Annotated in this window: 95 protein-coding genes, 1 tRNA gene and 3 pseudogenes (2 of these 99 only partly in view); 70 read left to right on the top strand and 29 right to left on the bottom strand. The window is 73.1% G+C overall.

Annotated elements, in window-relative coordinates:
* A protein-coding gene (locus tag ACIBIW_RS27845) for a gluconate:H+ symporter (protein WP_399339810.1) crosses the window boundary here: on the bottom strand, positions 1 to 1,168 show its 5' portion. It extends 230 nt beyond the left edge of the window; the window shows 1,168 of its 1,398 coding nt (coding positions 1-1,168); it begins with the start codon at positions 1,166 to 1,168; its stop codon lies off the left edge, out of view.
* Positions 1,169 to 1,429: 261 nt separating this feature from the next.
* Positions 1,430 to 1,966, bottom strand: a pseudogene (locus ACIBIW_RS27850) (gluconokinase); the annotation flags it as partial.
* Between the two features lie 130 nt (positions 1,967 to 2,096).
* On the opposite strand from ACIBIW_RS27850, the gene ACIBIW_RS27855 reads away from it, so the two are divergent.
* Positions 2,097 to 2,798, top strand: coding sequence for a FadR/GntR family transcriptional regulator (locus tag ACIBIW_RS27855; protein ID WP_399339811.1), 702 nt, complete (start codon positions 2,097 to 2,099; stop codon positions 2,796 to 2,798).
* A gap of 39 nt (positions 2,799 to 2,837) precedes the next feature.
* On the opposite strand, the gene ACIBIW_RS27860 is transcribed toward ACIBIW_RS27855, so the two are convergent.
* On the bottom strand, positions 2,838 to 3,263 hold the full coding sequence (locus ACIBIW_RS27860) for a YchJ family protein (RefSeq protein ID WP_399339812.1): 426 nt from the start codon (positions 3,261 to 3,263) through the stop codon (positions 2,838 to 2,840).
* 144 nt (positions 3,264 to 3,407) lie between these two features.
* On the opposite strand from ACIBIW_RS27860, the gene ACIBIW_RS27865 reads away from it, so the two are divergent.
* The 3 genes from ACIBIW_RS27865 (at position 3,408) to ACIBIW_RS27875 (ending at position 6,733) form a co-directional block, all read left to right on the top strand.
* On the top strand, positions 3,408 to 4,577 hold the full coding sequence (locus ACIBIW_RS27865; protein WP_399339813.1) for a hydrolase: 1,170 nt from the start codon (positions 3,408 to 3,410) through the stop codon (positions 4,575 to 4,577).
* A 76-nt stretch (positions 4,578 to 4,653) separates the two neighbouring features.
* A complete protein-coding gene (locus ACIBIW_RS27870; RefSeq protein WP_399339814.1) occupies positions 4,654 to 5,253 on the top strand; it encodes a GNAT family N-acetyltransferase in 600 nt (199 codons plus the stop codon).
* A 190-nt stretch (positions 5,254 to 5,443) separates the two neighbouring features.
* Entirely contained in the window at positions 5,444 to 6,733 is a 1,290-nt protein-coding gene (locus ACIBIW_RS27875) for an MFS transporter (protein ID WP_399339815.1), read from the top strand.
* Positions 6,734 to 6,862: 129 nt separating this feature from the next.
* Here ACIBIW_RS27875 and ACIBIW_RS27880 read toward each other — a convergent pair whose 3' ends face one another.
* Positions 6,863 to 8,257 carry a sporulation protein gene (locus ACIBIW_RS27880; RefSeq protein ID WP_399339816.1) on the bottom strand — a complete coding sequence of 465 codons (1,395 nt, stop codon included), beginning with the start codon at positions 8,255 to 8,257 and terminating at the stop codon, positions 6,863 to 6,865.
* A 173-nt stretch (positions 8,258 to 8,430) separates the two neighbouring features.
* Between ACIBIW_RS27880 and ACIBIW_RS27885 the strand changes: the two genes are divergently transcribed.
* Positions 8,431 to 8,685: a hypothetical protein gene (locus ACIBIW_RS27885; protein ID WP_399339817.1), complete on the top strand. Its 255-nt coding sequence runs from the start codon at positions 8,431 to 8,433 to the stop codon at positions 8,683 to 8,685.
* 72 nt (positions 8,686 to 8,757) lie between these two features.
* Here the strand turns inward: ACIBIW_RS27885 and ACIBIW_RS27890 are convergent, their stop codons facing one another.
* Positions 8,758 to 9,798: a LacI family DNA-binding transcriptional regulator gene (locus ACIBIW_RS27890; RefSeq protein WP_399339818.1), complete on the bottom strand. Its 1,041-nt coding sequence runs from the start codon at positions 9,796 to 9,798 to the stop codon at positions 8,758 to 8,760.
* Positions 9,799 to 9,973: 175 nt separating this feature from the next.
* Here ACIBIW_RS27890 and ACIBIW_RS27895 point away from each other — a divergent pair, with 175 nt between their 5' ends.
* Both ACIBIW_RS27895 and ACIBIW_RS27900 read left to right on the top strand, forming a co-directional pair.
* A complete protein-coding gene (locus ACIBIW_RS27895; protein WP_399339819.1) occupies positions 9,974 to 11,359 on the top strand; it encodes an MFS transporter in 1,386 nt (461 codons plus the stop codon).
* A 54-nt stretch (positions 11,360 to 11,413) separates the two neighbouring features.
* On the top strand, positions 11,414 to 15,397 hold the full coding sequence (locus ACIBIW_RS27900; protein ID WP_399339820.1) for a hypothetical protein: 3,984 nt from the start codon (positions 11,414 to 11,416) through the stop codon (positions 15,395 to 15,397).
* A 67-nt stretch (positions 15,398 to 15,464) separates the two neighbouring features.
* Here the strand turns inward: ACIBIW_RS27900 and ACIBIW_RS27905 are convergent, their stop codons facing one another.
* The 4 genes from ACIBIW_RS27905 to ACIBIW_RS27920 form a co-directional block, all read right to left on the bottom strand.
* On the bottom strand, positions 15,465 to 16,937 hold the full coding sequence (locus ACIBIW_RS27905) for a class I adenylate-forming enzyme family protein (RefSeq protein ID WP_399339821.1): 1,473 nt from the start codon (positions 16,935 to 16,937) through the stop codon (positions 15,465 to 15,467).
* Positions 16,938 to 17,259: 322 nt separating this feature from the next.
* Complete coding sequence (locus ACIBIW_RS27910; RefSeq protein ID WP_399339822.1) at positions 17,260 to 18,039, bottom strand: DUF4232 domain-containing protein; 780 nt, start codon at positions 18,037 to 18,039, stop codon at positions 17,260 to 17,262.
* 73 nt (positions 18,040 to 18,112) lie between these two features.
* Positions 18,113 to 18,700: a DUF4232 domain-containing protein gene (locus tag ACIBIW_RS27915; protein ID WP_399339823.1), complete on the bottom strand. Its 588-nt coding sequence runs from the start codon at positions 18,698 to 18,700 to the stop codon at positions 18,113 to 18,115.
* 170 nt (positions 18,701 to 18,870) lie between these two features.
* A complete protein-coding gene (locus ACIBIW_RS27920; RefSeq protein WP_399339824.1) occupies positions 18,871 to 20,925 on the bottom strand; it encodes a serine/threonine-protein kinase in 2,055 nt (684 codons plus the stop codon).
* 55 nt (positions 20,926 to 20,980) lie between these two features.
* Here ACIBIW_RS27920 and ACIBIW_RS27925 point away from each other — a divergent pair, with 55 nt between their 5' ends.
* Positions 20,981 to 21,538 carry an RNA polymerase sigma factor gene (locus ACIBIW_RS27925; protein ID WP_399339825.1) on the top strand — a complete coding sequence of 186 codons (558 nt, stop codon included), beginning with the start codon at positions 20,981 to 20,983 and terminating at the stop codon, positions 21,536 to 21,538.
* A 342-nt stretch (positions 21,539 to 21,880) separates the two neighbouring features.
* Positions 21,881 to 22,258: a hypothetical protein gene (locus ACIBIW_RS27930; RefSeq protein ID WP_399339826.1), complete on the top strand. Its 378-nt coding sequence runs from the start codon at positions 21,881 to 21,883 to the stop codon at positions 22,256 to 22,258.
* Between the two features lie 29 nt (positions 22,259 to 22,287).
* Here ACIBIW_RS27930 and ACIBIW_RS27935 read toward each other — a convergent pair.
* A tRNA-Leu gene (locus ACIBIW_RS27935) sits at positions 22,288 to 22,375 on the bottom strand.
* Between the two features lie 181 nt (positions 22,376 to 22,556).
* Between ACIBIW_RS27935 and ACIBIW_RS27940 the strand changes: the two genes are divergently transcribed.
* The 3 genes from ACIBIW_RS27940 to ACIBIW_RS27950 all read left to right on the top strand — a co-directional run bounded on the left by ACIBIW_RS27940 (position 22,557) and on the right by ACIBIW_RS27950 (position 25,419).
* Positions 22,557 to 23,891, top strand: coding sequence for a M20/M25/M40 family metallo-hydrolase (locus ACIBIW_RS27940; protein ID WP_399339827.1), 1,335 nt, complete (start codon positions 22,557 to 22,559; stop codon positions 23,889 to 23,891).
* Between the two features lie 294 nt (positions 23,892 to 24,185).
* The gene (locus ACIBIW_RS27945) at positions 24,186 to 24,419 is read left to right on the top strand and encodes a chaplin (RefSeq protein ID WP_399339828.1); all 234 of its coding nucleotides are present in this window, start codon (positions 24,186 to 24,188) and stop codon (positions 24,417 to 24,419) included.
* Positions 24,420 to 24,549: 130 nt separating this feature from the next.
* Positions 24,550 to 25,419: a chaplin family protein gene (locus ACIBIW_RS27950; RefSeq protein WP_399339829.1), complete on the top strand. Its 870-nt coding sequence runs from the start codon at positions 24,550 to 24,552 to the stop codon at positions 25,417 to 25,419.
* An 80-nt stretch (positions 25,420 to 25,499) separates the two neighbouring features.
* Here ACIBIW_RS27950 and ACIBIW_RS27955 read toward each other — a convergent pair whose 3' ends face one another.
* Positions 25,500 to 25,688, bottom strand: coding sequence for a DUF5703 family protein (locus tag ACIBIW_RS27955; protein WP_399339830.1), 189 nt, complete (start codon positions 25,686 to 25,688; stop codon positions 25,500 to 25,502).
* Positions 25,689 to 25,735: 47 nt separating this feature from the next.
* Here ACIBIW_RS27955 and ACIBIW_RS27960 point away from each other — a divergent pair, with 47 nt between their 5' ends.
* Complete coding sequence (locus ACIBIW_RS27960) at positions 25,736 to 26,461, top strand: hypothetical protein (RefSeq protein WP_399339831.1); 726 nt, start codon at positions 25,736 to 25,738, stop codon at positions 26,459 to 26,461.
* A gap of 95 nt (positions 26,462 to 26,556) precedes the next feature.
* Here the strand turns inward: ACIBIW_RS27960 and ACIBIW_RS27965 are convergent, their stop codons facing one another.
* Both ACIBIW_RS27965 and ACIBIW_RS27970 read right to left on the bottom strand, forming a co-directional pair.
* A complete protein-coding gene (locus tag ACIBIW_RS27965) occupies positions 26,557 to 28,710 on the bottom strand; it encodes a helix-hairpin-helix domain-containing protein (protein WP_399339832.1) in 2,154 nt (717 codons plus the stop codon).
* Positions 28,707 to 29,690, bottom strand: coding sequence for an aldo/keto reductase (locus ACIBIW_RS27970; protein ID WP_399339833.1), 984 nt, complete (start codon positions 29,688 to 29,690; stop codon positions 28,707 to 28,709). The genes ACIBIW_RS27965 and ACIBIW_RS27970 overlap by 4 nt, the downstream gene beginning before the upstream one ends.
* Positions 29,691 to 29,912: 222 nt before the next feature.
* Here ACIBIW_RS27970 and ACIBIW_RS27975 point away from each other — a divergent pair, with 222 nt between their 5' ends.
* From ACIBIW_RS27975 to ACIBIW_RS27985, 3 genes are all read left to right on the top strand, one after another.
* Positions 29,913 to 30,977 (top strand): LLM class F420-dependent oxidoreductase, encoded by a 1,065-nt coding sequence (locus ACIBIW_RS27975; RefSeq protein ID WP_399339834.1) that lies wholly within the window; start codon positions 29,913 to 29,915, stop codon positions 30,975 to 30,977.
* 98 nt (positions 30,978 to 31,075) lie between these two features.
* Complete coding sequence (locus ACIBIW_RS27980) at positions 31,076 to 31,816, top strand: class I SAM-dependent DNA methyltransferase (RefSeq protein ID WP_399339835.1); 741 nt, start codon at positions 31,076 to 31,078, stop codon at positions 31,814 to 31,816.
* 271 nt (positions 31,817 to 32,087) lie between these two features.
* Positions 32,088 to 32,876, top strand: a complete 789-nt coding sequence (locus tag ACIBIW_RS27985) for a ferritin-like domain-containing protein (RefSeq protein WP_399339836.1) — start codon at positions 32,088 to 32,090, stop codon at positions 32,874 to 32,876.
* A gap of 46 nt (positions 32,877 to 32,922) precedes the next feature.
* On the opposite strand, the gene corA is transcribed toward ACIBIW_RS27985, so the two are convergent.
* Together corA and ACIBIW_RS27995 are read right to left on the bottom strand one after the other, a co-directional pair.
* On the bottom strand, positions 32,923 to 33,921 hold the full coding sequence (corA, locus tag ACIBIW_RS27990) for a magnesium/cobalt transporter CorA (RefSeq protein ID WP_399339837.1): 999 nt from the start codon (positions 33,919 to 33,921) through the stop codon (positions 32,923 to 32,925).
* Positions 33,922 to 34,081: 160 nt separating this feature from the next.
* Positions 34,082 to 35,107 (bottom strand): LacI family DNA-binding transcriptional regulator, encoded by a 1,026-nt coding sequence (locus ACIBIW_RS27995; RefSeq protein ID WP_399339838.1) that lies wholly within the window; start codon positions 35,105 to 35,107, stop codon positions 34,082 to 34,084.
* Positions 35,108 to 35,258: 151 nt separating this feature from the next.
* Between ACIBIW_RS27995 and ACIBIW_RS28000 the strand changes: the two genes are divergently transcribed.
* The 8 genes from ACIBIW_RS28000 (at position 35,259) to mshC (ending at position 44,468) form a co-directional block, all read left to right on the top strand.
* Positions 35,259 to 36,563: an ABC transporter substrate-binding protein gene (locus ACIBIW_RS28000; RefSeq protein WP_399339839.1), complete on the top strand. Its 1,305-nt coding sequence runs from the start codon at positions 35,259 to 35,261 to the stop codon at positions 36,561 to 36,563.
* 26 nt (positions 36,564 to 36,589) lie between these two features.
* A complete protein-coding gene (locus ACIBIW_RS28005; RefSeq protein WP_399339840.1) occupies positions 36,590 to 37,525 on the top strand; it encodes a carbohydrate ABC transporter permease in 936 nt (311 codons plus the stop codon).
* The gene (locus tag ACIBIW_RS28010) at positions 37,522 to 38,343 is read left to right on the top strand and encodes a carbohydrate ABC transporter permease (RefSeq protein ID WP_399339841.1); all 822 of its coding nucleotides are present in this window, start codon (positions 37,522 to 37,524) and stop codon (positions 38,341 to 38,343) included. The genes ACIBIW_RS28005 and ACIBIW_RS28010 overlap by 4 nt, the downstream gene beginning before the upstream one ends.
* A complete protein-coding gene (locus ACIBIW_RS28015; RefSeq protein WP_399339842.1) occupies positions 38,340 to 40,784 on the top strand; it encodes a glycoside hydrolase family 3 N-terminal domain-containing protein in 2,445 nt (814 codons plus the stop codon). Before ACIBIW_RS28010 ends, ACIBIW_RS28015 begins: the two co-directional genes overlap by 4 nt.
* A 105-nt stretch (positions 40,785 to 40,889) precedes the next feature.
* The gene (locus ACIBIW_RS28020; RefSeq protein WP_399339843.1) at positions 40,890 to 41,603 is read left to right on the top strand and encodes a histidine phosphatase family protein; all 714 of its coding nucleotides are present in this window, start codon (positions 40,890 to 40,892) and stop codon (positions 41,601 to 41,603) included.
* Positions 41,604 to 41,730: 127 nt separating this feature from the next.
* Positions 41,731 to 42,321, top strand: a complete 591-nt coding sequence (locus ACIBIW_RS28025; RefSeq protein WP_399339844.1) for a DUF3090 domain-containing protein — start codon at positions 41,731 to 41,733, stop codon at positions 42,319 to 42,321.
* On the top strand, positions 42,285 to 43,115 hold the full coding sequence (locus ACIBIW_RS28030; RefSeq protein ID WP_399339845.1) for an SCO1664 family protein: 831 nt from the start codon (positions 42,285 to 42,287) through the stop codon (positions 43,113 to 43,115). Before ACIBIW_RS28025 ends, ACIBIW_RS28030 begins: the two co-directional genes overlap by 37 nt.
* A 123-nt stretch (positions 43,116 to 43,238) precedes the next feature.
* Positions 43,239 to 44,468, top strand: coding sequence for a cysteine--1-D-myo-inosityl 2-amino-2-deoxy-alpha-D-glucopyranoside ligase (gene mshC, locus ACIBIW_RS28035; protein ID WP_399339846.1), 1,230 nt, complete (start codon positions 43,239 to 43,241; stop codon positions 44,466 to 44,468).
* Positions 44,469 to 44,580: 112 nt separating this feature from the next.
* On the opposite strand, the gene ACIBIW_RS28040 is transcribed toward mshC, so the two are convergent.
* From ACIBIW_RS28040 to ACIBIW_RS28065, 6 genes are all read right to left on the bottom strand, one after another.
* Positions 44,581 to 45,585, bottom strand: a complete 1,005-nt coding sequence (locus ACIBIW_RS28040) for a PAC2 family protein (RefSeq protein WP_399339847.1) — start codon at positions 45,583 to 45,585, stop codon at positions 44,581 to 44,583.
* 161 nt (positions 45,586 to 45,746) lie between these two features.
* A complete protein-coding gene (locus ACIBIW_RS28045) occupies positions 45,747 to 46,418 on the bottom strand; it encodes a FadR/GntR family transcriptional regulator (protein ID WP_399339848.1) in 672 nt (223 codons plus the stop codon).
* 260 nt (positions 46,419 to 46,678) lie between these two features.
* Complete coding sequence (locus ACIBIW_RS28050; protein WP_399339849.1) at positions 46,679 to 48,289, bottom strand: FAD-dependent oxidoreductase; 1,611 nt, start codon at positions 48,287 to 48,289, stop codon at positions 46,679 to 46,681.
* A 122-nt stretch (positions 48,290 to 48,411) separates the two neighbouring features.
* Positions 48,412 to 49,983: a glycerol kinase GlpK gene (glpK, locus tag ACIBIW_RS28055; protein ID WP_399339850.1), complete on the bottom strand. Its 1,572-nt coding sequence runs from the start codon at positions 49,981 to 49,983 to the stop codon at positions 48,412 to 48,414.
* 78 nt (positions 49,984 to 50,061) lie between these two features.
* Positions 50,062 to 50,853, bottom strand: a complete 792-nt coding sequence (locus tag ACIBIW_RS28060; RefSeq protein ID WP_399339851.1) for an MIP/aquaporin family protein — start codon at positions 50,851 to 50,853, stop codon at positions 50,062 to 50,064.
* Between the two features lie 223 nt (positions 50,854 to 51,076).
* Positions 51,077 to 51,841, bottom strand: a complete 765-nt coding sequence (locus tag ACIBIW_RS28065) for an IclR family transcriptional regulator (protein ID WP_399339852.1) — start codon at positions 51,839 to 51,841, stop codon at positions 51,077 to 51,079.
* A 333-nt stretch (positions 51,842 to 52,174) separates the two neighbouring features.
* On the opposite strand from ACIBIW_RS28065, the gene metH reads away from it, so the two are divergent.
* From metH to ACIBIW_RS28085, 4 genes are all read left to right on the top strand, one after another.
* Positions 52,175 to 55,693, top strand: coding sequence for a methionine synthase (metH, locus tag ACIBIW_RS28070; RefSeq protein WP_399339853.1), 3,519 nt, complete (start codon positions 52,175 to 52,177; stop codon positions 55,691 to 55,693).
* 431 nt (positions 55,694 to 56,124) lie between these two features.
* A complete protein-coding gene (locus ACIBIW_RS28075) occupies positions 56,125 to 56,886 on the top strand; it encodes an HAD family hydrolase (RefSeq protein WP_399339854.1) in 762 nt (253 codons plus the stop codon).
* Between the two features lie 314 nt (positions 56,887 to 57,200).
* A complete protein-coding gene (locus tag ACIBIW_RS28080; protein WP_399339855.1) occupies positions 57,201 to 58,808 on the top strand; it encodes an ABC transporter substrate-binding protein in 1,608 nt (535 codons plus the stop codon).
* Positions 58,809 to 58,841: 33 nt separating this feature from the next.
* Positions 58,842 to 60,431 carry an ABC transporter substrate-binding protein gene (locus ACIBIW_RS28085; protein WP_399339856.1) on the top strand — a complete coding sequence of 530 codons (1,590 nt, stop codon included), beginning with the start codon at positions 58,842 to 58,844 and terminating at the stop codon, positions 60,429 to 60,431.
* A 35-nt stretch (positions 60,432 to 60,466) separates the two neighbouring features.
* Here the strand turns inward: ACIBIW_RS28085 and ACIBIW_RS28090 are convergent, their stop codons facing one another.
* Together ACIBIW_RS28090 and ACIBIW_RS28095 are read right to left on the bottom strand one after the other, a co-directional pair.
* Positions 60,467 to 61,138, bottom strand: coding sequence for a response regulator (locus ACIBIW_RS28090; protein WP_399339857.1), 672 nt, complete (start codon positions 61,136 to 61,138; stop codon positions 60,467 to 60,469).
* Between the two features lie 11 nt (positions 61,139 to 61,149).
* Positions 61,150 to 61,971, bottom strand: a complete 822-nt coding sequence (locus tag ACIBIW_RS28095; RefSeq protein WP_399339858.1) for a RecB family exonuclease — start codon at positions 61,969 to 61,971, stop codon at positions 61,150 to 61,152.
* 494 nt (positions 61,972 to 62,465) lie between these two features.
* Between ACIBIW_RS28095 and ACIBIW_RS28100 the strand changes: the two genes are divergently transcribed.
* The 25 genes and pseudogenes from ACIBIW_RS28100 to ACIBIW_RS28220 all read left to right on the top strand — a co-directional run bounded on the left by ACIBIW_RS28100 (position 62,466) and on the right by ACIBIW_RS28220 (position 88,681).
* The gene (locus tag ACIBIW_RS28100) at positions 62,466 to 63,722 is read left to right on the top strand and encodes a site-2 protease family protein (protein WP_399339859.1); all 1,257 of its coding nucleotides are present in this window, start codon (positions 62,466 to 62,468) and stop codon (positions 63,720 to 63,722) included.
* A gap of 44 nt (positions 63,723 to 63,766) precedes the next feature.
* Complete coding sequence (locus ACIBIW_RS28105; protein ID WP_399339860.1) at positions 63,767 to 64,669, top strand: tRNA (adenine-N1)-methyltransferase; 903 nt, start codon at positions 63,767 to 63,769, stop codon at positions 64,667 to 64,669.
* A 158-nt stretch (positions 64,670 to 64,827) separates the two neighbouring features.
* Positions 64,828 to 65,460 carry a hypothetical protein gene (locus ACIBIW_RS28110; RefSeq protein WP_399339861.1) on the top strand — a complete coding sequence of 211 codons (633 nt, stop codon included), beginning with the start codon at positions 64,828 to 64,830 and terminating at the stop codon, positions 65,458 to 65,460.
* Between the two features lie 318 nt (positions 65,461 to 65,778).
* Entirely contained in the window at positions 65,779 to 67,545 is a 1,767-nt protein-coding gene (gene arc / locus ACIBIW_RS28115; RefSeq protein WP_399339862.1) for a proteasome ATPase, read from the top strand.
* 231 nt (positions 67,546 to 67,776) lie between these two features.
* Positions 67,777 to 69,288 carry a depupylase/deamidase Dop gene (gene dop / locus ACIBIW_RS28120; RefSeq protein WP_399339863.1) on the top strand — a complete coding sequence of 504 codons (1,512 nt, stop codon included), beginning with the start codon at positions 67,777 to 67,779 and terminating at the stop codon, positions 69,286 to 69,288.
* Positions 69,289 to 69,485: 197 nt separating this feature from the next.
* Positions 69,486 to 69,701: a ubiquitin-like protein Pup gene (locus ACIBIW_RS28125; protein WP_399339864.1), complete on the top strand. Its 216-nt coding sequence runs from the start codon at positions 69,486 to 69,488 to the stop codon at positions 69,699 to 69,701.
* Positions 69,702 to 69,796: 95 nt separating this feature from the next.
* Positions 69,797 to 69,970 (top strand): annotated as a pseudogene (locus tag ACIBIW_RS28130) (endonuclease domain-containing protein); the annotation flags it as partial.
* A 59-nt stretch (positions 69,971 to 70,029) separates the two neighbouring features.
* Positions 70,030 to 70,875: a proteasome subunit beta gene (gene prcB / locus ACIBIW_RS28135; RefSeq protein ID WP_399339952.1), complete on the top strand. Its 846-nt coding sequence runs from the start codon at positions 70,030 to 70,032 to the stop codon at positions 70,873 to 70,875.
* Positions 70,876 to 70,982: 107 nt separating this feature from the next.
* Complete coding sequence (gene prcA, locus ACIBIW_RS28140) at positions 70,983 to 71,777, top strand: proteasome subunit alpha (RefSeq protein ID WP_399339865.1); 795 nt, start codon at positions 70,983 to 70,985, stop codon at positions 71,775 to 71,777.
* A 243-nt stretch (positions 71,778 to 72,020) separates the two neighbouring features.
* Positions 72,021 to 73,382 (top strand): Pup--protein ligase, encoded by a 1,362-nt coding sequence (gene pafA, locus ACIBIW_RS28145; RefSeq protein WP_399339866.1) that lies wholly within the window; start codon positions 72,021 to 72,023, stop codon positions 73,380 to 73,382.
* Positions 73,383 to 73,534: 152 nt separating this feature from the next.
* The gene (locus ACIBIW_RS28150) at positions 73,535 to 74,545 is read left to right on the top strand and encodes an FKBP-type peptidyl-prolyl cis-trans isomerase (protein WP_399339867.1); all 1,011 of its coding nucleotides are present in this window, start codon (positions 73,535 to 73,537) and stop codon (positions 74,543 to 74,545) included.
* Between the two features lie 56 nt (positions 74,546 to 74,601).
* Positions 74,602 to 74,994 carry an FKBP-type peptidyl-prolyl cis-trans isomerase gene (locus ACIBIW_RS28155; protein WP_399339868.1) on the top strand — a complete coding sequence of 131 codons (393 nt, stop codon included), beginning with the start codon at positions 74,602 to 74,604 and terminating at the stop codon, positions 74,992 to 74,994.
* Positions 74,995 to 75,217: 223 nt separating this feature from the next.
* Positions 75,218 to 76,204, top strand: coding sequence for a helix-turn-helix transcriptional regulator (locus tag ACIBIW_RS28160; protein ID WP_399339869.1), 987 nt, complete (start codon positions 75,218 to 75,220; stop codon positions 76,202 to 76,204).
* A gap of 15 nt (positions 76,205 to 76,219) precedes the next feature.
* Positions 76,220 to 77,236: a helix-turn-helix transcriptional regulator gene (locus tag ACIBIW_RS28165; RefSeq protein ID WP_399339870.1), complete on the top strand. Its 1,017-nt coding sequence runs from the start codon at positions 76,220 to 76,222 to the stop codon at positions 77,234 to 77,236.
* On the top strand, positions 77,233 to 77,589 hold the full coding sequence (locus ACIBIW_RS28170) for a hypothetical protein (RefSeq protein WP_399339871.1): 357 nt from the start codon (positions 77,233 to 77,235) through the stop codon (positions 77,587 to 77,589). The genes ACIBIW_RS28165 and ACIBIW_RS28170 overlap by 4 nt, the downstream gene beginning before the upstream one ends.
* Before the next feature lie 137 nt (positions 77,590 to 77,726).
* Positions 77,727 to 77,942 carry a hypothetical protein gene (locus tag ACIBIW_RS28175; protein WP_399339872.1) on the top strand — a complete coding sequence of 72 codons (216 nt, stop codon included), beginning with the start codon at positions 77,727 to 77,729 and terminating at the stop codon, positions 77,940 to 77,942.
* 386 nt (positions 77,943 to 78,328) lie between these two features.
* Complete coding sequence (gene tatA, locus ACIBIW_RS28180) at positions 78,329 to 78,607, top strand: Sec-independent protein translocase subunit TatA (RefSeq protein WP_399339873.1); 279 nt, start codon at positions 78,329 to 78,331, stop codon at positions 78,605 to 78,607.
* A 50-nt stretch (positions 78,608 to 78,657) separates the two neighbouring features.
* Positions 78,658 to 79,611 carry a twin-arginine translocase subunit TatC gene (gene tatC, locus ACIBIW_RS28185; RefSeq protein WP_399339875.1) on the top strand — a complete coding sequence of 318 codons (954 nt, stop codon included), beginning with the start codon at positions 78,658 to 78,660 and terminating at the stop codon, positions 79,609 to 79,611.
* Between the two features lie 59 nt (positions 79,612 to 79,670).
* Positions 79,671 to 80,561 carry a diacylglycerol kinase gene (locus ACIBIW_RS28190; protein WP_399339876.1) on the top strand — a complete coding sequence of 297 codons (891 nt, stop codon included), beginning with the start codon at positions 79,671 to 79,673 and terminating at the stop codon, positions 80,559 to 80,561.
* Positions 80,562 to 80,651: 90 nt separating this feature from the next.
* The gene (locus ACIBIW_RS28195; protein ID WP_399339878.1) at positions 80,652 to 83,465 is read left to right on the top strand and encodes a DEAD/DEAH box helicase; all 2,814 of its coding nucleotides are present in this window, start codon (positions 80,652 to 80,654) and stop codon (positions 83,463 to 83,465) included.
* Between the two features lie 504 nt (positions 83,466 to 83,969).
* Positions 83,970 to 85,649, top strand: a complete 1,680-nt coding sequence (locus ACIBIW_RS28200; protein ID WP_399339879.1) for a sensor histidine kinase — start codon at positions 83,970 to 83,972, stop codon at positions 85,647 to 85,649.
* The gene (locus ACIBIW_RS28205; protein ID WP_399339881.1) at positions 85,646 to 86,053 is read left to right on the top strand and encodes a roadblock/LC7 domain-containing protein; all 408 of its coding nucleotides are present in this window, start codon (positions 85,646 to 85,648) and stop codon (positions 86,051 to 86,053) included. The genes ACIBIW_RS28200 and ACIBIW_RS28205 overlap by 4 nt, the downstream gene beginning before the upstream one ends.
* The gene (locus ACIBIW_RS28210; RefSeq protein ID WP_399339883.1) at positions 86,050 to 86,421 is read left to right on the top strand and encodes a DUF742 domain-containing protein; all 372 of its coding nucleotides are present in this window, start codon (positions 86,050 to 86,052) and stop codon (positions 86,419 to 86,421) included. Before ACIBIW_RS28205 ends, ACIBIW_RS28210 begins: the two co-directional genes overlap by 4 nt.
* Complete coding sequence (locus ACIBIW_RS28215; RefSeq protein WP_399339885.1) at positions 86,402 to 87,028, top strand: GTP-binding protein; 627 nt, start codon at positions 86,402 to 86,404, stop codon at positions 87,026 to 87,028. The genes ACIBIW_RS28210 and ACIBIW_RS28215 overlap by 20 nt, the downstream gene beginning before the upstream one ends.
* Positions 87,029 to 87,130: 102 nt before the next feature.
* Positions 87,131 to 88,681, top strand: a complete 1,551-nt coding sequence (locus ACIBIW_RS28220) for a cytochrome P450 (protein WP_399339886.1) — start codon at positions 87,131 to 87,133, stop codon at positions 88,679 to 88,681.
* Between the two features lie 7 nt (positions 88,682 to 88,688).
* On the opposite strand, the gene ACIBIW_RS28225 is transcribed toward ACIBIW_RS28220, so the two are convergent.
* From ACIBIW_RS28225 to ACIBIW_RS28235, 3 genes are all read right to left on the bottom strand, one after another.
* The gene (locus tag ACIBIW_RS28225; protein ID WP_399339888.1) at positions 88,689 to 89,642 is read right to left on the bottom strand and encodes a pseudouridine synthase; all 954 of its coding nucleotides are present in this window, start codon (positions 89,640 to 89,642) and stop codon (positions 88,689 to 88,691) included.
* A 340-nt stretch (positions 89,643 to 89,982) separates the two neighbouring features.
* Entirely contained in the window at positions 89,983 to 90,819 is an 837-nt protein-coding gene (locus tag ACIBIW_RS28230; RefSeq protein WP_399339890.1) for a siderophore-interacting protein, read from the bottom strand.
* Between the two features lie 88 nt (positions 90,820 to 90,907).
* Complete coding sequence (locus tag ACIBIW_RS28235) at positions 90,908 to 91,852, bottom strand: 5'-3' exonuclease H3TH domain-containing protein (protein ID WP_399339892.1); 945 nt, start codon at positions 91,850 to 91,852, stop codon at positions 90,908 to 90,910.
* A 409-nt stretch (positions 91,853 to 92,261) separates the two neighbouring features.
* Here ACIBIW_RS28235 and ACIBIW_RS28240 point away from each other — a divergent pair, with 409 nt between their 5' ends.
* The 6 genes from ACIBIW_RS28240 (at position 92,262) to ACIBIW_RS28265 (ending at position 99,924) form a co-directional block, all read left to right on the top strand.
* Entirely contained in the window at positions 92,262 to 93,434 is a 1,173-nt protein-coding gene (locus tag ACIBIW_RS28240; protein ID WP_399339893.1) for a glycine betaine/L-proline ABC transporter ATP-binding protein, read from the top strand.
* Positions 93,427 to 96,060: an ABC transporter permease/substrate binding protein gene (locus ACIBIW_RS28245; RefSeq protein WP_399339895.1), complete on the top strand. Its 2,634-nt coding sequence runs from the start codon at positions 93,427 to 93,429 to the stop codon at positions 96,058 to 96,060. Before ACIBIW_RS28240 ends, ACIBIW_RS28245 begins: the two co-directional genes overlap by 8 nt.
* Positions 96,061 to 96,442: 382 nt before the next feature.
* Positions 96,443 to 97,003 carry a cupin domain-containing protein gene (locus ACIBIW_RS28250; RefSeq protein WP_399339897.1) on the top strand — a complete coding sequence of 187 codons (561 nt, stop codon included), beginning with the start codon at positions 96,443 to 96,445 and terminating at the stop codon, positions 97,001 to 97,003.
* Positions 97,004 to 97,019: 16 nt separating this feature from the next.
* Positions 97,020 to 97,751, top strand: a complete 732-nt coding sequence (locus ACIBIW_RS28255) for a helical backbone metal receptor (protein ID WP_399339898.1) — start codon at positions 97,020 to 97,022, stop codon at positions 97,749 to 97,751.
* Between the two features lie 150 nt (positions 97,752 to 97,901).
* Positions 97,902 to 98,909, top strand: a complete 1,008-nt coding sequence (locus ACIBIW_RS28260; RefSeq protein WP_399339900.1) for a phosphotransferase family protein — start codon at positions 97,902 to 97,904, stop codon at positions 98,907 to 98,909.
* A 43-nt stretch (positions 98,910 to 98,952) separates the two neighbouring features.
* A complete protein-coding gene (locus ACIBIW_RS28265) occupies positions 98,953 to 99,924 on the top strand; it encodes a DUF2510 domain-containing protein (RefSeq protein WP_399339901.1) in 972 nt (323 codons plus the stop codon).
* A gap of 38 nt (positions 99,925 to 99,962) precedes the next feature.
* Here the strand turns inward: ACIBIW_RS28265 and ACIBIW_RS28270 are convergent, their stop codons facing one another.
* Complete coding sequence (locus tag ACIBIW_RS28270) at positions 99,963 to 101,165, bottom strand: amino acid deaminase/aldolase (protein ID WP_399339902.1); 1,203 nt, start codon at positions 101,163 to 101,165, stop codon at positions 99,963 to 99,965.
* Positions 101,166 to 101,557: 392 nt separating this feature from the next.
* On the opposite strand from ACIBIW_RS28270, the gene ACIBIW_RS28275 reads away from it, so the two are divergent.
* The 3 genes from ACIBIW_RS28275 (at position 101,558) to ACIBIW_RS28285 (ending at position 104,891) form a co-directional block, all read left to right on the top strand.
* Positions 101,558 to 102,847, top strand: a complete 1,290-nt coding sequence (locus ACIBIW_RS28275) for a hypothetical protein (RefSeq protein ID WP_399339904.1) — start codon at positions 101,558 to 101,560, stop codon at positions 102,845 to 102,847.
* Positions 102,844 to 104,013: a type VII secretion-associated serine protease mycosin gene (mycP, locus tag ACIBIW_RS28280; RefSeq protein ID WP_399339906.1), complete on the top strand. Its 1,170-nt coding sequence runs from the start codon at positions 102,844 to 102,846 to the stop codon at positions 104,011 to 104,013. Before ACIBIW_RS28275 ends, mycP begins: the two co-directional genes overlap by 4 nt.
* Before the next feature lie 104 nt (positions 104,014 to 104,117).
* Entirely contained in the window at positions 104,118 to 104,891 is a 774-nt protein-coding gene (locus ACIBIW_RS28285) for an SseB family protein (RefSeq protein ID WP_399339953.1), read from the top strand.
* A 25-nt stretch (positions 104,892 to 104,916) separates the two neighbouring features.
* Here the strand turns inward: ACIBIW_RS28285 and ACIBIW_RS28290 are convergent, their stop codons facing one another.
* Together ACIBIW_RS28290 and ACIBIW_RS28295 are read right to left on the bottom strand one after the other, a co-directional pair.
* Positions 104,917 to 105,315 carry a DUF1844 domain-containing protein gene (locus tag ACIBIW_RS28290; RefSeq protein WP_399339908.1) on the bottom strand — a complete coding sequence of 133 codons (399 nt, stop codon included), beginning with the start codon at positions 105,313 to 105,315 and terminating at the stop codon, positions 104,917 to 104,919.
* Positions 105,316 to 105,358: 43 nt separating this feature from the next.
* Positions 105,359 to 105,823: a hypothetical protein gene (locus ACIBIW_RS28295; RefSeq protein ID WP_399339910.1), complete on the bottom strand. Its 465-nt coding sequence runs from the start codon at positions 105,821 to 105,823 to the stop codon at positions 105,359 to 105,361.
* A gap of 401 nt (positions 105,824 to 106,224) precedes the next feature.
* Here ACIBIW_RS28295 and infC point away from each other — a divergent pair.
* The 8 genes and pseudogenes from infC to ACIBIW_RS28335 all read left to right on the top strand — a co-directional run.
* Positions 106,225 to 106,874: pseudogene (gene infC / locus ACIBIW_RS28300) on the top strand (translation initiation factor IF-3).
* 116 nt (positions 106,875 to 106,990) lie between these two features.
* Positions 106,991 to 107,185, top strand: a complete 195-nt coding sequence (gene rpmI, locus ACIBIW_RS28305; RefSeq protein ID WP_125499424.1) for a 50S ribosomal protein L35 — start codon at positions 106,991 to 106,993, stop codon at positions 107,183 to 107,185.
* A gap of 111 nt (positions 107,186 to 107,296) precedes the next feature.
* On the top strand, positions 107,297 to 107,680 hold the full coding sequence (rplT, locus tag ACIBIW_RS28310; protein WP_399339912.1) for a 50S ribosomal protein L20: 384 nt from the start codon (positions 107,297 to 107,299) through the stop codon (positions 107,678 to 107,680).
* A 143-nt stretch (positions 107,681 to 107,823) separates the two neighbouring features.
* Positions 107,824 to 108,684: a TrmH family RNA methyltransferase gene (locus ACIBIW_RS28315; protein WP_399339914.1), complete on the top strand. Its 861-nt coding sequence runs from the start codon at positions 107,824 to 107,826 to the stop codon at positions 108,682 to 108,684.
* A gap of 39 nt (positions 108,685 to 108,723) precedes the next feature.
* Complete coding sequence (locus tag ACIBIW_RS28320; RefSeq protein ID WP_399339917.1) at positions 108,724 to 109,863, top strand: ATP-binding protein; 1,140 nt, start codon at positions 108,724 to 108,726, stop codon at positions 109,861 to 109,863.
* Positions 109,864 to 110,081: 218 nt separating this feature from the next.
* Positions 110,082 to 111,215, top strand: coding sequence for a phenylalanine--tRNA ligase subunit alpha (pheS, locus tag ACIBIW_RS28325; protein ID WP_399339918.1), 1,134 nt, complete (start codon positions 110,082 to 110,084; stop codon positions 111,213 to 111,215).
* Positions 111,215 to 113,743, top strand: a complete 2,529-nt coding sequence (pheT, locus tag ACIBIW_RS28330) for a phenylalanine--tRNA ligase subunit beta (RefSeq protein WP_399339920.1) — start codon at positions 111,215 to 111,217, stop codon at positions 113,741 to 113,743. Before pheS ends, pheT begins: the two co-directional genes overlap by 1 nt.
* Positions 113,744 to 113,982: 239 nt before the next feature.
* Positions 113,983 to 115,343 carry the 5' portion of a PP2C family protein-serine/threonine phosphatase gene (locus ACIBIW_RS28335; RefSeq protein WP_399339922.1) on the top strand. It continues 37 nt past the right edge of the window, so only the first 1,361 of its 1,398 coding nucleotides appear in the window; its start codon is at positions 113,983 to 113,985; its stop codon lies beyond the right edge, outside the window.

A 115,343-nucleotide genomic window follows, 5' to 3' on the forward strand; every position in this document is an offset into this window, starting at 1 on the left:
GCCCGGCGGCCGAGACCGTCGCCACCGTCGCGGAGCCGGTGGCCAGCCGGATGACGACCGCGATCAGCCAGGCGAGCAGCAGCGCGGAGATGGACCAGTCCTTGGAGATGTCGAGGATCATCTCCCCGACCCCGGAGTCCACCAGCACCTGCTTGAAGCCGCCGCCCGCGGCCACGATCAGCATCACCCCCGCGATCGGCGCGAGCGAGGTCTCCACCGTGGTCCCCAGCCGCTCCCGGGTGAACCCGGCGGCCCTGCCCAGCGTGAACATGCCCACGAGCACCGCGATCAGCAGCGCGATCAGCGGGGAGCCCAGCACGTCGAAGATCCGCTGGAGGGTGTCGCCCGTGTCGTCGACGACGATGTCCACCAGCGCCTTCGCCAGCATCAGCACCACGGGCAGCAACACCGTCGCGATGGTGGCGCCGAAGCCGGGCCGCCTGTCCAGGTCCTCTGAGGGGCGGGTGGGGACCATGCGGTCGGGCGGCGGCACGTCCACCCAGCGGGAGGCGTAGCGGCCGAACAGCGGGCCCGCGATGATCACCGTGGGGATGGCGACCAGGATGCCGAGTCCGAGCGTCAGGCCCAGGTTGGCCTTGACCGCGTCCACGGCGACCAGCGGCCCCGGGTGCGGCGGCACAAGACCGTGCATCACGGAGAGGCCCGCGAGTGCGGGGATGCCGATCCGCATCAGCGAGAAGTTGCCGCGCTTGGCGACGAGCAGCACGACCGGGATCAGCAGCACGATGCCGATCTCGAAGAACAGCGGCAGGCCCACCACGGAGGCGATCAGCACCATCGCCCACGGCATGGTGCGTTTGGTGGCCTTGGCCAGGATGGTGTCCACGATCTGGTCGGCGCCGCCGGAGTCGGCGAGCAGCTTCCCGAGGATCGAACCGAGCGCGATGAGTACGCCGACGCTGGCGACGGTCGCGCCAAGACCGTTGCTGAAGCTGGTGATGGCCTTGTCGAGCGGCGCGCCCGCGACCGCGGCGAGCGCGAGCGACCCGATGGTGAGCGAGAGGAACGCGTGCAGTTTGAACTGCGTGATGAGCACGACGATGACGGCGATGCCCACGAGCACGGCTATGCCCAGTTGGGCATGCCCGGCCGAGGTGATCGGCTCGGGGGCGTCCGCTGCCAGCATCTCGACGCTGAGTCTGGTCACGGTGGGTTTCCTTGGGGTGGTGGGGAGGTGGGGGTGTCGGGGACAGTGCGGTGGGGCGGGGGCCGTGGGGCTCGGGGCGCCTGCCCCGGAACGGGGAGGAGTACACGGCGCCCGGACCCCGGGGGAGGGGCGCGGCGCCGCGGTGGGCCGCTACCCGGGCGGGCCGGGAGCGTCGGGGGGACCCTGCGGTTCCTCGGGGCCCGGTGGGGCCGCGTCGGCGGGCGCCGGGGGCGGTGCGGGCGGTGCGGGCGGTGCTGAGCCTGGCAGTGCCGCGAGCGCGGCCAGCGCGCGGTCCGCGATCCGTTCGGGATCGCCCGCGACGTCGACCGCGACCCCCGGCTCGTCCGCGCCCAGCGGCTGGAGCGTGGCGAACTGCGAGTCGAGCAGCCCGGGAGGCATGAAGTGCCCCTTGCGGTGCCGCATCCGGTCCTCGACCAGGGCGCGGTCCCCGGTGAGGTGGACGAATACGACGCCGGGCGCGGCGGCCCGCAGCCGGTCCCGGTAGCGCCGTTTCAACGCCGAACTGCTGACCACGCCGCCGAGACCGGCGCGCCCGTGCGCCCAGGCGCCGATCGCGTCGAGCCAGGGCCACCGGTCGTCGTCCGTCAGCGGCGTCCCCGCGGACATCTTGGCGATGTTCGCCGCCGGGTGGAAGCCGTCGCCCTCCGCGTAGGGCACGCCGAGCCGGTCCGCGAGCAGCGGGCCGACCGTCGACTTCCCGGTCCCGGACACGCCCATGACCACGACGACCCGCGGGCGGGGGCTGTTCGGTCCGTTCCGGCTGTCCGGGCTGCTCATCGGGGGGTCTCACTTCTCGCGAACCACAGGTGTCCAGCACACTGAAACGCATGTGATCCGACTAATTCAAGACCCGGCCCCGCAAAAGTCAGATCTTTTGGCGGGGTGGGCTGTTCCGTACGCTTGCCCCATGAGCGTCACGGCCCGAGGGCTGCACACCCGTGTCCTGGACACCCTCGGGTCCGCGATCACCGCCGGGGAGTACCCGCCGGGCAGCGTGCTGCGCATCGAGGAGCTGACCCGCAGCTTCGCGGTGTCCCGCTCCGTGACCCGGGAGGCGGTGCGGGTGCTGGAGGCGATGCGGCTCGTCGAGTCCCGCCGCCGGGTCGGGGTGACGGTGCGCCCGCCCGCCGAGTGGAACGTGTACGACCCCCAGGTGATCCGCTGGCGGCTCGCGGGCCCCGACCGGCCGCGCCAACTGCGCTCGCTCACGGTGCTGCGCTCCGCCGTGGAGCCGGCCGCCGCCGGGCTCGCCGCCCGGCACGCGGGCGCCGCCGACTGCGCCGAACTCACCGAGTGCGCCCTCGGGATGGTCGCCACCTCGCGCGGCAGCCGCCTTGAGGAGTACCTGGTGCACGACATCGCGTTCCACCGCACGGTGCTGAACGCCTCGGGCAACGAGATGTTCGCGCGGCTCGGCGACGTCGTCGCCGAGGTGCTGGCGGGCCGCACCCACCACCAGGTCATGTTCGAGAACCCGGACCCGGCCGCCGTCACCCTCCATGTGCGGCTCGCCGAGGCGGTACGGGAGGGCGACCCGGTCCGCGCCGAGGAGCTGACCCGTGAGATCACCGTCGGCGCCCTCCACGAACTGGACGTCCTGGCCCCCTGAGACACCCGCGCACCCCGCCCCGGGCCCACCGCCCCGCTCTCATGACGCGGGCGCGTCCCCGTCCACGTACACCCACGCCCCGTCGACCCGCTCGAAGCGGCTGCGCTCCCGCAGCACCCCACGGCCGCCGCCGTCCTCGTAGGCGGCGGCGAAGGTGACGGTCCCCGTGGTGTGGAACGCCGAACCGCCCTCCGTGGCCAGGATGTCGAGCCCCAGCCAGCGCGTCCCTGGGGAGAGCGCGCGCGGCGGTCTGCCCGCCGGGTGCCAGGTGCGCAGCAGATACCCCTCGTCGCCGACCGCGAAGGCGCTGTAGCGCGAGCGCATCAGGTCCTCCGCGGTCGCCGCCGCCCCGCCCGCGTGCAGCCTCCCGCAGCAGTCGGCGTACGCCGCCGGCCGGCCGCAGGGGCAGGCGGCGGGCGCGGCGGGGGACGGACGGCGGGCGGTGCGCCGGGATCTCTTGGCCATGAGGGCATTGTGCGGGGTGCCGCACCGCCCGGCCGACTCGGCTCTACGGGTTACCCCCCAGGCCGGGTTACGGGCCCGCCGGATAGTGCCGGGGGCCGCGGAGCGCGAGTCTTGACGGGCCACGCCACCACACCGAGGAGTGCCATGCCGACCCGTCGCAGCGTCCTGAAGACCACCGCCGCGCTCACCCTCGCCGGGGCCGGAGCCCTGGCGGGCGCGGGGCCCGTCCTCGCCGGCGGCGGGAAGCCGCGCTCGCGCGCGCTCGTCCTGCCCGAGCCCACCGGGCCCCACCCCGTCGGCACCACCGTGCTGCGCCTCGTCGACCGGGGCCGCCCCGACCCCTGGAAGCCGGGGCAGCCCTACCGCGAACTCATGGTCACCGTCCGCTACCCCGCCGCGCCCACCACGGGCGGCGCGGTGGCGCCGCAGCTCGCGCCCGGCGAGGCCGCCGGGTTCGCCCGCTTCAACAACATGTCGGGGGTGCCGGGCGACGCGGCCGACTGGGCCGCCACCCGCAGCCACGCCCACCCGGGCGCCCCCGCCGCCCCCCTCGGACCGCGCCCGGTGATCTTCTACTCGCCCGGCCTCGGCGACCCGCGCGGCCTCGGCACCACCCTCTACGACGACCTCGCCTCCCGCGGCTTCGTCACCGTCGCCGTCGACCACACCTACGACGCCACCGCCGTGGAGTTCCCCGGCGGCCGGGTCGAGAGCACCGTGCTGCCCGACCTGGTGGGCCAGGCCGGCGACGACCCCGAGGCGATGCGGGAGCTGCTGCGGACCATCGCCGCGGTCCGGGTGGCCGACCTGCGCTTCGTGCTCGACGCCCTGCCGGGGGCGCTGCCCCGCGCGCCGCGCGCCCTGGCCGACTTTGGGCGCCTCGGCGCCTACGGGCAGTCGGCCGGGGGCTTCATCGCGCTCCAGGCCATGCATGACGACCCGCGCCTCGCCGCGGGCGCCGACCTCGACGGCGTGCTCGCCTTCGTCCAGGACGACAGCGATCCCGGACACCTGTCGTCGGTGGCCGCCGACGGCCTCGACCGCCCCTTCCTGATCCTCGGCAAGGACGGCAACGACGCGTCCACCGTGCCGTCCTGGCAGGCGCTGCGCGCACACAGCCCGGGCGTCAGGAACCGGATCACCTCCCTGCCGGGCGCGGCCCACGCGACGTACACCGACCTGGTCGCGATGCTGCCCCAGCTCGGCCTCGCGGCGGACGTGCTCAAGGAGAACACCGGCACGATCGACCCCCACGACGCCGTCCACCGCCAGCGGTCCCTGCTCGCCGGCTTCTTCACCGAAGCCCTGGGGTGAGCGCGCCCGGGCCGCTGTCAGTGCCGTCCTGCACAATGCCTGACGGCGGGCGGGGCGCCCGGGGGACGGAGGCGACATGCGGCTGCGGGACGTGGCACCCGGCGATGTGGAGGCGTACGCGCGCATGCGCTGCGACCCCGTGATGATGGCCGAGTTGGGCGGGCCGCTGCCGCGCTCGGGCATCGAGGAGAAGGTGGCCCGCGACCTGCGCTCGGTCGCCGACGGCAGCGCCTGGATCAAGATGATCATCCCCGAGGACGGCCCGGAACCCGGGGGCGTCGCGGGCTCGGTCGTGCTGTGGCGTCACACTGACGATGCCGACGACGCCGATGCCCACGACGCCGGTGACACGGAGCCCGCCGGGCGCGGGGCGGCCGCGGGGCCGGGCGGCGCCCTGCCCGCCGCGTATTCCGAGATCGGCTGGATGGTGCTGCCCGGGTACCAGGGCCGCGGCCTCGCCAAGCGCGCGGTGCGCGCGCTGCTCGCGCCCGCCGCGGGCACCGGCAGATGGGGCGTGGTGCACGCGCTCCCCGGCGTCGGCAACGCCGCGTCCAACGCCGTCTGCCGCTCCCTCGGCTTCACCCGCCACGGCACCCTGGACGTGGACTTCGCCGGCCGGACGCTGCGCTCCCGCCACTGGAGCGTCGACTCCCGCGCGGGACTTCCGCCGGAATGAGGGCAGCGGCGGCGCCTGCCCCCGCCGTCGATGTCCACCAAGTGAACGTTCGCCCGGTCATCGCACATCCGGGCGTTATCATCGGCCGACGGTCCGCGCGCGGGGACGGGGCGTCGTGCCCGTTCATGGACCACATCCGCGGCCCACGGCCAGTGCCGCCCCGCACCGCGGCGAGGGAGGCATCCGACGCGTGAGCGCAGAACCCGTGTCCCTGGCCCGTATCGCTCCCGCCGTGTTCCTCCCGGCGCTCATCTTCGAGACGGGCTTCGGCGCTCTCGCCCCGATCATCGCCCTCAGCGGCAGCGCCCTCGGCGCCTCGCCCGCCACCGCGGGCCTCATCCTCGCGCTCCAGGGCATCGGCCAGATCCTCGGCGACGTCCCCGCGGGCGCGCTCGCCGCCCGGTTCGGCGACCGCAAGGCCATGCTGGTGGCGGCGGTGGTCGCCGCGGTCACCCTCACCGGCTGCGCGCTCGCCAGCGAGCTGTGGCAACTGGCGCTCGCGGTCACCGCGACCGGCGCCACCAACGCCGTGTTCGTCCTGGCCAGGCAGTCCTATCTGACCGAGGTCGTACCGACGGAGCTACGGGCGCGGGCGCTGTCCACCCTCGGGGGGATGTCCCGGGTGGGCGCCTTCATCGGCCCCTTCATCGGAGCCGTCGTCGTGCACGGCAGGCCGGTGCGCGACGTGTACTGGCTGGCCCTCGCCACCACCGTCGCCGCCGGCCTCGTGGTGCTGTTCGTCCCCGACGTGGGCGGGCCCGCCGCGGGGCACAAGCACGCGCCGGTGTCCGTGCGGTCCGTGGTCAGCGGGCACAAGCGGCTCTTCCTCACGCTGGGCGTCGCGGTGTTCCTGGTCGGCGCCGTGCGCGCCACCCGGCAGACGGTGCTGCCGCTGTGGGCCCAGCACCTCGGCGAGAACCCCTCGACCACCAGCGTGGTGTTCGGCATCGCGGGCCTCGTCGACATGATGGTGTTCTATCCCTCGGGCAAGGTGATGGACCGCGCCGGGCGGCTGTGGATCGCGGTGCCCTCGATGCTGGTGCTCGGCCTCACCCAGGCCGCGCTGCCGCTCACCGGCGGCCTGGTGTCGCTGACCGTGGTGGCGATGCTGATGGGCCTCGGCAACGGCATCGGCAGCGGCATCCTGATGACCCTCGGCGCCGACGTCGCGCCGCCCGCGAGCAGACAGCAGTTCCTCGGCGTCTGGCGGCTGTGCGCCGACTCCGGCAGCGCGGGCGGCCCCCTGGTTGTCTCCGCCGCCGCCCTGCTCGGCAGCCTCGCCGCGGGCATCGCCACCATGGGCGCGGTCGGCCTCGTCGCCGCGGGCGCCCTGCTGCGCTGGGTTCCGCGCTACTCGGCCTTCGCCACCACGGGCACCCGCTCCCGCAAGGTCGCCGGCTCCCCGGCCCCGCCACCCCGCCACCCCACCCACGACACCGCCCCTGAACCGGCCACCGGGGGCGAGGGGGAAGCGACTTAGAGGCGACCTGGGTGTGCGGTCCGGCGAAGGCGTGTGGCCTGGCGAAGGTGTGGTCCTCGCGAGGCCGCGCGGTCCGGCGGGGCGACCGGCCTGCGGCCCCTCCCCCACGCCTCTCGTAGGGAGCGCCGGTCAGGAAGCCGGGCGGAGTTCGGCCAGCAGGCTCCGCGCCTGCGGTACGTTCCGCCACTGGCCCAGGTGGCTTCCGAGGGTCCTCAGGTGCTCCGCCGCACGCGCCGACCGCACCGTGCGCAGCACGGCCACGCTCTGCCGCCCCGCCGCCAACGCCTCGTCCAGGGCGCCGCGTTGCAGGTGAGCGCTGCTGACGACGGCCAGCCGCATGCCGTGGCACCGGGTGTAGCGGTTGGCCGGCAGCGCAGCGAGCCGGTCCCAGCCCAGGGCCGCGCGCGGTCTCCCGAGGTCGCGGAAGACCTCCACGGCGTCCGTGACGATCCGCGCCCGGTTGAAGAAGTCGATCCACTCCGGGGCGTCCTGCCCCTGCCGGTCGTGGGCGCAGAGTTCCTCCGCACGCGCGAGGCTGCGGCAGGCGGCACGCTCGTCGCCGAGACGGGCGTGGGCGCGGGCCTCGATCAGCTTGGCGAAGCCCCGCACCGCGGCCGCCTCCCGCCCGCCGGCCTGTTCATGGGCGCCCTGCGCCATGTCGACGGCCTCGTCGGGGTGGCCCCGCAGCAGGCTCTGCATCGCCATCGTCGTCAGGACGTACGCGCCCAGGGGGCGGTCCCCGGCAGCGCGGGCCAGCCGCAGCGCCCGCACGAAATGGCGCTGCGCCGCCCGGTCGTCGCCCGCGTCGAAGGCGATCCACCCGGCGAGCCTCGCCAACTGCGAGACCGCGGCGAAGAGTTGCCTGCCGACGTCCTCGCCGTAGGTGCCGCGCAGCAGCGGAGCCGCCCGCTCGTAGAGGAGGGCGGGCATCGGGGTGCTGCGCCAACTGCCGCCGCCGTAGCGGGAGTCCCAGTGCCGCACATCCTCGGCGGCCTGCCGCAGCTCGCGCACGTCACCTTCGCCCACCCGGGGCCCGCCGCCGCTGCGCGCCCCGCCCGCGGGGTCCGCGGGCTCGATGAGCCAGCGCAGGAACGGGGTGGAGAACGCCCCGGCCGAGAAGGGTGCGGCGGAGAGGACATCGCGTCGCTTCACGGGACTCCAGAATTCGGCCGCCTCGGTCAGGGCGACGCTCGTCGTACGGGGGAAGGACGGCCCGTCGCCTGCGGGACCCGGCAGGTCGCCGGGGCCTGCGAGCCCGGTCTCGCCGACGGTGACACGCCGTGCGAGCCGCTCAGAGAGCGCGTCCGCGATCAGGGCGGGAGCGGGAGCCCGTGGCGCCATCCCCCGGCGGCACCAGTTGGCGACGGACGTGTGGGTGTACCGGCGGGACACCCCACGCAGCTCGGCCAGTTCGTTGATGCGTTTCGCGAGCGCTTTGTGGCTCATCCCCGCCAGGGCCAGCAGCGTGGTCAGTTCGTGGTCGGGTGCCGTGTCCCCGTGCCGATGCCGTGCCGCCGCGTCCATAGGCCACTCCGTCGTCCCTGGGAGGCCAGCATGCCGGAGACCGGGCGGAAATGGGCCCGCCGATACGGGTTTGAGCCCCCCTGTGCGCCCTGACGCGGTGTCGGAGCCCGGTGTTTGAGTGAACTCCCTCCCACCGCCCGTGCCCACGGGCCCGGCTCGGAACAGGAGTCTCCATGTCGCACATCCGACGCCCCGGCCTCCGCCCGCCCCCGTGGGCGGGCCATCGGGCGCGCCACCGTGTCCTCGCCGCCGCGAGAGTGCTGACACCGGTCTGCCTGTGGTGGATCGAGGCCGCCTGGGGTGCCCTCGCCGCGGCCCTGGTCATCACCGCCACCGCCTCGCTGGCCGCCCTGGTGCCGCGCCGCTCCGGCACCGACCCCGACCGGGACCACGACCGCGACGGTGAGCCGGGGGAGCGGCGCCCCTGAGACACCGCCCGCACGTGGGCCGACGCGTGGCCCGGCCCCACGTCTTCCCAGGCCGACGCGCGCCCCCGCGCCTCACGCGACCCCCGGCGCCGCCCCCGTGGTCCCCCGTACCACCAGGGTCGGGGACACCGACATCAGTACCGAGCGGGTGCGGCCCGCGAGGCGTTCCAGGAGGAGTCTTGCCGCCGTCGCGCCCATCAGCTCGCCCGCCTGGTCCACGCTGGTGAGGCGGACCGGCGCCAGCGCCGCCACCGCGGTGTTGTTGTACCCGGCGAGCGACACGTCCTCGGGGATGCGCAGGCCGAGTTCGCGCGCCGCGCGGAACACCCCCATCGCCGCCACGTCCGCGCCCGCGAACACCGCCGTCGGCAGCGGCGCCGTCGACAGCAGCTCACGCCCCGCCCGGTAGCCGCCCTCCTCCGAGTACGCGGTCGTCGCCACCCGGGCGTACTCGGTCAGGCCGTGCCGCTCCATCGCCTCCTCGTAGCCGCGCCGCTGCACCCGCTCGGGGGTGCCGGGCCAGCCGGCGCCCTCGTTGCCGCGCGCCGAGGTCAGCGCGATCCTGCGGTGTCCGAGATCCACCAGGTGGTCCACCACCAGGCCCGCGCCCACCGCGTCCGCGTCCACCACCGAGTCGTGGACGTCCGCCGTGTCGTGGTGGCCGATCACCACCGTCGGCACCGAGGCCGCCGTGCGCAGCACCTCCGAGCGCGGGAAACCGGGGCCGATCAGGATGAGCCCGTCCATCTGACGGTCGACGAGCGCCCGCGCGAGACGGGTCTGGTCGTCGCTGTCGAAGCCCGCGGCGCCGATCAGCATCTGGTAGTCGGAGCCGCGCAGTTCGCCGCCCACACCGTCCAGGATGTCCGCGAAGAACGCGTTGCGGATGTTGTCGAGCAGCACCCCGATCGTGTACGTGCGCCCCCGCATGCCGCGGGCCGCCGCGTGCGGCCGGTAGTCCAGGTCCGCCATGGCCGCCCGCACCCGCTCCCGCATCCCGTCGCTGACCCCGTAGGCGTTGCGGAGCACCTTGGAGACCGCGGAGGTGGAGACCCCCGCGTGGCGGGCGACGTCGGTGATGGTCACGCGGCGCCCCCTGTCGGCGGTGGACATACGGGCCTCCGGTCGGTCCTGGTGTGCCGGGAAAGCCTATCCGTCCCGGTCTGCCACCTCGTAGGCAAAGAACGTTCTACGACCTTCTGCACGACCGTTGACGCCGATCGGCAGGAGACGCCTACCCTGTGAGCCGCTTTCTTGGAGAACGTTCTACGAATCGAGGAGCCCCAGGATGGCAGAGACGGCACCCGGCGGGCACCCGGCCGACGACCCGCGCGGCCTTGGCCGCGGCCCCGTACGGGCGCCCGGCGCACCGCGGCCGGACGACGACGGGGGCGGCCGGGTCAGCCGCACCCAGTGGAAGTGGTCGGCGCTCGCCGGCATGGCGTCCTACCTCGACGCGGGCTCCATCGTGGCGATCGGCACGGGACTCGCCCTGTTCCAGGACGAGATGCACCTCTCGGACTCCGGACCGACCGGCGTCGGTGCGCTCGCCGCGATCGGCCCCAACGCCATCGGCGCCGCCGTCGGCGCCCTCGTCGGCGGCAGGCTCGGCGACCGGCTCGGACGCAAGCGCATCTACCAGTGGGACCTGCTGGTCTACGCGCTCGCCGTGCTCTGCATCGCGCTCGCCGTCAACCCGGCGATGCTGTTCGCCGGCACCTTCGCCGTCGGTGTCGCGGTCGGCGCCGACGTCCCCACCTCGCTCGCGCTGGTCGGCGAGTTCTCCCCGACGCGGGCCCGCGGCAAGCTCCTCGGGTTCACCCAGGTCGCCTGGAACATCGGCCCCATGATCGTGCTGCTGCTCGCGCTCGCGCTCTCCCACCTCGACCTGCTCGGCATCCGCATCGTCTTCCTGCACCTCGTCCTCGTCGCCGTCGTCACCTGGGCGCTGCGCCAGGGCATGACCGAGTCCGCGCGCTGGAAGGCCGCCGCGGCGGGCGCGGCCGCGACCCGGGTCCGGGTGCGTGAGCTGTTCCACGGCGCGCATCTGCGGGCCATGCTGTGGACGGGCGGCTTCTACGTCTTCTGGGGCCTCGCCGCAGGCACCGCGGGGCTCTTCACCCCGTACATGGTGCGCAACCTCGGCGCGGGCGACCAGACCACAAGCGTCGCGCTGTCCTGCGCGGGCTTCGTCATCGGCATCGCCGCCACCGTCCTCGTCTACATGCCGTTCAGCGACCGCGACCACCTCACGCGCCGCCGCCTGTGGGCGGTCGGCTCCGTGACCCAGGTGATCTCGTACGCGATCTTCCTCTGGTTCCCCTTCACCGTCCCGACGATCCTGCTGAACACCTTCCTCTTCGGCGTCGGCGCCGCCCTCGCGGGCGAGGCGTTCTACAAGACGTTCACCCAGGAGCTTTTCCCCACCCTGCTGCGCGGCACCGCGCAGGGCCTCACCTTCGGTGTGGCCCGCGCCTGCCTCGGCGTGTGGAGCTACTTCGTGCCGCGCCTCGCCGACGCCGGTATCACCGCCATCGCCGCCCTGCTCACCGCCTTCCTCGTCATCAGCGGCTGCGTCGGGTTCTTCTTCATGCCCGACACCGCGGGCAAGACCTTCGACCGCATCCAGACCGAGCGGCGCGGCCCCGGACTGCCCGGCGCCGAGCACGCCTGAACCACCCCGCGGCCCCGCCCGCGCCCCGCGCCCCCGGCACAGAGAGGCCCCCGAGTGCCCGAGACCCCCGCCGACCTGCTGACCCGCTTCACCGCCCCCGCCCCCGAGTACGGGCCGCTGCCGCTGTGGTGGTGGAGCGGCGCCCGCGTCACCCGCGAGCGGCTGCGCGCGCAGATGCGCACCATGCTCGCCCAGGGCGTCCACCAGGCCGTCGTCATCTGCCTCGCCCCCACGGGACCCATGTTCGGCGCCCTCGCCGACGACCCGCCCTACCTCGGCCCCGCATGGCTCGACCTGCTCGCCGGGGCCTGCGCCGACGCCGACGAACTCGGCTTCACCCTCTGGATGTACGACCAGATCGGCTTCTCCGGCGCCAACCTCCAGGGCCGCCTGATCGCCGACCACCCCGAGTACGGCGGCCTCGCCCTGCACCGCACCCGCAGGCCCCCCGACGCCGCCCGCACCGACCTGCGCGCCCCCGCAGGACACACCGCACTCGCCGCCTACGCCCGCCTCGCCGACGGCTCCGTACACCCCGCGGACCTCGACGCGGGCACCGTCCGCTGGCACGGCCCGCCCGCGACCCTCACCCTCGTGCACAGCGGCCCCAGCGGCTTCGACCTCTTCGGCGCCGACGCCTGCGCCGCCCTCCTCGACCAGGTGCACGGCACCCTGGAGCGCGCGGTCGGCCAGTGGTTCGGGCGCTCCATCGGCGGCTTCTTCCAGGACGAACTGCCCGCCCTGCCCACCTGGGGCCGCGACTTCGCCGCCACCTTCGCCCAGCGCTACGGCTACGAACTGCCGCCCAGGCTCGCCGCCCTCTGGGAGCCCGACACCGGCGACGAGGCCGCCCGGGTCCGCCGCGACTACCACGAGCACCGCGCCCGCCTCGGCCGCCGCGCCTTCTTCGACCCCCAGCGCGCCTACTTCGAACGCCACGGCCTCGTCTGCGGCTTCGACCAGCCCTCACCGGCCCGCGAGGGCGACCCCGCGGGCGGCGTCCGGCTCTACGGCGACTACCTCGCCACCCACGCCGGTTACGGCGCACCCGGCAGCGACCACTGGGGCGACGCCAAGGTCCACAGCTCCCTCGCACACGCCCACGGCCACCCCCGCACCTGGATCGAGGCGTTCCACTCCTCCGGCTGGGGCGGCACCCTGGAGGAGACCTACGACTGGCTCGCCCCCTTTCTGCGCCGCGGCGCCACCCTCTACAACCCGCACGCCGTCTACTACGCCACCCCCGGCGGCTGGTGGGAGTGGGCGCCCCCGTCCACCTGCTGGCGCCAGCCCTACTGGCCCTCGTACCACCTGCTGGCCACGGCCGTCGCCCGGCTCTGCTCGGTCCTCACCGCGGGCCGCCACGACTGCGACACCGTCCTGCTCACCCCGACCACCGCCGCACAGGCCCACCTCACCCTCGACGGCGCCCTCCCGCCCGCCGCCGAGGCGTCCGGGCGCTACCACGAACTCAACGGCGTGGGCTGCTGGTTCGCCGAGGAGCGCGGGGTGCTGGAGCGCGCGGGACTCGACCACGACACCCTCGACGAGGCCACCGTCGCCGCCGCCGAGACCACCCCAGAGGCCACCCTGCGCATCGGCGCGGAGACCTACCGCACCGTGGTCCTGCCGGGCCCCGAGGCGCTGTCGGCGGACGCCGCACGCACCCTGGCCGGTTTCGCCGCCGCGGGCGGGCGCGTGGTGTGCGCGGGCGCGGCGCCCCGGCTCTTCCTCGGCCCCCACGGCCCCGACAGCGCCGCCGCCGCCCTCTTCCACGCCGCCGTGGAACGCGGCGACATCACCGTCACCGCCACCGCGGACGTGCCCGCCGCCGTCGCCACCGCGCCCGGCCGTATCACCGCCGACGTCCCGTTCCTGCTGCGCCGCCACGGCGCCCTCGGCGTCGTCGCGCTCACCGCCCACGACGAGCGCACCGGCACCCGCGCCCCCGTCGTGAAGCTGCCCGCACGCGGCTGGTACACCCCCGACGCCGCCTTCACCTGGGCCGAGTACTGGCGCCAACTCCGCGACCACGGGCCCGAGTTGATCCCCGCCGCCGGGCGCACCGCCACCCTGCGCGTCCACACCGCGCGGCGCCCGCGCGCCCAGCGCTGGGACCCCGGCACCAGTGACCGCACCGCGCTCACCGCCACCCCGCACCCGGAGGGCGGCTGGCGGCTCGACGTGCCCTTCGAGGACGGGCCCGTGGCCCTCGTCGTCCTCGGCGACGGCCTGCCCGCCCCCACCCGCACCGCGCCGGGCCCGGTCACCGCCACCGTGCCCCTCGACGGGCCCTGGCGGCTGCGCGCCCGCTCCACCCTCGACAACACCCATGGCGACCTCGCCGCCCCCGACCGCACCGGCGTCCTGCCCGTCGAGGTCTGGCGCATGGCCCACCGCGCCGCACCCGAGGGGCCCTGGCGGCCCGTCACCGCCGGATTCGGCCCGTTCGCGCTGGCCCGCGAGGGCGACGGGGACTTCGCCCCCGTCGAGTGGTCCCTCTCCCGCGGCATCCACGACGACCCGGTCCACGAGGACCGGCTCGGCCCCAAGGGCTACGTCCCCGAGGAGTTCCTGGACTGGCGGCACCTCACCGCGGGCAGCACCGTCACCGTACGCACCCACCTCACCCTGCCGCCCGGCACCCGCTGGCTCGCGGTCGGCGCCTGCGCCGCGCGCGCCGTACGGCTCGACGGCGCCGAACTCCCCGTCGAGGGCGACGGCTACCAGACCTTCAGCCCCCTGCCGGCCGCCACCGCCCCCCGCACCGCCCGCCTCGACCTCGACCTCACCGCCCTCGAAGACGGCCCCGTACGCGCCTCGTTCGCCGTCGTACGCGACCGCGACGCCTACCGCCGCCCCGAATGGCTCACCGCGGGCACGCACGGCTCTCCCGGCAGGGTGAGCGACCTCACCCTCACCGCCGACCTCGCACGGCCGCCCGCCGACACCGTCGTCCACATCGGCAGCGACGGCGCCTGCACGGTCCTCGTCAACGGCACGGAGGCGGGCCGCCAGGGCGACTTCCACCCCTACCCCGACCACCGCGAGGTCCGCGTCCACCCCTACGACATCGGCCCCCTGCTCCACCCGGGACGCAACACCCTCACCCTCCGCCTCACCGACACCGCCGCCACGCCCACCGCCGCCACCCTGGACACCGCGCCGCGCGCCGCGGGCGGCCTCGGCTGGATCAGCGGCCCGCACTGGAGCGCCACCGCCGACGGCCTGCCGCAGCCCGTGCGCACCCGCCCCTCGCACCTCGGCCGCGACCCCCGCGCCGTGTGCGCCACCGCCCGCCCCCACCCGCTGCCAGGCGCCGCCTGGCTCGACCCCGCCGCCGCGCCCGGTGACGTGGTGGAACCCCTGGTGCCCGACCTCGCCCCCGGCGGCCCCCGCACCGAATGGCTCCGCTTCACCGCCCCCCTCGGCACCACCGCGCTACGGGTGCCCACCGCGCTGCCCTGCGCCGTCCACACCGGAGGGCACACCCTCACCCCCGACGCCGGGGGCCGCGTCGCGCTGCCCGGGCCGCTGCCCGCGGGCGCGACCGTCACCCTGTGCCTCACCGCGGACGGGGGGCGGCGCGGCGGAGCGCTGCTCGAAGGCCCCGTCGAGGCGGAGACGGCGGAGACGACCGCGCCGCTGACCGACTGGGAGAGCCTGGGCCTGCGCGCCCTCGGCGGCGAGGTGCGGCACCGCACCACGCTCGCCCTGCCCGCCGTCCCCACCGGGCGCACCCTGCTCGACCTGGGCGAGGTCCGCGGCGCCGTGGCGGTCACGGTGGGCGGCGCCCCCGCGGGGGAGCGGGCCTGGGGCCCGTGGGCCTTCGACGTCACCGGGCTGCTGCGGCCCGGCGAGAACGAGGTCGAGGTCGTCGTGCGCGGCACCCTCGCGGGCTATCTCGACGACGCCTCCCCGACCAGGGCCATCGCCGGGGGCCAGATCCGCACGGGCCTCTTCGGTCCTGTACGGCTGGTCGTACGGGAGGAGTCGGCGGGGGAGTGGGCCACCGGGGAAGGGGGCGCGGGGGAGTGACACGGCGCCGGGGCCCGCGAGCGCGGGGGACCGGCGGGACCCGGCGCCGTGACACGGCCGGCGGCGGTCAGGCGAACTGGCCGCCTTCGGCCCGCAGCAGCCTGCGCAGCACCTTGCCGTTGCCGTTGCGGGGCAGCGCGTCAAGCCAGACGACGTCGTACGGGACCTTGTACCAGGACAGCCGGGAGCGGGCGAGGCCGACCAACTCCTCGCCGAGCGCGTCACCGGCGGGCCCGGAGCCGGGGACGGCGACGACGTAGGCCCGCAGACTGGTGTCGCCCGCAGGCCGCCGCACGGCGCTGACCGCCGCTTCGAGCACCCGCGGATGGCTCTCGATGAGCCGCTCGACCTCGCCGGGCACGACGTTCTGCCCGCCGATCACCTCGACGTCGTCGAGCCGCCCGTGCGCGTGGATGACACCGTCCTCGTCGATGGTGGCGAGGTCCCCGGTCGGCCACCAGACGTCGGTGAGCCGGTCGGGGCCGAGGCTGCCGCGGCGCACGCCGCGGGTGGCGAACGGCACCCGGATGTGCAGCTCGCCCCGCTCCCCGGTGGGCAGCGGCGTCCCCTCGGGGTCCACGACCCGTACCGGCCTGCCGTCGAAGGCGGGCCCGACAGCGGAAGGCTGCCCGTACGCGGCCGGGCGGCCGATGGCGATGCCGCCGATCTCCGTCGCCCCGTAGGCGTTGACGAGGCGGTCGCCGAGGACCGGCAGCAGGCGCTCGCGCATCCGCGCGGACAGCACCTCCCCGGCGGCGGTCACCTGCCGCAGCCGCCCCAGCACCTCGGCGTGGTCCGGTTCGAGCAGCAGCCGCGCCAGGAAACTCGGCTGTGCGAACAGGCTCGTGACACCGTGCCTGCGCATGAGCGCGAGGGCCGCGGCCGGGGTGGCGCGCGGCCGGGAGAGCACCGCGGTCTGCCCGGTGCCGAGTGCGGTGAACAGGGTGACGCTCAGCCCGCCGAGGAAGTACATGCGCGACACCGAGAGGCCCACGGCGTCCGGCTCCGCGACCGTGCCGCGGTCCCCCGCCGGGAGGTCGTCGTGGCGGAAGAAGCACAGCTTCGGGGCCCCCGTGGTGCCGGACGTGAACAGCGCGAGCGCGGGCGCCCGGCCGCCGTCCGCGAAGCGGGTGTCGGGCTCGGGCTCGACCAGCGGCTTGACCTCGGTGGTCGGGCCGAGCCCCGCGGTGTCGAGCCAGCCCGCGGTGTCGGGGTCGACCACGATCAGCGCGGGCTCCGCCGTCGCCACGTCCCTGGCCAGGTCGTCCCTGCCCATCTGGACGTTGACGGGTACGGCGACGAGCCCGGCCTGCCAGGCGCCGAGCAGACACCAGATCAGCTCCAGGCTGTCCGGCAGCGCGAGCAGCACCCGGTCGCCGGGCCCGAGTCCCGCGGACCGATAGCCACCGGCGACCCTCGCCGCCTCCGCGAACACCTCGCGGAAGGTGGCGGATTCATCGTCGATCAGAAAGGCGACCCGCTCGCCCCATCCCTGGTCCGAGACATGCTCGGCCAGACGTTGCGCCACATTGTCGGACATGCTTACGACGGCTCCTTCGTGCGCCTCGCTCCCCGGCGCCGCCACCGGTACGAACGCGGCGGCCACCGGCATGCGCTCGCCAGTATCGGCAGCGGAGGCGGGCCCGGCGGAGTTCATATCGAGCCGAAGTCGGACGGCCGCAACGTACGTCAAGAGACCCGCCGTCGACGCCGCGTGGAGTACGGCCCTGGCGCCCCGGGCGATCACCGGAAACGGCACAATGGGTCAAGCGCGGGCGACGCCGCCCCCTTCACCGCGGAATGTCCCGGCGGAATCCGGCCGCAGGCCCGGCCGCAGGCCCGGCCGCGCCACCCCGTACCGCTCAGTAGGCCACCATGGACGACACCTTCGGCACCGAGCCCGACGACGAGTCCGCGGCCACCGGGGCGTCCCCCGGCCAGGCCGTGATCAGCGTGGTCTCCTCGTCGGGCGGTGTGATCGCCACCGAGGCGGGGGTGACGGTCTTCGCCCCCGTCATGTCCGGGTTGGCGTAGGAGAGTCCCGACCTGGCCCGCCCGCCGGGCGCGAGCCGCACCGCCGAGCCCGAGGGCCCCTGCCGCCGCGGCTCCACCGACGACACCTGGTGGCCCGCGCCGTCCAGGAAGGCCAGGCCCGGAAAGCCGTACACCGTGCAGGTGCTTCCCGAGGTGTTGGTCAGCACCAGCAGGAACTGCACCTGGCCCGCGCCCGCGCCGTCGTCGGCGACCGACGCCTTCAGATCCCCCGTGTGGCACCGCGGGGCGGAGTCGTCCCCCGAGCCCCCGTCGCCGCCCCCGCCCGAACCGTCGGAGCCCTTGGTGTCTCCCGAGCCGCCGTCGGAGCCGCCCCCGCTCGTCGGGGAGCCCGTCGAGTCCCCCGAGGCCCCCGACGTCCCCTGGCCCTGGCCGTCGCCCCCGCCGTTGTCGCCGCCGCCGTCACCACCGGAGCCGGGGTCGGCCGAGCTTCCCGAACCCGCCGGGCCCGCGGGCCCCGTGACGACGGTGGGCCCGTCGCCGCCTTCGTCACCGCACCCGGCGATCAGCACCGCGGAGGCGAGCAGCGCGGCAGTGCCCACGGCGAGACGGGCGGGCCTGCGGATGGCGCGGCGGGGGCGCACGGACATGTGGGGAACTCTCCTTGGTGCCGTTAACGGGTCGGGTGCGGACACGGGCGGACGCGGCCGCTCACCGGCACGGTCAGCCCCTGAGGTCGACCGTACGGGCCAGTGACGTGACGGTGAGCTGGCCGTTGTCGACCCAGTTGTCGAACTTCACCGTCTTGTGACCCGTCGACGCGGGCGGCGTCACCTCAAGATAGGCGGCGTGGGTGCCGTCGGACGTGTCGACATTGGCGTGCGTCCACGCGATGACGGCCTCGGCGGACTGGCCGGGGGCGAGCTTCAGGACCGCCTTGCCCGGGTCGTCGGCGTACCACGTGGTGCCCCACGTGGTGTCCGAGGTGAGCGGGGTGTGGTCGGAGTCCTCAAGGCCGAGCCCCGGGTAGCCGAGCAGGTCGCAGGTCTTGCCGCTGGTGTTCTCCAGGTGCAGCACCACGCCCTGGTGGTTCATGCCGCCCGCCAGGTCCTTGCCGAGCGAGGCGTCCAGGTCCGATACCCCACAGGTCGGCGCGGACGCCGCCGAGGGGGATGCGGCCTGTGCCACGCCGGTGAGGGCGAGGCCGGTCACCGCCGCCACCGCGACCGCCGTGGCGGCCGCCCTGCCCGGGTGCTTCAGCCAGGTGCCGGTCGTCCTGCCGTCCCGCTCCGCGCCGTTCGTCATGTCCATCGCCTCTCCTGGTCGGGGAACGCGGCGGCGCCGCCGTTCACCTGGATGTTCTTCCACCGTCTTCCGTGGAAGCCGTACAGGAGATGTGATGGCGCGGGTGTCGGGGAAGTTCACGGGAATGCCCCGCGAATCCACCGCGATTTTGCGGGCCCCTCCGGCGCGGCCCGCGCTCACGCGGTGACGCGCAGGCTCCTGAGGATGGTGTCGGCCTGGTCGGAGCCCTCGTACCTGATCTGCACGTAGACCCTCGGCAGGCCCTTCTTCTTCGGGGTGAGCCCGATCTCCTCAAGGGACTGCCCCTTGTCCCCGCACGAGGACCAGGTCCGTACGGAGCCTTTCCACGTCGCGTCGGAGAACGTGCGGCTGCCCTTGTACGCGCACGAGCCGCCGTGCTGGATCGCGTTGACCTTCGACACCAGGTCGTCGCTGTCGGTGGTGCCCACGAACACGCCCTGCACGGACGCCGAGAGATCGGGCCAGTGCTCCGCGTCCTGGGACACCGTGAGCCCCGGCTCGTGCCCCTTCGGCAGCCCGAGCGCGGCGGGTGACCAGCCGCTGTCGTTGAGTTGCCGCGCCCACTTCGACGGTGCCGCCACGCTCACCCGGCCCGTGCTGTCCGAGACCCGCCGGGGCCCGTCGTCTCCGTGCAGCGGCACGGCGTACACCACCGCCCCCGCGACCCCGAGCGCCACCACCACGGCGGCCCCGATCCACGTCTGCTTCCGCCGCCGCGAGCGCCCACCGCCCGCCTTGCGCGGCTCCTGGGGCTCGGGCCCGAACAGGTCCTCGGTCGGCAGCGGCCGGGTGGTGGCCTCCTCCCACGGGGCCTCGTCCCCGGACGCCGGGTCCGGCCGCGGGGGAGCGGGCTGGGCCGCCGATGCGGGGACCGCGGCGGACTGCGACGTCGACGGCGGCTGGACGACCTGTGGGAACGGCTGCCGCGGCTCCTCGGGGGCGGTGGGCGAGGGGGCGGGCGCCGGGGCGCCGCCGTGCGCCGTGGGCGGCTGCGGGGGAGCGCCGGAGTCCGGCGGGGCGGCGGAGGAGCCGCCCTGGGCGTACGGAGCCGCCTGGGAGGCCGCCGACGCGCCGGAGGGCGGCGGGGCCGACCGCGACGTCCCCGACGCCGGTGACGCGAGCTGAGAGGCCCCCGAGACCCCGGAGGCGGCGGAAGGGGGCGTCGCGAGCGACGAGGCGGCGGGACCCGCGTCGTCCGTGCCGGAGGCTCCCGACGAGGCGGACGGCGGGGGAGTGGCAGGAGAGGCCGCCGAGGAAGAGGGCGAGGCGGCCGAGGAGGGTGAGGCGGCGGGGGCGGCGGAGGTGGGCAGCGTCGGCGGCGCCGAGCCCGCCGAACCCGAGGAGGACGAGGACGCCGCGGTGTCCGCGGCTGCGTCCGGGCCGCCGCCCTCCGGCTCCCCCGCCCCGCCTTCCTCCTGCGGCAGCGCCGCGAGAGCGCCCACCGCCTCCGCGAACACCTTCGCCGTGGGCCAGCGGTCCTCGCGGTCCTCCGCCATCGCCCGCTTCACCGCGTCCCGCACCTGCCGCGGCACCCCGGGGCGTACCTCCTCGGGCGGCAGCACCCGCCCGGGGCGGCCCGGCACGATCCCGGTGACCAGGTGGTACAGCAGCGCCCCGAGCGCGTACACGTCGGCGCGCCCGTCGATCCCACTGAACGGCTCCTCCTGCTCGGGCGACATATAACCGGCCGAACCCGCGACCACCGTGAGACCCGACGCCTGGGCGAGGTTCTTGGCCAGCCCGAGATCCGCGAGCAGCACCCGCTCCCGGCCGCCAGGACCCTCCGCGAGCAGCACGTTCGACGGCTTGATGTCCCGGTGCACGATCCCCGCCTCGTGCAGTTCCGCGGCGGCGCCCGACGCCTGCGCGACGATCTCCAGGGCCTCGTTCAGCGGCGGCACCCCCATCGCGAGACGGTCCTCCACCGTGCCCAGATCCGCGTACTCCATCACGAAATAGGGGCGTTCGTCCGGTAGCTCCCCGACGTCGAAGACCTGCACCACACCGCTCGATCTCGCCCTGCGCAGCATCCGGGCCTCGGTCATGAACCGCTCCCTGACGTCCAACTGGGCAGCCCAGTTCTCGGCCATCACCTTGATGGCGACAGGGGTGTCGAGCTGGTCGTCGTGGGCGAGCCAGACGATGCCGAAAGCCCCGGCGCCCAGGCGTCCGACGATCCGGTAACGGCCGATCTTCTCGGGGTGCTGCATGCGATTATCATGCACGAGTGATCTCACCGTTCCGAACCGAACCGGGCGGAGGCCGATGAGCCGGGCGCAGGAAATCGAGGACCTCGCGACACGTGCCTCCCAGGGGGACAGCGCCGCACTCGACGAGTTGCTGAGAAGTATCAGTCCCGACGTGGTACGCCGCTGTGGACGCTTCCTGCTGTACAAGGAGGACGCGGAGGAGGCGGCGCAGGACGTCCTGTTGCAGGTCTCCCGCAATATCCGCCGCTTCGAGGGCCGCAGCAGGTTCAGCACCTGGCTGTACACGGTGGTCGCCAACTGCTCGCGGCAGAAGTACCGGGAGCTGAAGCGCAGGGCCGGTGAACAGCCGCTCGCCGACCCCGACGCCGGGCCGCTCGACCCGCGTACCACCAGCGTGATCGCCGGCTCCCGCGTCGACCTGCTTGAGGCCCTCGACCGCCTGGAGAACGACAGTCCCCACCTGGTGGCGCCGCTGGTGTACCGGGACATCTGCCAGATGGACTACGCGGAGATAGAGGAGCGCCTGGGCATCCCGCTGGGCACGGTCAAGTCCCGGCTGCACCACGCCCGCCGCCAGGTCAGGCCGTGGCTCGCGGACCAGTCGCAGCCCTGACACCAGAATTCACCCGCCCCTTCCGAAATCCACACACCGCACACACCCCGGCGCCGCGTAAGCCCCCCGCACGGCGGGCGCACCGGCCGCCGCGGACCCGCGTCGGCTCCCGACGGCCGCCCGCAACGGACGGGCGGCCGGTCCTGCGCGGGACCGTCCTGCCCTCCGCCGCCGGTCTTCCGGCCCGGGCCTCCGCCGCGTCGGCGCGTCCCGCCGGGCGCAGGCCCTTGACCCGGGCGGCGGCCCGGTGGCGCACCACCCGGGCCCGTTCGAGCGGCAGCGACCGCACCCACAGCGTCAGCGCCCCGATGCCGGCGCGCGCGGTGTCGTTACCGCTATGACGTGGTCCTCCGCAAACAGCCCATCGCCACACCGCCCGTACCCGAAGCGCTGGTGCTGGACTGGCAGTCGGAGTTCGGCCAAATCGACACGCTCACGCACTATTTGACGAGAGATCAGCCCGCTCGACTTCGCGTCACGGGCATTCCCAACAGGCGTCTCACCGACGATCTGGCCCCGGCCTCCGCCGTTCAGTCCGCCGACGCGGGCGACACCCTCGACCTCTCTGTGACCGGCACGATCGAGGCCCACAACATCACCGGCGGCCATAACCAACTACTCCAGCCGGACGCCCTCTCCCAACTGGGACTCATCCTGTCCACCAGACTCCACACCCGCGAGGCGCATGCCACGGAATGCGGAGGGCGTCAGCAAACATGAGTAAGGCCCCAGATCGACTGGGGCCCTGCTGGTGTCCGAGGGGGGACTTGAACCCCCACGCCCGATAAAGGGCACTAGCACCTCAAGCTAGCGCGTCTGCCATTCCGCCACCCGGACCGGTGGTCCCGCGGTCCGTGCCGCGGTGACGTGGAAAACCATAGCAAACATTCGGGGGCTCCCGATCACGCCCGGCGGCCGCCGCCAAACCCCCCGGAGGGCCCGCTCCCGCCTTGGGCCAAGGGGGGTGTCCGGGGGAGGATGGAAGGACCCACCAGCGGCGACAGAGAGAGGAACCAGCGTGAGCGAGTCCAGTGCGGCACGCACCGATGCCACGGTGAGCGGCGAGGACGAAGTCGTCGACCTCTGTCGCGACCTGATCAGGATCGACACCAGCAACTACGGGGACCACTCGGGCCCCGGCGAGCGCGCCGCGGCCGAGTACGTGGCCGAGAAGCTCGCCGAGGTCGGCGTCGAACCGCACATCTATGAGTCGCACCCCGGCAGGGCCTCCACGGTCGCCAGGATCGAGGGCGCCGACCCGTCGCGGCCCCCGCTGCTGATCCACGGCCACCTCGACGTCGTACCGGCCAACGCCCAGGACTGGACGCTGCCGCCGTTCTCCGGGGAGATCTCCGAGGGCTGCGTCTGGGGCCGCGGCGCCGTCGACATGAAGGACATGGACGCCATGACCCTCGCGGTCGTACGGGACCGGCTGCGCAGCGGCCGCAAGCCCCCGCGCGACATCGTGCTCGCGTTCCTCGCCGACGAGGAGGCGGGCGGCATCTTCGGCGCCCGGCACCTCGTGGACAACCACCCCGACCTCTTCGAGGGCGTCACCGAGGCCATCGGCGAGGTCGGCGGATTCTCCTTCCAGGTCAGGGAGGACCTGCGGCTCTACCTCATCGAGACCGCGGAGAAGGGCATGCACTGGATGCGCCTCACCGTCGAGGGCACCGCGGGGCACGGCTCGATGACCAACACCGACAACGCGATCACCGAACTGACCGAGGCGGTGGCACGCCTCGGCCGCCACGAGTGGCCGGTGCGGATCACCAAGACCGTGCGGTCCTTCCTCGACGAGCTGTCCGACGCGCTCGGCACCACGCTCGACCCGGAGGACATGGACGCCACCCTCGCCAAGCTCGGCGGCATCGCCCGCATGATCGGCACCACCCTGCGCAACTCGGCGGCCCCGACCATGCTCTCCGCCGGCTACAAGGTCAACGTGATCCCCGGAGAGGCCACCGCCCACGTCGACGGGCGCTTCCTGCCCGGCTTCGAGGAGGAGTTCCTCGCCGACGTCGACCGGATCATCGGCCCCCGGGTCAGGCGCGAGGACGCGCACGGCGACAAGGCGCTCGAAACCACCTTCGACGGCGCACTCGTCGACGCCATGCAGTCCGCGCTGGTCGCCGAGGACCCCATCGCCCGCGCCGTCCCGTACATGCTCTCCGGCGGCACGGACGCCAAGTCCTTCTCCGACCTCGGCATCCGCTGCTTCGGGTTCGCGCCGCTGAAGCTCCCGGCGGACCTCGACTTCGCCGGCATGTTCCACGGCATCGACGAACGGGTCCCGGTGGACGGCCTCCAGTTCGGCACCCGAGTCCTCGACCGCTTCCTCGACGCCTGCTGAGCGACCGCGCCCGACACCGCCGCTGCCCCGGGGCCACGCGCCCCGGGGCAGCGGCGCGTCAGGACACGGAGGCCGCGGTACGGCGAAGACCGCGGCCACGCGGCCGACGGCCATGCAGTCGAGGGCCACAGACCTGAGGGCCACGGGGGCGTGGCCACCGGGCCGTAATCGACCGGGCGTTCGGAACTCCCCGGGAAGAGTGAATCTGACGATCAGGTCGTAGCTTGATTCACCCCTCCTCGTTACACGTGATGCGACCCGAGGCTGGAGTCGCACCATTCATCAGGAGGAATCATGATCAAGAAGATCGTCGCCGCCACCGCTCTGACCGGCGGTCTGGTGCTCGCGGGCGCCGGCCTGGCCGCCGCCGACGCGGGCGCTGAGGGCGCCGCCGTGCACTCCCCGGGCGTGGCCTCCGGGAACGTCGTGCAGGTGCCGGTCAACATCCCGGTAAACATCTGCGGCAACTCGGTCTCCGTGATCGGGCTGCTCAACCCCGTCTTCGGGAACACCTGCGTCAACCACTGACGCCCATCGCCCCGTAAGGGACCCAGCTTCGGCCCCCGAGCGCACGCCATGCGCTCCGGGGCCGCCGGTTCTCCCGGCGCGCCCGCACGGCGCGCCGTCTCCGTCACACACAAGGCAGGGACACACCACTATGCGACAGGTCACCCGCAAGGGCCTGCTCACCGTGGCCGCGGCGACCGGCGTGCTCGCCGCCGTCGGGGGCCAGGCCCAAGCGGACTCGGGCGCCGCCGGATCGGCCGCCGGATCGCCCGGAGCGCTGTCCGGCAACACCGTCCAGGTACCGGTGGACGTACCGGTCAACGTCTGCGGCAACACCGTGAGCGTCGTCGGCGTCCTCAACCCGGCGACGGGCAACGCCTGCGCCACCGGCGGAACCGGCGGACACCGCGGCTCCGGGCACGGCGGCTCGGGCGCGCACTCCGGCACCGCGCACTCGCCCGGCGTCGGCTCCGGAAACGACGTCGAGGTCCCCGTGGAGGTGCCGGTCGACGTCTGCGGCAACAGCGTCGGCGTCGTCGGCATCGGCAACCCGGCCCACGGCAACGACTGCACCCACCCCGGCGGCTCCCACCACCCGGGCCACCCCACACCGCCCGGCGGCTGCCACGACACCCCAGGACACCCGGGCACCCCACACGACCCCCCGCCAGGACACGACCACCCCGGCAACCCGCACCACCCCGGCGGCCACGACAACCCCGGACATCCGCACCACCCCGGCAACCCGCACAACCCGGGCGACCCGCACCAGCCCGGCGGGCCTGACAACCCCGGCGGTCACGACAACCCCGGGCGCCCGGACACCCCGGGCGACCAGGCGGGCGCCGTCGGCGACACGGGAGCAGGCACCGTACGCCCGGCCGGAATCACCCCCGCCACCGGTGGCGACCAGCTCGCGGAGACCGGCGGCACGCTCCCGCCCTACGGCACCCTCGCCCTCGGCGCCGGCGCCGTGCTCGGCGGCGCCGTCCTCTACCGCAGGTCACGCGCCGGCGCCTGACCGCGGCCGCGCCCGGCGGGGCCCCGGGCAACCGGCGGCCCCCTCGGCGCGCTGAGCGCCGGAAACGGGCCCCAGGGGGCTCACCAGGTGGCGCGTACCTGGCGGATGATCCGGCGGCGCAGCCGCACCCTGCGGCTGCCGTCCGGATGCAGCCTCAGACGGTGCAGCTCCCAGTGCCCGTACTCGGCATGGTCGGTGAGCAGGCGCGTGGTCTCCTTCCGCGAGACCCCGCGCGGAACGTACACATCCACAAATTCGTATTCCGGCATCGCATCTATTGTGCGGCCACCGGCTCCTTACGGATAGCGTCTGCACTATGTCTGATGCTGCGCAGCCGACCGCTGCCGAGGTACGCGCCGCCGCCGAGGCGGTCAAGACCGCGCTCGACCGCCACCTGGCCGCGGTCGAGCGGCGGTCCGGAGAGAACGACCCGGCCGTCTACGAGGCGTTCAACGAGCTGGCCGCCGCTGCGGAGGAGTACGACGAACTCCTCTACGACCGCTACGACGAGGTCACCCCCTTCGAGATCCCCGGCACGGAGGACACCCTCCCGCCGTACGGGGGCCCCGAGGAACCGAACGCGATCAGCGTGCTGATCCGCCGGGACTACGCCGTCGTCGAACCCCAGCGGCTGATCGCCCAGGCCGAGCGCATCGAGGCCGCCGACGCCCAGGCCGCCGCGGCCGCCTCGGCTGCGGCCGGCACCGTCCACGGCGCCCTCGGCCTGCTCTTCGGGGAGTTCGAACCGGACGAGATCGCCTCCCGCCACAAGGAGTTCGGACTCGACGAGGGCGACTCCACCCTCTGGGTGACGGCCTCCGACGAGGCCCCGGAACCGGGGGAGTGGCTGGAGGCCCCCTTCGAGGGCGCCGACCCCGGTGGCATCGTCTGCCGCTTCGACGTCTCCGCCGTCTTCGACGACGAGCAGGACGACGACGTCGACGACCGGGACGTCCTTGAGGACCCCGACGAGCCCGACGACCTCGAAGAGGACGAGGACGTCGACGAGGACGACCTGGAACCCCTCGACGCGGAGCGCTGACCTGGCGAAGGCCCGCGCCCGCCTGACCTGGGCGCGGGCGCCCCGGCGGCGGGCCGTACCCGGGCGCGGGCCCGCGAGGACCCGCGCCCGCGCGCTCACTGCGCCCTGGCGCCCGCCCGCAGCAGCGCTTCGAGCCGGGTCGTACGCGGCTTCGCCGGAACCTCGGCGACCGCGCGCGGCAGCGCCTGCTCCACACCGTGCACCACCGAGAGATGCCGCTCGGCACTGCCGAACGCCGAGTACACCCACGCCCTGGTCAGCGCCCCCGCCGCATCACCTGGCAGCACCACCACGGCGGCCTGCCGCCGCAGCCCCACCGCCTGGTGCGCGGTGAGCGCCCAGCCGTGCCGCACCGCACGCTCCACCCGCTCCCTGGACACCACCACCGCGTCCCCCTCGCAGTCCAGCCGCAGCCCCTCCGCGTCCGCGCCGACGACCCGCCCAGGCGCCGTACGCCCGGGAGCCGGGCTGTAGACGACGACATCGCCGGGGTCGAAGCCGCCGAACCTGCCGGGGCCCGGATTGAGCCGCTCCTTCAGCGCCGCGTTCAGCGCCCGGGTGCCCGCGCCGCCGCCGTGCCCCGGCGTGACCACGACGGTCTGCTCCGGCGGCACCCCGAAGGCGCGCGGCACCGAGTCGGCGACGATCTGGACCGTGCGGTGCACCGCCTCCGCCGCGTCCCGCACCGCGACGATCACCACCTCCCTGCCGGGCGCGGCCACCTGGGTCAGCTCGCCCACGCCCACCCCGGACACCAGCTCGCCGATGGGCCCGGGATCGGGGGTGCGCGAGGCCACCGCGGGGCAGACGCGCGCCGCCAGCAGATCCGCGAAGACCCTCCCGGGACCCGCGGACCACAGCGTCGCGGGATCGCCGCTGAGGACCAGCCGGGTGCCGTCCGCCAGGGCCTCCACCAGCGCGGCACCCGCCTCCACGTCGAGCTGCGGCGCGTCGAGCACGACCACCACGTCCGCCGCGAGCGAGCCGTCGGCCGCCCGCCCAGGACCCTCGGCGCCGCTCAGCAGCCCCGCCACCGTCGTCACCACGGGCGCCGTGCCGCCGTCCGCCGGGCCCTCCAGCACGCCCAAGAACCTGCGCCTGCTGTCGGCGGTGTGGGCCGCGGCGACACCGCGCAGCCCCAGCCGCGCGGCGGCGGCCAGCAGCGCCGCGGGCTCCGCGCGCGCCGCCTCGCCGCCCGTGTGCAGCACCAGACCATGGCCCGCGGCGGCCCGCAGCAGCTCGGCCGCCGAGCCCGCCGCGCCCCGCGCCGCCGCCTCCCAGTCGGCCGCGGCGGGCTCCTCGCCGCCCGGGGCCTCCGCGGGCGCGTTGACCAGCCTGGCCAGGCCGTCCGCCAGGCTCTCCTCGGCGAGCGCGAACCGCTCAAGGCCGACCAGCACCCGCACCGGCTCCGCGCCGTCCTCGGTCTCCCCCTCGCCCCCGGCGTCCGCACCGCCCGGCGCCGCCCCTGACGCCTCGCCTTCGGCGCCCTGGGCGTCCTGGAAGACCAGGACGTCGCCCTCCGCGATGGCCCCCTGGACCGCCGCCTCGGGGTCGGGCACCGCGTAGCGCCCGAGTGCGGTGGCGAGCGCCGGGGCGTCCAGCGCCGTATGCCCCGCGACCGCGGCCTGTCCGAGGAGCCAGAGCGCGACGGCGCGCCCCCGCCGCTCGTCGTCGGGGCCGCAGTCGGGGCCGAGCAGCGCCCTGGCGAAACCGTCCGCCTGCTCCGGGCGGACCGAGTCCACCGCGAGCAGCCGCCAGGGATCGTCCCGCAGCAGCGCCGCCGCGTCCTCGCCGAGCGCCGCGGCCGCCCCAGGCCCCAGCGCCGCGGGCGCGCCGCCCTCGGCAAGCACCTCGGCCACGGCACGCACCGCGTCCCCCGAAGGCTCGGCCGGGGCCCTGGGCGCCACCGGCTCCTGCCGCGGCGCCGGGGCGGCCCTGCGCGGCGGCGGTGGCTCCTCGAAGACGGTGTCCGAGTGCTGCTCCCCGCTCTCCACGGCGCGCACCGCCGCCAGCAGCTCGGCGGCCCTCCCGCTGAGCTTCCCGCCGCTCTCGACCGGCTCCGCCCGCTCGGCCCTGCGGCGCGCGATGCGCTCCCGCAGCTCCCGCTGCGCGGCCAGCTCGGCCGCCGCCTCGGACAGCTCACCGTCCCCGCCCTCCGCGGCCCCTTCCGCAGGGGTTTCTCCCGCCGGGGCGGCGGTCTCCTCGGCCTCGGAGGTCTCCTCGGCGCCTTCGGCGGCTCCCGTGCTCACAACGTGCTCCAGTGGTAATCGGGATAGCGGTGCAGCGGCGCGGAGACGTCGTCGAGCGCGTCGCAGATCTCGTCCGGCAGACTAAGCGCTTCCACCGACAGAGCGGCCGAGAGCTGCTGCGCGTTGCGCGCCCCGACGATCGGGGCCGCCACCCCCGGCCGGTCCCGCACCCAGGCCAGGGCCACCTGGAGCGGGGTGGCGGCGAGCCCGTCGGCGGCGGTCACGACCGCGTCGACGATATGGCTCGCCGTGTCGTCGAGATACGGCTCCACGAACGGTGCCAGGTGCTCAGAGGCCCCGCGCGAGTCCTGCGGCAGCCCGCGCCGGTACTTGCCGGTGAGCACGCCGCGGCCGAGCGGCGACGACGGCAGCAGCCCGACCCCGAGGTCCCTGGCCGCGGGCAGCACCTCGCGCTCCACGCCCCGCTGGAGCAGCGAGTACTCCATCTGTGTGCTGGCGAGCGGGGTGCGCGTGCCCGACGAGGCCACCTGCCAGGTCGCGGCCTTGGCGAGCTGCCACCCGCAGAAGTTGGACACCCCGGCATAGCGGGCCCGGCCGCTGCTCACCGCTATGTCCAGGGCGCCGAGGGTCTCGTCGAGCGGGGTCGTCGCGTCGAAGGCGTGCACCTGCCACAGGTCGACGTGGTCGGTGCCGAGGCGGGAAAGGGAGGCGTCGAGGGCGCCCAGGAGATGGCCCCGGGAGCCGTCGAAGCGCCGGTCGGGGTCGGGGACGCTGCCTGCCTTGGTGGCGATCACCAGGTCACGCCGGGGCACGAGGCCGTCGAGGAGCTGCCCGAGGATGTACTCGGCATCGCCGTCGCCGTACACGTCGGCGGTGTCGACGAGGGTGCCGCCCGCCTCCCAGAAAGCCTTCAACAGGTCCGCGGCGTCGTTCTCGTCGGTGTCGCGGCCCCAGGTGAGGGTGCCGAGACCGATCCGTGACACGCGCAGGCCGGTGCGGCCGAGATGCCTCTGCTCCATGGGCGCTGAGATTACTTGCCGAACGGCAGGATGTGGCGGCCTGTGGACAACCGCCCGGGCCCGCCTGTGGATAACTCGGGCCCACCCCGGCGCGGGCCGTAACGTGAGCGGGGACCCGGGCGGCCCGTACGCCCCGGGCCCCACTGACGTGCGGCGCCGCGGCGCGCTAGGGTCTGCGGCACACGACGTTACTGACGGGTAAGACGGGTAAGGGGAGCGGGTATGCAACTCGGGATCAACCTCGGGTACTGGGGCGCCGGGATGGACGCGGACAACCTCGCCGTGGCCAAGGAGGCGGACCGGCTCGGCTACGCGGTCTGCTGGACCGCGGAGGCGTACGGCTCCGACGCGGCCACCGTGCTCGCGTACGTGGCGGCCAACACGGAGCGCATCGACATCGGCTCCGCCATCTTCCAGATCCCCGCCCGTATGCCCACGATGACCGCGATGACGGCCGCCACCCTCGACACCCTCTCCGACGGCCGCTTCCGGCTCGGCCTCGGGGTGTCGGGCCCACAGGTCTCCGAGGGGTGGTACGGCGTCAGGTTCGACAAGCCCCTGGCCAGGACCCGGGAGTACGTGGACATCGTCCGCAGGGCGATGGCCAGGGAGCGCGTCGTGTACGAGGGCGAGCACTGGACCCTCCCGCTGCCCGACGGGCCCGGCAAGCCCATCAAGCTGACGGTCCACCCCAGGCGCGAGCGCATCCCGCTGTACATCGCCGCGATCGGCCCGAAGAACCTGGAGCAGACCGGCGAGATCGCGGACGGCGCCCTGGTGCTCTTCGCCTCGCCCGAACACCTGGAGGACACGGTGGTGGGCCCCGTGCGGGCGGGCCGCGAGAAGGCGGGACTGCCCCTCGAAGGCTTCGACATCGTCCCCACGGTCCCGCTGGCCATGGGCCCCGAGGGCGGCGACGGCGACGTGTCGGCCCTCGCGGACGTCTTCCGCCCGTACACCGCCCTGTACGTCGGCGGGATGGGCAGCAGGAAGCAGAACTTCTACAACCGGCTCGCCCGGCGGATGGGCTACGAGAAGGCCGCGGAGGAGATCCAGGACAAGTACCTCGCGGGCGACAAGGAGGGCGCGGCTGCCGCGGTCCCGCAGGACCTGATCGACCGCACGACGCTGCTCGGCTCGGTCGCCAGGATCGCCGACCGCATGCGCGCCTACGCGGCTGCCGGTGTCACCACGCTCACCCTGTCCCCCTCGGGCTTCACCCTGGAGGAGCGCGTCGCCTCGCTGCGCGCGGGCAGCGAGGCCCTGGAGCGGGCGGGGGTGGCATAGGCCCGGCCCCGGTACGGCCGGTCCGGTACGGGCGGGGTCGGCCGCCGGGACCGTAAACCGGTCGACAGCAGCCCGCGCGGAGGGCAGGGTGGCCGCCCGTGACGAGCAGTGAGCTGTGGACCCGTGCGACCGCCGAGCGCTACGACGCCGAGGAGACCGAGATGTCCTCGGCCGCCGTGATCGGACCGACTGTCGACTTCCTCGCCGAGCTGGCCGGGGACGGCAGGGCGCTGGAGTTCGCCATCGGGACCGGGCGGGTGGGCGTCCCGCTCCGGGAGCGCGGCGTGCCGGTGGCGGGCGTCGAGCTGTCCGCGCACATGGCGGCGGTCCTGCGCCGCAAGGCGGACGAGGACACGCTCCCCGTGACCGTCGGGGACATGGCCACGACGGTCGTCCCCGGCGAGTTCGCCGTGGTCTACCTCGTCTACAACACCCTCTCCAACCTGCTCACCCAGGACGAGCAGGTCGCGTGCTTCCGCAACGCCGCGCGCCATCTGGCTCCCGGCGGCCGGTTCGTCGTGGAGCTGGGCGTCCCGCCGCTGCGGTTCCTGCCGCCCGGACAGGTGGCGGTGGCGTTCGACGTCTCGGCGGGGCACCTCGGCTTCGACACCTTCGACCTGGTCGAGCAGCGGCTCGTCTCGCACCACTTCACCCGCGAGGGCGGTGCCGGGTCCTACCGCCGCGACGGCTCCACGCACCGGTACGCCTGGCCCGCGGAGCTGGACCTGATGGCGAGGCTCGCGGGTCTTGAGTGCGAGCGGCGGGTCGCGGACTGGGACGGGACGCCGTTCACGGCGGACTCGGCGAAGCACGTCTCGGTCTGGCGCAAGCCGGCCTGAATCCGGCAGCCGCGGCGTCGCGGGTCCCGTCCCCGGGGCGGGGAGGGAAGACTTCGGCCGTGGTGGGGGCTCGGGGGGTCTCCCCGCCACGGCCGATACCCGGTCAACGGCCGGGACGCCTCCTGGTTACGGGGGTGCCGTGCTTCTCCCGTTACCGCCGTGACGGCGCTTTCGTCCCTCTGTTGGCCGAATGGCAGGGGTATAGCTGTTGCTGTCCGACATGGACCGACTTTGACTCGACTCCTGCGGATACTGCACGGAGGTGCCTGCCATGCTGTCGGCCAAGTCCTTGTTCCAGGAGATCTTCGACAACGACGAGTCGTTCCGGCTCTTCTGCTCCATCGCCGCCAGCGGCGAGTCCCAGGGGGGCTGGGAGAACGGCCGTATCGCGGCCCTGATGCCCGAGCGCGAGCGGGCCCTGGCGCCGAAGGCGGCACGGCATGGCGCCGACGAGGACAAGCACGGGCGCATCTTCAACGCGCTGCTGCGCAAGCGCGGCCTGCGCCCCGTGGACGTCCCCCCGGAGACCGACTACACACTGCTGCTCGAACAGCGCGGCATCGGCCTCGCCCACGACAAGCTCAGGCGGGACGAGCCGCTGACCGAGCACGACGTCGTCGTCTACCTCGCCCACAGCAGGGTGACGGAGCAGCGGGCGTCCGAGCAGATGGCGGTGCTGCTCAAGTACTTCGGCGAGCACCCCGACATCGGCCGGGCCATGGCCATGATCTCCGCGGACGAGGACAACCACCTGGCCTACTGCCACGAGGAGCTGCTGCGGCTCGCCGCCGCCGGGCACGGGCGTGCCATCCACCGCGCGCTGCGGCAGTGCGCGCTGGCCGAGATCCGTATCCACCGGGACGTCAGCCTCGCCGTGATGGCCCACATGGGGCGCATCCTGGGCTGGTCCGCGGCGCGCGGGGCGCTGCTGGCCGCCGGCATCCGCGCGATGTACGCGTACGAGCGCGCGGCCGGGTGGCACCGCATGGTGTCGCTGCGGCTCCCCGAGCACCGCGACGCGCTGGGCAAGCCCCCGGCCCCCGCCCCCGAGTACGCCTGAGCACTCGCCCCGGGCGGCCGTGGGGCCCGCCCGGGGCCCCGCGCGCTCAGAGCCAGCCGCGCCGTCTGAACATCCGGTAGAGGACCACTTCGAGCACGGCCATCAGCGCGATGACCGCCGGGTACGACCAGATCCAGTGCAGCTCCGGCATGTGGTCGAAGTTCATGCCGTAGATACCGGCGATCATGGTCGGCACCGCGGCCATGGCGGCCCAGCCGGAGATCTTGCGCATGTCGTCGTTCTGCCGGACGCTCATCTGCGCGAGGTGCGCGGACAGGATGTCGGTGACCAGCCGGTCGAGACCCTCCACGGACTCGTTGACCCGGGCCAGGTGGTCGCCGACGTCACGGAAGAACGGCTGCGCCGACGTGTCCACGAACGGCAGCGCCGCGGCCCCGAACCCCGCCCCCGCGAGCCGCTGCACGGGGACCGTCAGGGGCCCCGTGGCCCTGCGGAACTCCAGCACCTGGCGCTTGAACCGGTAGATCCGCGACGCGGTGTCGCGGGAGCCGCCGCCCTCGGGGGAGAAGACCTCGGCCTCCAACTCCTCCAGGTCCGTCTGGAGTTCGGTGGCGACGTCCAGGTAGTGGTCGACGACGGAGTCCGCCACCGAGTACAGGACGGCGGTCGGGCCGTGGCCGAGCACCTCGGGCTCGGACTCAAGGCGTCGGCGGACGGCCCCGAGCGGGGCGCCCTCGCCGTGCCGCACGGTCACCACGAAGCCCTCGCCGAGGAAGACCATCAGCTCGTCGCTGGAGACCGCGTCGCTCTCCGGCTCGTAGACGACCGGCTTCAGCACCGTGAACAGCGAGTTGTCGTACACCTCAAGCTTGGGCCGCTGGTGCGCCTTGAGCGCGTCCTCGACGGCAAGGCTGTGCAGGTCGAACACCGTCGAGATCCGGTCGAACTCCTCGGCGGTCGGCTCGTGGACGCCGACCCAGAGGAAGGCGTCGCCGTACGCGCGCGCCGCGCGGAGCGCCTGTGCCAGGTCCGCGGGCGCCTCGACGCGGTGTCCCGCACGGTAGACGGCGCTGTCTACGATCATGGCGGTCCATTCTCTCCCTTCGCGCTCGCGTGCGCACCGGTGCTGCCGTGCCGGGGCGTGTTGCCGCACGGCCCGGGAGCCCGCCGCGCCGCGGGGGCGGTCCGGCGGCGGGCGGTGCCCGCGGTGGCCCGATACGGCAGGGTGCCCCGGCGCGGCCCCGTCAGTCCCCTGCCCCCCTCTTGGCGGTGCTCTGCCGCACCACCAGCTCCGTGCCGAGTTCGATACGGGGCTCGGTGGGCTGGCCGCGGCGGAGCTTCAGGACCATCTGCGCGGCGGTCTCCGCCATCCTGCGCAGCGGCTGGTGGACGGTGGTGAGCGCGGGCGACGACCAGTGCGCCAGGGGGATGTCGTCGTAGCCGACGACCGAGAGGTCCGAGGGCACCTGGAGCCCCCGCACCCGGGCCGCCTCAAGCACCCCGAGGCTTTGCAGGTCGCTGCCCGCGAAGATCGCGGTGGGCCGGTCGTCCAGGTCGAGCAGGGTCTCCGCGTGCCGGAAGCCGCCCTGTACATGGAAGTCGCCGAACTTGATCAGCGAGGGGTCGACCTCAAGACCCGCCATGCTCATCGCCGACCGGAACCCGTCGAGCCGCGCCAGCGAGCAGAGCATGTCCTCGGGGCCGCTGATGATGGCGATCCTGCGGTGGCCGAGGTCGATCAGGTGCCGGGTCGCGGCGAGGCCGCCCGCCCAGTTCGCGGAGCCCACCGACGGCACGTCGGGCTCAGGGTCCCCCGCGGGGTCGACGATCGCGAACGGGATCGCGCGGGAGCGCAGCTTGTGCTTCAGCTCCTCGGGCAGTGTCGAGAAGACCAGCACCACGCCGAGCGGGCGGCGGCGCAGCACCCCGTCGATCCACTCGGGGCCCGGCGCGTGCCGGGTGCCGGACTCGGTGAGCACCACGCTGGCGCCCGCGGACTTGGCCACGTCCTCGACACCGCGGATCAGCTCCATCGCCCACGTGCTCTCCAGCTCGTGGAAGACCAGCTCGATCAGCGGGGCCTCCGTGGAGCCCGCGGACGTGCGGCGGTAGCCGTGTGCGTCCAGCAGTCCCTCGATCCGCACCCGGGTCGGCGCGGACACGTCCGGGCGCCCATTGAGCACCTTCGAAACTGTCGAAAGTGATACTCCGGCCTTCGCCGCCACCTGTGCCAGGGTGACGCGCCCTGTGGGCTCATCGTCGTCACGCATGGTGAAAAGGATAGGTCACCGCTTCAATCCTGGCGCCAGGTAACGGTTTGGTAGCGCACTCCGGGAGATGTTGACCACTCGTCGGCCCGGTCATAGCGTCGCTCGGCAACAGACTTTCGGCGATGCTGTCGAAACTTTCGAAGGGGCGACGATGAAAGCACCCGCACGGCTTCCCAGAGCGCTCGCAGCCGCCACCGCGATGGTCATGGGGCTGTCACTGGCCGCCTGTGGCAACAGCGACTCCGACTCCGGCGGTGGCGACGACACGATCCACGTCCTCGTCTACGGCGACGCCGCGAACAAGGTGGAGAAGGACGTCATCGAGGAGTTCAACAAGACCTCCAAGGTCAAGGCGGTGCTCGACACCATCCCGGGAGCCGACTACCAGTCGAAGCTACAGACCATCATCAACACCAAGCAGGCGCCCGACGTCTTCTACAACTGGGGCGGCGGCAGCATCAAGCCCTTCGTCAAGGCCGGACTCCTCATGCCCCTCGACGACATGATGGCCAAGAACCCCAAGCTCAAGAGCATGTTCCTGCCCAGCGTGCTCGACGCCGCCAAGGTCGACGACAAGTACTACGGCATCCCGATGCGCGGCACCCAGCCCGTGCTGCTGTTCCACAACAAGAAGGTCCTCAAGGACGCGGGCGTCAGCGCCCCGAAGACCTGGGACGACCTGCTCGGCGCCGTCGACAGGCTCAAGGACAAGGGCGTCACCCCGATCTCCCTCGGCGGCGGCGACAAGTGGCCCACCCTGATGTGGTTCGAGTACATCTACGACCGCGTCGCGGGCCCCGACCTGCTGAAGAAGGCCCTCGACGGCGACAAGGACGTCTGGAACAGCCCGGAGAGCAAGAAGGCCCTCCAGACCATCAGCGACCTGGAGAAGACCGGCGCCTTCGGCAAGAACTACGACTCCGTCAAGCAGACCGACGGCGGCTCCGCCCAGCTCCTCACCTCCGACAAGGCGGGCTTCGAGCTGATGGGCTCGTGGGAGTTCTCCACCATCAACGACAACCAGCCGGACTTCGCCGCGAAGCAGCTCGGCTACAGCACCTTCCCGACGGTCCCCGGCGGCAAGGGCGACCCGAAGGACCTGGTCGGCAACACCAACAACTACTACTCGGTGATGAAGAACGCCACGCACCCCGAGGCCATCGCCAAGTTCCTCGAACTCATGTACTCCGACCACTTCGTCAACGCCCAGCTCGGCATCGGCAACCTCCCCACCACCACCAACGCCGGCCAGAAGCTCACCTCGTCCAACAACGCGACGTACCTCAAGTACCAGTACGACCGCGTCGCGGACGCCCCCGCCTTCCAGCTCTCCTGGGACCAGGCGTACACGCAGGACAACAGCACCCCCCTGCAGACCGCCATCCAGCAGTTCTTCAACGGCAGCATCGACCAGGACGGGTTCATCAAGGCGATGCAGGGCCTTTCCACCTCCTGAGACCCCCCTCCGAGAAAGACACACCCATGGTCACCCTCGCTGCACCCGGGCACGGGCAGCGAAGGCGGACACGGCGCCCGGTCGTCAGGTCGACCGGGCGCCCGGGCATCGCCTGGGCGCTCCCCGCCACCGCCTTCTTCGCCTTGTTCGCCATCGTTCCGCTGATACTCGTCGCGGTCCTCTCCTTCGCCACCTGGAGCGGCCTCGGCGACCCCGAGTGGGCAGGACTCGACAACTGGACGAAACTCTTCGACGACCCCGTGATGGTCAAGAGCCTCTGGCTGAGCGTGCTGCTCACCGGACTCGGCGTGGTCGTCCAGACCCCCCTGAGCATCCTGCTCGGGGTGTGGGCCGCGGGGAAGGAGCGAAACCGCGCCGTGCTCTCGGCGATTTTTTTCGTCCCGCTGCTCTTCTCCGCCACCGCCGTGTCGGTGGTGTGGCGCTCGCTGCTCGACCCCAACTTCGGCCTGCCGTCCCACATGCAGTGGCTCTTCGGCGACGGCAACCTCTTCGGCAGCCAGCTCGGCGCCATCGGCGTGCTGGTCTTCGTCAGCGCCTGGCAGTACACCCCCCTGCACACCCTCATCTACCAGGGCGCCACCCGCGCCATCCCCGAGGTCCTCTACCAGGCGGCGGCCATCGACGGCGCGGGCCGGGTGCGGCAGTTCTTCCACATCACCCTGCCGCAACTGCGCAACGCCGTCATCACCTCCGTCATCCTCATGATCGTGGGCGGCCTCACCACCTTCGACACCGTACTGATCATGACCCAGGGCGGCCCGGGCACCGACACCACCATCAGCGCCTACTACATGTACGACAAGGCGTTCAAACGCTTCGACTACGGCACGGGCGCCGCGGTCGCGCTGCTCCTCGTCGTCGTCGCCACCGTGATCTCGCTGATCGTGGTGCGGGTCTCCGGCTTCGACAAGATGTCGGGCACCCAGGAGGGCGTGTCATGAGGCAGCGGCCCAACTACCTCGCCGGGGCCGCCGCGCTGTGCTGGCTCGTCATCATCGGCCTTCCGGTGTACGTGATGCTCGGCGCGGCGGTCCAGACCCGCCCGGAGTTCTCCGACGCGGGCCCCCTCGGACCGCCCGCCCACTTCAGCTTCGACAACTTCGTCAACGACATGCAGGCCGGCTTCGGCCGGTACTTCGTCAACACCGTCGTCGTCACCGTGTGCGTCGTCGCCATCGTGCTGCTCCTCGTGCCGCCGCTGGCGTTCGCGATCGTCCGCAACAGCGGCAGGCGAGGCACCAGGAACGTCTTCCGGCTCTTCCTGCTCGGCCTCGCCGTGCCCGCGCAGGCCGTGATCGTGCCGATGTTCTACGCCATGAGCCAACTCGGCCTCTACGACAACCTCATCGGCGTCATCCTGCCCACCGCCGCCTTCTGCCTGCCGGTGTGCGCGCTCATCCTCACCGGCACCATGCGGGAGATCGGCAACGAGCTGTTCGAGGCCATGACCGTGGACGGCGCCTCCACCCACCGCGTCTTCTTCCAGCTCGTCGTGCCGCTGTCCCGCGGCGGCCTCTCCACCATCGTCGTCTTCTCGGCCCTCCAGGCGTGGAACGGCTTCCTTTTCCCGCTCGTTCTCACCCAGTCCGAGTCCAGCAAGGTCATCACCCTCGGGCTCTACAACTTCCGTACGCAGTACGGCACCGACGTCCCGGCGCTGCTGGCCGCCGTCGTCCTGTCCATCCTGCCCATTCTCCTCGTTTACCTGTTCGCACGCCGCGCCCTGATCCAGGGGCTGATGGGAGTGGGAGGAAAGTGACCACCAACGTGACCACGACCGGAGCCGGCGCACCCGACGCCGACGGAGCCGAAGCACCCGGCACACCCGCGAGGCCGCGGCCCAGTGGCGAGACCGTCGAACGCGTCGAGCGACTCCTCGCCGCGATGACCCTGGAGGAGAAGACCGCCCAGCTCTACGGCCTGTGGGCCGGGGCCTCCGCGGACGGCGCCGAAGTCGCCCCGCACCAGCACGACATGGACGTCCCGCCCGCGCTCGACGACCTCCTGCCCACCGGACTCGGCCAGCTCACCCGCCCGTTCGGCACCACCCCCGTCGACCCCGCGCTCGGCGCGGTCTCCCTGATGCGCACCCAGCAGCGCGTCACCGCGGGCAACAGGTTCGCCATCCCCGCGCTCGCCCACGACGAGTGCCTGGCCGGGTTCGCCGCCTGGGGCGCCACCACCTACCCCGTCCCGCTCTCCTGGGGCGCCTCCTTCGAACCCGACCTGGTGCGCGCCGTCGGCCACGCCATCGGCGCCGACATGCGCTCCGTCGGCGTCCACCAGGGCCTCGCCCCCGTGCTCGACGTTGTGCGCGACGCCCGCTGGGGCCGCGTCGAGGAGACCATCGGCGAGGACCCCTACCTCGTCGGCACCATCGCCACCGCCTACATCAGGGGCCTTGAGGGCGCGGGCGTCGTCGCCACCCTCAAGCACTTCGCCGGCTACTCGGCCTCCCGCGCCGGACGCAACCTCGCCCCCGTCTCCATGGGCCCGAGGGAGCGCGCCGACGTCGTCCTGCCGCCGTTCGAGATGGCGGTACGGGAGAGCGGCGTACGGTCCGTGATGAACGCCTACACCGACACCGACGGCCTCCCCTCCGCCGCCGACCGCGGCCTGCTGACCGAACTCCTCCGCGACACCTGGGGCTTCGACGGCACCGTCGTCGCCGATTACTTCGCCATCGCCTTCCTCAAGAGCCTGCACGGCGTCGCCGCCGACTGGGCCGGGGCCGCCGCGAGCGCCCTCACCGCGGGCATCGACGTGGAACTGCCCACCGTCAAGACCTTCGGACGGCCGCTGCTCGACGCCGTCACCGCGGGCGACGTCCCCGAGGAACTCGTCGACACCGCGCTGCGCCGCGTCCTCACCCAGAAGGCACAGCTCGGCCTCCTCGACCCCGACTGGTCCCCCGTACCGCCCGCCCTCGCCCACCTCCGCGACGACGAACTCGCCGACCCCGGGCGGCTGCGCGGCACCGTCAGCCTCGACACCCCCGAGAACCGCGCGCACGCCCGCAGGCTCGCCGAGGCGTCCGCCGTCCTCGTCACCAACGACGGCACCCTGCCCCTCGCGGCCCCCGCGAGGATCGCCCTCGTGGGCCCCCAGGCCGAGACCCCCACCGGGGTGCTCGGCTGCTACTCGTTCCCCGTGCACGTCGGCTCCCAGCACCCCGAGGTGCCGTACGGCATCGACCTGCCGACCCTGCACGACGCGCTGAAGGACGAGTTCCCCGGTGCTGAGATCACCGTCGTGCCCGGCTGCACCATCGACGGCACCGGCACCGAGGGCTTCGCCGACGCCGCGCGCGCCGCCCGCGACGCCGACATCGTCATCGCCGCCCTCGGCGACCGCGCCGGGCTCTTCGGGCGCGGCACGAGCGGCGAGGGCTGCGACACCGCGTCCCTGCGGCTGCCCGGCGTCCAGGGCCCGCTCCTCGACGCCCTCCTCGACACCGGCACCCCCGTGGTGGCCGCCCTGCTCTCCGGACGGCCCTACGCACTCGGCCGCGCGGTCGGCGAGGCCGCCGCCGTCATCCACCACTTCTTCCCGGGACAGGAGGGCCCCGCCGCCCTCGCCGGCGTCCTCTCCGGACGCGTCAACCCCTCCGGCAGACTCCCCGTCAGCGTCCCCGCGGGCGACGGCGCCCAGCCCGCCACCTACCTCGCCCCACCGCTGGCCGCCGCCAACGACGTCTCCAACCTCGACCCCACCCCGGCCTTCCCCTTCGGACACGGCCTCTCCTACACCGCATTTGACTGGTCGGACCTCACCGTCGAGACACCCACCGCAGCCACCGACGGCACCCTCGCGCTCTCCTTCACCCTCGCCAACACCGGCGAACGCGCCGGGTCCGAGGTCGTCCAGCTCTACCTGCACGACCCCGTCGCCACCGTCGTCCAGCCCGTGCGGCGGCTCGTCGGCTACCTCAAGGTCGCCCTCGCGCCGGGGGAGCGCACCACCGTGCGCGCCGAGGTCCCCGCCGACGTCGCCTCCTTCACCGGGCGCGACCTGCGCCGCGTCGTCGAACCCGGCGACCTCGACCTGCACCTCGCCGCATCGAGCGCCGACATCCGCCTCACCGCCCACACCACCCTGACGGGACCGCCCCGGCACGTCGACCACACCCGGCGGCTGCACGCCCTCCTCACCCGCCACGACCCCGCCGCCGAGCACACCGGAGAAAGGACACCCGCGTAGCCCCCACCACCGGCCCCGACACCCGTACGCGCCCCGACCCCCCGTGCGGGGCGCGTACGGGCCCACGCGCCCCGCACCCGCCCGACGGCAATTAGGCTGATCCGCATGCCCACGCTGATACTCGTACGGCACGGCCGGTCCACCGCCAACACCACCGGGGTGCTCGCGGGCCGTACCCCCGGCGTCGCCCTCGACGAGCGCGGCCACACCCAGGCCGCCGCGCTCCCCGCACGGCTGGCGGACCTGCCGATCGCGCTCGCCGTCAGCAGCCCCCTACAGCGCTGCCGGGAGACACTGCAACCGCTGCTCGCCACCAGACCCGAGACCGAGATGCACATCGACGACCGGCTCAACGAGTGCGACTACGGCGACTGGTCGGGCCGCAAACTCGCCGAGCTGAACGACGAGCCGCTGATGCAGATCGTCCAGCAGCACCCCACCGCAGCCGCCTTCCCCGGCGGTGAGTCCATGCGCGCCATGGCCACCCGCTCCGCCGAGGCGGTACGCGAGTGGAACGCCCGCGTCGAGCGCGACCACGGCGCCGACGCCCTCTACCTCGCCTGCTCCCACGGCGACGTCATCAAGGCGCTCGCCGCCGACGCCCTCGGGCTCCACCTCGACCAGTTCCAGCGGATCGCCGTCGAACCCTGCTCCGTCACCGTCATCCGCTACACCAGGACCAGGCCCTTCCTCGTCAGACTGGGCGACACCGGCGACCTCTCCTCGCTCGCCCCCCGCGAGACACCCCCCGCGGCCGAGGGCGCGCGCGGCGGCGAGGAGGGCGACGCCACCGTCGGAGGCGATGCGGGCGCACCGTGATCGTCGGGCGCAGTAGGGTGAAGCGGTCGCCGCGGCACCGCCGCCGTGGGAACCTGCCTCCGGCGTTCCCCGCGGCACCCGTCAGCCCCAGTCCACTCACCGCCGTCGATCCCAATGGAGACAGGACGTGTCCCGTCAGGTGTTCCTCTACGACCCGCCGGAACGCTTCGTGGCCGGTACGGTGGGGCTCCCCGGACGCCGCACCTTCTTCCTCCAGGCGTCCGCGGGCACGAGGGTGACCAGCGTGGCCCTGGAGAAGACCCAGGTCGCCGCGCTCGCCGAGCGCATGGACGAACTCCTCGACGAGGTCGTGCGGCGCAGCGGGGGCAACGCCTCCGTGCCCGCCGTCGCCCCCACCGAGGTCGCCGACACCGCCCCCCTCGACACCCCCGTCGAGGAGGAGTTCCGGGTGGGCACCATGGCGCTCGCCTGGGACGGCGACGAGCAGCGCATGATCGTCGAGGCCCAGGCCCTGGTGGAGCTGGAGGCCGACTCGGACGAGGACCTCGCCGCCGCGGAGGAGCGCCTGCTCCAGGACGAGGAGAACGGCCCGCCCATGCTCCGGGTGCGGCTCAGCGGCTCCCAGGCCAGAGCGTTCGCCAAGCGCGCCCTCGACGTGGTGAACGCGGGCCGCCCGCCCTGCCCCCTGTGCAGCCTGCCGCTCGACCCGGAAGGACACGTATGTCCGCGCCAGAACGGATACCGCAGAGGAGCGTGACCCCGGTCGAGCTGCTGACCAGGGGCGAACTCACGGTCCGCGGACGCGTTCGCGACGCCTCCAACGCCGTCCTCTTCTGCACCGTCGAGCACGCCGGGCACACCGCGGAGTGCGTGTACAAGCCGGTCGCGGGGGAGCGGCCGCTGTGGGACTTCCCCGACGGCACCCTCGCCCAGCGCGAGGTCGCCGCCTACGAGGTGTCCAGGGCGCTCGGCTGGAACCTGATCCCGCCGACCGTGCTGCGCGACGGCCCCTACGGCGAGGGCATGTGCCAGCTCTGGGTCGAGGCGCCCCCGCAGGAGAGCGCCCCCGAGCTGCTGGCCCTCGTCGACACCGAGGAGGCGGGCCCCGGCTGGAAGGCGATCGGCCTCGCCCAGGTCGACGAGGAGCGCACCGCGCTGCTCGTGCACGCCGACGACCCCCGGCTGCGGCGGCTCGCGGTCCTCGACGCGGTCATCAACAACGCCGACCGCAAGGGCGGCCACCTGCTGCCCGCCGCCGACGACGGCGAGATCTACGGCATCGACCACGGTGTCACCTTCAACGCCGAGAACAAGCTCAGGACCCTGCTGTGGGGCTGGGCGGGCGAGCCCCTGCCCGAGGAGGCGCTGAAGGCGCTCGCGGGCCTCACCGCGGCGCTCGCGCCCGGCGGCCCGCTCGCCGCCCGCCTCGCCGAGCTGATCACCCCCGTCGAGCTGGACGCCACCCGCGCCCGCGCGGCCGCCCTGCTGGACACCGGGGTGCACCCGGAGCCCTCGGGGGAGTGGCCCGCCATCCCCTGGCCGCCCGTCTGACACCCCCGTCCGCCACCACCGCCCCCGGCAGATCGCCCACCGCCGCCCAAAGCGGTACAGGCACCGTGGCCGCTTGCCGACGCCGGGTCGTAGCCGGAGCCTGCATCCGGTTACGCTCGTGACATGCATGCCTGGCCCGCTTCCGAGGTCCCCGCCCTGCCTGGCAGAGGCCGCGACCTGAGGATTCACGACACCGCGACCGGGGGCCTCGTCACCCTCACCCCCGGCCCAGTCGCCCGTATCTACGTCTGCGGCATCACGCCGTACGACGCCACCCATCTGGGGCACGCGGCGACCTACAACGCGTTCGACCTGGTCCAACGGGTCTGGCTGGACACCAAGCGGCAGGTTCACTACGTACAGAACGTCACCGACGTCGACGACCCCCTGCTGGAGCGCGCCGAGCGCGACGGCGTCGACTACACCTCGCTCGCGGAACGCGAGATCGAGCTGTTCCGCACCGACATGACCGCGCTGCGGATGCTGCCGCCGCGGGAGTTCGTCGGCGCCGTGGAGGCCATACCCCGCATCGTGCCGCTGGTGGAACGCCTGCTTGAGGGCGGCTCCGCCTACGAGTTGGAGGGCGACGTCTACTTCTCCGTGGACGCCGACCCGCACTTCGGCGAGGTCTCCGGATACGACGCCGCCACCATGCGGCAGCTCTCCGCGGAACGCGGCGGCGACCCCGAGCGGCCCGGCAAGAAGAACCCCCTCGACCCGATGCTGTGGATGGCCGCGAGGCCGGGCGAGCCCGACTGGGACGGCGGCCCCCTCGGCCGCGGCAGGCCCGGCTGGCACATCGAGTGCGTCGCGATCGCGCTCGACCACCTCGGCATGGGCTTCGACGTCCAGGGCGGCGGCTCCGACCTCGCCTTCCCGCACCACGAGATGGGCGCGTCCCACGCCCAGTGCCTGACCAGGGAGCACCCCTTCGCCCGGTCGTACGTGCACGCGGGCATGGTCGGGCTCGACGGCGAGAAGATGTCGAAGTCCCGGGGGAACCTGGTCTTCGTCTCCCGGCTGCGGGAACAGGGCGTCGACCCGGGCGCGATACGGCTCGCGCTGCTCGCCCACCACTACCGGGGCGACTGGGAGTACACCACGGCCGTGCTCGACGAGGCGGTCGCCAGGCTCGCCCGCTGGCGCGCCGCCGTCGCCCGCCCCGAGGGCCCCGAGGCCGACACCCTGCTCAGGCAGGTGCGCGACGCCCTCGCCGACGACCTCAACGCACCCGCGGCCCTCGCCGCCGTCGACGGCTGGGCCGCCCTCCAGGAACGCGAGGGAGGCCGCGACACCGGGGCGCCGGGCCTGGTCTCCCGCACGGTGGACGCACTGCTGGGGGTGGCGCTCTAGCCTTCGGCGGGCGCCTCGCGGCATGGGGCGGGCGGCCCGCCGCGGGGCGCCCGCCGGGGCGGGCTCGTCGGCTCACCGCCGGAGCGGTGGGCTCGTCGGCTGACCGCCGGGGCTACTCCTCGGGGCCGTCCTCCGTGGGGCCGTTCTCGCCGCCGTTCTCATCCTGACCCTGGCCGCCGCGCCGTGGCGGACGCGGCGGGCGGGTGCGCTCGCCCGGGCCGTCCCGCAGGAAGGGCGCGCCCTCCCCGTCGGTGGCATGGCCGCCCGCGGTGGGGCCGCCGTCACGACGGCGCAGATACCGCTCGAACTCCCGGGCGATCGCCTCGCCGCTCGCCTCCGGCAGGTCCGCGGTGTCCCGCGCCTCCTCCAGCGTCTGCACGTACTCGGCGACCTCGCTGTCCTCGGCCGCGAGCTGGTCGACCCCCAACTGCCAGGCGCGGGCGTCCTCCGGCAGCTCGCCCAGCGGGATGCGCAGGTCGACGAGGTCCTCCAGACGGTTCAGCAGCGCCAGCGTGGCCTTCGGGTTCGGCGGCTGCGACACATAGTGCGGCACCGCGGCCCACAGGCTCACCGCCGGTACCCCGGCATGGGTGCACGCCTCCTGGAGGATGCCCACGATCCCGGTCGGGCCCTCGTACTTGGTCTCCTCCAGGTCCATCGTGCGCGCCAGGTCGGGATCGGACGTCACCCCGCTCACCGGCACCGGCCTGGTGTGCGGGGTGTCCCCGAGCAGCGCGCCCAGCACCACCACAAGCTCCACGCCCAGCTCGTGGGCGAAGCCCAGCAGCTCGTTGCAGAACGAGCGCCAGCGCATGGAGGGTTCGATGCCGCGCACCAGCACCAGGTCCCTGGGCTTGTCGCCGCCGACCCGGACGACCGAGAGCCGCGTCGTCGGCCAGGTGATCTTGCGGACGCCGCCGTCGAGCCACACCGTGGGACGGTTGACCTGGAAGTCGTAGTAGTCCTCGGCGTCGAGCGCCGCGAACACCTCGCCCTTCCACTCCCGATCCAGGTGCGCCACCGCGGTGGAGGCGGCGTCACCTGCGTCGTTCCAGCCCTCGAACGCGGCCACCATGACCGGGTCGACCAGCTCGGGTACCCCGTCGAGCTCGATCACCCAGTGCCTCCTTAAGACGTGCCCTTGCGTACCTCTCAACCTTACGGCTTGGAGGGGGTACGACCGCAGCCCCCCGAGCCGGGAGGGTGAAAGCGTCCCTACGGGTTCGAACCTCTCCGAAATTTTTTATTCATGCCCGTACAGGTGCGGAACACGCCCGCTCACAGCGTCGAACGCAGCCACTGCTCCACACTCGCGATATGCACCGTCGCCCACGACCGCGCCGCCTCCGCGTCCCGGTCACGCAACGCCGCCAGGATCGCCCGGTGCTCCTGCAACGTCCTGCTCACCGCGTCCTCCTGCGTCAGACCCCGCCAGATCCGCGCCCGGGTCGTGGGCCCCGACAGGCCGTCCAGCAGTGAGCACAGCACCGAGTTCCCCGACGACTGCACGATGCCCCGGTGGAACTCCAGGTCGCTCGCCACCAGTTCCTCCACCGACGGCGCGCCCCCCAACGCCGCCAACTGCGCCTCAAGCGCCGCCAGCTCCCCGTCGCCGATCCTCGAAGCCGCCATCGCCGTCGCCGCCGGCTCCAGAATCCGGCGCACCGCCAGAAACTCCAGCACCGTGTCGTCGCGGTGGAAATCCACCACGAAACTCAACGCCTCCAACAACAACTGCGGATCGAGACTCGTCACATACGTGCCGTCGCCCTGCCGCACGTCCAGGATGCGGATCAGCGACAGGGCCCGTACCGCCTCCCGCAGCGAATTGCGCGAAAGCCCCAGCTCCGCCGCCAACTCGCTCTCCTTCGGCAGCCGGTCGCCGGGACGCAGCGCGCCGGAGACGATCATTCCCTTGATCTTCTCGATCGCCTCGTCGGTGACAGCCATGACCCCTCGTCTCCCAGACATCGGATGTGTCGAGAGGATTATGGACCCTGTTGTTTTTGGCTCGTCCGCCTCCGGGGCGCTGGAGTCGGTGTCCCGCACCACCCGTGCCACCGGTAGCCCGAGGATTTCGTGCCGACCCGTGGCGGGCGGCTCACTCGCCCTGCGACGCGCCTCGCGAACAGCACTGCGTTGGGAGTGCCCTGCAATACGCGTAGGCATTGCCGGTCGGTGCCGGGAGGGATTGTGTCTGGTGAACGGGGCTAGCCCTCCGTCAGCAGGTCCTGGACTCCGGCCCGTACCGTGGGGTCGTCCAAGCCGCGGATGGTGAGGGTGGTGCGCCTGCGCAGGACGTCCTCGGGGGTCTCGGCCCACTCCTGGTCGCGGGCGTAGACCACCTGGGCCCAGATCTCGGGGGCGTCGGGGTGGATACGGCCCGCGAGTTCGGGGCGTTCGTAGGCGAGGCGGGCGATCTCGAAGGCCAGGGAGCCGTAGTGGGTCGCCAGGTGCTGTGCGGTGTCCTGGGCCATGCCGCCGGGGGCCGGGTCGTCCACGAGCAGGCGGTGGGCGACGGCGGGGGCGGAGGCGAAGCCGGGCAGGGGGGCGCGCTTCGGCAGGCCCGACACCGGGACGATGCCGTCGCCCAGGGGGCTGCCGGGCAGCGACTCCAGCTTCGCCAGCACCGTACGACCGATGTGCCGGAACGTGGTCCACTTGCCGCCCGCCACCGACAGCATCCCGGCCCTGCCCTCGGTCACCACCGTCTCCCGCTTCGCCTTCGCGGTGTCGCCCGGGCCGCCGGGCAGCACCCGCAGGCCGGCGAAGGCGTAGGTGATCAGGTCGCGTGACACCTGCCGGTCCCGCAGCGAGAACGACGCCTCGTCGAGGATCTGGGTGGTGTCGGCGTCGGTCACCGCGACCTCGCCCGGGTCGCCCTCGTAGGTCTCGTCGGTGGTGCCGAGCAGCAGCATGTCCTCCCACGGCAGCGCGAACGTGATCCGGTAGCGGTCGACCGGTGTCGCCAGCGCCGCGTTCCAGGGGGCGGTGCGCCGCAGCACCAGGTGCGCGCCCTTGGACAGCCGCACCGAGGGCGCCGCGCCCGGGTCCTCCATCGCCCGCAGCCTGTCCACCCAGGGGCCCGTGGCGTTCAGCACCAGGCGCGCGTTCACCCCGAACTCGTGGCCGTCCGTGCGGTCCCTCAGGTCGGCGCCCGTCACCCGGCCGCCGGTGAAGCGCAGCCCGGTCACCTCGGCGTGGTTGAGCAGCGCCGCGCCCGACTCGGCCGCCGCGCGCGCCGTCATCAGCGCCATCCGGGAGTCGTTCATCTGGTCGTCGCCGTACACCGCGACCGCGCGCAGGTTGTCCGTGCGCAGCTCGGGCACGTCACGCGCGGCACGCGACGGGCTCAGCAGATGGCCGACGCCGTCGCCGAACGCGGACAGCGCCGAGTACGCGAACACGCCCGCGCCCAGCTTCGCCGCCGAGTGCGGGCCGCCCTTGTACACCGGCAGATAGAACGTAAGCGGCCGCGCCAGGTGCGGCGCCACCTGGCGGGCCACCGCCCGCCGCTCGAAGTGGTTCTCCGCGACGAGGCGCACCGCGCCGGTCTGGAGGTAGCGCAGCCCGCCGTGGAGCAGCTTCGACGACGCCGACGAGGTGGCGCCCGCGAAGTCGCCCTGGTCGACAAGGGCCACCCGCAGGCCCGACTGGGCGGCGTGCCACGCCGTCGAGAGCCCGAGGATGCCGCCGCCGATCACCAGCAGGTCGAACTCGGCCCTGGAGAGCCGTTCGACGGTGGCCGCCCGCCGCTCGGGGCCCGCGAGGCCCGCGGCCGGGTGGGAACCGAGCGCGGGGAAGGTCTGCTGCATGGTCATGGTGCTCCTCATGGCTCACGCCGCCGCGGCCGCGGCCGGGCGGCACGGTAGAGGCTTCCGGCACCCCTCGGGCGCGCCCCGCGGGACGCGCCCGCGCGGGCGCGTGTTCCGGTCAGCCGTTGTCAGCCGTCGCTCTCGTCCAGCCAGCCCATGGTCCGTTCCACGGCCTTGAGCCAGCTCTTGTACTCGCGCTCCCTGACGGCCGGGTCCATGTCGGGCGTCCACTCCGCCGCCCGCCGCCAGTTGGCGCGCAGCGTCTCGGTGTCGGGCCAGAACCCGACCGCGAGCCCCGCCGCGTACGCGGCGCCGAGACACGTCGTCTCCGCCACCATCGGGCGCACCACGGGCGCGTCCAGCACATTGGCCAGCGACTGCATCAGCAGGTTGTTCGCGGTCATGCCGCCGTCGACCTTGAGGGCGGTCACCTCGACGCCCGAGTCCTTCTTCATGGCGTCCGCGATCTCCCGCGTCTGCCACGCCGTGGCCTCCAGCACCGCGCGCGCGATGTGCGCCTTGGTGACGTAGCGGGTCAGGCCCGCGATCACGCCGCGCGCGTCGGAGCGCCAGTACGGGGCGAACAGGCCGGAGAACGCCGGTACGAAGTAGGCGCCGCCGTTGTCCTCCACCGACGACGCCAGCGTCTCGATCTCGGCGGCGGTGCTGATGAGGCCCATCTGGTCGCGCATCCACTGCACCAGGGCCCCGGTCACCGCGATCGAGCCCTCAAGCGCGTACACCGCGGGCTGGTCGCCGATCCGGTAGCCGACCGTGGTCAGCAGGCCCGAGTAGGAGTTGATGGCCTTGGTCCCGGTGTTGATCAGCATGAAGGTGCCGGTGCCGTACGTGGACTTGGCCTCGCCCTCGCTGAAGCAGGTCTGCCCGAAGAGCGCCGCCTGCTGGTCGCCCAGCGCGGACGCCACCGGGATACCGCCGAGGAGCTGGCCCAGCGTGCCGCCCGTGACCTCGCCGTACACCTCGGCCGACGACCTGATCTCCGGCAGCATCCCCATCGGCACCCCGATCGACGCGGCGATCTTGGGGTCCCAGGCCATGGTGTGCAGGTTCATCAGCAGGGTGCGGGAGGCGTTGGTGACGTCGGTGACGTGCACCCCGCCGTTCACGCCGCCGGTCAGGTTCCAGATCACCCAGGAGTCCATCGTGCCGAAGAGCAGGTCGCCCGACTCGGCGCGCTCCTTGAGCCCGTCCACGTTGTCCAGCAGCCAGCGCACCTTGGGGCCCGCGAAGTAGGAGGCGAGCGGCAGGCCCGTCTCGCGGCGGAACCGGTCCTGGCCGACGTTGCGGCCCAGCTCCTTGCAGAGCGCGTCGGTACGGGTGTCCTGCCAGACGATGGCGTTGTGCACCGGCTGCCCGGTGTTCCTGTCCCACACCAGCGTGGTCTCGCGCTGGTTGGTGATGCCGATCGCCTTGATGTCGTCACGGGTGATGCCCGCCTTCGAGATGGCGCGCGCCACCACCTCCTGGACGTTCGCCCAGATCTCGGTGGCGTCGTGTTCCACCCAGCCGGGCCGGGGGAAGATCTGCTCGTGCTCCTTCTGGTCGACGGACACGATCCGGCCGTCCCGGTCGAAGACGATGCAGCGGCTGGAGGTGGTGCCCTGGTCGATGGCGGCGATGAAGGGGCCGCTGCCGTGGCTGCCCGCCGCGGAGGTCTCGGTGGTTGATGCGTCGGTCACGGTGTCCTCCAGTGGTTCTTCGCTGGCTTCTTGGCTCGGGTCTGCTCGGTCGCGCCCCGGGGGCGGCGCCCGGGCGGCTCAGGCGAAGGCCCCGTTGTACAGGCCCGCCGCCGCGGCCGCCCCGATCAGCGGCCCCACCACGGGGACCCAGGCGTAGGCCCAGTCGGAGCCGCCCTTGTTGGGGAGGGGGAGGAGGGCGTGGACGATACGGGGCCCGAGGTCGCGCACCGGGTTGATGGCGTAGCCCGTGGGCCCGCCGAGCGAGAGGCCGATGCCGACGACGACCAGGGAGGTGATGAGCGCGCCGAGCGCGCCGAGGCCGTTGCCCTCGTCGTTGAGGCCCTGCGTGAGGATCGCGATCACCAGCACGAACGTCGCGATGATCTCGGTGAGCAGGTTCTGCACCGGATGGCGGATCTCGGGCCCTGTGGAGAACACCCCGAGCACGGGGCCCGCGCCCCGCGCCGCCTTCCGGTCGACGAGGCCCTCCTCGGCGGACACGGCCCCGACGACCTCGGGGTCGGTCAGATGCGCCTGGAACTGGCCGTAGTACGCGAGCCAGACCAGTACGGCGCCGATCATCGCGCCGAGGAGTTCGGAGCCCAGGTAGACGGGGACGTCGCTCCACTTGGTGCCGCCCTCGATGGCGAGACCGATGGTGACCGCCGGGTTCAGGTGCGCGCCGGACACCCCGCTCGCCAGATACGCCCCGGTCAGGACCGCGAAGCCCCAGCCGAACGCGATGGCGACCCAGCCCGCCTCGAACGCCTTCGAGCGTTTGAAGGTGACCGCGGCACACACGCCGCCACCCATGAGGATCAGCAGCGCCGTCCCCGTGGTCTCGCCGATGAAAATGTCGGAGCTGGACACCCGCGACTCCTTTGTCCTTCGTCCAGGGAAGCCAGGGAAGGCAGCAGCACGCGGGGGGCGCGGCTGCCGTGCATCGCGTCGGCTGTTCGACAATGCCGACCGATGGCCGCGAGTCTTCTCTGCGGGTGCTCAGCCGTCAAGGGTGCAGTTGTCAAAAATCGATCGGTCTCGATCGTCACCCGGGCGCCCGTTGTCCGCATGTCGGAGCGGCACGGCGCCGCGCTCAGAAGCGGTCGGCGCCCAGCGCCCTGGACACCGCACGCGCGCAGTCGCGCACCGAGGCCACCAGGTCGGGCCGCAGGCCCTCGCCGGCGCCGACGCGCTCCACCGCGCCCGTCACACCGACCGCGCCGACCGGCATCCCGCGCCGGTCGAGGACGGGCGCCGCCACCGACGCCACGCCCTCCCAGGTCTCCTCGACATCCGTGGCGTACCCCCGCGACCTGGTCAGTTCCAGCACCGCGGCGAAGCCGTCGAGGGCCGCGACGGTACGGGCGGTGAAGACCCTGCGCTCCGCCTCCAGCGCCTCGCTGCGGGCCACCGGGTCGTACGCGCACAGCACCTTCCCGAGCGCCGTCGAGTGCAGCGGCTGCATCGCGCCGACCTCCAGCACCTGGCGGCTGTCGTCCGGCCTGAACACATGGTGGACGATCAGCACCCCCCGCTGGTGGAGCACCCCGAGGTAGGCGCTCTCGCCGCTGGAGCGCGCCAGGTCGTCCGTCCACACCAGCGCCCGCGAGCGCAGCTCGTGCACGTCGAGGTAGCTGTTGCCGAGCCGCAGCAGCTCGGCGCCGAGCTGGTAGCGGCCGGAGGCCGGGTCCTGCTCGACGAAGCCCTCGCCGTGCAGCGTGCGCAGGATGCCGTGCGCGGTGCCCTTGGGCAGGCCGAGCGAGGAGGCGATGTCGGAGAGGCCGAGGCGGCGCTCGCCGCCCGCGAGCAGTCGCAGCACCGCGGCCGCCCGTTCGAGCGACTGAATGTTTCGTGCCATCGCCGTTCCCTCGTCGTGCGGACCGGTTCCTGTCCGACGCCCCGGCCGTCTCGGACGGCACCTGGGCGATCATTCGGCAATGCTGAACAGTATCGGTCCTTGCCGACCTCCCGCCAATGGCGCGCACACACCACGACCCGCCGGGACGCACACCGCCTCCATGATCGGACGCGCGCGTGCCCGGATCGGGGGCGGGCCGCGTCCGCCCCGTGAAACAGACCGGCCCGCGCGCACCGACGCGGTTACGCTGGGCTGGCGCACCTTCCCGCGGACGCCGCGCGTCCGCCGGGGAGCCGCAAAGCCGACAGCCGTCGCACCCCAGGGAGCACCCTCATGGCCGCCCAGCCTTCCACGCCCGTGCCGTCCGACAGCAGGACCCGAACCGACGCCCTCCGCGAGGCCCTGGCCACCCGGGTGGTGGTGGCCGACGGGGCGATGGGCACCATGCTCCAGGCACAGGACCCCACCCTGGAGGACTTCGAACAGCTCGAAGGCTGCAACGAGGTGCTGAACGTCACCCGCCCCGACATCGTCGGCTCGGTGCACCGCGAGTACTTCGCCGCGGGCGTCGACTGCGTGGGCACCAACACCTTCGGCGCCAACCTCGCCGCACTCGGCGAGTACGACATCTCCGAGCGGGTCCGCGAGCTGTCCGAGGCCGGTGCCCGCCTCGCCCGCGAGGCCGCGGACGAGACCGCCGCCGCCACCGGGCGGCCCCGCTGGGTCCTCGGCTCCATGGGCCCCGGCACCAAGCTGCCCACCCTCGGCCACATCGACTACCCCGCGCTGCGCGACGCCTACCGGCAGAACGCCGAGGGGCTGATCGAGGGCGGCGCCGACGCCCTGCTCGTGGAGACCTCGCAGGACCTCCTCCAGACCAAGGCCGCCATCATCGGCGCCCGCCGCGCGCTCGCCGAGACCGGCACCGACCTGCCCGTGATCTGCTCGGTGACCGTGGAGACCACCGGCACCATGCTCCTCGGCTCCGAGATCGGGGCCGCCCTCACCGCACTCGAACCCCTCGGCATCGACCTGATCGGCCTCAACTGCGCCACCGGGCCCGCCGAGATGAGCGAGCACCTGCGCTACCTCGCACGGCACTCCCGCACCCCCCTGACCTGCATGCCCAACGCGGGCCTGCCCGTGCTCGGCAAGGACGGCGCCTCGTACCCGCTCACCGCGCCCGAACTCGCCGAGGCGCACCGCACCTTCGTGCGCGACTACGGCCTCTCGCTGGTCGGCGGCTGCTGCGGCACGACGCCCGAGCACCTGCGCCAGGTCGTGGCGGCCGTGCGCGACCTGGAGCGCGGCGAGCGCGACCCGCGCCCCGAGCCCGGCGCCGCCTCCCTCTACCAGCCGGTCCCGTTCCGCCAGGACACCTCCTACCTCGCCATCGGCGAGCGTACGAACGCCAACGGCTCCAAGAAGTTCCGCACCGCGATGCTCGAAGCACGCTGGGACGACTGCGTGGAGATGGCCCGCGACCAGATCCGCGAGGGCGCCCACCTGCTGGACCTCTGCGTGGACTACGTGGGCCGGGACGGCGTCGCCGACATGAGCGAGCTGGCAGGCCGCTTCGCCACCGCGTCCACCCTGCCGATCGTCCTCGACTCCACCGAGATCGACGTGCTCCGCGCCGGGCTGGAGAAGCTCGGCGGGCGCAGCGTCATCAACTCCGTCAACTACGAGGACGGCGACGGGCCCGAGTCCCGCTTCGCCCGCGTCACCGAACTCGCCCGCGAGCACGGCGCCGCGCTCATCGCGCTCACCATCGACGAGCAGGGGCAGGCGCGCACCGTGGAGCACAAGGTCGCCGTCGCCGAACGCCTCATCGCCGACCTCACCGCCCGCGGCATGCGCGAGTCCGACCTGCTCATCGACTGCCTGACGTTCACCATCTGCACCGGGCAGGAGGAGTCGCGCGGGGACGGCGTCGCCACCATCGAGGCCATCCGCGAGCTGAAGCGCCGCCACCCCGACGTCGGCACCACCCTCGGGCTGTCCAACATCTCCTTCGGGCTCAACCCCGCCGCCCGTATCGTCCTCAACTCCGTCTTCCTCGACGAGTGCGTCAAGGCGGGCCTGGACTCCGCCATCGTGCACGCCTCGAAGATCCTCCCCATCGCCCGGCTCGACGAGGAGCAGGTGCGGGTCGCGCTCGACCTCGTCCACGACCGCCGCAGCGAGGGCTACGACCCGCTCCAGCGGCTGATGGAGCTGTTCGAGGGCGCCACCGCCAAGTCCCTGAAGGCAGGCAAGGCCGAGGAGCTGGCCGCGCTGCCGCTCGACGAGCGCCTCAAGCGGCGCATCATCGACGGTGAGCGCACCGGCCTCGAAGCCGACCTCGACGAGGCGCTGACCTCGCGCCCCGCGCTCGACATCGTCAACGACACGCTCCTCGACGGCATGAAGGTCGTCGGCGAGCTGTTCGGCTCGGGACAGATGCAACTGCCGTTCGTGCTCCAGTCCGCCGAGGTGATGAAGACCGCCGTCGCCCACCTCGAACCGCACATGGAGAAGGCGGACGAGGACGAGGCGGGCAAGGGCACCATCGTGCTCGCCACCGTCCGCGGCGACGTCCACGACATCGGCAAGAACCTCGTGGACATCATCCTGTCCAACAACGGCTACAACGTGGTCAACCTCGGTATCAAGCAGCCCGTCTCGGCCATCCTCGACGCCGCCCAGGAGCACAGGGCCGACGTCATCGGCATGTCGGGGCTGCTGGTGAAGTCCACCGTGATCATGAAGGAGAACCTGGAGGAGCTGAACCAGCGCAGCATGGCCGCCGACTACCCGGTCATCCTCGGCGGCGCCGCCCTCACCCGCGCCTACGTGGAACAGGACCTCCACGAGATCTACGAGGGCGAGGTCCGCTACGCCAGGGACGCCTTCGAGGGGCTGCGCCTGATGGACGCCCTGATCGCGGTCAAGCGGGGACTGCCGGGCGCCGCCCTGCCCGAGCTGAAGCAGCGCCGGGTGCGCGCGGGCACCACCGTCGTCGAGGAGCGCCCGCAGGACGGCGCGGTCCGCTCCGACGTCGCCGTCGACAACCCGGTGCCCACCCCGCCGTTCTGGGGCAGCCGCGTCAGCAAGGGCATCCCCCTCAAGCAGTACGCCTCCTGGCTCGACGAGGGCGCGCTCTTCAAGGGCCAGTGGGGCCTGAAGGAGGCCCGCACCGGCACGGGGCCCGGCTACGCGGAGCTGGTGGAGACCGAGGGCAGGCCCCGGCTGCGCGGCCTGCTCGACCGGCTCCAGACCGAGAACCTCCTGGAGGCCGCCACCGTCCACGGCTACTACCCCTGTGTCTCCAAGGGCGACGACCTGATCATCCTCGACGAGCAGGGCAACGAGCGCACCCGCTTCACCTTCCCCCGCCAGCGCCGCGGGCGGCGGCTCTGCCTCGCCGACTTCTTCCGGCCCGAGGACTCCGGCGAGGTCGACGTCGTGGGCTTCCAGGTGGTCACCGTCGGCTCCAGGATCGGCGCCGAGACCGCCCGGCTCTTCCAGGCCGACGCCTACCGCGACTACCTGGAGCTGCACGGCCTCTCCGTGCAGCTCGCCGAGGCCCTCGCCGAGTACTGGCACGCGCGGGTGCGCGCCGAACTCGGCTACGGCGGCGAGGACCCCGCGGACGTCGAGGACATGTTCGCGCTGAAGTACCGCGGCGCCCGCTTCTCCCTCGGCTACGGCGCCTGCCCCGACCTGGAGGACCGCGCCAAGATCGCCGACCTGCTGCGCCCCGAGCGCATCGGCGTCCAGCTCTCGGAGGAGTTCCAGCTCCACCCCGAGCAGTCCACCGACGCGATCGTTCTCCACCACCCCGAGGCCAAGTACTTCAACGCGCGCTGAGGCGCTTGCGCGGCTTCCCGGGGCGGGCGCCTTAGGTGAGCGTGTGCGGTGCGCTTCGTCGCCCCTGGGGAGGGATGGCTGCGTCGGCCCTGGGAGGGATCGCTTAGTCGCCCTGGGAAGGGATCACTTCGTCGGCCGCGGGTGGTCTCGTATGTCGCCGGACCCGGTCCGTTGTGGTCGTTCGCCGTGGCGGCGATCAGAGGATGGGGGGCCATCGGGACCATCGGGGTGCAGGGGTGCAGGGGTGCAGGGGTGCAGGGGTGCAGGGGTGCGGAGTCGGAGGCGGTGGCTGGGCCGCCTCCTGCCGCCACCGCCGTTCGACCGGCGCGGATCATGTGGCCGACGTAGACTGGTCGGCCCAGTGGAAAGGCCGGTCGTCTCCGCGCTGCGGAGGGCGCCGGCCTTCTTGTCCCTCTTGGAGGTGCGCCCGGATGACCAGTACGGTCCCCGCCGCCATGACCTCGTCGGCCGACGGCTCCACGCTGGAAGCCGTGCTCCTCGACATGGACGGCACCCTGGTCGACACCGAGGGCCTGTGGTGGGAGGCGGAGGTCGAGGTGTTCGCCGCCCTGGGGCACGCCCTGGACGACGCCTGGCGCGAGGTCGTCGTCGGCGGCCCCATGACCCGCAGCGCGGGCTTCCTCATCGAGTCCACCGGCGCCGACATCCCCCTGGCCGAGCTGACCACCCTGCTCAACGACGGCTTCGAGCAGCGCATCGGCGGGGCCCTGCCGCTCAGACCCGGCGCCGCCAGGCTGCTGGCCGAGCTGACCGCCTGCAAGGTCCCCACGGCGCTCGTCTCCGCCTCCCACCGCCGCATCATCGACCGCGTCCTGGTCTCCCTCGGCCCCCAGAACTTCGCCCTGACCGTCGCGGGCGACGAGGTGGAGCGCACCAAGCCGCACCCCGACCCCTACCTCCTGGCCGCCGCGGGCCTCGGCGCCCACCCCGCCCGCTGCGTCGTCGTCGAGGACACCCTCACCGGAGTCGCCTCCGCCGAGGCGGCCGGCTGCCGCGTCCTCGCGGTGCCCTCCGTCGCGCCCATCCCGCCCGCCGGCGGCCGTACCGTCCGCTCCTCCCTGGAGGAGATCGACGTGCCGTTCCTGCGCGCCCTCATGGCCGAAACCCACCGCACGTGCACACCCGAGCGGGCCCCCGCACCCCTGCGCATAAGTGGAAAACCAGCCTCCTGAAGGGGGTCGGTGAAGTTCGTCACATCACAGGGGGTGGACGGTCGAGCACGCATGTGCTTGCGAACGTGCTCGAAACCAGCCGGGCGCTCCCGTGTGTCCCCTTTGCGGTTCCGTGCCAGAAACTTGCTCCAGGGGTGGTCACGCTCTCCTCATGACCGACCGCGCAGTGTGACGTCATACCATTTCGGTCGCCGGTGGACCACTCAGCGTCGCCCACTAATCTCGTCGCGAGTATCCCCGCCGTACCCCCCGCCCCGTGCGTATCGCCCTGCCGTGCCCGGGGGCGTGGGATCAACACCTGGAGACCGCTGAGGATGAAGCGCAAGACCCTGGTCCTGCCGACGGTCGTCGGCATACTGACACCCCTCATGGCTGCCTGCGGCACCACCGTGACCGGGGGCGGCGACGGCGGAACGATCACGGTCGGCACCACCGACCAGTTCACCGTCTCCAAGGAAGCCCCCGCGCCTTTAGACCCTGCCTACGCCTATGACACGGCGACCTGGAACCTGCTGCGGCAGACCCTCCAGACCCTGATGACGCTGCCGCACGGCGGCGGCGACCCGGTCCCCGAGGCCGCCCAGAGCTGCGACTTCACCGACAGCGGCAGTTCGCACTACGCGTGCACCCTGCGCGACGACCTGAAGTTCGCCAACGGGCACGACGTCACCGCCAAGGACGTGAAGTACTCCATCGAGCGGGTACGGGCGATCAACGCCGAGACCGGCGCCGCCGCACTGTTCTCGAACATCGCCGGCATCGACACCCAGGGCGACAAGAAGGTCGTCTTCAACCTGAAGGCGCCCGACGCCACCTTCCCTTTCAAGCTGGCGACGCCGCCCGCCGGGATCGTCGACCCGGAGACGTACGACAAGACGTCGCTGCGCCGCGGCTTCAAGCTGGACGGCTCGGGTCCTTACAAGATGTCGGCGCAGGTCAAGGACGACGTCCTGGTGAAGGCCACGTTCACCAGGAACGGCCGCTACAAGGGCCAGTTGAAGCCGAAGAACGACAAGGTGGAGCTGCGCTCCTTCCCGGGCGACCCGGACGCCATGGGCAAGGCCCTGGAGGACGGCGGCATCGACCTGATGACCCGCACCATGTCGCCCGAGCAGGTCAAGAAGTACGCCAACGACGTCAGCACCGACTACAACTTCGTCGAGTCGGCCGGTCTGGAGATCAGGTACCTGGCGTTCAACACCGACGCCGCGCCCGTGAAGAACAAGGCGGTACGCCAGGCCATGGCGCAGGTCGTGGACCGCGGCGCGCTGGCCACCGGCGCCTACGGCACCGCGTCCGAGCCGCTGTACTCGCTGATCCCGGCCGGGATCACGGGCCACACCAACGCCTTCTTCAACACCTACGGCGAGCCCAGCAGGGACAAGGCCGAGTCCACCCTCAGGGACGCCGGGATCACCACCCCGGTCAAGCTGACGCTGTACTACACGACGGATCACTACGGCTCCGGCACCAAGAAGGAGTTCGAGATCCTCCAGAAGCAGCTCAACGACAGCAAGCTCTTCGACATCGATATCAAGGGCGTCAAGTGGAACGACTTCCGCGACCGTGAACTCGACGGCGACTACGCGGCGTACGGGATGGGGTTCTTCCCCGACTTCCCGGACCCCGACAACTTCACCGCCGCCTTCCTCGACGCCGACAACTTCCTGAACAGCCCCTACGCCAACGACACGGTCAGGAACAACCTGATCCCGGCCAGCCGCAAGGAGGCCGACAGGCTCGGGGCGGCCGACGACTTCAGCCAGGTACAGGACATCGTGGCCAAGGACGTTCCGGTACTGCCGCTGTGGCAGGGAAAGCAGTACGTCGTCGCGCACGACGAGATCCAGGGCGTCGAGTGGACGCTCGACTCCTCCTCCAACCTCCAGTTGTGGGAGCTAAGCCGGGGAAAGAGCGGCTGATGCCCGCCCACGCACGATAGACAAGGCCCTCATGTGACAGCGCGAAAGAACTGGTCGGCCCTGCTACTCACGGCAGGGCTCACCGGAGCCCTCCTGACCGGATGCGGCTCGGACGAAGGCGGCTCATCGGGCGACGGGAAGACCCTCGTCATGGGGATGTCGGACGACATCCTCGCCACCGATCCGGCCTCGGGCTACGACCCCGGGTCCTGGCTGCTCTTCAACAACGTGTTCCAGTCCCTGCTGAGCTTCGCCCCCGGTGCCACGGAACCGCAGCCGGAGGCGGCCCGGTCCTGCTCCTTCACGGACGACTCGGCCAAGACCTACGAGTGCACCCTGAAGGACGGGCTGACCTTCAGCAACGGGGACCCGCTGACATCGGCGGACGTCAAGTACTCCTTCGAGCGCCTGCTGCGGATCAACGACGACGCCGGTCCGGCGATCATGTTCCCCATGCTGGACAAGGTGGAGACCCCCGACGCCGGGAAGGTGGTGTTCCACCTGAAGGTGCCGGACGCCACCTTCCCCAGCAAGATCGCCTCCGGCGCCGGCTCCATCGTCGACCACCGCGACTACCCCGCCGACCGGCTGCGCAAGGGCACCGGGGCGATCGGCTCGGGCCCCTACACGCTGGACTCGTTCGACAAGGGCCGGGCCGTGTTCTCCGTCAACAGCCACTACAAGGGCAGCGCGGACACCAAGAACTCCGGCCTCACCCTGAAGTTCTTCCACGGCGACCAGACCGGCCTGAAGAAGGCCGTACTCGACGGCGACGTCGACTTCGCCTACCGGGGCCTCGCCGCCAAGGACGTCGCCGACATCAAGCGCACCGCGACGCGCAGCGAGAAGATCGACGTCATCGAGGGCAGCAGCGCCGAGGTCCAGCACCTGGTGTTCAACATGAACGACCCGGTCGCGGGCCGGCTCTCCGTCCGCAAGGCCATCGCCTACCTGCTGGACCGGCAGGCCCTGGTGAACCAGGTGTACAAGGACACCGCCACCCCGCTGTACTCGATCATCCCGGCCGGGATCACCGGCCACAACACCGCCTTCTTCGACACCTACGGGGAGCGCCCGCGGCCCTCAAGGGCCAAGGACGCGCTGCGCTCCGACGGCATCACCGACAAGGTGGAGCTGACCCTCTGGTCCACCCCCACCCGCTACGGCCCCGCCACCGACGCGGAGCTGCGGGCCATCGCGGGACAGCTCAACGCGAGCGGGCTCTTCAGGGCCAAGGTGAAGTCCGTCGGCTTCGACCAGTACGAGCGCGACATCGCCGCGGACAAGTACGGCGTGTACGTGAAGGGCTGGGTCCCGGACTACCCCGACCCCGACAACTTCACCCAGCCGTTCTTCGGCGACGGGAACGTCCTGGGCAACCACTACACCAACAAGGAGATCACCGACGAGATCATCCCGGAGACCGCGGCGCAGAGCGAGCGCTCCACCACGGCCACCTCGTACGGAAGGCTCCAGGACATCGTCGCCGAGGACCTGCCCGTCCTCCCGGTCTGGCAGGCCAAGCAGTACGCCGTCGCGGGCGACGACGTCTACGGTCTTGAGAACTGCCTCGACCCGTCCACCGTCTTCCGCTTCTGGGAGATCAGCAAGGACGACCGCTGACGCCGCGGCCCGCGGGCCCGGGCGGCTTCACGTCCTCACTGCGCCCCGGGCCGCACCAGACCGCTCTCGTACGCGTACACCGCCGCCTGCACCCGGTCGCGCAGCCCCAGCTTGGTCAGCACATGGCCGACATGGGTCTTCACCGTGGTCTCGCTGACGAAGAGGTCCGCCGCGATCTCCGCGTTGGACAGCCCCCTGGCGACCAGCTTCAGCACCTCCACCTCGCGCTCCGTCAGCGTCTGGAGGGTGTCGGGCACCGGCTCCTCGCCCGAGGGCAGGTGGTCCGCGTACTTGTCGAGGAGGCGCCGGGTGATGCTCGGCGCCAGCATCGCCTCGCCGTTCGCCACCACCCGGATCGCCTGGACCAGCTCGTTCGCCGGGGCGTCCTTGAGCAGGAAGCCGCTCGCGCCCGCCTTCAGTGCCTCCACGACGTACTCGTCCAGGTCGAACGTGGTCAGGACGAGCACCTTCGCGGGGCCGTCCCGCCCAGGCCCGGTGATCTGCCGGGTCGCCTCGACACCGTCCATACGCGGCATGCGGATGTCCATCAGGACCACGTCGGGCTGGAGCGCCCGCACCTGGTCGAGCGCCTGGAGCCCGTCCCCGGCCTCGCCGACGACCGCGATGTCCTGCTCCGCCTCCAGGATCATCCGGAACCCCGTGCGCAGCAGCGGCTGATCATCGACCAGTAGGACGCGGATGGCCACGTGTCACTCCTTCATCGGGTCGCGCCCATTCTGCCCTGCTCGCCGTCCCGCGACGCGGCAGGGGCGACCGGCAGCGGATACGGCGGGGGAGTACCGCCGAACTCGGGGCACACCGCCTGGTGGTCGCACCAGCCGCACAGCTTCGAGGGGCGCGGGCGCCAGTCGCCGGTGCGGGTGGCGAGCCTGATCGCCTCCCACAGCGCGTGCAGCTTGCGCTCCACCGCCTCCAGGTCGGCGGGCACCGGGTCGTACGTGACGACCTCGCCGCTGCCGAGGTAGACGAGCTGGAGGCGCCGCGGCACGATCCCCTTCAGCCGCCACACCACCAGCGCGTAGAACTTCATCTGGAACAGCGCGCCGCCCGCGTACTCGGGGCGGGGCGCCTTGCCCGTCTTGTAGTCGACGATGCGCACGTCGCCGCTCGGCGCCACGTCGACCCGGTCGATGATGCCGCGCAGCCGCAGGCCCGAGGACAGCTCGGCCTCCACGAACATCTCCCGCTCCGCCGGTTCGAGCCGGGTCGGGTCCTCCAGCGTGAACCAGCGCTCCACCAGCGTCTCCGCCTCGGCCAGCCAGCGGGCAAGCCGCTCGCCCTCCGCGTCCGGCCCGTCGTCGCCCGCGAACAGCCCGGCCAACTCGGGCCGCGCCGCCCGCAGCCGGTCCCACTGCCCCGGGACCAGGGAGCGCGCCCGGGGCGCCGTGCGCTCGGCGGCGGGCGCGTCGAAGAGCCGTTCGAGCACGGCGTGCACCAGGGTGCCGCGGGTCGCGGCGGGGCTCGGCTGCTCGGGCAGCCGGTCGATCACCCGGAAGCGGTAGAGCAGGGGGCACTGCATGAAGTCGTTGGCCCGCGAGGGCGAGAGGGAGGTGGCCGTACGCCCACCGGCACCGCCCCGCTCGCCGCCACGCCCCGAGACACCCCGCCCCGCGCCGGGCGCATCCGCACCGGAGCCTTCCGCCCCAGGGCTCGCCGCCCCTGGGTCCGCCGTGCCAGCACTCGCCCCCTCCGCCCCCGTCGGCCCGCCCCTGTCCCCGTCAGGTCCGGCGCCGCACTCCACAGGGCCCGCGGGAGCTGGTACGCCGTCAGTCTCCGGGTGCCGCGCCGCGTCCGCGGGGTGCGCCGCGGCGCCGCCCGCCCTGTCCGTGCCGGCCCCCGCGTCCACCGGGGCGCCCCCGTTCTTCTCCATGACCCACGACCCTACGCGGCGGTACCGACACTCAGACGCATACCATCGGTACGGGAGGACCATCCGCCCCGCGCCACCCATCGCGACGACCGCCCGCGCGGGCGACCGCGGTGCCCGCGGGGCACCGCCATCGAGAGGACCACGTGAACGCAAGCGGCGACAGCGGCGGGAGCGGACAGCCGCGCGAAGGAGACGGCCCCACCCCGTCGGCCGGCCCGCCGCAGCCCCCGCGGCCGCCACGGCAGCCGGAACCGGGCGGCGGCATCCTCATGGGCCGCCCCTTCGGGGTGCCCGTGTACGTGGCCCCGAGCTGGTTCCTGGTCGCGGCCCTCATCACCTGGATCTTCGGCGGCCAGCTCGACGCGGTGCTGCCCGACCTCGGCGCCGCCCGCTACCTCGTCTCCCTCTTCTTCGCCGTCGCCTTCTACGCCTCCGTCCTGGTGCACGAACTGGCGCACGCCATCGCCGCGCTGCGCTTCAAGCTCCCCGTGCGCCGCATCAGGCTCCAGTTCTACGGCGGCATCTCCGAGATCGAGAAGGACCCCGAGACCCCCGGCAGGGAGTTCGTCCTCGCCCTCGTCGGCCCCCTGCTCTCCCTCGTGCTCGGCGCCGTCTTCTACGGGGCGCTGCTCGCCGTGGAGGCCCGTACCGTCCCCGGCGTGCTCCTCGCCGGGCTGATGGTCTCCAACCTCCTCGTCGCCGCGTTCAACCTGCTGCCCGGGCTCCCCCTCGACGGCGGGCGCATGCTGCGCGCCGTCGTCTGGAAGCTCAGCGGCGACCTGATGACCGCCACCGTCGTCGCCGCCTGGATCGGGCGGGTCCTCGCCGTCACCGTCCTCATCGGCCTGCCCGTGCTCACCCAGACCGGCGCGCTCGGTGAGCGCGCCGAGAGCGCGGGCGGCGTCGACACCCTGCTCAACGCGCTCCTGGCCGCCGTGCTCGCCGCCATCATCTGGACCGGCGCGGGAACCAGCATCCGCATGGTCAGGCTCCGCCAGCACCTGCCGGAACTGCACGCCCGCACCCTCACGAGGCGCGCCATCCCGGTGGCCACCGACACCTCGCTCGCCGAGGCGCTGCGCCGCGCCAACGAGGCCGGTGCCAACGCCCTGGTCGTGACCGACCCGGAGGGCACGCCACTCGCCATCGTCCGCGAGAGCGCCATCGCCCACGTGCCCCAGCACCGGCGCCCCTGGGTGAGCGTGGAGTCGCTGTCCCAGCCGCTCACCGACGGCATGCGGCTGCCCGCCTCGCTCACCGGCGAGGAACTCATCGCGGCGCTCGGCGCCACCCCCGCGTCCGAGTACCTCGTCGTCGAGGACACCGGCGAGATCTACGGGGTGCTGTCCGCCACCGACGTCGAGGCCGCCTTCACCAAGGCCATGGCCCGCCCCCGCTGACCGGCCGGTCAAAGGCCCCGCCGGGGCCCGGTAGGCTTGCGGGCATGTCCGAACCGACCGGTGCAGCCCGCCGACGCGGGCCCTTCGAGGTCGGGGACCAGGTACAGCTCACCGACCCCAAGGGACGCCACCACACCTTCACGCTCGAAGCAGGGAAGAGCTTCCACACCCACAAGGGCTCCTTCCCGCACGACGAGCTGATCGGCGCCCCCGAGGGCAGCGTTGTCCGCACCACCGGAAACGTCGCCTACCTCGCGCTGCGGCCCCTGCTCCCCGACTACGTCCTGTCCATGCCGCGCGGCGCCGCCGTCGTCTACCCGAAGGACGCGGGCCACATCCTCGCCTTCGCCGACATCTTCCCCGGCGCCCGCGTCGTCGAGGCGGGCGTCGGCTCCGGCTCCCTCAGCACCTTCCTGCTGCGGGCCGTCGGCGACCAGGGCATGCTCCACTCCTACGAGCGCCGCCAGGACTTCGCGGACATCGCGCGGCAGAACGTCGAGCGCTACTTCGGCGCCCCCCACCCGGCCTGGCGGCTGACCGTGGGCGACCTCCAGGACCACCTGGAGGACAGCGACGTCGACCGGGTCATCCTGGACATGCTCGCCCCCTGGGAGTGCCTTGAGGGCGTCGCCAAGGCGCTGGTGCCCGGCGGCATCGTCTGCGGCTACGTCGCCACCACCACCCAGCTCGCGAGGACCGTCGAGACCATCCGCGAACTCGGCTGCTTCAACGAGCCGAGCGCCTGGGAGACCATGATCCGCGGCTGGCACATCGAGGGTCTCGCCGTCCGCCCCGACCACCGCATGATCGGCCACACCGGCTTCCTGCTCACCGCGCGCCGCCTCGCCGACGGTGTGGAGCCGCCCCTGCGCCGCCGCCGTCCCGCCAAGGGTGCGTACGGGGACGACTACAGCGGCCCCAACGCCGACGGCGGCACCCCGCGCTGAGCGCCCCACCGGCCACAACACCGCCCCGTCACCCGCGAGTTCCGCCGCCCGCCGCGCGGCGGGGCCCGCGACCCCGCCGTTCCCCGCCCCTGTGACGTATGGCACCATGCGGCCAACCCTCCCGCCGCCGGCACCGCCCTTCACAGGAGCCACCCCCCGTGCAGCAACCCGCCGTACCGGAACTCGCGCACACCCACACCCAGCCCATCCACTGGGTCGCCACCGCGACGGCCATCGCCGCCGTCATCGCCGCCTCCTCGTACCTCGGCCCCGACGACGCCACCGCGCAGCCCCACCACCGCACCGGCACCGCACGGCACAGCGCACCCCCGAGGCCCGTCCCGGCGCCCGATCCCGACCGCGCCAGCTACCCCCTTGAGTGCGGCGGCGCCAAGACGGTGGTGGAGAAGAGCGCGAGCGGCGACCTCGACGGCGACGGGCGGCCAGAGACCGTCGCCTCCGTGCGCTGCGACGCGGGCTCGGGCACCCCGCCCGACGGGGTCTACGTCCTCACCAACCCCGGCGCCACCGGCGGCACGGGCAGCACCGGGGAGCACGGCAACAGCACCGACACGGCCGCGCCGCGCGTGGTCGCCACCCTCGTCGACCCCAAGGCGAGGCTCACCGTGACCGGCGTCACCATAGACGACCTCGTCGTCACCACCGACGTCCTCGGCTACTCAAGCCCCGACGTCCCCAGTTGCTGCCCCGACGTGCGCCAGCAGACGAGCTGGCGGTGGAGCGGGGGCACCTTCAGACGCGTCACCCCGGACTCCGCGCGCAGCGCCTGACCCCCTCGCCGGGGCCTCACGCTCCGTTACGACACCTTCGCCGGGAAAGCCGTACCATCGGCAGCACACAGATCGCCGAGACCCGGATCAACAGCCCCCAGGAGCCCAAGTGCGGCCAGCTCCGGCGGGTGTTGAACCCACCGACCCCACAATCCACAGCTTCCCGGCGCCCATGCTGGGTATCACTCCGGACGGAGGACGGAGCGCAAGGGTGAAGATCGGACACACCCCGACCGTCTTTGTGATCTAGGGTTTCAATCGACACCCACCCAGGTAGGGTCTGGAAGCGTCCAGCTCCCTTTGGAGGAGGTGAGGACCGTGGCAGCCCACGACGACGACATGAACCGCGGCATCCGCCCGGGTCGAGGGTCCGACGACCCTGCCGGTCAGATCGCCTATCTTGAGCAGGAAATCGCCGTCCTGCGCCGCAAGCTCGCCGATTCCCCTCGGCACACGAGAATTCTCGAAGAGCGCATCGTCGAGCTACAGACGAACCTGGCCGGCGTGTCCGCGCAGAACGAACGCCTCGCCAACACGCTCCGTGAGGCCCGCGACCAGATCGTGGCCCTCAAGGAAGAGGTCGACCGGCTGGCCCAGCCGCCTGCGGGCTTCGGCGTCTTCCTCTCGGCGAACGAGGACGACACCGCCGACATCTTCACCGGGGGCCGCAAGCTCCGGGTGAACGTCAGCCCGGGCGTCGAGTTGGGCGACCTCAGGCGTGGCCAGGAGGTCATGCTCAACGAGGCGCTGAACGTGGTCGACGCCATGGAGTTCGAGCGGGTCGGCGACATCGTCACCCTCAAGGAGATCCTTGAGGACGGCGAGCGCGCCCTGGTGCTCGGGCACACCGACGAGGAGCGGGTGGTGCGGCTCGCCGAGCCGCTGCTGGACGTCACCATCCGCCCCGGCGACGCCCTGCTGCTCGAACCCAGGTCGGGCTACGTTTACGAGGTCGTCCCCAAGAGCGAGGTCGAGGAACTCGTCCTCGAAGAAGTCCCCGATATCAGCTATGCCCAGATCGGCGGGCTCGGCGGCCAGATCGAATTGATCAGGGACGCCGTCGAACTCCCCTACCTCTACCCCGACCTCTTCAAGGAGCACGAGCTGCGCCCGCCCAAGGGCGTCCTGCTCTACGGCCCGCCCGGATGCGGAAAGACCCTCATCGCCAAGGCCGTGGCCAACTCTCTTGCCAAGAAGGTCGCCGAGGTGACGGGCCAGCCCGCGGGCAAGAGCTACTTCCTCAATATCAAGGGCCCCGAGCTGCTCAACAAATACGTGGGCGAGACCGAGCGGCACATCAGGCTCGTGTTCCAGCGGGCCAGGGAGAAGGCGAGCGAGGGCACCCCCGTCATCGTCTTCTTCGACGAGATGGAATCCCTCTTCCGCACCCGCGGCTCCGGCGTCAGCTCGGACGTGGAGAACACCATCGTCCCCCAGCTCCTCGCCGAGATCGACGGCGTCGAGGGGCTGGAGAACGTCATCGTCATCGGCGCCTCCAACCGCGAGGACATGATCGACCCCGCCATCCTCAGGCCGGGCCGGCTCGATGTGAAGATCAAGATCGAGCGCCCCGACGCGGAGGCGGCGAAGGACATCTTCGCCAAGTACCTCACCGAGCGGCTGCCGCTGCACACCGATGACCTGGCCGAGCACACCGGCGACAAGAGCGCCACCGTGGGCGGCATGATCCAGTCGGTGGTGGAGCAGATGTACGCGGAATCCGAGGAGAACCGCTTCCTTGAGGTCACGTACGCCAACGGCGACAAGGAAGTCCTCTACTTCAAGGACTTCAACTCCGGCGCCATGATCGAGAACATCGTCGGCAGGGCCAAGAAGATGGCCATCAAGGCGTTCCTCGAACAGAACCAGAAGGGCCTTCGCGTCTCCCACCTCCTCCAGGCGTGCGTGGACGAGTTCAAGGAGAACGAGGACCTGCCCAACACCACCAACCCGGACGACTGGGCCAGGATCTCCGGCAAGAAGGGCGAGCGGATCGTGTACATCCGCACCCTCGTCACCGGAAAGCAGGGCGCGGACACCGGGCGCTCCATCGACACCGTGGCGAACACCGGTCAGTACCTGTAACGACAGGGTGGCTGCGGGTGCCCCTCTTCCGGGGGTGCCCGCAGCCACAGGCTTTTCTGGCCACGCCCGCCACATCCACCCAATGACGGAAATGATCTCCCCACCAGCACAGAGGCGTTCTAGGCTCTCTCATACCGCCACGTGGCGCCGTGCGGGGTACCCACACGCATCAGCACAGCGGTACGCGAGCGCCGCCCCCGGCTGGGGGCGCCACCGGGCAAGGAGGGCCGCATGACTGTACGGCGAGTAATGGGCATCGAGACGGAGTACGGCATCTCCGTCCCCGGCCACCCCAATGCCAATGCCATGCTCACCTCATCCCAGATCGTGAACGCCTACGCAGCGGCGATGCACCGCGCCCGGCGCGCCCGCTGGGACTTCGAGGAGGAGAACCCGCTCCGCGACGCCCGTGGCTTCGACCTGGCAAGGGAGGCCGCCGACGCCAGTCAGCTCACCGACGAGGACATCGGCCTCGCCAATGTGATCCTGACCAACGGCGCCCGGCTCTACGTGGACCACGCCCACCCCGAGTACAGCTCGCCCGAGGTCACCAACCCCCGCGACGCGGTCCTCTGGGACAAGGCGGGCGAGCGCATCATGGCCGAGGCCGCCGAGCGTGCCTCCCAGCTCCCCGGCGCCCAGCAGATCCTGATGTACAAGAACAACACCGACAACAAGGGCGCCTCCTACGGCACCCATGAGAACTACCTGATGCGCCGCGAGACCGCGTTCTCCGACATCGTCAGGCACCTGACACCGTTCTTCGTCTCCCGGCAGGTCGTGACGGGCGCCGGGCGCGTCGGCATCGGCCAGGACGGCCGGGAGCACGGCTTCCAGCTCAGCCAGCGCGCGGACTATTTCGAGGTCGAGGTCGGCCTGGAGACGACCCTCAAACGGCCCATCATCAACACCCGGGACGAGCCGCACTCCGACGCCGAGAAGTACCGGCGCCTCCATGTCATCATCGGCGACGCCAACCTCTCCGAGCTGTCGACCTACCTCAAGCTCGGCACCACGGCGCTGGTGCTCAGCATGATCGAGGACGGCTTCATCGCGGTCGACCTCGCCGTCGACCAGCCGGTCCGCACCCTCCACGAGGTCTCCCACGATCCGACCCTGCGCCACCTCGTCACGCTCCGCAGCGGGCGCACCCTCACCGCGGTACAGCTCCAGATGGAGTACTACGAGCAGGCGCGCAAGTACGTGGAGGAGCGCTACGGCGTCGACGCGGACGAGCAGACCAAGGACGTCCTCGGGCGCTGGGAGGACGTGCTGGTGCGCCTTGAGCGCGACCCCATGAGCCTCGCGGGGGAGCTGGACTGGGTGGCCAAGCGGGAGCTGATGGAGGGCTACCGCCGCCGTGACGGGCTCGACTGGGACGCGGCGAGGCTCCACCTCGTCGACCTCCAGTACGCGGACGTGCGCCCCGAGAAGGGCCTGTACAACCGGCTGGCGGCCCGCGGGAGGATGAAGCGGCTGCTCACCGAGGAAGAGGTCACCAGGGCCCGCACCAAGCCCCCGGAGGACACCAGGGCCTACTTCCGCGGGCGCTGCCTGGAGCAGTACGCGGACGACGTGGCCGCGGCCTCTTGGGACTCCGTGATCTTCGACCTGCCGGGGCGCGACTCGCTCCAGCGGGTGCCCACCCTGGAGCCGCTTCGCGGAACGCGTAATCACGTGAAGGCGCTCCTCGACCGCTGCCGTACCGCGGAAGACCTGGTCAGGGTGCTTTCCGGCGGCTGAAAACCCCCTCGGGGCGGCTCTCGGAGGGCAGGACGCGGCTGAAAGTCCCGCCGTCCGGGAATCATCGGGGTGGTATCCGGCCGTTGGAGCAACTGCGGGGCCGATGTCGGACCCTGCTTGTAGGGTCTGATCTTGTACGAGTGCGACAGTCGGCATGGTCACATGCCGCAAGTCTCTAACCGAGCGGGGTGAGGGTGATGGCCACCAAGGACACCGGCGGACAGCAGAGGTCGACGCGCTCCACGGAGGACGTCGAGGAGCAGACCGAGGACGCCCAGGGGTCGGAGGACCTCAAGGAGCGCCAGGAGAAGCTGAGCGACGATGTGGACTCCGTCCTGGACGAGATCGACGACGTGCTCGAAGAGAACGCCGAGGACTTCGTCCGCTCGTTTGTTCAGAAGGGTGGACAGTAGTCCTCGTATGTGAATGTGCCCGTTGAGCGCCCGCCGGGGCCGACACCCCGGCGGCGCGCGACGGCGCCCCCGCGGAAATCCCGAGCGGCGGGCCCCTGCCCGACGGCCGGGGAAGGCGCCGCGGGCCGTGCCCTCCCGGGCGCGTCCCGCGGCGTCCGTCCGGGCGCGCGCGGCGGCGGCAGAGAAGACACGGAAGGCACGTTGATCACCCCCGCACCACGGGTAGGGTCCGTGGCGTACTGTGCTTCAACTGCGATTCGGGGATCGGCGAGTTGGTGACGATCCCGGCATGGACTACTGGGCCGCCGCCTCACCGGAGGGAAATACCGTGGAAGCCAATCCTCGTGGCATCGGGCGCCTACCAGCCGCCTTCCTCAGGGCGGGTTCGTCGTCCTTCACCGAGTTCCTGTCCGAGCACCGGCCCGAGCTGCTGCCCGGCGCACGGTCGCTGCCGGCCGGGCCCGGGCGCATAGAGGCGCCGCACGGGACGACCATCGTCGCCGCGACCTTCCCCGGCGGAGTGGTGCTCGCCGCCGACCGCAGGTCCACCATGGGCAACGTGATCGCCCGCCGCGACGCCGTCAAGGTGCACCCGGCGGACGAGTTCTCCGCGGTGGGCTTCGCCGGCACCGCGGGCTTCTCCATCGAGATGGTGAAGCTCTTCCAGCTCGAACTTGAGCACTTCGAGAAGGTCGAGGGGACCACGCTCTCCCTGGAGGGCAAGGCCAACCGCCTCTCCACGATGATCAGGTCCCATCTGGAGCTGGCGATGCAGGGCCTCGCGGTGGTGCCGATCTTCGTCGGCTGGGACGTCGACAGGGACCGGGGCCGGATCTTCTCCTACGACGTGACGGGTGGCAGGTCGGAGGAGCACGGCTTCGCCGGGGTCGGCTCCGGCTCCGTCTACGCACGCGGCGCACTGAAGAAGCTCTACCGCGACGACCTCACCGAGCGCGACGCCGCGACCCTGGTCGTCCAGGCGCTGTACGACGCCGCCGACGAGGACTCCGCGACCGGCGGCCCCGACGCCACGCGGAAGATCTGGCCGGTGGTGACGGTGACGGGCCCCGAGGGCTTCAGGCAGTTGCCCGAGGACGACACGGCCGAGATCGCCCGCGCGGTGATCGACGCCCGCCTCGAACTGCCGGACGGGCCGAGGGCCGCGCTGATGTGAGGGAGCCGTGGCGGCGCCCCGCGCCGCGTGGCCAAGCTGGAGTCGCCGGTCGCGGGTGGTGCGCCCGTACCGGCCCAAGTCACTGACAGAAAGGGACGGGCCACCTGGTGTCGACGCCGTTCTATGTCTCACCGCAGCAGGCGATGGCGGATCGCGCGGAGTACGCCCGCAAGGGAATCGCGCGCGGCCGCAGTCTCGTGGTGTTGCAGTATGCCGATGGAATTGTTTTCGTGGGCGAGAATCCCTCCCGCGCGCTGCACAAGTTCAGCGAGATCTACGACCGCATCGGATTCGCCGCCGCCGGCAAGTACAACGAGTACGAGAACCTGCGTATCGGCGGTGTCCGTTATGCCGATCTCCGGGGTTACACCTACGACCGCGACGATGTGACGGCCCGCGGCCTCGCCAATGTTTACGCCCAGACCCTGGGCACCATTTTCTCGAGTGCCGCCGAGAAGCCCTACGAGGTGGAGCTGGTGGTCGCCGAGGTGGGGGAGACCCCGGAGGGCGACCAGATCTACCGGCTGCCGCACGACGGCTCCATCGTCGACGAGCACGGCTCGGTGACCGTCGGCGGCAACGCGGAGCAGATCAGCGGCTACCTGGAGGAGCACCACAGGGACGGGATGACCCTCGCGGAGGCGCTCTCGCTCGCCGTGCGCGCCCTCTCGCGCGACACCAACGGCAGCGAGCGGGAGATCCCCGCCGAGCGCCTTGAGGTGGCGGTGCTCGACCGCACCAGGCCGCAGCAGCGCAAGTTCCGCAGGATCGTGGGCAGCCAGCTCGCGTCGCTGCTCGAAGCGGCGAACAGCGTGGACGCGACGGCGGACGCCGCCGACGCGGGGCAGGACAGGGACGGCGACGCGGACTCGGCGTCGGGCTCCGACGAGTCGGGCGAGTAGCGCGGCGGGCCGGGCGGCGGTTGCCTCCCGGCCCGGTACGGCGGTGTCTTCCGGCCTCGCGGTGCGCGGGCCGGAGGGCACCGGAGCGCGCCGCCGCGGGCCCGGGCGGCGGTGTGCGCTGGGGTTTTGGCGCACCCGCGGCGCCCCGGGGCGCGTCGGCGCCGCGCCTCGGCCCGGGAAAATGATCGAAACCTGGCCCGCGAACCCGGTTTCAGTGCTCGGCTTCGGGCGTAATGTTCAGTCATGGACCGCCGCATTTTCGGGCTGGAGAACGAGTACGGCGTCACGTGTACGTTCAGGGGACAGCGCCGCCTGTCTCCCGACGAGGTGGCGCGGTACCTCTTCCGCCGTGTCGTGTCATGGGGCCGCAGCAGCAACGTCTTTCTGCGGAATGGTGCCCGTCTGTATCTGGACGTGGGATCGCATCCGGAATACGCAACACCGGAGTGCGACAACGTGACCGAACTGGTCACCCACGACAAGGCGGGCGAACGCATTCTGGAGGGCTTGCTCGTCGACGCGGAGCGCCGTCTGCATGAGGAGGGTATCGCGGGTGACGTCTACCTTTTCAAGAACAATACGGATTCGGCGGGCAACTCGTACGGCTGCCACGAGAACTACCTCGTGGCGCGGCACGGTGAATTCTCCCGGCTCGCGGACATCCTGATCCCCTTCCTCGTCACCCGGCAACTGCTGTGCGGCGCCGGGAAGGTGCTCCAGACCCCCAGGGGCGCGGTGTACTGCGTGAGCCAGCGCGCCGAGCACATCTGGGAGGGCGTCAGCTCCGCCACCACCCGCTCGCGGCCGATCATCAACACCCGTGACGAGCCCCACGCGGACGCCGAGCGCTACCGCAGGCTGCACGTCATCGTCGGCGACTCCAACATGTCGGAGACGACGATGCTGCTGAAGGTCGGCGCCACCGACCTCGTGCTGCGGATGATCGAGGCGGGCACCGTGATGCGGGACCTGACGCTGGAGAACCCGATCAGGGCCATCCGCGAGGTCAGCCACGACATCACGGGCCGCCGCAAGGTGCGGCTCGCCAGCGGCCGCGAGGCGTCCGCGCTCGAAGTGCAGCGCGAGTACTACGAGAAGGCCGTGGACTTCTGCGAGCGCCGGGGCATCCGCACCGGCACCGTCGAGCAGGTACTCGAACTGTGGGGCCGCACGCTCGACGCCATCGAGTCCGAGGACCTGGACAAGGTCGGCACCGAGATCGACTGGGTGATGAAGTACCGCCTGATCGAGCGGTACCGGGCGAAGAACAACATGACCATGTCGCACCCGAGGGTCGCGCAGATAGACCTCGCCTACCACGACATCCACCGCCGCAGGGGCCTGTACTACCTGCTGGAGCGCAAGGGCGAGGCCGCCCGGATCTGCGACGACCTGCGGATCTTCGAGGGCAAGTCGGTGCCGCCGCAGACCACGCGCGCCCGGCTGCGCGGCGACTTCATCCGGCGCGCCCAGGAGCAGCGCAGGGACTTCACGGTGGACTGGGTCCACCTCAAGCTCAACGACCAGGCGCAGCGGACCGTGCTCTGCAAGGACCCGTTCCGCTCCGAGGACGACCGGGTGGAGAAGCTCATCGCCGGGATGTGACCGGCGCCGTCAGAGCAACGCACCAGGGCCCCGTATGCAGATGCTGCGGGGCCTTTGTGTGCGACGTGTGAGACAGGCGTGCTTCAGGAGCGGGCGGCGCGGCCGTAGAGTGACCGGCTGACACCCCCACTCACCCCCCGAGGACTCCCCAAGTGCGACGCCGCCTAGCTGCCCTGCTCGTAGTGCCCGCCCTGCTGCTCTCCGCCTGCGGCGGCTCGGACGACAAGGCCGACAAAGCCGATAAAGGTGACACATCATCGAGCGCGGCGCCGTCCGCGCCCGCGGACGTCAAGCCGGTGGACACCGCCTCCCCGATGCCCGAGGTGAAGGGCGCGAAGGGCAAGAAGGCGGACATCACCGTGCCCAAGGGCGACCCAAGCGGCAAGTTCGTGGTGCACTCGGTCTCCGAGGGCGACGGGGACACCGTCAAGAAGGGCGACATGGTCGTGGCCCACTACACCGGCAAGGTGTGGAAGGGCGGCAAGGACCTCGGCAGTTCCTACAGCCAGGGCGGCGTGCCCCAGGTGATCCCGGCGGGCTCCAAGACGCTGATCCCGGCCTTCTCCCAGTCGGTCGTCGGCCAGAAGATCGGCGGCCGGGTGCTGGTGGTGGCGCCGCCCGACGCCGCCTTCGGCAAGAACGGCAGCCAGCAGATGGGGATCAGCGGCACCGACACCCTCATCCTGGTGCTCGACATCGACAAGACCATCCCCACCAAGGCCGAGGGCCGGCAGGCCGACATCCCGTCGAGCCTGCCGCAGGTCTCGGCGGACAAGGAAGCCCCCGCGAGCATCAAGGTGCCCAAGGCCGACCCCCCGAAGGACCTGGTCGACAAGGTCCTGATCGACGGCAAGGGCCCCGCGGTCAAGAACGGCCAGACGGTGTTCATGCAGTACTCGGGCGCCGCCTGGAAGCCCAACGAGGGCAAGTCGGAGGCCAAGCTCTTCGACTCCTCCTGGAACGTCGGCACGCCCTTCATCACCCCCATCGGCCAGAAGCGCGTCATCGAGGGCTGGGACAAGGGCCTGGTCGGCAAGAAGGCCGGCAGCAGGGTGCTGCTGGTGATCCCGCCCAAGATGGCCTACGGGGACAAGAAGCAGAGCGCGGACCTGCCGGCCAACTCCACGCTGGTCTTCGTTGTGGACATCCTCGACGCGTCCTGACGCCCGGGTGTGAGAGTGTGCCTGTTGCCCATCGTCACTGAGCAGGAGCGATTCGAGTGAGTCCAGCGAACCCGGCGAACAACGACAAGCCCGAGGTCGACTTCCCGGGCGGGGAGCCCCCGGCCGACCTCGAGATCAAGGACATCTGGCAGGGAGAGGGCCAGGAGGCCAAGGCGGGCGACACCGTCTCGGTGCACTACGTGGGGGTCGCCTTCTCCACGGGTGAGGAGTTCGACGCGAGCTGGAACCGCGGCACCCCGCTCCAGTTCCAGCTCGGCGCGGGACAGGTCATCAGCGGCTGGGACCGCGGCGTGCAGGGCATGCGCGTCGGCGGGCGCCGGCAGCTCACCATTCCCGCGCACCTGGCGTACGGGGACCGCGGCGCGGGCGGCGGCAGGATCGCTCCGGGCGAGACCCTGATCTTCGTCTGCGACCTGGTGTCCGTCTGACCCACGGCGCAGCGTGCCGTGGCCGCACGGCCACGCCCGGTGGAGGGCCCATGCCGCTGGCGTGGGCCCTCCGCTTTGGCGCTGCGTGGCGCTAGCGGTACGGTCAACTGGGCCAACTGCGCGCGGGCGGCGGCGACACACGCGACTCGGGTCACCCGGGTCGGTCTGCCGCCGCGTCGGCGCGGCGGTGGGACACCGGGACGAGGGGAGCGTAGGGGCGGCGATGGCCATTGCCAAGGCCGAGCGGCTGATGAACCTTGCGCTGTGTCTGCTGGGGACACGGCGCCCGCTCAGCAAGCGTGAGCTGCGTGACTCGATCGAGGCGTACCGCGAGGCCACCGCCAGCGCGGGCGCCCGCGGCGGACGCACCGCCGCCGAGGACTCCTTCAACCGGATGTTCGAGCGCGACAAGGACGACCTGCGCGAACTCGGCCTCGTCATCGAGACGGTGGAGAACCTGGACGGCGAGACCGGCTACCTCGCCCGCCGCGACAGCAACCGGCTGCCGCCCATCAGCCTCGACGCCGAGGAGGCCGCGGCCCTCGGGCTCGCCGCCCAGGTCTGGCAGCAGGCCAGGCTCGCCGGGGCCGCCAGCGGCGCCCTCCAGAAGCTGCGCGCCGCCGGGATGCCGGAGGAGGCCGACTCGCCCGAGCAGCACGGCGCGATCGAGCCCCGTATCCCCGTCCACGACGCCGCCTTCGAGCCGCTGATGCTGGCCTGCCGCGACCGCCGCCCCGTGGTCTTCGACTACCGCAACGCGAGCGCGGCCACCTCCCGCCAGCGGGTGGTCGAGCCCTGGGCCCTGGAGTGCTGGCGCGGCCACTGGTACCTCGCGGGTTTCGACCGCGGCCGCGGCGCCGAGCGGGTCTTCAGGCTGTCCAGGATCACCGGCCGGGTGCGCGGCCGCTCCGGCCCCTTCACCGCGCCCGTCCCCGACGTCGTCACCGTGCGGGAGACCGTGGCGAGCTGGGCGGGGGAGTCCGCCGAGGGCACCGCCGTGATCAGGCTGCGGGCCGGCTCCGGATACCCGCTGCGCGCCAAGGCCGCGTCCGCGCGGGACCTCGGGAACGGCTGGGACGAGCTGGAGATCCCCTACGGGCACGGGCTCGACGCCTGGCTGGTGGAGTTCGGCCCCGATGTGGTGGTGGTCGGGCCCGCTGAGCTGCGGGCGGACGTCGTGGACCGGCTGCGCGCCGTGGCCAAGGGCTGAGAGGGCGGCACGGGTATGACGGGCAAGTCCACCGGGGCACCGCGGCCGGTCAACGCGATCGACCAGACGCGCCGCATGCTGTCCCTCGTCACCTATCTGCGGGAGCGCCCCGGCGCCAGGGTCGCCGACGTGGCCAGGGCCTTCGGGATCACCGAGGACGAGCTGATCTCCGACCTCGACGTGCTGCCGATGTGCGGGACCAGCTTCCGCGGCGGCGACCTCCTCGACATCGACACCGACGGCGACCGCATCTGGTGGCGCAACCCGGGCGCGCTCGCCGCCGAGGCCGCCGAGCCGCTGCGGCTCGCCGCCGACGAGGCGACCGCGCTGCTGGTCGCGGCCCGCGCCGTCGCCACCCTGCCGGGGCTGCGCGAGCGCGACCGGCAGGCGCTGCTGCGTGCCACCGCCAAGCTGGAGGCCGCGGCGGGCGAGGCGGCGGGCGCCAGTACCAGGCTCTCGGTGACCTTCGAGTCGCGCGGCAGCGTGTTCGCCGAGGTCGACCGGGCCCTCGCGGAACGCCGCAGGCTCTGGGTGCGTTACTACTCCCCGGCGCGCGACGAGGTCACCGAGCGCGAGATCGACCCCATCCGCCTGGTCAGCGTCGGGCACACCTACGTCGAGGCGTGGTGCAGGCGCTCCGAGGCGCGCCGCACCTTCCGGCTCGACCGGGTCGTGGAGATCCGGATGCTCGACGAGCCGTCGCGGCCGCCCGAGATCGAGCCGCGCGACCTGTCGGCGGGCCTGGTGCAGCCGGCCGCCGAGGACCCCGAGGTCGTCGTCGAGGTCGGCCCCGGCGGCCGCTGGGTCGCCGAGTACTACCCCCACGACCTGGCCGAGGAGCTGCCCGACGGCGGGCTGAGGATCACCCTGCGCACGCCCGAGCCCGCCTCGCTGCGCCGCCTCGCGCTCAGGCTCGGCAGCGACGGGCGCATCATCGCGCCCCGCGAGCTTGCCGACAGCGCCAGATCCGCGGCGCGCGCGGCGCTCGCCGCGTACGACGACGCGCCGCGCGAGCCGGAGCCCACGACATGAGCGGCCGGGAGAAGACGGGGCCGCGCGGCACGGTCCGAGGCGGCCGGGAGGCCGGGGAAGGCCGCGGGAACCGGGAGGCGAGCGGCGCGGGTGCGGCGGTCGAGCACGGCGGCAGCGGGACGGCGGGCATGGCGGCGGTCGTCTTCAAGGCGGCCTGCCCCGACTGCCGGGCCCGCTTCGAGCTGGCCGCGGGCGCGCTGCGGCTCGCCATCGGCGCCACCCGCAAGACCACGTTCTACTCCTTCACCTGCCCCGAGTGCGGCGCCGCCGTGCGCAAGCCCGCGGGCGAGCGCATCGTCGAACTCCTCACCGGCGGCGGCGTGAGCACCCTCAGGCTGCACAGCACGCTCTGAGCCCCGCCGCCCCGCGCGCCCCCCGGCACCGCGGCGCCCTCGCGGCCCGGCGGCGCGCCCGCGACGCGCGCGGGCGCCGGGTGCGCCCGGACGGGGGAGCGCGGGGCGCATCCCCGGCCGTGCCCTAAGCTCGTGTCATGTTCTGGGCGATGCTCGCGGTTGCCGTCGGATTCGTCTCCGTGGCCGTACTCGGCGTGCTCGCCGTACGGGTGTTCATCGAGGCCCAGCGCCTCGGGCGCGAGGTGGAGCGGGCCAGCGGCCGCATCGGCTCCGCGGCCGAACGCCTGGAGCGCGCCGCGGGCGAGGCCGCCCGCGCCTCGGGCGACATCCTCGGCGACACGGCCGCCCGCTAGGCCCTGTCTGACAATTCCCGCCGGGGTCGCGACGCCTGGCACCGCACTCCCCCAGCCTTCGGCCGGGAGGTGCCCCCACGCCGCGTTGTCGGGCACGCCCACGTACGTCCAGTACGCGGACGACCCTCCGCCTTGCGATGCACGGCACCAGACGCCGCGACCTGATCCGACGCGAATTACCAGACAGGACCTAGCCGCCCACGGCAGGCCGGGCACCGCCCGGCGGCCGGTCACGCGCCGTGCCGTACGCGTACGGGATTACGTGCGGATATTGCCTCGCGTTTACTCCCGGGGGATACGATCGCTGCCAGCGCGGCGGCCGGACGCAGGTTCCGGTCGGTCACCGCTCCCCGCCCACGCCGCCTCAGTGAGAAGGACACACCACTATGTTCGGAAGGCTCGGCGCCCCCGAGATCATCCTCATCATCGTCGTCATCGTCCTGCTCTTCGGTGCGAAGAAGCTCCCCGACATGGCGAGGTCGCTCGGCAAGTCCGCGCGCATCCTCAAGAGCGAGGCCAAGGCGATGAAGTCCGACGGCAAGCAGCAGGAGCAGGCCCCGGCCGACCCCCCGGCCTCGGAGCAGCCGCGCACCATCCAGGCGTCCCCCGGGGACGTGACCAGCTCACGCCCGGTCACCGAGCCCACGGACACCACGCAGCGCTGACCCACGCAGACGGTCTCAGCCGGCTGCCGCACACGAGATGAGGACGTGGGTTGGCCAGGTCTGCCCGAAAGAAGCAGGAGAAGGACCCGGAAGGGCGGATGCCCCTCGCGGAGCACCTGAGGGAGCTGCGCAACCGGCTGATCAAGGCCGTCCTGGGCATCCTCCTCGTCACGATAGTGGCCGCGTTCTACTACCGGGACATCATCGAGTTCTTCACTGACCCGATCCTGGACGCGGTCGGCTGCAAGGCCAGCTTCTCCGAGCTGGCGAACGCGAAGGGCGGCACCTGCGCCCGTATCGTGCTGAACGGCCTGCTCAAGCCGTTCACCCTGGCCCTCAAGGTGTCGCTGACGACCGGTGTCGTCGTCGCCTCCCCGATCTGGCTCTACCAGCTCTGGGCGTTCGTCGCGCCCGGGCTGCACAAGCACGAGAAGAAGTACGCGCGCGCGTTCGTCGGCACCGGCGCCCCGCTCTTCCTCGCGGGCGCGTTCTTCGCGTACAAGACGCTGCCGACGATGGCGACCGTACTGCTCGACTTCTCGCCCACCGACGTCGACAACCAGCTCCCCCTCGACGAGCTGATCGACCTGGTGACCCGCATGGTGGTCATCTTCGGGCTCTCCTTCGAGCTGCCGCTGCTGCTGGTCATGCTGAACCTGACCGGGGTGCTCACAGGACGCCGGATGCTCGGCTGGTGGCGCGGGATGATCCTGGGCATCACGCTGTTCGCGGCCATCGCCACGCCCAGCACCGACCCGCTCACGATGCTGGCGCTCGCCGGACCCATCTGGGTGCTCTACTTCGCGGCCACCGCCTTCTCCCTCATGAACGACCGCCGCAAGCGGCGCCTGGCCGAGGAGGGCCCGGACGACGACGAGGCGTCCGACCTCGACCTCGCCCCCGAGGACGTCGGCGACGTCGAGCCGGTCTCGGCGAACCGCGGGCTGCCCGAGCCGTCCTCGTCCGACCACGACCGCATCAACGGCTACGACGACGCGACCTGACGGTCCACGCCGCCGCCTTGTATCGTCCCCCCGCCGGGAAACACCGCGGGGGGACAGCCATGACCAGCACGCTCACACTCTTCGTGAACCCCACCGCGGGCCGCGGCAGGGCGGTCCCCGCGGCCCGCGCCGCCGCCACCGCGCTGCGTGCCAGGGGCCGCACCGTCGCCACCGTGGTGGGCTCGGGGCCCGCCGACGCGCTCGCCGCCGCCCGGCGCGCCGTGGCCGGGGGCACCGGCGCGCTGGTCGCCGTCGGCGGGGACGGCATGGTCCACCTCGCCGCGCAGGCCGTCGCGGGCACCGGCACCCCGCTCGGCGTCGTCGCCGCGGGCACGGGCAACGACTTCGCGCGCGCCCTCGGGCTCCCCGTACGCGCCCCCACCGCCGCGGCGGAGCGGGTCGCGGACGCGCTCGACACCGGCGGCGGACGGCCCGTCGACCTCGGCAGGATCGGCGACCGCTGGTTCGCGACCGTGCTCGCCTGCGGCTTCGACTCCCGGGTCAACGACCGCGGCAACCGCATGCGGCTGCCCGCCGGGCGCCTCAAGTACGACCTCGCGATGCTGGCCGAGCTTGCCGCGCTGCGCCCCCTCGACTACAAGATCACCCTCGGCGACGGCTCGCCCGCCGAGGTCTCCGGGATACTCGTCGCCGTCGGCAACACCGCCTCGTACGGCGGCGGCATGCGGATGTGCCCCGGCGCCGACCCGCACGACGGGCTCTTCGACGTCACCGTCGTCGGCGCCTGCACCCGCGCGACCCTGCTGCGCGTCTTCCCCCGCGTCTACCGGGGCACCCATGTCGGCCACCCCGTCGTCACCGTCCACCGCGCGGCCCGGGTCGAGATCATGGCCCCCGCGACGACCGCGTACGCGGACGGGGAGCCGCTCGGCGCGCTTCCGGTGACCGCGGAGTGCGTACGGGGGGCGGTGCGGGTGCTCGGGGTGTAAAAGCTTTCGCCCCCTCACGCCCCGGGGGTGTCCCAGGGCGTGGATAATGATCGCCGCCTGTCACAGGCGGCGGGTAGGCTCGAACGCACGATGACAGAGGACCTCTCACCGGCCGAGCGGTACGCGGCGTCCCGTAAGCGGGCCGCGGAGATGGCCACCGCACTCGGCTCCTTCCGCGAGATGTACGAGTTCGGCCTCGACCCCTTCCAGATCGAGGCGTGCCGTGCCCTTGAGTCCGGCAAGGGCGTGCTGGTGGCCGCGCCCACCGGCTCGGGCAAGACGATCGTGGGCGAGTTCGCCGTCCACCTCGCCCTCGGGCAGGGCAAGAAGTGCTTCTACACCACGCCCATCAAGGCGCTGTCCAACCAGAAGTACTCCGACCTCGCGGCGCGCTACGGCTCCGCCAAGGTCGGCCTGCTGACGGGGGACAACAGCGTGAACGCGGACGCCCCGGTGGTCGTCATGACCACCGAGGTCCTGCGGAACATGCTGTACGCGGGCTCCCAGGCGCTCAGCGGCCTCGGCTACGTGGTGATGGACGAGGTGCACTACCTCTCCGACCGCTTCCGCGGCGCCGTCTGGGAGGAGGTGATCATCCACCTGCCGGAGTCCGTCACCCTGGTCTCCCTCTCCGCCACGGTCTCCAACGCGGAGGAGTTCGGCGACTGGCTCGACACGGTGCGCGGCGACACCGAGGTGATCGTCTCCGAGCACCGGCCCGTCCCGCTGTTCCAGCACGTCCTGGCCGGGCGGCGGCTCTACGACCTCTTCGAGGAGGGCGAGGGCAGCAGGAAGGCCGTCAACCCCGACCTCACCCGGCTCGCGAGGAGCGAGGCGGAGCGCACACCGTACGGCCGCGGCCGCGGCGGGCGCAGGCAGCTCCGCGAGGCCGACCGCGAGCGCGAGCGGCGCCGCACCCGCTCCCGGGTGTGGACCCCGAGCCGCCCCGAGGTCATCGACCGCCTCGACGCCGAGGGCCTGCTGCCCGCCATCACCTTCATCTTCAGCCGCGCCGGGTGCGAGGCCGCCGTGCAGCAGTGCCTCTTCGCCGGGCTCAGGCTCAACGACGAGGAGGCGCGTGCCACGGTCCGGGAGATCGTCGAGAAGCGCACCGCCTCCATCCCGCCGGAGGACCTGCACGTCCTCGGCTACTACGAGTGGCTCGAAGGTCTTGAGCGCGGCATCGCCGCCCACCACGCCGGGATGCTGCCGACGTTCAAGGAGGTCGTCGAGGAGCTGTTCGTGCGCGGCCTGGTGAAGGCCGTGTTCGCGACCGAGACCCTGGCCCTGGGGATCAACATGCCCGCCAGGTCCGTCGTCCTGGAGAAGCTCGTCAAGTGGAACGGCGAGCAGCACGCCGACATCACCCCGGGCGAGTACACCCAGCTCACCGGGCGCGCGGGCCGCCGCGGCATCGACGTCGAGGGCCACGCCGTGGTGCTCTGGCAGCGCGCCACGAGCCCCGAGCACCTGGCGGGCCTCGCCGGGACCCGTACGTATCCGCTGCGCTCCAGCTTCAAGCCGTCGTACAACATGGCGGTCAACCTCGTCGAGCAGTTCGGCAGGCACCGCTCCCGTGAGCTGCTGGAGACCTCGTTCGCGCAGTTCCAGGCGGACAAGTCGGTCGTCGGCATCTCCCGGCAGGTGCAGCGCAACGAGGAGGGCCTCGGCGGCTACCAGGAGGCCATGACCTGCCACCTCGGCGACTTCGAGGAGTACGCGCGCCTGCGCCGCGACCTCAAGGACCGGGAGACCGAGCTGGCCAGGCAGGGCGCGTCGCAGCGCAGGGCGGCCGCCGCCGCGGCGCTGGAGAAGCTGCGCCCTGGCGACGTCATCCACGTCCCCACCGGGCGCTTCGCGGGGCTCGCGCTCGTGCTCGACCCCGGGGTGCCCGCCGGCAGGTCCAACGGCCACCGCGGCTTCGAGGCGCAGGACGGGCCCCGCCCCCTGGTCCTCACCGCGGAGCGGCAGGTCAAGCGGCTGGCGGCGATGGACTTCCCGGTGCCGGTCGAGCCGCTTGAGCGGATGCGCATCCCCAAGTCGTTCAACCCCCGCAACCCCCAGTCCCGGCGCGACCTCGCCTCCGCGCTGCGCACCAAGGCGGGGCACATCGAGCCGGGGCGGCGCCGCAAGGAGCGGGCCGCCGCCGCGGACGACCGGGAGATCGCGCGGCTGCGCGCCGAGCTGCGCGCCCACCCCTGCCACGGCTGCTCCGACCGGGAGAACCACGCCCGCTGGGCCGAGCGCTACCACCGGCTGCTGCGCGACACCCGCCACCTCGAACAGCGCATCGAGGGCCGCACCAACACCATCGCCAGGACCTTCGACCGCATCGTCGCCCTCCTCACCGAACTCGACTACCTGCGCGGCGACGAGGTCACGGAGCACGGCAAGCGGCTCGCCCGGCTCTACGGTGAGCTTGACCTCCTCGCCAGCGAGTGTCTGCGCGCCGGGGTCTGGGAGGGGCTGAGCCCGCCGGAACTGGCCGCCTGCGCCTCCGCGTTGGTCTACGAGGCCAGGGCGGGGGACGACGCGATGTCGCCGAAGCTGCCCTCGGGCCGGGTGAAGGCCGCCCTCGGCGAGACCGTCCGCATCTGGGGGCGGCTCGACGCCCTGGAGGAGGACTTCAGGATCAACCAGGCCGAGGGCGTGGGCCAGCGCGAGCCCGACCTCGGCTTCGCCTGGCCCGCGTTCATGTGGGCGTCGGGCCGCGGGCTCGACGAGGTGCTGCGGGAGGCCGAGATGCCCGCGGGGGACTTCGTGCGCTGGTGCAAGCAGGTCATCGACGTCCTCGGCCAGATCGCGGCCGCCGCCCCTGGCGACGGCTCCACCGTCCCGAAGAACGCCCGCAAGGCCGTGGAGGCACTGCTGCGGGGCGTGGTCGCCTACTCCTCGGTGGGGTGAAGTCCGGGCGGCCCCGGGGCCGCCGACGGTCCGTCTCGCCGGGGCGCGCTGCCGCCCGGGTGACGCGCGCCCGCGACCTGATCGGGTGGCGCCGGGGCGCCCACGCCCCCGTGCGCCCCGGTGCGTCCACACGCGCCCTGCACCCCTGCGCCCCGGGGGCACCCCTGCACCCCCGCATTCCTGCACCCCCACGCCCGTACCCGCATGCATGCGGAGACCTTCACTCCATGTGCTTGCTCCGCTGCCGTGCGTGCAAATGGGCCCGAGTGTAGGCGTACCGCGCGCCGATTTCAGGGTCTTTCCGAAGGTGACGCGAGGCACTTGCGTGGGTACTAAGCTCGCCCGCAGCGCACCGAGTTGAGATGATTCGCGCGCTTGTTCCAGTTGTATGGGCATGCGTACGGAAGTGTCCGGCGCGTGGTGCCGTCGCGCGTCCCCGCGCCGACGGCTCCCGCGCCCCGCACATCCCTTCGCTCCCCGAGCCGATCCGTTCTGAGGGCATACATGGTGAGTGTTCAATCGCCTCCCGGTGGCCGAGAAGTCCCCTATGTGCGCGCGCTGTTGCTGCCCGCGGCGGCGATGGCCGCGCTCACCGTCGCCGTCGCCGCCACGGCCGGCGGCTCCGCGGCCCCGGCCGTCGCGCTGTGCGGCGGCTGCGGCGTCCTGCTGCTGGCCGCCGTCGGCGTCCTGGTGCTGCGCCGGGCCAGGGCCCTCCGCGCCCAGCGGGACCACTACACACGGCGCCTCGCCCACCTCGAACAGCGCGTCGCCGCCTTCGACGGCGACATCACCAGGCTCGGCGAGGAGCTGCTGCCACAGGCCATCGCGCTGCTGCGCAGGGGCGAGCGGCCCGAGAACGCGGCACGCAAGGCCGCCGAGTCCGCCCCCGGTGCCTCCCTCGCCCAGCAGGCGCTGCTGCACCGGGTGCTGCGGCACATCGACGAGTCCGAGATGATGCGGGACGCCTCCGCGCACGCGTTCGTCAACATCGCCCGCCGGGTGCAGGCCATCGTGCACAAGCAGGCGGCGGAACTGCGCGACATGGAAGACGACCACGGCTTCAACCCCGACGTCTTCGACGACCTGCTCCGTATCGACCACGGCACCGCCCTCATCGGCAGGCTCGCCGACAGCATCACCGTCCTCGGCGGCGCCCGCCCCGGCCGCCAGTGGCCCCGGCCCGTCCTGCTCTACAGCGTGCTGCGCGGCGCGATGTCGCGCATCCTTGAGTACCGCCGTATCGAACTGCACTCCATCGTGAAGGTGCCGGTGAAGGGCACCGCCGTCGAACCGCTCATCCACGCCTGCGCGGAACTCCTCGACAACGCGACCCGTTACTCGCCCCCGCAGACCAAGGTGCACGTCACCGCGGTCGAGGTGCAGACCGGGATCGCCATCGAGATCGAGGACGGCGGCGTCAGCCTCTCCGAGGAGGCGAGGGCGCGCGCCGAGCGCATGCTCGACAAGGCGAGGATCGGCTTCGACCTCAACGACCTCGGGGAGACGCCCCGGCTCGGCATGGCCGTCGTCGGCAAGCTGGCCCAGATGTACAACCTCCAGATCGCGCTGCGGCAGTCCGCCTACGGCGGCGTCCGCGCCGTGCTGATCGTGCCCCCCGAGATGCTGACCACGGGACCGGCCCCCGGGCTCGCCCACGGCATCGGCGCCTCCGCGGTGCCCAGGCTCGGCGACGACGGCGAGCTGATCCCCGCCCCCGTCCGCACCAAGAAGCGCAGGCCCGCCGCGAAGCTGGTGCTGCCGCCCCCGATGAGCAGCGAGGACGACGTACCCGTGGTCACCGAGTGGACCGAGCACGGGCTGCCGCAGCGCAGGTCGCGGCTGCGCAAGACCATCGTGCCCGCCTCCGGGGCCGACACCGCGGTCACCGGCAGGGCCGACGTCGGGCCGCCCATCGACTGGAAGCCGAACCGCGGGCGCGACGACGAGGCGGAGCCGGAGGCGCGGCCCGCGCCCCGCCCCACCAGGGCCGCCCCCGCGCCGCCCGCGCCCGTCACCGCGGAGACCGCCCCCGGGCTCTGGGTCGAGGCGTTCATGAGCGGCGTCAGCGGAGCGGAGCCGGAGCCCGCCACCCGCCCCGAAAGCACCCCGGGCGCGCAGCCCGCGCCCGACCGCACCGACCCAGAAGCCTCCCAGGACATCGTGGACGAGGGGAACCACAAGTGATCCGGCAGCGCGCCAACTTCGACTGGATGCTCAAGGAACTCGCCGACGGGGTGCCGGGCACCCGCCAGGTGGTGGTGCTGTCCGCGGACGGACTGCGCATCGCGCGCTACGGCGGCGAGCCCGACGCCGCCGACCGCATCGCCGCGGCCTGCGCCGGGCTCCAGAGCCTGGCCAGCGCCGTCGCCACCGAGATCCCAGACAGCGACGGCCGGATGCGGATGGTGATCATCGAAGTCACCGGCGGCTTCTTCTACCTGATGGCGGCCGGTGCGGGCGCGTATCTCGCGGTGCTCGCCGACGAGATCGTCGACGCCGGGCTCGTCAGCAACCGCATGCGGGACCTCGTCGTGCGCATCGGGGCGCATCTGACCAGCCCGCCCCGGCACGACGGGCGCGCCGTATGACCCCTCCGCAACGCACCCGGCGGGGCGCGAAGCATCCCGGCGGCGCCCCCGAGCGGCTCTACGTCGTCGCGGGCGGCGCCGAGGAGACCCAGCGCGCGCCCGTCGACCTGGTCACGCTCATCGTGGCGCTCGCCCCGCCCGCGCCGACCACACCGCCCGAACAGGCGGCGGTGCTCGGGCTGTGCGGCTCGCCGCTGTCGGTGGCCGAGATCTCGGCCTACCTCAGCCTGCCGTTCAGCGCCGTGACCGTACTGCTGACCGACCTGCTCACGGCCGGGCTCATCCAGGCGCACGAGCCGGTCGTGCGCTCCGCACTCCCGGACCGTTCCCTCCTCGAAGCGGTGATGCATGGACTTCAGAAGCTCTGACCCGGCCCCCGCGGCCCGCCGGGTCACGGGGCCGAGCAGGGAGGACATCCTGCCCGACACGGCCACCTCGGCCGTGAAGATCGTGATCGTCGGCGGGTTCGGCGTCGGCAAGACGACCATGGTGGGCTCCGTCAGCGAGATCAGACCGCTGACCACCGAGGAGACCATGACACAGGCCGGGATCGGCGTCGACGACGACTACGGCTCGACGACGAAGACCGCCACCACCGTCGCCATGGACTTCGGCCGCATCAGCATCACCGACGAACTGGTCCTCTACCTCTTCGGCACCCCGGGCCAGGAACGCTTCTGGTTCCTGTGGAACGGCCTGTTCGAGGGCGCGCTCGGCGCGGTCGTGCTCGTCGACACCCGGCGCCTCGAAGTCAGCTTCGACGTCATCGGCCGCCTGGAGGAGCGCGGCGTGCCGTTCGTCGTCGCCGTCAACGACTTCCCCGACGCGCCCCGCCACCCCCTGGAGCAGTTGCGCACGGCCCTCGACCTCGCCGCCGACGTCCCGATGATGAACTGCGACGCCCGCAGACGCGCGTCGAGCAGGGATGTGCTGCTGACCCTTACGCACTACCTGCACTCCCTGCTCCCCGCCTGACCCCGCCGCACCCGCGGCCCCCGCCCGGCTTCCCCCGACGCCCCGCGGCGACTTCCCCGACTTCCCCGACCTCCCGACAGACCTCCCCGACGGAGCGACACCGTGACGACCCCCTCCCAGCCCCGACCCGGCACGGACGAGACCCCGACACCCCCGCCCGGCTGCCCGGCCCACCGCCCCGCGGGCGGCGCCCGCCGCCTGTACGGGCCCGAGGCCGAACACGACCTGGGCGGCCTCTACGAGGAACTGCGCGCCGAGTACGGGGCCGTCGCCCCCGTACTGCTGCACCAGGACGTCCCCGCCTGGGTCGTGCTCGGGCACAGCGAGAACCTGCACATGGTGCGCACCCCCTCCCACTTCACCCGGGACTCGCGCTACTGGAGCGCCATCCAGGACGGCACCGCGGGCCCCACCCACCCGCTCGCCCCCGTCTTCACCTGGCAGCCCATGTGCACCTTCGCCGAGGGCGCCGAGCACAAGCGGCTGCGCGGCGCCGTCACCAGCGCCATCGGCGGCATCGACGGGCGCGGCGTACGGCGCTGCATCGCCAGGTCGAGCCAGGAACTCGTCAACGCCGTCTGCCAGATCGGCACCGCGGAGCTGGTCGGGCAGTTCGCCGAGCACCTGCCGATGATGGTGCTCTGCGAGATCCTCGGCATGCCCGAGGAGTACAGCGAGCGCATGGTGGGCGCGGCCCGCGACATGATCAAGGGCACCGAGACCGCCATCGCCAGCAACGAGTACGTGATGCAGGCCCTCACCCGGCTCACGCTGCGCCGCCGCGCCCGGCCCGCCGAGGACTTCGCCAGCGCCCTCATCGCCCACGAGTCCCGGCTCACGGACGACGAGGTGGCCCAGCACCTGCGTCTCGTCCTCATCGCCGCCTACGAGGCCACCGCGAACCTCATCGCCAACGTGCTGCGCATGGTGATGACCGACCCGCGGTTCAGGGCGCGCCTCAACGGCGGCCAGATGACGGTGCCCGAGGCCGTCGAGCAGACGCTGTGGGACGAGCCGCCGTTCAGCGCCATGGTGCCGTATGTCGCCAAGCAGGACACCGAGTTGGGCGGGCAGCGGATCAGGGCGGGCGACGCGCTGCTCCTCGGGATCGCGCCCGGCAACGCCGACCCGGTGGTACGGCCCGTGCCGGGCGCCCATATGCAGGGCAACAGGGCGCACCTCGCGTTCAGCGGCGGTCCCCACGAGTGCCCGGGCCAGGACATCGGGCGTGCCATCACCGAGGGCGGTGTCGACGCCCTGCTGACCCGGCTGCCGGATGTGCAGCTCGCGGTGGACGAGAGCGAGTTGGAGTGGACCTCGTCGGTCCTCTCGCGCCATCTGGTGACGCTCCCCGTGGCCTTCACACCCACCCCGCTCCAGGACGTGGCGCGGGCGCCGGTCGCGGGCAACGCGGTGCTGCGCGACGACGAGGAGTGGCACGTCGGCGACCCGGCGGGGGAGCGGGTCCCGGCCGTGGCGGGCGTCGCGGCGGCGGCCGCCCCGGGAGCGGCGGCCCCCACGGGAGCGATGGCCCCCACGCCCGCGGGCACGGGCGTCGCCGCGCCCTTCGCGGGCGGCGTCCCCGAGCCCGCCGCCCCGGCGCACGCTCCGGGGCCGTTGCGGCGCTTCCTGCGCTGGTGGCACCGTCTCTGACGGGCCGTCACACCTCGGCGCCGCGCTCCCACGCCTCGTACGACGTCCACGCCGCGAGGGAGCGCCGTGAGGTGAAGCGGTGCTCGACGCCGGTGACCGGGTCGGTGAACTCCAGGGCGCGGGCCAGCAGTTGCAGCGGGCGCCGGAAGTCGTCGGAAGGCACGGGGTCCCGCACCTCCGGATAGAGCGGGTCGCCGAGCAGCGGCAGCCCCAGCGCGCTCATATGCACCCGGAGCTGGTGGGTGCGTCCCGTGGCGGGCAGCAGCCGGTAGCGGCCGAGGCCCGCGCGGTGCCCGAGGAGTTCGACCCCGGTGACGGCGTTGGGCTCGCCCGGGACCTCGCGGGCCCTGAGCACCCCGTGGTCCTTGACGATCCTGCTGGCCACCGTGCGCGGCAGCGCCGTCTCTTGGCGGTACGGGGCGACGGCCTCGTACTCCTTGGTGATCCTCCGGTCGCTGAACAGCCGCTGGTACGCGCCGCGTTCCGCGGGGCGCACGGTGAACAGGACGAGCCCCGCGGTGAGCCGGTCGAGCCGGTGCGCGGCGCCGAGCGCCGGGATGCCAAGATCGTGGCGGAGGCGGGCGAGCGCGGTCTGCGCGACATGGCTGCCCCGGGGTGTGGTGGCGAGGAAGTGCGGCTTGTCGGCGACCACGATGTGCTCGTCCCGGTACACCACCCGCGGTGCGAAAGGCACCGGGGTCTCGGGCGCCGCCGGGCGGTGGAACCAGAGGTGCAGCCCGGGGCGGTAGGGCGCGTCGGGCGGCAGCGGGGCGCCGTCCGCGGTCACCACCGCGCCCGCGTCGAGCAGGGCGTCGACCTCGGCGGCCGAGGGCGCGAGCCGTGCCACGAGATGGTCGCGTACCGTCGCCCAGGACCCGTCGCCCGGCAGCCTGATGCGCACCGCGTCGACCCCGTCGCGCTGGGGGAGCGGTGCGGCGGGCGCTCGGCGGCGACGGGCCATCGCTCCAGGGTAAGGGGGGCCGACGGGGGCGGGCCCGCCGGCCGGACGCGGCTAGGCCCTGTCTGGCAATTCCCGCCGGGGTCGCGACGCTCCCCCAGCCTTCGGCCGGGAGGTACCCCCAGGCACCGCACTCCCCCAGCCTTCGGCCGGGAGGTGCCCCCACGCCGCGTTGTCGGGCACGCCCACGTACGTCCAGTACGCGGACGACCTCCCCCTGGGCCCTGAGGGCCCGGGGGCGCCCCCACCGCCTTGCGATGCTCCCCCACAGCCCGAAAGGCGTGGGAGGTACCCCCAGCACCAGACGCCGCGACCTGATCCGACGCGAATTACCAGACAGGACCTAGCGGTTCTCCTGCTCCTGCTCCACCGCCGCGTTCCACTCGCGCTTCGACGCCTGCCAGCCGTCCTCGTTGTGCCCGAGGCGCCAGTAGCCGGAGATGGACAGCGACTCGCGGGGGATCTCGCGCTCAAGGCGCAGATGGCGGCGCAGCTCCTTCACGAAGTGGGCCTCGCCGTGCACGAAGACCTGGGGCGTGCCCGCGGGGAAGTCGAGACCCCGTACGGCGGCCACCAGCGCCTCGCCCACCGGCCGCTCGCCGCGGTGCAGCCAGACGACGTCCGCGGCGCTGGTGATCTTCTGCTCCTCCGCGGGGTCTGCGACCTCGACGAAGGCGTGCGCCCGCGCGCCGTCGGGCAGCGCTTCGAGGGCGGCGGCGATGGCGGGCAGCGCGCTCTCGTCGCCCGCCAGCAGATGCCAGTCGGCGGCCGGTTCCGGCGCGTAGGCGCCGCCGGGGCCGAGCATGCACAGGGTGTCGCCGGGGACGGCGCGCAGCGCCCAGGGGCCCGCGACGCCCTCGGAGTCGCCGTGGATCACGAAGTCGAGGGTCAGCTCCCGGGTCGCCGGGTCGAAGGCGCGCACGGTGTACGTACGGGTCACGGGCCACTGCTCGCGCGGCAGCGACTCCCTGAGGGCGGCCACGTCGACCGGCTCCGAGTAGCTCTTCCCCTCGGGCGTGAACAGAAGTTTCACATAGTGGTCGGTGCAGGTCCCCGCCTCGAAGGCGGCGAGCCCCGGGCCGCCGAGGATCACCCGCCGCATGTGCGGGGTGAGCTGTTCGGTGTGGACGACCTGTCCCAGGTGGGCCTTCGGTGCCCTGCGTGCCGGACGCTCTGCCATGGTGCCTCCCGGCCGATCGACGATGCGGACCTACTTAGGTATGCCTAACTTAACATTCCCCGGGGGGTGAGGTTCGCCATCGTGACGGTCAGCCGAGCTCGGCGAGGGTGGCGAGCAGCCGGCGCAGTGAGCCGCCGAGGCCCCAGCGCCCGGCGAGCGCGTCGAGGGCGGCCGGGTCCCGGGGCGTGGCGGGCAGCCGCTCGTCCAGGTCGGGCAGCGGGATGTCGCTCGCGACCCGTACCACCTTCGGCGCCACCGCGAGGTACGGGCGGGCCTCCGCGAGCCTGCGGCGCTGGGACGGGGTCAGCCGGGCGGCGGGGTCGTCGATCGCGGCCAGGATGCCGGGCAGGTCTCCGAAGTCGGCCAGCAGCTTGGCCGCGGTCTTCTCGCCGATGCCCGGCACCCCGGGCAGCCCGTCGCTCGGGTCGCCGCGCAGCAGTGCCAGGTCCGCGTAGCCGTCGCCCCCGACGCCGTACCGCTCGCGCAGCAGCGCCTCGTCGGTGATCTGGAGGGTGCCGACGCCCTTGAGCGGGTACAGCACGCGCACCTCGCGGGCGTCGTCGACCAGTTGGTAGAGGTCGCGGTCGCCGGTGACGATGTCGACGGGGCCGGTGGCGCGGGCGGTGAGGGAGCCGATCACGTCGTCGGCCTCGAATCCGGCCACCCCGGCGCGGGCGATGCCGAGGGCGTCGAGCACGTCCTCGATGACCGGCACCTGGGGGGCCAGCGTGTCGGGGACCTCCTCCTCGTCGGGCCCCACCACGGCCGCCACCGCCACCCGGTGCGCCTTGTACGACGGGATGAGCCGCACCCGCCACTCCGGGCGCCAGTCCGCGTCCATGCACGCCACCAGGTCGGTCGGCCGGTGGTCGCGCACCAGCCGGTCGATGAAGTCGAGCAGGCCGCGCACGGCGTTGACCGGCGTGCCGTCCGGGGCCCTGACCGACTCCGGGACGCCGAAGTAGGCCCGGAAGTACAGCGAGGCGGTGTCGAGGAGCATGAGCCGGCGCGTTTCGTGATCCACGCCCCGCATCATGCCGCACCGCCCCGCCGCGGGTGCGCGTGTCGCGGGGCACGGCCCGGTTGGCGCGCTTCGCAGCGTCCCGGGTGACGCGATGGCCACTCTCCGTGTCCATGTGAGTGCGCAAATTCGCGGCGTGTGGAAAGTGTGGGTTTTTCCGTCGATGAAATGGACAGGTGACCCCCTGGTCACATGGTCGTCATCGGGAAAAACCGGACGTCCATCTATCAGAAGTGAACGGAATGTGAACCGGCGCACTCCCCCGTTTGCTTTGCGTGAACGGGGGCAGGCGCGCACTCGGAGTGAACCCGCCTGTGCGTCGTTTGGCGTGAAAGAGCCGCTGGGGCGGGTGGCAGACAGTGACGCTCCACGGCCCGCCAACGGGGAAGGCGGGCCGTAAGTTCGAGGCCGAGAGGTATATGTGTCCAGTCTTCAGGCCGAACATCTGTACAAGGTGTTCGGCAGACGACCCGAAGCCGCTGTGGACCAGCTCAGGAGGGGAGCCGACCGGGAGAGTCTGCGTGAGGGCGGCACCACCGCCGCGGTGATCGACGCGTCGTTCACCGTGGAGCCGGGTGAGATCTTCGTGGTCATGGGCCTCTCAGGCTCGGGCAAGTCCACGCTGCTGCGGATGCTCAACGGTCTGCTGGAACCCACGGCGGGCCAGGTGCTCTTCGACGGGCAGGACATCACCAAGCTCGAACCGCGCGAGCTGCGCAGGGTCCGCTCGCGCAACATCAGCATGGTCTTCCAGCACTTCGCCCTCTTCCCGCACCGCAGCGTGCTGGAGAACGCCGCGTACGGACTTGAGGTGCAGGGCGTGCCGAAGGCCGAGCGCAGGGACCGCGCCGCGGAGGCGCTGGACCTCGCCGGGCTCGGCGGCTGGGAGAAGGCGTGGCCCGACGAGCTGTCCGGCGGTATGCAGCAGCGCGTCGGCCTCGCCAGGGCGCTCGCCACGGACGCCGACCTGCTGCTGATGGACGAGTCGTTCAGCGCCCTCGACCCGCTGATCCGCAGGGACATGCAGGACCAGCTCATCGAGTTGCAGCGCAGGCTCCACAAGACGATCGTCTTCATCACCCATGACCTCAACGAGGCCATGCGCCTCGGGGACCGCATCGCCGTCATGCGTGACGGCCGCATCGTCCAGAACGGCACCGCGGAGGACATCCTCGTCACCCCGGCCAACGACTACGTGGCCGCGTTCACCAAGGACGTGGACCGCTCCCGGGTGCTGACCGCCGGTGCGATCATGGCCGACCCCGAGACCGCCTACGGCACCTCGACCGCCGACGGCAAGCAGCTTCGCACCGCGAAGGACGTGCTCGCGGCGGCGCCCGCCACGGTCCCGGAGAAGACCCCGATCATCGAGCTGTTCACCCCCTGCTCCACCAGCACCACCGCCGTCGCCGTGACGGGAGAGAACGGCGAGCTGATCGGTGTCGTCCCGCGCGGCAGGCTGCTCGCGGTGCTGGGCGAGCCCATGACACCCCAGGAACCACCGGCCGACGGCGAGATATCGCTCGGCAAGGGAGAGCCCGTGCGCAAGGACCGTGGCGACGGCGCCGAGGGCAAGGTGATCGCCGGTGCCTAGATTCAAGTTCGGCGACTGGGTCGAGGACGCCGTCGACTGGCTCCAGTCCCACCTCGACTGGCTCTTCGACTTCATCAAGACCGTCCTCGACGGCATGTACCACGGCGTCGACACCGTCCTCAGCGGCGGCGAGCCGCTGCTGATGGCGGGCATCCTCGCGGTGATCGCGCTCTGGCTGCGCGGCGTGCTGCCGGGTGTGCTCACCTTCGTGGGCTTCGCGCTGGTGGACTCGTTCGCCCTCTGGGACGACGCGATGTCCACCCTGTCGCTCGTCCTGGTGGCCGCGGTGATCACGGTCGTGATCGCGGTGCCGCTCGGCATCTGGGCGGCCCGCAACGACCGGGTGAGCGCCACCGTGCGCCCCGTGCTCGACGTGATGCAGACCATGCCCGCGTTCGTGTACCTGATCCCCGGCGTCATGTTCTTCGGCGTCGGCACCACCCCCGGCATCATCGCCACCATCGTCTTCGCGATGCCGCCCGGCGTCCGTATGACGGAACTCGGCATCCGGCAGGTGGACGAGGAGCTGGTCGAGGCCGCCGAGGCGTTCGGCACCCCGCCGGGCGACACCCTCACCCGGGTGCAGCTCCCGCTGGCCCTGCCCACGATCATGGCGGGCATCAACCAGGTCATCATGCTGGCCCTCTCCATGGTCGTCATCGGCGGCATGGCGGGCGCGGGCGGCCTCGGCGAGAAGGTCTACGCGGCGATCACCCAGCTCCAGGTCGGCCTCGCCGCCGAGAGCGGTGTCGCGGTCGTCATCCTCGCCATGTACCTGGACCGCATCACCGGCGCGCTCAACCAGCGGGTCTCCCCGCTGGGCCGGCGGGCCGCCGCGAAGGCCGCGGCCGCGGTGCGCAAGATGCGCTTCGCCCACTACAAGCCCGGCACCGCCGTCGCGGTCGTCGGCGTCGTGGTCCTCGCCCTGGTCGCGGGCGGCCTCAACATCGCCGACAGCGGCGACGACGGCGGCTCCCAGGCGTCGTCGAGCGCCGACGTCGGCAAGGGCAAGAAGGTCAACCTCGGCTACATCCCGTGGGACGAGGGCATCGCCACCACCTTCCTCTGGAAGGAACTGCTGGAGGAGCGCGGCTACGAGACCGGCATCAAGCAGCTCGACGCCGGCCCGCTGTACTCGGCCGTGGCCCGCGGGGACGTCGACTTCCAGACCGACTCCTGGCTGCCCACCACGCACAAGGCGTACTGGGACAAGTACAAGTCCCAGATGGACGACATCGGGTCGTGGTACGGCCCGACGTCCCTCGAACTGACCGTGCCCTCCTATGTGAAGGGCGTCGACTCGCTCGCCGACCTCAAGGGCCAGGGCAAGAAGTTCGACGGCAAGATCATCGGCATCGAGGCGAGCGCCGGCGAGATGGGCACGCTCAAGAACAAGGTGCTCAAGGAGTACGGCCTGGACGGCGAGTACAAGGTCGTCTCGTCCAGCACCTCGTCGATGCTCGCCGAGCTGGACCGCTCCATCAAGGCCAAGAAGCCCGTGGTCGTCGTGCTCTGGTCGCCGCACTGGGCGTACAACAAGTACGAGCTGAAGAAGCTCCAGGACCCGAAGGGCGCCTGGGGCAAGGGCGAGCAGATCCACACCGTCGCCCACAAGGGCTTCGCCAAGAAGGACCCGACGGTCGCGAACTGGCTGAAGAACTTCAAGCTCGACGAGAAGCAGCTCACCAGCCTGGAGAACGAGATCCAGACCGCGGGCGAGAGCCATGAGCAGGACGGCGTCAAGGCGTGGCTGAAGAAGAACCCCTCGGTCGCCGACAAGCTCGCCCCGGTCCCGGGCGCGGGCGGCTCCACCGCCAAGGGCAAGGAGGCGGGGAAGTCCGTCAACCTCGGCTTCTTCCCGTGGGACGAGGCCATCGCCACCACCTACCTCTGGGACAACATCCTGGAGGACCGCGGCTACAAGCCCACCACCAAGCAGCTCGACCCCGGGCCGCTGTACTCCGGTGAGGCGAGAGGCGACATCGACGTCCAGACGGACGGCTGGCTGCCGAACACGCACAAGGCGTACTGGGAGAAGTACAAGTCCAAACTGGAGGACCTGGGCTCCTGGTACGGGCCGACGTCCCTCGAACTGTCCGTGCCGTCCTATGTGAAGGGCGTCGACTCGCTCGCCGACCTCAAGGGGCAGGGCAAGAAGTTCGGCGGCAAGATCATCGGCATCGAGGCGAGCGCCGGTGAGATGGGCATCCTGAACAGCAAGGTGCTCAAGGAGTACGGCCTGGACGGCGAGTACAAGGTCGTCTCGTCCAGCACCTCGTCGATGCTGGCCCAGCTCGACCGCTCCATCAAGAAGAAGGAGCCGGTCGTGGTGGTCCTGTGGACACCGCACTGGGCGTACGGCAAGTACGAGCTGAAGAAGCTCAAGGACCCGAAGAGCGCCTGGGGTCCAGGCGAGCGCATCCACGTGGTCGCGCACAAGGGCTTCAGCAAGGAGTTCCCCGAGTTCTCCGGCTGGATGAAGAACTTCAAGCTCAGCGAGGACCAGCTCGCCTCCCTGGAGGTCGCCGTCCAGGACGGCGGCGAGGGCAAGGAGAAGCAGTCGGTCCGCAAGTGGCTCGACTCGAATCCCGGCCTTGAGGACAAGCTCGCCCCCGTGGGCGGCTGACGGCAGCGAGTGACACGAGGGGCGGTCCCGCACACGCGGGGCCGCCCCTCGCCGCTGCCCGCGCCGCCCCGCCCCCGCTTCCGTTTCCGGCCCACCGCCGCGCCAATTCGCCGTATCCTTCCCATAAGGGCCGCGCGTGCCGGCCCGATGAGCGTGGCGACCCCGTCGCGCCCCCGCCGTGCTTCCGTGAGCACCCTCGTTCCGCCCCCACCGGCCGAAGCCGCGTGCGACCGTTTACCGAACGTGCGTAGGGTGCAGGACAAAATCACGGACCCGGCGGACCCGCCAGGCCCCGGACAGGCGCCACCGAGGGTGTGAACGGCGCCCGAGTGCACACTCGTACGATTCAGGGCACGACGGCGCGAAGGAGGGAGCCGGAGCGATGGACGACAAGGAGACACCCCGGGTGGGCATGGCCATCCGGCGGCGGCGCAAGGCCCTGGAACTGACGCTCGCCGTCGTCGCGCGGCGCAGCGGCCTGTCCGTACCCTTCCTCAGCCAGGTCGAGAACGAGCGCGCCCGCCCCAGCACCCGCTCCCTGGAGAAGGTCGCCGACGCCCTCTGCACCACCGCGGTCGAACTGCTCGCCGCCGCCGACCCGGCCCGCAGCGTCGAGGTCACCCGCGCCCGCCAGGCCCCGGGACAGCCCCAGGGCGCCGTGGTGCGCCAGCTCGTGCCCGGGCACCACCAGCTCCACGCCATGGAGTTCACCGGGGAGCACGACGACGGCCGCGAGTTCCAGCACCGCAACGACGAACTGCTCTACGTCGCCGAGGGCGCCGCCGAGGTCGAGGCCGAGGGCAGCGCCTACCGGCTCGGCCGCGGCGACACCCTCTACATGACCGGCGGCGTCAGGCACCGCTGGCGCGCCACGGAACCCGACACCCGGATCGTGGTGGTCGCCCTCGCCGGCCATATCGAGGCCACGGAGAACCGCCCGTGACCCGCCCGCGCCGCCGATGAGCGCACCGCCCCGGGTGGTCTCGCTCGTCCCCTCGCTGACGGAGGCCGTCGCCGCCACCCTGCCGGGCGCCTTGGTCGGCGCCACCGACTGGTGCACCCACCCCGAGGGGCTCGCCGTCGAGCGGATCGGCGGCACCAAGAACCCGGCCACCGCGCGGATCGCCGCCCTCGCCCCCGACCTCGTCCTCGCCAACGAGGAGGAGAACCGCCCCGCCGACCTCGACGACCTGCGCACGGCCGGGCTCACCGTCCTCGTCACCGAGGTCAGGACGGTCCCCGACGCGCTGCGCGAACTCGACCGCGCCCTCACCGCCTGCGGCGCCCGCGCCCGCCCCCGCTGGCTCGACGCCGCGGACGCCGCCTGGCAGTCGCCGCCCCCCGCGGCCGCCCGGCGGCTGCGCGCGGTCGTGCCGGTGTGGCGGCGGCCCTGGATGGTCCTCGGCCGCGACACCTTCGCCGGGGACGTCCTCGCCAGGCTCGGCGTCGACAACGTCCACGCGGATCACGAGGAGCGCTACCCCCGCATCCCGCTGGAGCGGCTGCGCGCCCTCGACACCGACCTCGCCGTCCTGCCCGACGAGCCCTACCGCTTCACCGCGGACGACGGGCCCGAGAGCTTCCCGACCCCCTCGGCGCTCGTCAGCGGCCGCCATCTCACCTGGTACGGGCCCTCGATGGCGCAGGCACCGCGCGTGCTCACGGCGGCGCTGCGGGCGGCCGCCCCCTGACGGCCCGGCACCACGGCCGCCCTCACCCCGACGAGGGAAACCGCCCTGAATCCGCCGCACCCCGCCCCGCCAGGGCACCGGCACGCACCGCGGGCCGCGCGGCACCGGCACCGAGTGGCGGGCGGCCGGGGCAGCGCCGAGCATGCTGCTATGCCAGCGTCCCCCCTCGAAGCCCCGCCCGCGTCCGGCACCCGCGCCGTCCGTACGCTCCGTACTGCCCGAACCTCCTGGGACCACGTCCCCGCGCGGGTCAGGGACGCCGTGGCGGACGTACTCGGCGCGCCGGTGGCCACCGCCGCCACCCAGCGCGGCGGCTTCCCGCCCGGCGTCGCCGCGCGGGTCGGCACCGCCGAAGGACGCCGCGCCTTCGTCAAGGCGGCACCCGCCGCGGGCAACCCGCTCAGCCCCTGGCTCCACCGCGACGAGGCGCGGCGGGCCGCGGCGCTGCCCGCAGCCGCGGCGGCGCCCAGGCTCCTCGGCTCCTACGACGACGGCGACTGGGCCGCCCTCGTCTTCGAGGACATCGAGGGCCACCCGCCGCACGTGCCCTGGCGCGCCGACGAGCTGACCCGGGTGCTGGGCGCCGTACACGACCTGGCCACCGCGCTCACCCCCGCGCCCGGCGACGCCCCCGCCGCCGCCGAACTGCTGGCGGAGTCCTTCCGCGGCTGGCAGGCGCTCGCCGCCGCCGACGACACCCACGGCCTCGACGCCTGGGCCGCCGCCCGGCTGCCCGCCCTCGCCGAACTCAGCGCCCCCTGGGCCCGGTACGCCGCGGGCGACACCCTGGCCCACGGGGACCTGCGCGCCGACAACATCCTGCTCACCCCCGACGGCGGCGTCGTCTTCGTCGACTGGCCGCACGCCGCGCGCGCCGCCGCCTGGTTCGACCTGCTGCTGATGCTGCCGTGCGTACGGGCCCAGGGCGGGCCGCCCCCCGAGGACGTGTTCACGGCGCACCCCCTCGCCAGGGACGCGGACCCCGACGGCGTCACCGCCGTGCTCGCCGCCCTCGCCGGGTTCTTCCTCCACCACTCCCGGCTGCCCGCGCCGCCCGGCCTGCCCACCGTCCGCGCCTTCCAGCACGCCCAGGGCGTCGCCGCGCTCGGCTGGCTGCGCACCCGGCTCGCGGCGCGCCCGGTGGCCGCTCTGGAGTGATACCCCGTACGGGCGTTCCCCCGAATGTCCTACAGTTCCACGAATGAGCATGACGCCCGCTCCGGGCTGGTACCCGGAGCCCAACGCCCCGGGTACGGAACGCTGGTGGAACGGCACGGCATGGACGGAGCACCGCAGGCCCGCCCCACCGCCCGGGCCCTACGCACCGCAGCCGCCCGCCGTGTCACAGGCTCCCGCCGCGCCCCGGCAGCCCGTCGCACCGCAGCCGCCCCCGGCGCCCGCCGGGTTCGGACCCGCGCCGTCGATGCCGCCGCCGCGCCGCGGCCGCGCCAGGACGTACGCGCTGGCCGCCACCGCCGTCGTGGTGGTGGGCGCCGTCGTCGCCACCGTGCTCCTGCTCACGGGCGACGACGACAAGCCCGAGGCGGGCCCCTCCAAGCCCGCCACGGCACGGGAGGCGGGCCCGCACACCACGCCCACCGGCAGCACCGCCTCCCCCTCGCCCAGCTCAGGCGCCGACGACGACTCCTCCGTCGTCACGGACGACCTCAACGGCATCACGCTGCCCGTGCTCGACGGCTGGAAGAAGCCCGACTACACCAGCGAGTCCGACGTCCTGCTGATCTCGGGGGACAGCTATAGCTGCCCCGTCGACATGGACGTCTGCTATCCGGGCCGGGTCGCCTCGAACACCGTCACCGGCAGCGACGAGACCTCCCCGAAGGTCCTCGCCACCGACGACATCTCCAAGGCGGCGGGGGACATCTACGACAAGGACCCCACCCTCGACTCCCGGCCCTACGGCGGCATGACAGGGCACAAGAAGCTCAAGGAGGGCGCCGTCACGGTCGCGGGCGAGCCCGGGTACATGGTCCGCTGGAGCGTCACCACCGCCAAGGGCCCCGGGCACGTCGTGGAGTCCCTGGCGTTCGCCCCGGCCAAGGGCTCGGGGACCCCGGTGATCGTCCGCTTCGCCTTCGACACATCAGGCACCGACGCGCCGCCGGCCGGCGACATGGACAAGTTCACGGCGGGGATACGCGCGGCCGACTGAGCCCCCGGCGACGGGCCTGGCCGCCCCGGGGGCAGGCCCTACAGGAACGTCCGGCCCTCGCCCCGGTACGTGGGCACGCTCTCCACCACCGCGTCGCCACGCACCAGGTGCAGCCGGTCGAACCGCTCGCACAGCTCCCCGGCCTTCGCATGGCGGAACCACACCCTGTCGCCGACCCGCAGCGCGTCCGCCACCCTGCCGAGCAGCGGGGTCTGCACCTCGCCAGGGCCCTCCTGGCCGTCGTAGCGCAGCCCGCGCGGCAGCCACGGCACCGGCAGCCGGTCCCGGCCCGCGGGGCCCGAGGCGGGGATGCCGCCGCCGAGCACCGTCACCACGCCCGGGCCCGGCCTGCGCACCACCGGCTGCGCGAACAGCGCCGCGGGGCGGCCCCGGAACGAGCTGTACAGGTCGAAGAGGCGCGGGCTGTACAGCCCGGAGCCCGCCGCGACCTCCGTGACCGCGTCCTCCGCCACCGTGGACTCCACGCTGCCGGTGCCGCCGCCGTTGACGAACTCCAGATCGGGCACCAGCTCCCGCACCGCGCGCACCGCCGCGCCCCGCCTGGCGGCCAGCTCCCGGCGCGCCGCCGACTGCATCGCCCGCACCGCGCCCTGCCGCAGCGGCCTGCCGGGCAGCCGGTCGCCCACCCCCGCCACATGGGCCTCGTACGCCATCACCCCGACCACCCGGAACCCGGGCCGCCGCAGCACCGCGCGCGCCAGGTCCGCGAGCGCGGCGGGGGAGCGGTGCGGCGAGCGGCGCGCGCCCACCCGCACCCTGCCGCCCAGCAGACTGAGGGAGGTGTCCAGTTCCAGACAGACCCGCACGGTCTCCCCGCCGTCGCCGCGCGCCGCGTCGATCAGGTCGAGCTGCGCCGGATCGTCCACGACGACCGAGACCGCCGCCGCGGCCTTGGGATCGGACGTCAGCCGGGCGAAGCCCGCCCGGTCCACCGACGGGTAGGCCAGCAGGACGTCGTCGAACCCGGACTCGGCGAGCCACAGGGATTCGGCCAGCGTGAACGCCATGATCCCGGCGAAGCCGTCCCTGGCGAGCACCCGCTCCAACAGGGCGCGGCAGCGCACCGACTTGCTGGCGACCCTGATCGGTTTGCCGCCCGCGCGGCGTACGAGGTCGGCCGCGTTGGCGTCGAACGCGTCGAGGTCGACGAGGGCGAGGGGCGCGTCGAGACCGGCCGTGGCCCGGTCATAGCGGGCGCGGTCGGAGGCAGCGGAGTTCATGAGGCCGCATCATGCCCCCACCGCGCCACAAGCGGAATGGCGTCCGCCGACAACCCCGCCCGCGACACCCGTGACACGGCGCCGCACGGCCGCCCCGCGGGACCCCCCGCCGCGCCCCAGGGACGTTCCGGGCAGATCACTCTGGCCTGCCAACCGGTTCTCCCACCACCGGTGGAAGACCGTAGAGTGACGATCGCGTCCACGCTCCCTGCCGGGAGCGCTCGTTCGCACCGGGCGGCGGAAACGACACGGGGGGTGCAGTGGACACCGAGGCGCGGTTCACCCCGGTACCACCACGCCCGCAGGACCCGCCCCAGGGCCACGGCGACCCCGACCCCGCATCGCCGCCCCCACCCGCCCGGGCCCCGCTGCTCCCGCCCACCCGCGCGCCTTTGCTCCCGCCCGCCGCCACCGCGCGCTTCCCCGACACGCCCCCGGGCGCCACCGGCACCGTACCGGCGCGGCAGGACCCCACCGGCGCAGGGCCCCTGCCGCCCGCGCTGCCGCCGCGCCCGACCGCCCCGCCCGCGGACGGCCCCGAGGCCCCCCGCAGCGAGCGGCGGGAAGGCGCCGACCGCGCCACGGCACCCGCCGCCGCGCCCGCCGCCGTCGCACCCCCCGCCCCTGCCGACCCGCCGAAACCCGCGGCGCCGCCCGGCTCCACCCCCGCACCGCCCGCCGTGCCCCCCACCGTCGGCGGGCCGCCGCGCCCGCCCGTCTCCGGTACTCGCGTCGAGACCGGCACCGCCGCCCCCGCACGCCCCGCGGGCGCCCCGACACCGCCCGCCGCCGCGCCGCGCACCGGCACGGGACGGCGCGCCGTGGGCGCCGTCGACCTCACCCCCGGACCCACCGGCCGCCCCTTCGTCCCGGCGGGCAGGCCGGAGCAGTACGACGACAGCACCACCCGGCTGCGGCCCGTGCGCTCCCGCGGCACCCCCCGTATCGTCGCCGCCGCGGTCTGCGCGGTACTCGGCCTCGGGCTCGTCGGCGGCGCAGCCGCTGGCACCTGGCTCACCGGCGACTCCGACGACCCGAGCCCCGCGCGCTCCTTCGCCGCCGCGGGGGGCCTCTGGCACACCGCCCCCGTCGACCGGCTCTTCCCGCCCGTCCTGCACGGCGACGGCGCGGGACCCGGCGGCGCCGACCGCACCTGGACCAGGATCGCCGTGGCCCCCGACGGCCGCTGCTCCGGCGCCTTCGACCCCCTGCTCGCCAAGGTCCTCGCCCCCGTCGGCTGCACCCGGCTGCTGCGCGCCACCTACACCGACGCCACCCGCAGCCACCTCATCACCGTCGGCATGCTCTTCACCGAGGCCGACCCCGCCGCCATGAGCGCGCTGCGCGGCCGGTTCGTCACGGAGGGCCTGGCCGAGCGCACCGACCTGATGCCCCGCGCCTACGCGGCCCCCGGCACCCTCGCCGCCTCCTTCGACGACGCCCAGCGCGCCTCCTGGACCGTCTCCGTCCTCACGGACGCGCCCGTCGTCGTCTACGCCGTCTCCGGATTCGCCGACGGCCGTACGATCAGCGAACCCCAGCCCGCGGACAAGGCCATGAGACCGGACGCCACCACCGCCCCCGCCCAGGCCGGCCTCGGCCACGACGCCAAGGGCATCGCGGACCGCGTCGAGCGCGGCCTGCGCAAGGACGCCAGCTCCCCGGGCGGGGACGGCGCGTGAACCGGCACGCCCCCCGCGCCCTCGCCGCGGCCGCCCTCGCCGCCGCCCTCACCCTGCTGCCCTCGGCCGCCGCGCACGCCGACGCCATCCGCACCCAGGAGTGGGGCCTCGACGCCCTGCACACCGACGACGCCTGGCGCACCACCAAGGGCGGCGGCGTCACCGTCGCCGTCCTCGACACCGGCGTCGACGACCGGCACCCCGACCTCAGCGGCAACGTACTGGCGGGCAAGGACCTGATCGGCTTCGGCGCCGCACGCGGCGCCCGCGCCTGGGCCAGGCACGGCACCGCGATGGCCGGCCTCATCGCGGGCCACGGCCACGGCCCCGGCAGGACCGCGGGCGTCGTCGGGGTCGCGCCCGAGGCGAAGATCCTCCCGGTGCGGGTGATCCTGGAGGACAGCGACCCGGACCGGCAGCGCGCCAGGGACAGCCGCGGCGGCTCGCTCGCCGACGGCATCCGCTGGGCCGCCGACCACGGCGCGGACGTCATCAACCTCTCCCTCGGCGACGACTCCGCCTCCGCGCGCCCCGAGCCCACCCAGGACGCCGCCGTGCAGTACGCGCTCGACAAGGGCGTCGTGGTGGTGGCCTCGGCGGGCAACGGCGGCGAGCGCGGCGACCACATCTCCTACCCCGCCGGCTACCCGGGCGTCATCGCCGCCACCGCCGTCGACCGCTACGGCTCGCGCGCCGAGTTCTCCACCCGCCGCTGGTACGCGTCCGTCAGCGCCCCCGGCGACGACGTCGTGATGATCGACCCCGACCGGCGCTACTACAAGGGCTGGGGCACCAGCGCCGCCTCCGCCTTCGTCTCCGGCTCCGTCGCGCTGATCCGCGCCGCCTACCCGCACCTCACCCCGGCCCAGATCAAGAAGCTGGTCGAGGACACCGCGAGCGACCCGCCCGACAGCGGCAGGGACGACTCGCGCGGCTACGGCCTGGTGGACCCCGCCGCCGCCCTGAAGGCCGCCGCGAAGCTCAAGCCCCAGGGCCTGGACGCCGCCTCCTACCCGGACACCTACTTCGGCTCAGGACCCGCGCACTCCGGTACGGGCCACGGCTGGGCCGCGCCCGCCGCGGGCGGCGTCGGCGTGCTGCTGCTCGGCGCCGCCTACCTGCTGTGGCGCGGACGGCGGCTGCCCTTCCCCGTCCGCCGCCGCTGACCCCCTGACGCCGCCCGGCGCCGCCGCTCCGGAGCCGCCCGCCGCCGACCCGGGCCCCGGGCGCCGCCCCCGCCCCCGGATAGGGTCGCCCCGTGCAGATCCCCGTGCAGACGAAGAACATCCCCGACCCCGGCTTCGGCACCGACGACGGCGCCGCGGACCCCGCGCTCGAAGCCGCACTCGCGAACTGGGCCGCGGGCGCCTGCGACGAGGGCCCCGTGCTCGCAGCCCTGCCCGGCGCCCGGCTGCTGGTGCCCGTGGTCGCCGTCCTGGGGGAACTCGCCGAACCCGGCGGCACCACGGGGGACGGCGGCGGTGCGACCGGCCCCGACGGCGGGCCGCTGCCGCGCGAGAAGACCAGCGACATGGCGGTGCCCACGCTCCGCGCGGGCGACCGGGTCGCGCTGCCCGCGTTCACCTCCACCGCCGCGCTCGCCCGCTGGGACCCCGACGCGCGCCCCGTCGCCGTCCCGCTGCATCAGGCGCTGCGCGCCGCCGTCCACGAGGGCGCCGACACGGTCGTCCTCGACCTCGCGGGACCCGTGCCCTACCAGCTCGACCGGGCAGCGCTCACCGCGCTCGCCGAGGGCCGCACCAGCACCCGGCCGCTCGCCGACCCCGCGGTCACCGCCGCGCTGCGCGCCGCCGTCGCCACCGAGGCCGCGGTCCGCGCCGCCCACCTCGCGCACGGCACGGGCGACGGCACCCTGGCGCTCGTCCTCGACGACGGCGCAAAGCCGGCGGCCGTGCTGCACCGCGTCGCCGAACTCCTCGCCGCCGACCCCGTCCTGCGGGAGCGCCTGGTACGCGGCCTCGACCTGGCGGTGCTGCCGCCCGACGCGGCCCCCGGGGGCGGCGCGCTCTACGAACGGGCGTGAGGCGCGGCCCCGGACGGCAGCGGGGTCAGTACACCGGGCCCGTGTACTTCTCGCCGGGGCCCTGCCCCGGGTCGTCCGCCAGCATGGACGCCTCACGGAAGGCGAGCTGGAGCGACTTGAGCCCGTCGCGCAGCGGGGCCGCGTGGAACGCGCCGATCTCCGGCGCCCCGGCGTCCAGCAGGCCCGCGAGCGCGTGGATCAGCTTGCGGGCCTCGTCCAGGTCGCGGTGGTCCGCGCCGCCCTCGGCGAGGCCGAGCGCGACCGCGGACGCGCTCATCAGATGGACCGCCACCGTGGTGATCACCTCGACCGCGGGCACGTCCGCGATGTCCCGGGTCAGATCGTCGAAATCGGGCGCCTGCTCCCCGGCCCGCGGGGCCTCGGCGGCGGCTGTGTCGCTCGGTGCGGATGTGACGTCGCTCATGGCGCAAGCCTACGGGCGCCCGCGCTCCACGGCGGGAGCGCCCTCAGCGCCGGAACCGCTTGTTGGGCGCCGGTGCCTGCTTCAGCTCGGCGCCCGCCGACTCCGCGCACCCGGCGTGCGCGGCGAAGCACGGATTGCCCAGCGGGTCGGTGGTCTTGGCGCGCCTGTCGGGCTCGGCGCCGGTGTGCTCCCGTACGAACTCGGCGCTGACCCCGGCGATCCTGTCGCCGTCGGCGACCGGGTCGAGACAGAGCGCGCAGACCTCGTCCACCACGGAGAGACAGCCCAGGTGCACGGCGTAGCGGCGGTTGCCCTTGGGGTCGACGAGCAGCGCGCGCTCGTCGAGTTCGCCGTCGAGCCGCGCCCGCGCGCCCTCCTCCAGCACCGCCCCGAGCTTCTCGCCCACCTGGATGGGCTCGTGGCACACCACGCAGACCTCGGCCCCCGGCACCACGGAGCCCTGCCGCCCGCCCGCGCCGCCGCGCCGCCGCCTGAAACCGAACGCCATCCCGGCCCCACTTCCCTCCACGCTCCGAGCCCGCGCCGTCCGTCGCAGGCCCGGGGCCGCGACCGTACCCCCCACGCTTCGGGACGGGTCCCGCACGCGCCGCCACCCGGTTCGCCGCTCCCCGTGGAAGCTGCTAACCTTGAGTGATGACCGGCCGGGCATACGTGTCCGGCCCTCAAGTGGAGGCTCCGATCTCCCACCTGACCGCCCCCCGGGGCGGTGGGTCACCGGTCAGGCGGAGGCATCCCCCGGATGCCCCCCGCCCGAAGTGCCCCGCGAGCAGCGGCGGTGTTCCCGGTAGTGACAGGAGCCCCGCTTGTGACCGTTCGGGGCATTTTTTCTGCTCCGCCTCGGTTAGGTCCTATGACAACAGACGTGACACGGCTGCCCGCCAGGCGGTCGTGTGGTGCAACCGAGGAGGATCTCCATCAGCGCCGAGCCCCGCATCAACGACCGGATTCGCGTTCCCGAGGTGCGACTTGTCGGTCCCAGCGGCGAGCAGGTAGGAATCGTTCCGCTTGCCAAGGCCCTGGAGCTTGCGCAGGAGTACGACCTCGACCTGGTCGAGGTGGCGGCGAACGCACGTCCGCCCGTCTGCAAGCTCATGGACTACGGAAAGTTCAAGTACGAGTCGGCCATGAAGGCCCGTGAGGCGCGCAAGAACCAGGCGCACACGGTCATCAAGGAGATGAAGCTCCGGCCGAAGATCGACCCGCACGACTACGACACCAAGAAGGGTCACGTCGTCCGGTTCCTCAAGCAGGGTGACAAGGTCAAGATCACGATCATGTTCCGTGGCCGTGAGCAGTCCAGGCCGGAGCTGGGATACCGACTGCTCCAGCGCCTTGCCGAGGATGTCCAGGAGCTCGGCTTCGTGGAGTCGAACCCGAAGCAGGACGGCCGGAACATGATCATGGTTCTCGGTCCGCACAAGAAGAAGACCGAGGCGATGGCCGAAGCCCGGGAGGCGCAGGCCGCCCGCAAGGCCGAGCGCCAGGGCCGCACGGCCGTCGCCACGGAGGAGCAGCCCGAGGAGCAGCCCGCCGAGTAGCGCGGGCGGGCCGGGCCAGCCCCGGGAGCAAGCCCACCCACGCGGCATCCGAGCGCCCGGCCCCAGGCCGGGCGCGGGAGCGCCGCCCATGCCAGCGACAGGGAGAGAACGGCGCCATGCCGAAGAACAAGACGCACAGCGGTGCCAGCAAGCGCTTCAAGGTCACCGGCTCCGGCAAGGTGCTCCGTGAGCGCGCGGGCAAGCGACACCTGCTTGAGCACAAGTCGTCCCGCCTGACGCGTCGCCTCACCGGTAACGCCGAGATGGCCCCGGCCGACGCCAAGAAGATCAAGAAGCTTCTCGGCAAGTGACGTGCGGGCCCCCGCCACAGGGGGCTGCACGGCGCCAGGACCGGGACCCCATCGACACCGGGCCGAGCGGGCGGCAGCACGCGCCCCCGGCCCCGCTTCAAGGAGTACACAGTGGCACGCGTCAAGCGGGCGGTAAACGCCCACAAGAAGCGCCGGGCGATCCTCGAGCAGGCCAGCGGCTACCGCGGCCAGCGTTCGCGCCTCTACCGCAAGGCGAAGGAACAGGTCACCCATTCCCTCGTCTACAACTACAACGACCGCAAGAAGCGCAAGGGCGACTTCCGCCAGCTCTGGATTCAGCGGATCAACGCCGCCGCCAGGGCCAACGGCATCACCTACAACCGCTTCATCCAGGGTCTGAAGGCCGCCAACATCGAGGTGGACCGCAAGATCCTCGCGGAACTCGCGGTCAACGACCCGGGCGCGTTCACCGCCCTGGTCGAGGCGGCGCAGAAGGCGCTCCCCAGCGACGTCAACGCCCCGAAGGCCGCCTGACCCGGCGACCGGCGAACCGGCGAACGGACCCGCAGACCTTACGCGGCCTGCGGGTCCCCGTGCGTCATGCCCCGCCCGCGCCCCGCACCGACCGCCCCGCACCCGGCCCCCGCGGCGCGGGCCCCGCACCGAAGGTGAACCCCATGGCCCGAGGCCCCGAGCCGATCTCCCCGCGCTCGCCGCGCGTCACCGCGGCCCGCCGCCTCGCCAGGCGCCAGACCCGCGCCAAGGAGCGCCGCTTCCTCGCCGAGGGCCCCCAGGCAGTCCGCGAGGCCACCGCGGACGGCCCCCGGGGACCCGCCGTCGAGGAGCTGTTCACCACCGCGGACGCCGCCGACCGGCACCCCGACGTCATCGCCGCGGCCCGCGCCGCGGGCGCCCGGGTCCACCTCGCCGACGACACCGTCGTCACCGGCCTCTCGACCACCGTCACCCCCCAGGGCATCGTCGCCGTCTGCCGCTTCCTCGACACCCCCCTCGACACCGTCCTCGCCGCCGCCCCCCGCCTCGTCGCCGTCCTCGCCCAGGTACGCGACCCCGGCAACGCCGGCACCGTGCTGCGCTGCGCCGACGCCGCGGGCGCCGACGCGGTCGTCCTCACCGACGCCTCCGTCGACGCGTACAACCCCAAGTGCGTGCGCGCCTCCGCCGGCTCCCTCTTCCACCTGCCCGTCGTCGTAGGGGTCCCCGCCGCCGAGGCGGTGGACGGACTGCGCGCACACGGCGCCCGCGTCCTCGCCGCCGACGGCGCCGGGGCCGACGACCTCGACACCGAACTCGACCACGACCGCCTCGCGGGCCCCACCGCATGGCTCTTCGGCAACGAGGCGTGGGGCCTGCCCGAGGAGACGAGGGCCCTCGCGGACGCCGTCGTACGCGTCCCCATCCACGGTCGCGCGGAGAGCCTGAACCTGGCGACCGCCGCCGCCGTGTGCCTCTATGCCTCCGCGCGCGCCCAGCGGACCGCGGGACGGGGGAGGAGCGAAGGCGGCCACAGCGAGTAGTCTGTCGGCTCCTGAAGGTCCAAGAGGCGGGATGCGGGGATGACTGTCGGCACGAGCAGGCCGCCCGAGACGGCCGGACCGCCGGGGCAGCGCGGCGCCGCACCCGGGGCGGCGGCCCCCGACGGGCTCGGCATCGACCCCGACGACCTGCCCGACGGCCTCGTCGTCGCCGACGAGACGGGCAGCGTCATCTGCTTCAACGCCGCCGCCGCCAGGATCACCGCCACCCCCGCGGCCGACGCCCTCGGCGCCCCCCTGGAACAGGCGCTCCCGCTCGAAGACCTCGACGGCCACCGCTGGTGGCAGTGCACCGACCCCTACGGCGGCCTCGCCATCAAGGCGGGCCAGCCCGAGCGCAACCTCCTCCTGCCCGGCGGCCGCGAGGTCCTGGTCACCGCCCGCTATGTGCGCACCGCGCCCAGGGGCCCCGTCAAGCGCGTCGTCGTCAGCCTCCGCGACACCGAGGCGAGGCGGCGCACGGAACGCAGCCACGCCGAGCTGATCGCCACCGTCGCCCACGAACTGCGCTCCCCGCTCACCTCGGTCAAGGGCTTCACCGCCACCCTGCTCGCCAAGTGGGAGCGCTTCACCGACGAGCAGAAGCGGCTGATGCTGGAGACCGTCGACGCCGACGCCAACCGCGTCACCCGCCTTATCGCGGAGCTGCTCGACATCTCCCGTATCGACTCGGGACGCCTTGAGGTGCACCGCCAGCCCGTCGACATAGGGGCCGCCGTCGGCCGGCACGTCCAGGCCCACATCGCCTCGGGCCGGGCCCCCGACCGGTTCCTCGTACGGCTGCGCGGACCGCTGCCGATGCTCTGGGCCGACCCCGACAAGATCGACCAGGTCCTCAGCAACCTCCTGGAAAACGCGGTGCGGCACGGCGAGGGAACTGTCACCATCGACGTGGAACCCGCGACGAGCGAACACGAGCACGCGCCCGGCACCACGGTCACCGTGAGCGACGAGGGCGCCGGTATCCCGGAGGAGTCCATGAACCGCGTCTTCACCCGCTTCTGGCGGGGCAGCAAGCGCGGCGGCACGGGGCTCGGCCTCTACATCGTCAAGGGCATCGTCGAGGCGCACGGCGGCACCATCACCGTCGGCCGGGCCCCAGGCGGCGGCGCCCGGTTCCGATTTACGCTGCCCGAGGGCGCCCCGGCCGCACTGGCCTGAGCCCCCCTCGGGCGCCTCGCACACCCGCACGGCGGCCCCCGTCACCCCCTCTGGCTTCCGGGGCCCTTCCACCACCCCGTTAGACTCGGCCCTCGGCACCTTGCGTCCAGGGCCAGAGTCCTCCCCCAGCGGGGGTGCCCGCACCGCCGGGACGGCGCAGGCACGAGCCGCGACGCCGGGCGGGGACCATCCGCCAGCAATCGGAAGTACGGGAAGAGATGTCGGCACCCAACAAGTCGTACGACCCGGTCGAGGTCGAGGCACTGAAACCGGAAGAGATCGAGCGCATGCGGGACGAGGCGCTCGCCGCCTTCGTGGCCGCCGGTGACCTCGCACAGCTCCAGGAGGCCAAGACCGCCCACACCGGCGGCGCCTCCCCGCTGGCCCTCGCCAACCGCGAGATCGGCGCCCTGCCCCCGCACGCCAAGGCCGACGCCGGCAAGCGCGTGGGCCAGGCGAGGGCCGCCGTCGGCCGGGCGCTCGCCGCCCGCCAGGAGGAACTGGAGGCCGAGCGCGACGCCCGGGTGCTCGTCGAGGAGGCCGTGGATGTCACCCTCCCCTACGACCGCACACCGCCCGGCGCCCGGCACCCGGTCACCACCTTCATGGAGCGCGTCGCCGACGTCTTCGTCGCCATGGGCTACGAGATCGCCGAGGGCCCCGAGGCCGAGGCCGAGTGGTTCAACTTCGACGCGCTCAACTTCAAGCCCGACCACCCCGCGCGGCAGATGCAGGACACCTTCTTCGTCGAGGGCCCCGAGGACGCCGACGGCGTCGCCCGGGACTCCGGCGTGGTGCTGCGCACCCACACCTCCCCGGTGCAGGCGCGCGCCCTGCTCGCCAGGGAGCTGCCCGTCTACATCGTCTGCCCGGGCCGGGTCTACCGCACCGACGAGCTGGACGCCACGCACAGCCCCGTCTTCCACCAGATCGAACTGCTCGCCGTCGACGAGGGCCTGACCATGGCCGACCTCAAGGGCACCCTCGACCACATGGTGCAGTCGCTGTTCGGCGCCGGGATGACGACGCGGCTGCGGCCCAACTACTTCCCCTTCACCGAGCCGTCCGCCGAGATGGACATGCTCTGCTACGTGTGCCGGGGCGAGTCCGTCGGCAACCCCGACAGGCCCTGCCGCACCTGTTCGAGCGAGGGCTGGATCGAGCTGGGCGGCTGCGGCATGGTCAACCCCCGGGTGCTGACCGCCTGCGGCGTCGACCCCGAGCGCTACAGCGGCTTCGCCTTCGGGTTCGGCATCGACCGGATGCTCATGTTCCGGCACACCATCGAAGACTTGCGAGACATGGCCGAGGGCGACGTGCGGTTCGCCCGGCCTTTCGGGATGGAGATCTGATGCGGGTCCCGCTTTCCTGGCTGCGGGAGTATGTCGACCTCCCCGCCACCGAGACCGGCCGCGACGTGCAGGCCCGGCTCATCTCGGCCGGCCTTGAGGTCGAGACGGTCGAACAGCTCGGCGCGGGCCTCAAGGGCCCCCTGGTCGTCGGGCAGGTCCGCACCATCGAGGAGCTTGAGGGCTTCAAGAAGCCGATCCGCTACTGCACCGTCGCCGTCGGCGGTGCCAACGGCACCGGTGAGCCGCAGGAGATCGTCTGCGGCGCCCGCAACTTCGCCGTCGGCGACAAGGTCGTCGTGGTGCTGCCCGGCGCGGAGCTGCCCGGCGGCTTCGCCATCGCCGAGCGCAAGACGTACGGCCGGATGTCCCGCGGCATGATCTGCTCCAGCGAGGAGCTGGGCATGGGCGACGACGGCAGCAAGGGCATCGTCGTGCTGCCGCCCGAGTGCGAGGTCGGCACCGACGCCGTCGAACTGCTCGAACTCGTCGACGAGGTCCTGGACATCGCCGTCACCCCCGACCGCGGCTACTGCCTCTCGCTGCGCGGCATCGCCCGCGAGACCGCCACCGCCTACGGGCTCCCGCTGCTCGACCCGGCGCTGATCGACGTCCCCGCGCCGAACGCGTTCGGGCACCCCGTCAAGGTCGAGGAGCCGGTCGGCTGCGACCGGTTCACCGCCCGCGTCGTCACCGGGCTCGACCCCGAGGCACGCTCCCCGATCTGGCTGCGCCGCCGCCTCCAGAAGGCCGGCATGCGCCCCATCTCGCTCGCCGTCGACATCACCAACTACGTGATGCTGGAGATCGGCCAGCCGCTGCACGCGTACGACAGGACCCGGCTCCAGGGCGCCATCGGGGTGCGCCGCGCCCGGCAGGGCGAGAAGCTGACCACCCTCGACGGCACCCAGCGCGTCCTCGACCCCGAGGACCTGGTGATCATCGACGACCGGGGCCCCATCGGGCTCGCGGGCGTCATGGGCGGCGCCGACACCGAGATCGCCGACGCGCTGCCCGACGCCGAAACCGGCGCCGTCTCCGGCACCACCGACGTCGTCGTCGAGGCCGCCCACTTCGACCCCGTCTCCATCGCCCGCACCGCCCGCCGCCACCGGCTCGGCTCCGAGGCCGCACGCCGCTTCGAGCGCGGCGTCGACCCGCTCGCCGCGTCCGCCGCCGCCCAGCGCACCGTCGACCTGCTGGTGCTGCTCGCGGGCGGCACCGCGGAGGCCGGGGTCACCGAGGCCGTGGCGCCCTCGGCGCCGCACACCCTCACCATCCCCGCCGACCACCCGGACCGGGTCGCGGGCGTGGCCTACGGCAGGGAGACCGTCGTACGCCGCCTCCAGCAGATCGGCTGCGACGTCTACGGGCAGGACACGCTCACCGTCACCGTCCCCTCCTGGCGCCCCGACCTGCTCGACCCCAACGACCTCGCCGAGGAGGTCATCAGGCTTGAGGGCTACGAGAACCTGCCCGCCACCCTGCCCAAGCCCCCCGCGGGGCGCGGCCTCACCGAGCGCCAGCGGCTGCACCGCAGGGTCGGCAGGGCACTCGCGGGCACCGGCTATGTCGAGGCGCTTTCCAGCCCGTTCATCGGCGAGCAGGTCTTCGACAAGCTCCAGCTCGACGCCGACGACCCGAACCGGCGCGTCGTCACCCTCGTCAACCCGCTCTCCGACGAGGAGCCCGCGCTGCGCACCCTGCTGCTGCCCGGACTCCTCGCGGCGCTGCGCCGCAACATCGGCCGCGGCACCCACGACCTCGCGCTCTTCGAGACGGGTCTGGTGTTCCAGCCGCGCGCCGATGCCAGGGTGGCGCCGCGCCTCAGGGTCGACAGGCGCCCCGACGACGAGGAGATCGTGTCCCTCACCGGCGCGCTGCCCGTCCAGCCCCGGCACGCCGCCGTCGTCCTCGCGGGCGCCCGCGAGCAGGCCGGGTGGTGGGGCGAGGGCCGCCCCGCCGACTGGGCCGACGCGGTCGAGGCCGCCCGCACCGTCGCCCGCGAGGCCGGCGCGGAACTCCGCGTCGGCCAGGGCCGCTACGGCCCCTGGCACCCCGGCCGCTGCGCCCGGCTCGCGGTGGTCGTGGACGGGGAGCCGCGGACCGTCGGGCACGCGGGCGAACTCCACCCGGGTGTGCTGAAGTCGCTCGGGCTGCCCGCCCGCACCTGCGCCATGGAGCTGGACCTCGACCTCCTCCAGCAGGCGAGCGAGGGGCTGCCGCGCGGGCCCAGGATCTCCACCTTCCCCGTGGCCACCCAGGACGTCGCCCTCATCGTCGACGCCTCGGTCCCCGCCGCGGACGTGGAGGCGTCCCTGCGCGCGGGCGCGGGCGAACTCCTGGAGTCCATCCGGCTGTTCGACGTGTTCACCGGGGAGCAGATCGGCGCGGACCGCAAGTCCCTCGCCTACGCCCTCCGCTTCCGCGCCCCCGACAGGACCCTCACCGCCGAGGAGTCCACCGCCGCGCGGGACGCCGCCGTCGCGTCCGCCGCGGAGCGCGTCGGGGCCACCCTGCGGGGCGCGTAGCACCGCGCCCGGGGGAGCACACGTGCGGAAGGGGGCGCCGGGTGGCGCCCCCTTCCGCATGGACGGGCCCGCCGTGTGCCACGCGTGCCGCCATCCCTCCCCTTAAGCACTCTTTTGGGTGACAAGCTCCCGCGATATGGCTCTCTCCGGTCATTCGGTCGGCAGAATCAACGCGGCCCGTCAGGGCCCGCGCATCCCGGGACGCGTGTCCCGGCCGAGTGGCTGAGGGGGCCCACGGGATGATCGGGAGGATCGGGAGCAGGACGACAGGGCCGCGGCCTGCCCGCGCGCGCCGCGCGCCCCGCCATGTGGCGCGGCGCCGCGCCCGCCGGGCCCTCGCCCTCGGCCTGCCGCTGACCTGGGGCGCGGTGGCGGCCACGTACCACGTGTGCTGCCCGCTCGCCCAGCAGAAGGGGCTGTGCGCCAGGGCGGTGACCAGCCTGGTCTTCCTCGCCGTCGGCATCGCGCTCATGCTGCACCTCAGGGGCGCGATGCTGCGCGAGGTGCGCCGCTTCCGCCGGGTCGCGGGCGCCGCCCAGGACGTGCTGCTGCGCCCGCTGCCGCCGCGCGTGGACGGCCTCGCGGTCGCCGCAGACCGGCTCACCGCCGACCGGGACGGGGCCATCGGCGGCGACCTGTACGAGGTCGTGGCCACCGACCACGGGGTGCGGGTCGTCATGGGCGACGTCCGCGGGCACGGGGTGGGCGCGCTCGCCACCGTCGCCGCCGTACTCGGCAGCTTCCGCGAGGCCGCGCACGACGAGCCCGACCTCGGCTCCGTACTGCGCAGACTGGAGCGCGCCCTCGACCGGCATGTGCGCCAGTGCGCGGGGGCCCCGCCGGATGCCGACGCCCGGGCCGCGGTGTCGGCCGCCGGGGCCGCGAGGTGCCGTGTCGGACGGCAGCCGGGCCCCGGCGACCCGCACCGCGCCGCGCGCGGCGCCCCCGGCCCCCTGGAGGGCCCCGCGGCCTGCCCGGCCACCAAGGCCACCGGGGCCACGGGAGCCGGGGAGGCCGCGGAGGCCACGGAAGCCGCAGGGACCCCCGAGGCAGCGGAGGCGGCGGAGGCCGCCGGGCCCCTCGACGCCGTCGAAGGGGCGGACGCCTGCGAGGAGTTCGTGACGGTGCTGCTGCTGGAGATCCACCGCGACGGCGAGGTCACCGCGCTCAACTGCGGCCACCCCTGGCCGTACCGGCTGCGCGGCACCGCCAGGCCCGCGCCCGCCCCGCCCCACCAGGTGGAGACCGTCTCGGGCACCGAGCCGCTGCCGCCGCTCGGCACCGTACCGCTGCCCGCGGAACTGCCCCCGATGCGCTGTGGGCGGCTGCTGCCGGGCGACGCGCTGTTCCTGCACACCGACGGCGCCACCGACGCGCGCGACGCCGCGGGCCGCTTCTTCCCGCTGCGCACCGCCCTCACCCGCGCCGTCGCGGACCACGCCCTGTGTCCGCAGGGCGTGATCCACTCGGTGCGCGCGGGCCTGCTGCGGCACACCGGCGGCGGCACCGACGACGACGTTGCGCTGCTCGCGCTGCGCAACGACCGCCCGTGCCCCGTCGCCCACCGCCCGGGCCACCCCGTACGCCGCGACCGCGCGGC

The sequence above is a fragment of the Streptomyces sp. NPDC050560 genome, from assembly GCF_044457285.1.
Taxonomy (GTDB): Bacteria; Actinomycetota; Actinomycetes; order Streptomycetales; family Streptomycetaceae; genus Streptomyces.

Excerpts from the sequence above, each read along its gene's own strand:
- ACIBIW_RS27855 (WP_399339811.1), top strand. The coding sequence starts at position 2,097 with ATGAGCGTCACGGCCCGAGGGCTGCACACCCGTGTCCTGGACACCCTC.
- ACIBIW_RS27860 (WP_399339812.1), bottom strand. The coding sequence starts at position 3,263 with ATGGCCAAGAGATCCCGGCGCACCGCCCGCCGTCCGTCCCCCGCCGCG.
- ACIBIW_RS27865 (WP_399339813.1), top strand. The coding sequence starts at position 3,408 with ATGCCGACCCGTCGCAGCGTCCTGAAGACCACCGCCGCGCTCACCCTC.
- ACIBIW_RS27870 (WP_399339814.1), top strand. The coding sequence starts at position 4,654 with ATGCGGCTGCGGGACGTGGCACCCGGCGATGTGGAGGCGTACGCGCGC.
- ACIBIW_RS27880 (WP_399339816.1), bottom strand. The coding sequence starts at position 8,257 with ATGGACGCGGCGGCACGGCATCGGCACGGGGACACGGCACCCGACCAC.
- ACIBIW_RS27885 (WP_399339817.1), top strand. The coding sequence starts at position 8,431 with ATGTCGCACATCCGACGCCCCGGCCTCCGCCCGCCCCCGTGGGCGGGC.
- ACIBIW_RS27890 (WP_399339818.1), bottom strand. The coding sequence starts at position 9,798 with ATGTCCACCGCCGACAGGGGGCGCCGCGTGACCATCACCGACGTCGCC.
- ACIBIW_RS27895 (WP_399339819.1), top strand. The coding sequence starts at position 9,974 with ATGGCAGAGACGGCACCCGGCGGGCACCCGGCCGACGACCCGCGCGGC.
- ACIBIW_RS27905 (WP_399339821.1), bottom strand. The coding sequence starts at position 16,937 with ATGTCCGACAATGTGGCGCAACGTCTGGCCGAGCATGTCTCGGACCAG.
- ACIBIW_RS27910 (WP_399339822.1), bottom strand. The coding sequence starts at position 18,039 with ATGTCCGTGCGCCCCCGCCGCGCCATCCGCAGGCCCGCCCGTCTCGCC.
- ACIBIW_RS27915 (WP_399339823.1), bottom strand. The coding sequence starts at position 18,700 with ATGGACATGACGAACGGCGCGGAGCGGGACGGCAGGACGACCGGCACC.
- ACIBIW_RS27920 (WP_399339824.1), bottom strand. The coding sequence starts at position 20,925 with ATGCAGCACCCCGAGAAGATCGGCCGTTACCGGATCGTCGGACGCCTG.
- ACIBIW_RS27925 (WP_399339825.1), top strand. The coding sequence starts at position 20,981 with ATGAGCCGGGCGCAGGAAATCGAGGACCTCGCGACACGTGCCTCCCAG.
- ACIBIW_RS27945 (WP_399339828.1), top strand. The coding sequence starts at position 24,186 with ATGATCAAGAAGATCGTCGCCGCCACCGCTCTGACCGGCGGTCTGGTG.
- ACIBIW_RS27950 (WP_399339829.1), top strand. The coding sequence starts at position 24,550 with ATGCGACAGGTCACCCGCAAGGGCCTGCTCACCGTGGCCGCGGCGACC.
- ACIBIW_RS27955 (WP_399339830.1), bottom strand. The coding sequence starts at position 25,688 with ATGCCGGAATACGAATTTGTGGATGTGTACGTTCCGCGCGGGGTCTCG.
- ACIBIW_RS27960 (WP_399339831.1), top strand. The coding sequence starts at position 25,736 with ATGTCTGATGCTGCGCAGCCGACCGCTGCCGAGGTACGCGCCGCCGCC.
- ACIBIW_RS27970 (WP_399339833.1), bottom strand. The coding sequence starts at position 29,690 with ATGGAGCAGAGGCATCTCGGCCGCACCGGCCTGCGCGTGTCACGGATC.
- ACIBIW_RS27975 (WP_399339834.1), top strand. The coding sequence starts at position 29,913 with ATGCAACTCGGGATCAACCTCGGGTACTGGGGCGCCGGGATGGACGCG.
- ACIBIW_RS27985 (WP_399339836.1), top strand. The coding sequence starts at position 32,088 with ATGCTGTCGGCCAAGTCCTTGTTCCAGGAGATCTTCGACAACGACGAG.
- corA (WP_399339837.1), bottom strand. The coding sequence starts at position 33,921 with ATGATCGTAGACAGCGCCGTCTACCGTGCGGGACACCGCGTCGAGGCG.
- ACIBIW_RS27995 (WP_399339838.1), bottom strand. The coding sequence starts at position 35,107 with ATGCGTGACGACGATGAGCCCACAGGGCGCGTCACCCTGGCACAGGTG.
- ACIBIW_RS28000 (WP_399339839.1), top strand. The coding sequence starts at position 35,259 with ATGAAAGCACCCGCACGGCTTCCCAGAGCGCTCGCAGCCGCCACCGCG.
- ACIBIW_RS28005 (WP_399339840.1), top strand. The coding sequence starts at position 36,590 with ATGGTCACCCTCGCTGCACCCGGGCACGGGCAGCGAAGGCGGACACGG.
- ACIBIW_RS28010 (WP_399339841.1), top strand. The coding sequence starts at position 37,522 with ATGAGGCAGCGGCCCAACTACCTCGCCGGGGCCGCCGCGCTGTGCTGG.
- ACIBIW_RS28020 (WP_399339843.1), top strand. The coding sequence starts at position 40,890 with ATGCCCACGCTGATACTCGTACGGCACGGCCGGTCCACCGCCAACACC.
- ACIBIW_RS28030 (WP_399339845.1), top strand. The coding sequence starts at position 42,285 with ATGTCCGCGCCAGAACGGATACCGCAGAGGAGCGTGACCCCGGTCGAG.
- mshC (WP_399339846.1), top strand. The coding sequence starts at position 43,239 with ATGCATGCCTGGCCCGCTTCCGAGGTCCCCGCCCTGCCTGGCAGAGGC.
- ACIBIW_RS28045 (WP_399339848.1), bottom strand. The coding sequence starts at position 46,418 with ATGGCTGTCACCGACGAGGCGATCGAGAAGATCAAGGGAATGATCGTC.
- ACIBIW_RS28050 (WP_399339849.1), bottom strand. The coding sequence starts at position 48,289 with ATGACCATGCAGCAGACCTTCCCCGCGCTCGGTTCCCACCCGGCCGCG.
- ACIBIW_RS28065 (WP_399339852.1), bottom strand. The coding sequence starts at position 51,841 with ATGGCACGAAACATTCAGTCGCTCGAACGGGCGGCCGCGGTGCTGCGA.
- metH (WP_399339853.1), top strand. The coding sequence starts at position 52,175 with ATGGCCGCCCAGCCTTCCACGCCCGTGCCGTCCGACAGCAGGACCCGA.
- ACIBIW_RS28075 (WP_399339854.1), top strand. The coding sequence starts at position 56,125 with ATGACCAGTACGGTCCCCGCCGCCATGACCTCGTCGGCCGACGGCTCC.
- ACIBIW_RS28080 (WP_399339855.1), top strand. The coding sequence starts at position 57,201 with ATGAAGCGCAAGACCCTGGTCCTGCCGACGGTCGTCGGCATACTGACA.
- ACIBIW_RS28095 (WP_399339858.1), bottom strand. The coding sequence starts at position 61,971 with ATGCAGTGCCCCCTGCTCTACCGCTTCCGGGTGATCGACCGGCTGCCC.
- ACIBIW_RS28105 (WP_399339860.1), top strand. The coding sequence starts at position 63,767 with ATGTCCGAACCGACCGGTGCAGCCCGCCGACGCGGGCCCTTCGAGGTC.
- dop (WP_399339863.1), top strand. The coding sequence starts at position 67,777 with ATGACTGTACGGCGAGTAATGGGCATCGAGACGGAGTACGGCATCTCC.
- ACIBIW_RS28125 (WP_399339864.1), top strand. The coding sequence starts at position 69,486 with ATGGCCACCAAGGACACCGGCGGACAGCAGAGGTCGACGCGCTCCACG.
- pafA (WP_399339866.1), top strand. The coding sequence starts at position 72,021 with ATGGACCGCCGCATTTTCGGGCTGGAGAACGAGTACGGCGTCACGTGT.
- ACIBIW_RS28160 (WP_399339869.1), top strand. The coding sequence starts at position 75,218 with ATGGCCATTGCCAAGGCCGAGCGGCTGATGAACCTTGCGCTGTGTCTG.
- ACIBIW_RS28165 (WP_399339870.1), top strand. The coding sequence starts at position 76,220 with ATGACGGGCAAGTCCACCGGGGCACCGCGGCCGGTCAACGCGATCGAC.
- ACIBIW_RS28170 (WP_399339871.1), top strand. The coding sequence starts at position 77,233 with ATGAGCGGCCGGGAGAAGACGGGGCCGCGCGGCACGGTCCGAGGCGGC.
- ACIBIW_RS28175 (WP_399339872.1), top strand. The coding sequence starts at position 77,727 with ATGTTCTGGGCGATGCTCGCGGTTGCCGTCGGATTCGTCTCCGTGGCC.
- tatA (WP_399339873.1), top strand. The coding sequence starts at position 78,329 with ATGTTCGGAAGGCTCGGCGCCCCCGAGATCATCCTCATCATCGTCGTC.
- ACIBIW_RS28190 (WP_399339876.1), top strand. The coding sequence starts at position 79,671 with ATGACCAGCACGCTCACACTCTTCGTGAACCCCACCGCGGGCCGCGGC.
- ACIBIW_RS28195 (WP_399339878.1), top strand. The coding sequence starts at position 80,652 with ATGACAGAGGACCTCTCACCGGCCGAGCGGTACGCGGCGTCCCGTAAG.
- ACIBIW_RS28200 (WP_399339879.1), top strand. The coding sequence starts at position 83,970 with ATGGTGAGTGTTCAATCGCCTCCCGGTGGCCGAGAAGTCCCCTATGTG.
- ACIBIW_RS28210 (WP_399339883.1), top strand. The coding sequence starts at position 86,050 with ATGACCCCTCCGCAACGCACCCGGCGGGGCGCGAAGCATCCCGGCGGC.
- ACIBIW_RS28215 (WP_399339885.1), top strand. The coding sequence starts at position 86,402 with ATGGACTTCAGAAGCTCTGACCCGGCCCCCGCGGCCCGCCGGGTCACG.
- ACIBIW_RS28225 (WP_399339888.1), bottom strand. The coding sequence starts at position 89,642 with ATGGCCCGTCGCCGCCGAGCGCCCGCCGCACCGCTCCCCCAGCGCGAC.
- ACIBIW_RS28230 (WP_399339890.1), bottom strand. The coding sequence starts at position 90,819 with ATGGCAGAGCGTCCGGCACGCAGGGCACCGAAGGCCCACCTGGGACAG.
- ACIBIW_RS28235 (WP_399339892.1), bottom strand. The coding sequence starts at position 91,852 with ATGCGGGGCGTGGATCACGAAACGCGCCGGCTCATGCTCCTCGACACC.
- ACIBIW_RS28250 (WP_399339897.1), top strand. The coding sequence starts at position 96,443 with ATGGACGACAAGGAGACACCCCGGGTGGGCATGGCCATCCGGCGGCGG.
- ACIBIW_RS28255 (WP_399339898.1), top strand. The coding sequence starts at position 97,020 with ATGAGCGCACCGCCCCGGGTGGTCTCGCTCGTCCCCTCGCTGACGGAG.
- ACIBIW_RS28260 (WP_399339900.1), top strand. The coding sequence starts at position 97,902 with ATGCCAGCGTCCCCCCTCGAAGCCCCGCCCGCGTCCGGCACCCGCGCC.
- ACIBIW_RS28265 (WP_399339901.1), top strand. The coding sequence starts at position 98,953 with ATGAGCATGACGCCCGCTCCGGGCTGGTACCCGGAGCCCAACGCCCCG.
- ACIBIW_RS28270 (WP_399339902.1), bottom strand. The coding sequence starts at position 101,165 with ATGAACTCCGCTGCCTCCGACCGCGCCCGCTATGACCGGGCCACGGCC.
- ACIBIW_RS28290 (WP_399339908.1), bottom strand. The coding sequence starts at position 105,315 with ATGAGCGACGTCACATCCGCACCGAGCGACACAGCCGCCGCCGAGGCC.
- ACIBIW_RS28295 (WP_399339910.1), bottom strand. The coding sequence starts at position 105,823 with ATGGCGTTCGGTTTCAGGCGGCGGCGCGGCGGCGCGGGCGGGCGGCAG.
- rpmI (WP_125499424.1), top strand. The coding sequence starts at position 106,991 with ATGCCGAAGAACAAGACGCACAGCGGTGCCAGCAAGCGCTTCAAGGTC.
- ACIBIW_RS28315 (WP_399339914.1), top strand. The coding sequence starts at position 107,824 with ATGGCCCGAGGCCCCGAGCCGATCTCCCCGCGCTCGCCGCGCGTCACC.
- ACIBIW_RS28320 (WP_399339917.1), top strand. The coding sequence starts at position 108,724 with ATGACTGTCGGCACGAGCAGGCCGCCCGAGACGGCCGGACCGCCGGGG.
- pheS (WP_399339918.1), top strand. The coding sequence starts at position 110,082 with ATGTCGGCACCCAACAAGTCGTACGACCCGGTCGAGGTCGAGGCACTG.
- pheT (WP_399339920.1), top strand. The coding sequence starts at position 111,215 with ATGCGGGTCCCGCTTTCCTGGCTGCGGGAGTATGTCGACCTCCCCGCC.